This window comes from Streptomyces sediminimaris (genome assembly GCF_047049295.1).
GTDB lineage: Bacteria > Actinomycetota > Actinomycetes > Streptomycetales > Streptomycetaceae > Streptomyces > Streptomyces sediminimaris.
In genome coordinates this window covers 1,451,319-1,566,661 of record NZ_JBJWOT010000001.1, presented here as the reverse complement: position 1 = coordinate 1,566,661, position 115,343 = coordinate 1,451,319, and the positions used below count along the sequence as shown (strand labels likewise).

Below are 115,343 nucleotides of genomic sequence, written 5' to 3'. Positions count from 1 at the left end.
AGGGCCCCGCCTTCGTGCGCACCAAGCTCAAGAACGTGCTCTCCGGCAAGGTCGTCGACAAGACCTTCAACGCCGGCGTCAAGGTCGAGACGGCCACTGTCGACAAGCGCGACATGCAGTTCTCGTACATGGACGGCGAGTACTTCGTCTTCATGGACATGGAGACGTACGACCAGCTGATGGTCGACCGCAAGACGGTCGCCGACGCCGCCAACTTCCTGGTCGAGGGTTTCACGGCCACCGTCGCGCAGCACGAGGGCGAGGTGCTCTTCGTCGAGCTGCCGGCCGCCGTCGAGCTGGTCGTCCAGGAGACCGAGCCGGGCGTCCAGGGCGACCGCTCCACCGGCGGCACCAAGCCCGCCACCCTGGAGACCGGCCACCAGATCCAGGTGCCGCTCTTCATCACCACCGGCGAGAAGATCAAGGTCGACACCCGTACGAGCGACTACCTCGGCCGGGTGAACAGCTAACCGTGGCTGCCCGCAACACGGCCCGCAAGCGCGCCTTCCAGATCCTCTTCGAGGGCGACCAGCGCGGCGCCGACGTCCTCACGGTCCTCGCGGACTGGATCCGGCTGTCCCGGGACGACACCCGGCAGCCGCCCGTGAGCGAGTACACGATGCAGCTCGTCGAGGGCTACGCGAAGCACGCGAAGCGCATCGACGAGCTGATCGCGCAGTACTCGGTGGGCTGGACGCTCGACCGGATGCCGGTGGTGGACCGCAACGTGCTGCGGCTCGGTGCCTACGAGCTGATCTGGGCCGACGAGACCCCGGACGCGGTCGTGCTGGACGAGATGGTGCAGCTGGCGAAGGAGTTCTCCACGGACGAGTCGCCCGCGTTCGTCAACGGCCTGCTGGGCCGGTTCAAGGAGCTGAAGCCGTCGCTGCGCCGGGACGAGGCGTAGCACCCGCAGGCAGCGAGGCGCAGGACGGCGCAGGCACGCGTATGTGCCAGGGGCCCGCAGCGTGAGCGCTGCGGGCCCCTGGCGTGCGGTCCCGCCCGTCGTCGCCTCTGCCGCGGTCCCTGTGCCTGTGCGGGGCCCGCGAAGGGCGCAGAAAGCCGCCGGGGTGGCCGGAACCAGGAAGTTCCGGCCACCCCGGCGGCACGTTTCTGCTGTGCGGGCTCAGACGTCCTCGTGGACGACCGCGCGGCGGGCGTCGGCGTCCAGCACGCCCCAGTTGATCAGCTGCTCGGTGAGGACCGAGGGCGACTGGTCGTAGATGACGGCGAGTGTGCGCAGGTCGTCCTGGCGGATCGACAGCACCTTGCCGTTGTAGTCACCGCGCTGCGACTGGATCGTGGCGGCGTAACGCTGCAGGGGACCCGCCTTCTCGGCCGGCACGGTCGCCAGCCGCTCCAGGTCCAGGACCAGCTTCGGCGGCGGCTCGGCGGCGCCGCCCGGGGTGGTGCCCGGCAGGAGCTCCTGCACCGGGACCCCATAGAAATCCGCCAGTTCGGCGAGGCGCTGTACGGTCACGGCTCGGTCGCCGCGCTCATACGATCCGACCACTACCGCCTTCCAGCGTCCCTGGCTCTTCTCCTCGACACCGTGGAGGGAAAGGCCCTGCTGGGTGCGGATGGCCCGGAGCTTGGCCCCGAGCTGTTTGGCGTATTCGCTGGACATATAGCTCCCCGGACACTGTGTCGGCGCGGCTTCAGCGATCCCGAGCCGCGCGTCTCGTAACTCACTGTGAGGTTACGCAGCGTGACTCTCGTGCGTCAAGCCGAATGGTCCACACCGACTCTTCCGTGGCAGCGGTGGCCGATTACGCCAGGGGGGTGATCTGGGGCGTCGTCCGGGCCTGCTACCGTGGATGGCGCAAATCCGACGTCCTTTAAGGTCCGTCCCGTGAGGCGGAGAAGGAGGTCCGTTTCGTATGGACACGCAAGCGTCCGATGCCCGGCCCGTGCTCGAGGGGCCCGACATCGCGCGGGTACTGACCCGCATCGCCCACGAGATCGTCGAGCGCGCCAGGGGCGCCGACGACGTGGTGCTCCTCGGCATTCCGACCCGAGGGGTCTTCCTCGCCCAGCGGCTCGCCGCCAAGCTCGAGGACATCACCGACCGCAAGATCCCGGTCGGCTCGCTCGACATCACGATGTACCGCGACGACCTGCGCATGCATCCGCCGCGCGCGCTGGCCCGCACCGAGATCCCCGGTGACGGCATCGACGGCAGGCTGGTCGTCCTCGTCGACGACGTGCTCTTCTCCGGCCGCACCGTCCGGGCCGCCCTCGACGCCCTGAACGACGTCGGTCGCCCGCGCGCGGTCCAGCTCGCGGTCCTCGTCGACCGGGGCCACCGCGAACTGCCCATCCGCGCCGACTACGTCGGCAAGAACCTCCCCACGTCGCTGCGGGAGACGGTCAAGGTCCTGCTGGCCGAGGAGGACGGCCGCGACACCGTGCTGCTCGGTGTGAAGCAGACCCAGTAGCGGACGGGGGCCCACGCCGTCGCGGCGTGCCCCCGCCTGCCCGGCTGCGCCCCGGCGCCGCGCCGCACGCGGCTGCCGCCGCGGGCCCGGGCCCCCGGATCCCGACACCTGAACTGCCTTACGGAGCCTGACAGATGCAGCGTCATCTCATCTCGGCCGCCGACCTCACCCGCGACGACGCCGTCCTGATCCTCGACACCGCCGAGGAGATGGCCCGGGTCGCCGACCGGCCGATCAAGAAACTGCCGACCCTGCGCGGCCGCACCGTCGTCAACCTCTTCTTCGAGGACTCCACGCGCACGCGCATCTCCTTCGAGGCCGCCGAGAAGCGCCTGTCCGCGGACGTCATCAACTTCACTGCCAAGGGCTCGAGCGTCTCCAAGGGCGAGTCGCTGAAGGACACCGCCCAGACGCTGGAGGCCATGGGCGTCGACGCCGTGGTCATCCGGCACGGCGCCTCCGGAGCGCCCTACCGCCTGGCCAACTCCGGCTGGATCGACGCGGCCGTCATCAACGCCGGTGACGGCACGCACCAGCACCCCACGCAGGCCCTGCTCGACGCCTTCACCATGCGCCGCCGCCTGGTCGGCCGGGACGCCGGCATCGGCCAGGACCTGTCCGGCAGGCGCGTCACGATCGTCGGCGACGTCCTGCACAGCAGGGTCGCCCGCTCCAACGTCGACCTGCTGCACACGCTCGGCGCCGAGGTCACCCTGGTCGCGCCGCCCACCCTGGTGCCGGTCGGCGTCGAGACCTGGCCCTGCGAGGTGTCGTACGACCTCGACTCCACGCTCACCAAGTCCGACGCGGTGATGATGCTGCGCGTCCAGCGCGAGCGCATGAACGCCGCGTTCTTCCCCACCGAGCGCGAGTACTCGCGGCGCTACGGCCTCGACGGCGACCGCATGGCGCGGATGCCCGGGCACGCGATCGTGATGCACCCCGGCCCGATGGTCCGCGGCATGGAGATCACCGCGGAGGTCGCCGACTCCGACCGCTGCACCGTCGTCGAGCAGGTCGGAAACGGAGTCTCCATCCGGATGGCCGTCCTGTACCTGCTCCTCGGTGGCAACGAGCCCGCCGTCACCCACACCCGCCCCACCGGTCCGGAGGAGAAGTAAGACCATGAGCAAGATCCTGATCCGTGGCGCCAAGGTGCTCGGCGGTGAGCCGCAGGACGTGCTGATCGACGGCGCGACGATCGCCGGGGTGGGCGCCGGGCTGAGCGACGAGGGCGCCGAGGTCGTCGAGGCCGCCGGCAAGGTGCTGCTGCCGGGCCTGGTCGACCTGCACACCCACCTGCGCGAGCCGGGCCGCGAGGACTCCGAGACCGTGCTGACCGGCACCCGCGCGGCCGCGAGCGGCGGCTTCACGGCCGTGTTCGCCATGGCCAACACCTTCCCGGTCGCCGACACCGCCGGCGTCGTCGAGCAGGTCTACCGGCTCGGCCAGGAGCACGGCTACTGCGACGTGCAGCCCATCGGCGCCGTCACCGTCGGACTGGAGGGCAGGAAGCTCGCCGAGCTGGGCGCCATGCACGAGTCCGCCGCCGGGGTCACCGTCTTCTCCGACGACGGCAAGTGCGTCGACGACGCCGTGATCATGCGCCGCGCGCTGGAGTACGTGAAGGCCTTCGGCGGCGTCGTCGCCCAGCACGCGCAGGAGCCGCGGCTGACCGAGGGCGCCCAGATGAACGAGGGCGTCGTCTCCGCGGAGCTGGGGCTGGGCGGCTGGCCCGCGGTCGCCGAGGAGTCGGTCATCGCCCGGGACGTGCTGCTCGCCGAGCACGTCGGCTCCCGCGTGCACATCTGCCACCTCTCGACCGCGGGCTCGGTCGAGATCGTCCGCTGGGCCAAGTCCCGCGGCATCGACGTCACGGCCGAGGTCACCCCGCACCACCTGCTGCTGACCGACGAACTGGTGCGGACGTACAACCCGGTCTACAAGGTCAACCCGCCGCTGCGCACCGAGCGCGACGTGCTCGCCCTGCGCGAGGCCCTCGCCGACGGCACCATCGACATCGTCGCCACCGACCACGCCCCGCACCCGCACGAGGACAAGGACTGCGAGTGGGCCGCGGCCGCCATGGGAATGGTGGGCCTGGAGACCGCGCTGTCGGTGGTGCAGGAGACCATGGTGGACACCGGGCTGCTGACCTGGGCCGGGGTCGCCGAGCGGATGTCCTTCACGCCCGCCGTGATCGGTCGGGCCAAGGGCCACGGGCGTCCCGTCTCGGCTGGTGAGCCCGCCAACCTCACGCTCGTGGACACGGCATACCGTGGGCCGGTGGACCCCGCGGGCTTCGCCTCGCGCAGCCGGAACACCCCCTACGAGGGGCGCGAGCTGCCCGGCCGTGTGACGCACACCTGGCTCCGGGGCAAGGCCACGCTCGTCGACGGGAAGCTCACGTGACACCTGTAATCCTGCTGGCCGCCGAGAAGAAGTCGGCCGAGGTCACCGACTGGGCCGCCCGCATCGGCTGGCTCGTCGGGCTCGCCCTCTTCGTCGCGCTCGTCTACTGGCTGATGCGCGAGGGCTGGAAATGGCGCGGCACGCTCCAGGGCGACCTGCCCGAGCTGCCCGCCCGCCCGTCTCCCACCACCACCCTCAACCGAGGCGGCAAGCCGCCGCAGCCCGGAATGCCGGACGAACCCGGCGAGGCGAGACTGACCATGAGCGGCCGCTACCACGGCTCCACCACCGCCGGTCAGTGGCTCGACCGCATCGTGGCGCGCGGCCTCGGCACCCGCAGCCGGGCCGAGCTCACGCTGACGGACGCGGGACTGGACGTCGTACGCCCCGGAGCGACCGACTTCTTCGTCCCGGCGGCGCAGCTGCGCGGGGCCCGGCTGGACAAGGGCATCGCCGGCAAGGTGCTGACCGAGGGCGGCCTGCTCGTGGTGACCTGGCAGCACGGCGATCGGCTGATCGACTCCGGCTTCCGCTCCGACCACGCGGCCGAGCACGCCGAGTGGGTCGAGACCCTGAACCATATGATCAACAAGACGGAAGGCGCACGATGACAACCTCCACCAGGGGAGCCAGCAGGACTCCCGCCGTACTCGTCCTGGAGGACGGCCGGATCTTCCGCGGCCGTGCCTACGGGGCCGTGGGGGTGACCTTCGGCGAGGCGGTGTTCTCGACCGGCATGACCGGCTACCAGGAGACCCTGACCGATCCCTCGTACCACCGCCAGGTCGTCGTGATGACCGCCCCGCACGTCGGCAACACCGGCGTGAACGACGAGGACCCGGAGTCCAGGCGCATCTGGGTCGCCGGCTACGTCGTGCGCGACCCCGCGCGCGTGCCCTCCAACTGGCGCTCCCGGCGCTCGCTGGACGAGGAGCTGCGCCACCAGGGCGTCGTCGGCATCTCCGGCGTCGACACCCGCGCGCTCACCCGCCATCTGCGCGAGCGGGGCGCCATGCGCGTCGGCATCTTCTCCGGCAACGCGCTGCCCGACGAGGGCACCATGCTCACCGAGGTCCGCCAGGCCCCGGAGATGAAGGGCGCCGACCTCTCCGCCGAGGTCGCCACCAAGGAGGCGTACGTCGTCCCGGCGATCGGCCCCGACGGCGAAGCCGTCCCGATCGGCACCGCGAAGTTCACCGTCGCCGCCGTCGACCTCGGCATCAAGGGCATGACCCCGCACCGCATGGCCGAGCGCGGCATCGAGGTGCACGTGCTGCCCGCCACGGCCACCGCCGACGAGGTCTACGCCGTCGGCCCCGACGGCGTGTTCTTCTCCAACGGCCCGGGTGACCCGGCCACCGCCGACCACGCGGTCTCCGTCATGCGGAGCGTGCTGGAGCGCGGCACCCCGCTGTTCGGCATCTGCTTCGGCAACCAGATCCTCGGCCGTGCCCTCGGCTTCGGCACCTACAAGCTCAAGTACGGCCACCGCGGCATCAACCAGCCCGTGCAGGACCGCACGACCGGCAAGGTCGAGGTCACCGCGCACAACCACGGCTTCGCCGTCGACGCCCCGCTCGAGAAGGTCTCCGAGACCCCCTACGGCCGCGCCGAGGTCTCGCACGTCTGCCTGAACGACGACGTGGTGGAGGGGCTGCGGCTCCTCGACCGGCCGGCCTTCAGCGTCCAGTACCACCCCGAAGCGGCAGCGGGCCCGCACGACGCCGCCTACCTGTTCGACCGCTTCGTATCCCTGATGGAGGGCCAGCGTGCCTAAGCGCACCGATATCCAGTCCGTCCTGGTCATCGGCTCCGGCCCGATCGTCATCGGCCAGGCCGCCGAGTTCGACTACTCCGGCACGCAGGCGTGCCGCGTCCTGAAGTCCGAGGGACTGCGCGTCGTCCTGGTGAACTCCAACCCGGCGACGATCATGACCGACCCGGAGATCGCCGACGCCACCTATGTCGAGCCGATCACCCCGGAGTTCGTCGAGAAGATCATCGCCAAGGAGCGCCCGGACGCGCTGCTGCCCACCCTGGGCGGCCAGACCGCGCTCAACACCGCGATCTCGCTGCACGAGAACGGCGTGCTGGCCAAGTACGGCGTCGAGCTGATCGGCGCCCGGCCCGAGGCGATCCACAAGGGCGAGGACCGCGACCAGTTCAAGGAGGTCGTGGAGGAGGTCCGCAAGAAGATCGGGCACGGCGAGTCCGCCCGCTCGGTCATCTGCCACTCGATGGACGACGTCCTGGGCGGCGTCGAGACCCTCGGCGGCTACCCGGTCGTCGTCCGCCCGTCCTTCACCATGGGCGGCGCCGGCTCCGGCTTCGCGCACGACGAGGAGGAGCTGCGCCGCATCGCCGGCCAGGGCCTCACGCTCTCCCCGACCACCGAGGTGCTCCTGGAGGAGTCCATCCTCGGCTGGAAGGAGTACGAGCTGGAGCTGATGCGCGACAAGAACGACAACGTCGTGATCGTCTGCTCCATCGAGAACTTCGACCCGATGGGCGTGCACACCGGTGACTCGATCACCGTCGCGCCCGCGATGACGCTGACCGACCGCGAGTACCAGGTACTGCGGGACGTCGGCATCGCGATCATCCGCGAGGTCGGCGTCGACACCGGCGGCTGCAACATCCAGTTCGCGGTGAACCCCGAGGACGGCCGGGTCATCGTCATCGAGATGAACCCGCGCGTCTCGCGCTCCTCCGCACTGGCCTCCAAGGCGACCGGCTTCCCGATCGCCAAGATCGCCGCCAAGCTCGCCGTCGGCTACACCCTCGACGAGATCCCGAACGACATCACGCAGGAGACGCCCGCCTCCTTCGAGCCGACCCTCGACTACGTGGTCGTCAAGGCACCGAGGTTCGCCTTCGAGAAGTTCCCGCAGGCCGACTCCACCCTCACGACCACCATGAAGTCGGTCGGCGAGGCCATGGCCATCGGGCGCAACTTCACCGAGGCCTTCCAGAAGGCGCTGCGCTCGCTGGAGAAGAAGGGCAGCCAGTTCACCTTCGTCGGCGAGCCCGGCGACAAGGACGAGCTGCTGCGCGCGTCGGTACGGCCCACCGACGGCCGGATCAACACCGTCATGGGGGCCATCCGCGCGGGCGCCACGCCCGAGGAGGTCTTCGAGTCCACCAAGATCGACCCCTGGTTCGTCGACCAGCTCTTCCTCATCAAGGAGCTCGCCGACGAGCTCGCCGAGGCCGCCGAGCTGACGCCGGAGCTGCTCGCCGAGGCCAAGCGCCACGGCTTCTCCGACGTGCAGATCGCGGAGATCCGCGGCCTGCGCGAGGACGTCGTGCGCGAGGTCCGGCACGCGCTGGGCATCCGCCCGGTCTACAAGACGGTCGACACCTGCGCCGCCGAGTTCGCCGCCCGGACGCCGTACTTCTACTCCTCCTACGACGAGGAGACGGAGGTCGCCCGGCGCGAGAAGCCCGCGGTCATCATCCTGGGCTCCGGCCCCAACCGCATCGGCCAGGGCATCGAGTTCGACTACTCCTGCGTGCACGCGTCCTTCGCGCTGAGCGACGCCGGGTACGAGACGGTGATGGTCAACTGCAACCCGGAGACCGTCTCCACCGACTACGACACCTCCGACCGCCTGTACTTCGAGCCACTGACGCTGGAGGACGTGCTGGAGATCGTCCACGCCGAGCAGCAGGCCGGCCCGGTGGCGGGCGTCGTCGTGCAGCTGGGCGGCCAGACCCCGCTGGGTCTCTCGCAGGCGCTCAAGGACAACGGCGTGCCGATCGTGGGCACCTCGCCGGAGGCCATCCACGCCGCCGAGGACCGGGGCGCCTTCGGGCGCGTGCTCGCGGAGGCCGGCCTGCCGGCCCCCAAGCACGGCACCGCCACCACCTTCGCCGAGGCCAAGGCCATCGCCGACGAGATCGGCTACCCGGTCCTCGTCCGGCCGTCGTACGTCCTCGGCGGCCGCGGCATGGAGATCGTCTACGACGAGACCCGGCTGGAGTCCTACATCGCCGAGTCGACCGAGATCAGCCCCTCGCGGCCGGTGCTGGTCGACCGCTTCCTCGACGACGCGATCGAGATCGACGTCGATGCCCTCTACGACGGCACCGAGCTCTACCTCGGCGGCGTCATGGAGCACATCGAGGAGGCCGGCATCCACTCCGGCGACTCGGCGTGCGCCCTGCCCCCGATCACCCTGGGCGGCTTCGACATCAAGCGCCTGCGGGCCTCCACCGAGGCCATCGCCAAGGGCGTCGGCGTGCGCGGCCTGATCAACATCCAGTTCGCGATGGCGGGCGACATCCTCTACGTCCTGGAGGCCAACCCGCGCGCGTCGCGCACCGTCCCCTTCACCTCGAAGGCGACCGCGGTGCCGCTGGCGAAGGCCGCCGCCCGGATCTCGCTGGGCGCGACCATCGCCGAACTGCGGGCCGAGGGCCTGCTCCCGGCCGACGGCGACGGCGGCGAGCTGCCGCTCGACGCGCCGATCTCCGTCAAGGAGGCGGTCATGCCGTGGTCGCGCTTCCGGGACATCCAGGGCCGCGGCGTCGACACGGTCCTCGGCCCGGAGATGCGCTCCACCGGCGAGGTCATGGGCATCGACTCGGTCTTCGGCACCGCGTACGCCAAGTCGCAGGCGGGCGCGTACGGTCCGCTGCCCACCAAGGGCCGCGCGTTCATCTCGGTCGCCAACCGCGACAAGCGTTCGATGATCTTCCCGGCCCGGGAACTCGTCGCCCACGGCTTCGAGCTCCTCGCCACCTCCGGGACCGCCGAGGTCCTCAAGCGCAACGGCATCAGCGCCGCGGTCGTGCGCAAGCAGTCCGAGGGCGTGGGCCCCAACGGCGAGCGGACCATCGTCCAGCTCGTCCACGACGGCGAGGTCGACCTCATCGTCAACACCCCCTACGGCACCGGCGGCCGCCTCGACGGCTACGAGATCCGTACGGCGGCCGTGGCGCGGTCGGTCCCCTGCCTGACGACGGTCCAGGCGCTCGCCGCCGCCGTCCAGGGCATCGACGCCCTCAACCACGGAGACGTGGGCGTCCGTTCGCTCCAGGAACACGCGCAGCACCTGACCGCGGCCCGCGACTAGCGGCCGGCGAGGGGGACACCGGAAACGGTGTCCCCCTCTGTATGAGGACACAGAGGACACAACCGAGATGTACAAGATCTTCTTCCGTCTGGTCTTCCGGCGGATGGACCCCGAGCAGGCGCATCACCTCGCCTTCCGGTGGATCCGCCTCGCCGTCCGCGTCCCCGTGCTGCGCACCTTCGTCGCCGCCGCGCTCGCGCCGCGCTTCGAGGAGTTGCGCACCGAGGCGTTCGGGCTGCGCATGCACGGCCCGTTCGGCCTCGCCGCCGGCTTCGACAAGAACGCGGTCGCCGTCGACGGCATGGCGATGCTGGGCTTCGACCACGTCGAGATCGGCACGGTGACGGGCGAGGCACAGCCCGGCAACCCCAGGAAGCGGCTGTTCCGCCTGGTCCAGGACCGGGCGCTGATCAACCGCATGGGCTTCAACAACGACGGCTCGCTGGCCGTGGCGGCCCGCCTGGCGTCCCGCGAGCCGGTGTTCAGGACCGTCGTGGGCGTCAACATCGGCAAGACCAAGGCCGTCCCCGAGCACGAGGCCGTCGCGGACTACGTGAAGTCGGCCGAGCGCCTGGCGCCGTACGCCGACTACCTGGTCGTGAACGTCTCCTCGCCCAACACGCCCGGGCTGCGCGACCTGCAGGCCACCGAGGCGCTGCGCCCGCTGCTGAGCGCCGTCCGCGAGGCCGCCGACCGCACGGTGACCGCACGCCGCGTGCCGCTCCTGGTCAAGATCGCGCCGGACCTCGCGGACGAGGACGTCGACGCCGTGGCCGACCTCGCCGTCGAGCTCGGCCTCGACGGGATCATCGCCACGAACACCACCATCGCGCGCGAGGGACTCGGTCTGGCATCCGAACCCTCCCTGGTCGAGGAGACCGGCGGACTGTCCGGGGCGCCGCTGAAGGCCCGCTCCCTGGAGGTGCTGCGCCGCCTCTACGCGCGCGTGGGCGACCGCATCACCCTGGTGGGCGTCGGCGGCGTCGGGAACGCCGAGGACGCCTGGCAGCGCATCCTGGCCGGCGCCACGCTCGTGCAGGGCTACAGCGCCTTCGTCTACGAGGGCCCCTTCTGGAGCCGTGCCGTCCACAAGGGCCTCGCCGCCCGTCTGCGCACCAGCCCGTACGCCACCCTCGCCGATGCGGTCGGCGCCGACACGAGGAGCACCGCATGACCGTTCTCGAACCGTTCGGTATCCGTCTGCGCCGCGCGATGGACGAGCGCGGCCCGTTGTGCGTCGGCATCGACCCGCACGCGTCCCTGCTCGCCGAGTGGGGGCTGAACGACGACGTGGCGGGCCTGGAGCGGTTCAGCCGCACGGTGGTCGAGGCCGTGGCCGACCGGGTCGCCGTCCTGAAGCCGCAGAGCGCGTTCTTCGAGCGCTTCGGCTCCCGCGGCGTCGCCGTGCTGGAGAAGTCGGTCGAGCAGGCCCGGGCGGCCGGCGCGCTGGTGGTGATGGACGCCAAGCGCGGCGACATCGGCTCGACCATGGCCGCGTACGCCGAGACCTTCCTGCACAAGGACTCCCCCCTGTTCTCGGACGCGCTGACCGTCTCGCCCTACCTCGGCTACGGCTCGCTCTCCCCGGCCGTCGCCCTCGCCCGGGAGAGCGGTACGGGCCTGTTCGTGCTCGCCCTGACCTCCAATCCGGAGGGGGGCGAGGTGCAGCACGCCGTGCGCGCGGACGGGCGGACCGTCGGAGCGACGATGCTGGCCCACCTCGCCGCCGAGAACGAGGGGGAGCGGCCCCTGGGATCCTTCGGCGCGGTCGTCGGCGCCACGCTGGGCGACCTGTCCGCGTACGACCTGGACATCAACGGCCCGCTCCTGGCGCCCGGCATCGGCGCCCAGGGCGCCACCGCGGCCGGCCTTCCGGGCGTCTTCGGTTCCGCGGTGCGCAACGTCGTGCCGAACGTCAGCCGCGCGGTGCTGCGGCAGGGACCGGACGCCGGGGCGCTGCGCGCCGCCGCCGCCCGCTTCGCGGAGGAGATCGGCGCCGCCGTGGCGGCCGCCTGAGTCCTCCGATGAGTGGTCGAGCAGGTGTTCCAGAGGGCTGTTGAGTCTGGATACATTCTCAAATCCGGGGCAATATGTCCTAAATGTACGTCCTGGTGGAGGCTGACCAGGACTTTTCCGCTGTTCTCGCTGACTCTGGCGGACTTGCCCGCTAGTCTCCGACGAGAGTCCACGGGCAAGCGTGTTGCTCGCGGCTCCCCAGGTGTGGGGCGACTAGGTTCCTCACCGGTCCGTATCCGACAGTTCGACATCCGAGGTGACGTAGGCGTGGCTCTTCCGCCCCTTACCCCTGAACAGCGCGCAGCCGCGCTCGAAAAGGCCGCCGCGGCTCGCCGGGAGCGGGCCGAGGTCAAGAATCGACTCAAGCACTCCGGCGCCTCCCTGCACGAGGTCATCAAGCAGGGCCAGGAGAACGACGTCATCGGCAAGATGAAGGTCTCCGCGCTGCTCGAGTCCCTGCCGGGCGTGGGCAAGGTCCGCGCCAAGCAGATCATGGAACGACTCGGCATCTCCGAGAGCCGCCGCGTGCGCGGCCTCGGCTCCAACCAGATCGCCTCCCTGGAGCGTGAGTTCGGCAGCACCGGCTCCTGAGTCCCGGATCTCCGGACCGGAGTCCCGGGCATGCCGGGATTGCTGGAATAATCGCTGCATGGCTGCAACATTCCGGGGGACGACCCCCGAGCCCCCGGACGTACGTCCGCGGCTGACCGTGCTCTCCGGCCCCTCGGGGGTCGGCAAGAGCACGGTCGTCGCCCACATGCGCAAGGAACACCCGGAGGTCTGGCTCTCGGTGTCGGCGACGACCCGCAAGCCGCGTCCCGGCGAGAAGCACGGTGTCCAGTACTTCTTCGTCACCGACGACGAGATGGACAAGCTGATCGCCAACGGCGAGCTGCTGGAGTGGGCGGAGTTCGCCGGCAACCGCTACGGCACTCCGCGCGCGGCCGTGCTGGAGCACCTGGAGGCCGGTGTGCCGGTCCTGCTGGAGATCGACCTCCAGGGCGCCCGGCAGGTCCGCGAGACCATGCCCGAGGGCCGGCTGGTGTTCCTGGCTCCGCCCTCCTGGGAGGAACTCGTGCGCAGGCTCACCGGGCGGGGCACCGAACCGCCCGAGGTGATCGAGCGCCGGCTGGACGCGGCGAAGATCGAACTGGCCGCCGAGCCGGAGTTCGACATGACCTTGGTCAACACCTCCGTCGAGGACGTGGCGCGCGAGCTGCTAGCCTTGATGGACGTGGTGTGATCGCGCCCGATGGCCGAGGCTCGACCGCTTGATCATTCGCGATCACCACACTGAATCTTTCCCATCCATCGGAAGGTAGAGCGTGTCCTCTCCCATCTCCGCGCCCGAGGGCATCATCAACCCGCCGATCGACGAGCTCCTCGAGGCCACCGACTCGAAGTACAGCCTCGTGATCTACGCGGCCAAGCGTGCCCGCCAGATCAACGCGTACTACTCGCAGCTCGGCGAGGGCCTCCTCGAGTACGTCGGTCCGCTGGTGGACACCCACGTCCACGAGAAGCCGCTCTCGATCGCCCTGCGCGAGATCAACGCCGGTCTGCTGACCTCCGAGGCCATCGAGGGCCCGGCCCAGTAGTACTTTCGTATTGCAGTTGGCTTTTCCACAGGCCCGGCAGCGCGACTGCCGGGCCTGTGGTGTGTGATGGACAGGTGCGCCGGGAGCCGTGGCGCACGGAGGTCGAGTGCGGGGAGGCCCGGTGGACAAGCCGAAGGTCGTGCTGGGGGTCAGCGGCGGCATCGCCGCCTACAAGGCCTGCGAGCTGCTGCGAAGGCTGACGGAGTCGGGCCACGGTGTGCGCGTCGTCCCCACCGCCTCCGCCCTGCACTTCGTGGGCGCCGCGACCTGGTCCGCCCTCTCCGGCAACCCCGTCTCCACCGAGGTCTGGGACGACGTCCACGAGGTCCCGCACGTACGCATCGGACAGCACGCCGACCTGGTCGTCGTCGCCCCGGCGACCGCCGACGTCCTCGCGAAGGCCGCGCACGGCATCGCCGACGACCTGCTCACCAACACCCTCCTGACCGCGCGGTGCCCGGTCGTCTTCGCGCCCGCCATGCACACGGAGATGTGGGAGCACCCGGCCACGCAGGAGAACGTGGCGACGCTGCGCCGCCGCGGCGCCGTGGTCATCGAGCCCGCCGTCGGCCGGCTGACCGGTGCCGACACAGGCAAGGGCCGGCTGCCCGACCCGGCGGAGATCTTCGCGGTCTGCCGCCGCGTGCTGGACCGCGCGGGAAGCGAGCCCGACCTCGCCGGCCGGCACGTCGTCGTGAGCGCCGGCGGCACCCGGGAGCCGCTCGACCCGGTGCGCTTCCTCGGCAACCGCTCGTCCGGCAAGCAGGGCTACGCCCTCGCCCGCACCGCGGCCGCGCGCGGCGCCCGGGTCACGCTCGTCGCCGCGAACACCGGGCTGCCCGACCCGGCGGGCGTGGACGTCGTGCGCGTCGGCACGGCTGTGCAGCTGCGCGAGGCGGTGCTGAAGGCGGCGGCGGACGCCGACGCCGTCGTGATGGCCGCCGCGGTCGCTGACTTCCGCCCGGCGGCCTACGCGCCCGGGAAGATCAAGAAGAAGGACGACACGGAGCCGGACCCCATCGCCCTCGTGCGCAATCCGGACGTCCTCGCGGAGATCTCCGCGGAGCGCGCCCGCGACGGCCAGGTGATCGTCGGCTTCGCCGCCGAGACCGACGACGTCCTCGCCAACGGCCGCGCGAAACTGCGGCGCAAGGGCTGCGACCTGCTCGTGGTGAACGAGGTGGGGGAGCGCAAGACCTTCGGCTCCGAGGAGAACGAGGCGGTGGTGCTGGGCGCCGACGGCACCGAGACCCCGGTCCCGCACGGCCCCAAGGAGCACCTGGCCGAAACGGTCTGGGACCTGGTGGCGGAGCGCCTGCGCTGAATGTTTCCCGCGCTTGTGGACACTCTCAAAGCTCTGCCATGGAGGCGTGGCGCCCCTGGCCAATTCCGCAGGGGATTGGGCAGAATGCCCGTGCCGCAGGTCACAGCCCTCCCGAGAGGCGAGACAAGGAGGCCGATGGCCGAGCACGACCGATAAACTGTTCACGGACGAGGCCGGGCGCAGCCACCGGGCCCGTCCGCCCATGATCAGCCAGCAGCCGCTGCAACCCCAGGGAGCGTTGTGTCCCGTCGCCTGTTCACTTCGGAGTCCGTGACCGAGGGTCACCCCGACAAGATCGCTGACCAGATCAGCGACACCATTCTCGACGCGCTTCTGCGTGAGGACCCGTCCTCCCGGGTCGCCGTCGAGACGCTGATCACCACCGGTCTGGTCCACGTCGCCGGTGAGGTCACCACCAAGACCTACGCGGACATCGCGAACCTCGTCCGCGGCAAGATCCTCGAGATCGGCTACGACTCCTCGAAGAAGGGCTTCGACGGCGCCTCCTGCGGTGTGTCGGTGTCCATCGGAGCGCAGTCCCCGGACATCGCCCAGGGCGTCGACACGGCGTACGAGAACCGCGTCGAGGGCGACGAGGACGAGCTCGACCGGCAGGGCGCCGGCGACCAGGGCCTGATGTTCGGCTACGCGACGGACGAGACGCCGACCCTGATGCCGCTGCCGATCTTCCTCGCGCACCGGCTGTCGAAGCGTCTGTCGGACGTGCGCAAGAACGGCACCATCCCCTACCTGCGCCCCGACGGCAAGACGCAGGTCACCATCGAGTACGACGGCGACAAGGCCGTCCGTCTGGACACGGTGGTGGTCTCCTCGCAGCACGCGAGCGACATCGACCTGGAGTCCCTGCTCGCCCCGGACATCCGCGAGTTCGTCGTGGAGCCGGAGCTGAAGGCGCTCCTGGACGAGGGCATCAAGCTCGACACGGAGAACTACCGCCTCCTGGTCAACCCCACCGGCCGCTTCGAGATCGGCGGCCCGATGGGCGACGCCGGCCTGACCGGCCGCAAGATCATCATTGACACGTACGGCGGTATGGCGCGTCACGGCGGCGGCGCGTTCTCCGGCAAGGACCCGTCCAAGGTGGACCGCTCCGCCGCGTACGCGATGCGCTGGGTGGCGAAGAACGTGGTGGCGGCCGGGCTGGCGTCACGCTGCGAGGTCCAGGTCGCGTACGCCATCGGCAAGGCCGAGCCGGTCGGCCTCTTCGTGGAGACCTTCGGCACCGCCGAGGTCGACCACGAGAAGATCGAGAAGGCCATCGACGAGGTCTTCGACCTGCGCCCGGCCGCGATCATCCGCGACCTCGACCTGCTCCGCCCGATCTACGCCCAGACCGCGGCGTACGGCCACTTCGGCCGTGAGCTGCCCGAGTTCACCTGGGAGAAGACGGACCGCGTGGACGCGCTGCGCAAGGCCGTGGGGCTGTAGGTCCCCGAGTCCCGGCCGGGGCCCGGTTCCCTTCGGGGGCCGGGCCCCGGCGTCGTGCGGCGGGAGGCGGGGCTTCTCCGCCCCGGGGCGGGGGCCTCTCCGCCCCGGCGCGCTCGCCGGCCCTTTCGGCGGCGCCCCGGCGGCCGTGGTGATCCGTCGCCGGACCGGTCCCGGACCGCGCGTCGGTGTCAGTGGCGTTTGGTAAGAATGCAAGCGTGAGCAGCGAGAACGGTCAGCACGACGAGGGCGCGGACGGCGCGCCCCCGGAGCAGCTCGCGCTCATCCGGGAGAGCGTGCGCAAGGCCCAGGTGCCCAGGGCCAAGCCGCGGACGTGGCGGGGGGCGGCGCTGGCCAAGGAGCTGCCGGTGGCGCGGGTCCTGGTCGACAAGGGAGTGCTGCATCTCGACCGCTACTTCGACTACGCGGTGCCCGAGGAACTGGACGCCGACGCCCAGCCGGGTGTGCGGGTGCGGGTGCGGTTCGGGGCCGGGCGGCACCGGGTGCGCGAAGGGCGGCGCGAGGGCGGGGGCCTGATCGACGGGTTCCTCGTCGAGCGGCTGGCCGAGTCCGACTACTCCGGGCCGCTGGCCGCGCTGGCGCAGGTCGTCTCGCCCGAGCCGGTGCTGAGCGAGGAGTTGCTGGGTCTCGCCCGAGCCGTCGCCGATCGGTACGCGGGCAGTCTCGCCGACGTGCTCCAGCTCGCCGTGCCGCCGCGCAGCGCGCGGGCCGAGCAGCGGCCCTCGCCCGAGCCGCTGCCGCCGCCGAGCAGGCCGGACGCGGGGCCCTGGCAGAGGTACGAGCGGGGCGCCGCGTTCCTGGAGTCGCTGGCGTCGGGCGGCGCGCCGCGCGCGGTGTGGAACGCGCTGCCGGGGCCGGAGTGGAGCGAGGAACTGGCGCGTGCCGTGGCGGCGGCCCTGGCCTCCGGGCGCGGTGCGCTCCTGGTGCTGCCCGACGGGCGGGCGGTGGCGCGGGTCGACGCCGCGCTGACCGCGCTGCTGGGGGAGGGGCGGCACGCGGTGCTGACCGCGGACGCCGGGCCCGAGAAGCGGTACCGCGAGTGGCTCGCGGTGCGGCGCGGGTCCGTGCGGGCCGTCATCGGGACCCGCGCCGCCATGTTCGCGCCGGTGCCGGACCTCGGCCTCGTCGCCATCTGGGACGACGGGGACGACAGCCACAGCGAGCAGCACGCGCCCCAGCCGCACGCCAGGGAAGTGCTGCTGCTGCGGGCCGCCCTCGACAAGTGCGGCTTCCTGCTGGGCGGCTGGAGCTGCACCGTGGAGGCCGCGCAGCTCGTCGAGAGCGGCTGGGCCCGCCCGCTCGTCGCCGCGCGCGACCAGGTGCGGGCGGCCGCTCCGCTGGTACGGACGGTCGGGGACACCGACCTCGCACGGGACGAGGCCGCCCGGGCCGCCCGGCTGCCGACGCTCGCCTGGCAGGCCGTCAGGGAGGGCCTGCGGCACGGACCGGTGCTCGTCCAGGTGCCGCGGCGCGGCTACGTCCCCCGGTTGGCGTGCGCCGACTGCCGGGCGCCCGCCCGGTGCCGGCACTGCGCCGGGCCGCTGGAGGGACAGGACCCGGCGGCGGCCCTGCGGTGCGGGTGGTGCGGGCGCGAGGAGGAGGCCTGGCACTGTCCGGAGTGCGGCTCGCACCGGTTGCGGGCGCAGGTGGTGGGGGCGCGGCGGACCGCCGAGGAGCTGGGACGGGCGTTTCCCGCCGTGCCGGTGCGGACCTCCGGGCGTGAGCAGGTGCTCGACACCGTTCCGGGCGCGCCGGCGCTGGTCGTGAGTACGCCGGGGGCCGAGCCCGTCGCCGAGGGAGGGTACGCGGCGGCGCTGCTGCTGGACGGCTGGGCCATGCTCGGGCGGCCCGATCTGCGCGCCGGTGAGGACGCGCTCCGGCGCTGGATCGCGGCCGCCGCGCTGGTCCGCCCGCAGGGCGCGGGAGGCACCGTGGTCGTCGTCGCCGAGCCGACGCTGCGGCCGGTGCAGGCGCTGGTGCGGTGGGACCCGGTCGGCCACGCGGTGCGGGAACTCGCCGAGCGCGCCGACCTCGGCTTTCCGCCGGTGTCACGGATGGCGGCGGTCGCCGGGCCCGGGGAGGCGATCGGCGCGTTCCTTCACTCGGCCGAACTGCCGCGCGAGGCCGAGGTGCTGGGTCCCGTGCCCCTGCCGGTCACCCGGGCGGGCGGCCCGCGCAGGCCGGGAGCCCCGCCTCCCGGGGAGCGCTGGGAGCGGGCCCTGGTCCGGGTACCACCGGGCAGCGGCGCCGCACTGGCCGCGGCCCTGAAGGCCGCCCAGGCGGCGCGGATGGCACGCGGGCCCGGTGAGGCGGCGGTCCGGGTGCGGATCGATCCGCCGGACATCGGGTGAGGCGCGCGCTGCCCGCACCGGGGGTGCGGCCTCACGGACCCGCCGCGCCCGCCCGCCATGGCCCGGCCCACACGGTACGGCCCCGGCACGCGCCTGCCCTCGCGCCCACCGGTGCGCCTGCCCTGCCGGCGCACCGGGCGCAGGTCCGCGCCGTACCGGCGCGCGTCTGCCCTGTCGGTCCACTGGGCGGGTGACTGCCCTGCCGGTTTGGCTTCGCCCGTATGCCGTCCCGGTCGTACCGGCGTGCATTTGGGTTCGCGGCCACTGGGCGCGTGTCCGCTCTCTCGGCTCCGGCTGCGCACGTCTGCCCTCTCGGCGAACCGACGCCCGTCTGCCTTCCCGGTCCACCGGGCATGCGTCTGCCTTCCCGGCCCACCGGGCATGCGTCTGCCCTTCCGGCCCACCGGGCGCCTGTATGCCTCCCGGCGTGCCGACGCCCGCCTGCCCTCCTGGTCCGGTTGCGCACGTCTGCCCTCCCGGCGTGCCGATGCCCGTACGCCTGCCTCCCGGCGTACCGACGCCCGTACGTCCGCCTCCCGGCGTGCCGACGCCCGCCTGCCCTCCTGGTCCGGTTGCGCACGGCTGCCCGCCCGGCGTGCCGATGCCCGTACGCCTGCCTCCCGGCGTACCGACGCTCGTACGTCCGCCTCCCGGCGTGCCGACGCACGGCTGCCCTCCCGGTCCGTGCCGGGAGGGCAGGAAGGGGGAGAGGGGCGGCTCAGCCGTTGCGCGGGCCGGGGAAGGCCGTCGGCCTGGCCTCGTCGCGGAGGGACGGGCTGCCGGCCGTGGGCTGGGTGGGCATGGAGCGGGCGGCGGGGACCGTGGGGACCGTCTGGATGCCGGTGTTGACGCCGACCGGGCGGGGCGCCGTCGCCTCGGCCGGCCGCTCGGTCTCGGCGGCCGCCTGGGCCGCGGCGCGACGGGCGCCGTAACGGCGGTGCACCGCCTGCTTGGTGACCCCGAGCGCGGAACCCACCGCGTCCCAGGAGAAGCCGAGGGAACGGTCGAAGTCGACCGCGGCCGTGACCAGGGTCTCGACACTGTCCCGCAGCTCCTGCGCGAGGCGCACCGTCGGGGCGGGGGCGCGTCCGTAGACGACGAAGCCCGTGGAGGGACCGGAGCGGCGCGGGCGGTAGACGTTGCCCAGCTGGGCGGTGAGGGTGCGCAGTGCGTCCACCTGCCGGCGGACCCGCTCGATGTCCCGCACCAGCAAGTGCAGGCTGGCCCGAGCCTGGGCGTCGTGGGTTGCGTGGTCGGCCATGAACAAGCCTCTCGAACCGGCGTTGAAAACGGATCCGGGCCGCGCGGTCGCGGCCCGTTGTGGTCAACTCTCACTTGACCAACGTGTTTCCGCTCCGGGGGTCACGCTCAGGGGGCGTAAGGGCATATGCATACGCCCCCAGGGGCGGCCGCGCGCCGCGGCCTCGGTGATCCGGGCCCGTCCGCGCACGTGAACGCGGCACCGCGGGGCCGGGGTCATAGACTTGTGCGTCGCCGCAACAGCCCCCGCCCGAGAGGCCCCGCCCACCCATGAAGCTCGTCTTCGCCGGCACCCCCGAGGTCGCCGTTCCCGCTCTGGACGCTCTCATCGCCTCCGGGCGGCACGAGGTGGCCGCCGTCGTCACGCGGCCCGACGCGCCGGCCGGCCGGGGCCGCAGGCTGGTCGCCTCACCCGTGGCGCAGCGGGCCCAGCAGGCCGGCATCGAGGTGCTGAAGCCGATCAAGCCGCGGGACCCCGCATTCCTCGAGCGGCTGCGGGAGATCGCCCCCGACTGCTGCCCCGTCGTCGCCTACGGCGCCCTGCTGCCCCGCGTCGCCCTCGACGTCCCCGCCCACGGCTGGGTCAACCTCCACTTCTCGTTGCTGCCCGCCTGGCGCGGCGCGGCACCCGTGCAGGCCGCCATCATGGCCGGCGACGAGATGACGGGCGCGTCCACCTTCCTCATCGAGGAGGGGCTCGACTCCGGGCCCGTCTACGGCACCGTCACCGAGACGATCCGGCCCACCGACACCAGCGGCGACCTGCTCACCCGCCTCGCCTTCGCCGGGGCCGGACTGCTCGCGGCCACCATGGACGGCATCGAGGACGGCACGCTGAAGGCGGTGCCGCAGCCCGCCGAGGGCGTCAGCCTGGCACCGAAGATCACCGTGGAGGACGCCCGGGTCGACTGGTCCGCCCCGGCACTCAGGGTCGACCGCGTGGTGCGCGGCTGCACGCCGTCGCCCGGCGCCTGGACCACCTTCCGCGGCGAGCGGCTGAAGCTGATCCAGGTCGCACCGGTGCCCGACCGCACCGACCTCGCACCGGCGCGGCTGTCCGTCGGCAAGAACAGCGTGCACGCGGGCACCGGTTCGTACGCCGTCGAGCTGCTGTGGGTGCAGGCCCAGGGCAAGAAGCCGATGCGGGCGGCGGACTGGGCGCGCGGCGCGCGCATCGCGGACGGGGAGACGCTCGGCGGGTGACAGACCCGTCGTGAGAGCGGCGCCGCCGCCCGGCCGGCGGCACCGCGGCGGGCACCGCTTCCGCGGCGGCCCCGGCGCGGTGCGGCGGTCCGGGCGGCCGGGGCGAGGGTTCGGGCGCGGTGCGGCGGTCCTGGCGCGTGCGGCGGTCCTGGCGGCCGGGGCACCGGCGCGACGTACTCTTGGTGCGTATCCCTCCCAGACGTCCGGAGCACCTTCTTCGTGAGCGACACCTCCCGTGGGCCCCGCAGGCCCGGCAAGCCCTACCGGCGGCCGAAGAAAGACCCCGTCCGCATCCTCGCCTTCGACGCGCTGAGGGCCGTGGACGAGCGGGACGCCTACGCCAACCTCGTGCTGCCGCCCCTGCTGCGCAAGGCGCGGGAGAAGGGCGACTTCGACGCGCGGGACGCGGCGCTCGCCACCGAGCTGGTGTACGGGACGCTGCGGCGGCAGGGAACGTACGACGCGGTCATCGCGGCCTGTGTGGACCGTCCGCTGCGCGAGGTCGACCCGCCGGTGCTGGACGTGCTCAGCCTCGGCGTGCACCAGCTGCTCGGGACGCGCATCCCGACCCACGCGGCCGTGTCCGCCACCGTCGAGCTCGCCCGGGTCGTGCTCGGCGACGGGCGGGCGAAGTTCGTCAACGCCGTGCTGCGCAAGGTCGCCCAGGCCGATCTCGACACCTGGATCGAGCGCGTCGCGCCGCCCTACGACGAGGACCCCGAGGACCATCTCGCCGTCGTGCACTCCCACCCGCGCTGGATCGTCTCCGCGCTGTGGGACTCCCTCGGCGGCGGCCGCTCCGGCATCGAGGAACTGCTGGCGGCGGACAACGAACGGCCCGAGGTCACCCTCGTCGCGCGGCCCGGGCGGGCCACGGCCGGGGAACTGCTCGGCGAGGAGGCGGCCGTGCCGGGGCGCTGGTCGCCGTACGCGGTGCGGCTGACCGAGGGGGGCGAGCCCGGGGCCATCGAGGCCGTCCGGGACGGCCGTGCGGGTGTGCAGGACGAGGGCAGCCAGCTCGTGGCCCTGGCGCTCGCCGACGCGCCCGTGGAGGGCCGGGACGAGCGGTGGCTCGACGGGTGTGCCGGGCCCGGCGGCAAGGCGGCGCTGCTCGCGGCACTCGCCGCCGAGCGCGGTGCCGTCCTGCTCGCCGCGGAGAAGCAGCCGCACCGGGCGGGGCTCGTGGCCAAGGCGCTGCACGGCAACCCCGGGCCCTACCAGGTCATCGCCGCCGACGGCACCCGGCCGCCGTGGCAGCCCGGGTCCTTCGACCGCGTGCTGGTGGACGTGCCCTGCACCGGGCTCGGCGCCCTGCGCAGGCGGCCCGAGGCCCGCTGGCGCCGGCGTCCCGAGGACCTGGACGGGTTCGCGCCGCTGCAGCGCGCCCTGCTGCGCGGCGCCCTGGACGCCGTACGGATCGGCGGTGTCGTCGGCTACGCCACCTGCTCGCCGCACCTGGCCGAGACCCGGGCCGTCGTCGAGGACCTGCTCAAGCAGCACCCGGACGCCGAACTCGTCGACGCGCGCCCGCTGCTGCCGGGCGTGCCGGACCTCGGCGAGGGCCCCGACGTACAGCTGTGGCCGCATCTGCACGGGACCGACGCCATGTACCTCGCGCTCATTCGGAGGACTGGCTGATCCGGTCCTGGGCCGGGGGCACGGCGGCGGCCGGGCCGTCCCGCCGCGCCAGGTGGTGCGGCCACCACACCTTCTTGCCCACGTCGAGGAAGAGGGAGGTGACCAGCACCGACCGGACCACGAAGGTGTCCAGCAGGACGCCCAGCGCCACCGCGAAGCCGATCTCCGCGAAGCCCACCATCGGCAGGGTGCCCAGGGCGGCGAACGTGCCGGCGAGGACCAGGCCGGCCGAGGTGATCACCGCGCCGGTCGCGGCGAGGCCCGTGACCACGCCGGGGCGGGTGCCCTGCCGGACGGCCTCCTCGCGGATGCGGGTGGTCAGGAAGATGTTGTAGTCGATGCCCAGGGCCACCAGGAAGACGAAGACGAACAGCGGGAAGGCCACGTCCTCGCCCGCGTAGTCGAAGACATGGCGGAAGGCCAGCGCGCTCAGCCCCAGCGCCGTGGCCAGGGAGAGCATCACGGTGCCGATGAGCAGCAGGGGCGCCACGAGCGCGCGCAGCAGGAGGCTCAGCACCAGCAGGACGACGACCAGGACCAGGGGGATGACCAGGTAGTTGTCATGGGTCTGGGCGTTCTCCATGTCGATGAGCGCGGCGGTGCCGCCGCCCACCCGGGCATCGGCGCCGGGAACGGCGTGCACCGCGTCCCGTACCCGCTCCACGGTCGCCTTCGCCGCGTCGCTGTCGGCCGGGGCCCGCATGGTCGCCTCGAACAGCACCTGCCCGTCGTGCTCGGGTGCCGTGCCGGGCGGGACGCCGATGCTCTGCGGCACCACCCCGGGGTCCGCGGCGACGGCACGGCCCACCTGGACGGCCTGCGCCTTGTCCGAGACGATCACGAGCGGATCGCCGGTGCCCGCCGGGAAGTACCGCGCGGACACTTTCTGGCCGGTGATCGAGTCCGGTGTGTCGGTGAAGGCGTCCGCGTTGGGGATGCCCGCCGCGCGCAGCTGGAACAGCCCCAGCGACAGCACGATCAGCACCCCGGCCGTGATGCTCCAGACCATGCGCGGCCGACGGGCGAAGGTGCGGCCCATCCGGGCCCAGACGCCCCGCTCGGTCGGATCGGCGGACCCGAGGTGGGGGACGGCGGGCCAGAAGATCCAGCGTCCGAGGACCAGCAGCAGTGCCGGGAAGAGGGTGAGCATGGCCAGCAGGGCGACCGTCACGCCGATCGCCGCCACCGGGCCCAGGCCGCGCGTCGAGTTCATCTCGGCGACCAGCAGCACCAGCATGCTCAGCACGACCGTCAGGCCGGAGGCCAGAACGGCCGGCCCCGCACGGTTCATGGCGAGCCGCATCGCCTCGTGCCGGTCCTCGTGCCGGCGCAGCTCCTCGCGGTAGCGGGCGACGAGCAGCAGCGCGTAGTCGGTGCCCGCGCCGAACACCAGCACCGTGAGGATGCCGGCGCTCTGCCCGTTGACCGTCAGACCGGCGTGCCGGGCGAGCAGGTAGATCAGCGCCTGCGCCGTGAACAGAGCCGTCACCACCGCGAGGAGCGGCACGAAGAGCAGGACCGGACTGCGGAAGGTCAGCAGCAGCATCACGACGACCACGGCCATCGCGGAGAACAGCAGCGTGGAGTCGATGCCCTCGAAGGCCTTGGAGAAGTCCGCGGACGTCCCGCCGGGCCCGGTGATGTGCACGGCGAGTCCACCGCCGCCCCTGCCCACCTGCTCGCGGACGGAGTCGACGGCGGGCGCGATGCGCTGCCAGCCCTGCGCGTCCATGGTGATCGGCACGTAGATCTGGGCGGCCCGCGGGGCGACGCGGCGGTCGTAGACGGGGCCGCGGGTCTCCGCGCCGCGGATGCCGTGGTCGTGCAGGGACCTGATCTGCCGGGCGTCCTCGGCGATCTGCTGCCGGTCGCGCAGGGTGAGTCCGCCGGGGCGTGCGTAGACGACGACCGCGGGGATCTGCTCGGGCCTGAAGTGCTCGGAGGCGTTGAGCACCTGGGTGGACTCGGCGGAGCCGGGGAGCCAGGACTGGGCGTCGTTGTCCTGGGCGTCGTTGAGCTTCGCCCCGAACGGCGCCGCGACCACCAGGACCACCAGCCACAGCAGTACGATCAGCCACTTCGAACGCCGTCCGCACACGAAGCGGATGGCGTTCCCCTTCCATGCGTAAAGCCGCCTCATGGCCACCCCCGTAGACATGTCCGGCGCCGCTCGGCGGCCCAGCATGGCACGCAACGCCCGCGGGCGGCACCCGCTGAACGGCTCAGGTCCGTACCGGCGCGAACAAACGTGCCCGGACATGGCAGGCTTGGGGCATGGCCGCGCAGATCAACCCCAGCATCCTGTCCGCCGACTTCGCCCGCCTCGCGGAGGAGGCGAAGGCGGTGGAGGGAGCCGACTGGCTCCACGTCGACGTCATGGACAACCATTTCGTCCCGAACCTCACGCTCGGCGTGCCGGTCGTAGAGTCCCTGGCCCGTGCGACGGACACCCCGCTGGACTGCCATCTGATGATCGAGGCCCCCGATCGGTGGGCGCCCCAGTACGTCGAAGCGGGGGCCTCGTCCGTGACCTTCCACGTCGAGGCGGCCACCGCCCCGGTGCGGCTCGCCCGCGAGATCCGAGCCAAGGGCGCCCGTGCCGCCATGGCGCTGCGGCCCGCGACGCCGGTCGAGCCGTACGAGGACCTGCTCCCGGAGCTCGACATGCTGCTGATCATGACGGTGGAGCCGGGCTTCGGCGGGCAGGCGTTCCTCGACATCATGCTCCCGAAGATTCGCCGCTCCCGCGAGTTGATCAGCAAGCACGGCCTGGAGCTCTGGCTCCAGGTCGACGGAGGAGTCTCCGCCTCCACCATCGAGCGCTGCGCCGAGGCCGGTGCGGACGTCTTCGTCGCGGGATCGGCGGTCTACGGGGCCGAGGACCCGTCCGGGGCGGTCCGCGCGCTGCGCTCCAAGGCGGAGAAGGTGATCGCGGAGGCTTCCTGGGCATGCAACCACTGACCGACCAGAACGTGAACAGCTATCTGAACGCCGCCCATCGGGGCGGATCAAGTACGCCGGATCTGCAAGGATGAACGGCGAATCCAGAGCGTGAACAGCAGTGAGGAGATCGCCGTGTCGGGTATGACGGCGGGCCGGTCAGCAGTGCGTATGGGACCCGCTGAGCTGGTGCAGGCGGCGGCCATGGCCCGCCGCTTCTACCTCGAGGGGAAATCCAAGATCCAGATCGCGGAGGAGTTCGGCGTCAGCCGCTTCAAGGTGGCCCGGGTCCTGGAGACGGCCCTCGAACGGGATCTCGTGCGCATCGAGATCCGCGTCCCCGCCGAGCTGGACGCGGAGCGCTCGGACGCGCTGCGCGCCCGCTACGGCCTCAGGCACGCCGTCGTGGTCGAGTCCCCGGCCGAGGCGGAGGACACCCCCGACCCGGAGAACCTCGGCGAGGTGGCGGCCGACCTGCTCGGCGAGCTGGTGAGCGAGGGCGACGTGCTGGGCCTGGCCTGGGGCCGCTCCACCATCCACATGGCCGCGGCCCTCGACCGGCTGCCGCCCTGCACGGTGGTGCAGCTGACGGGCGTGTACGACGCCGGGACCGCCGAGCGCGGCTCGGTCGAGGCCGTGCGCCGCGCCGCCCAGGTGTCCGGCGGCGACGCCCACCCCATCTACGCGCCGATGCTGCTGCCGGACGCGGCCACCGCGGCCGCGCTGCGCAACCAGACCGGGATCGCCCGGGCCTTCGAGTACTTCGACAAGGTCACGGTCGCCTGCGTCTCCATCGGTTCCTGGGAGCCGGGCATCTCCACCGTGCACGACATGCTCAGCGACGAGGAGCGCGCCCACTACGCCTCCCTCGGTGTCGCCGCCGAGATGTCCGCCCACCTGTTCAACGCCGAGGGCCGCCGCGTCGGACGGGACCTGGGGGAGCGGTGCATCACGGTCAAGGCCGACCAGCTCCGCCGTATCCCCGAGGTCGTCGCGATCGCGGGAGGCGCGCGCAAGGCGGCCGCCATCGACGCGGTGCTGCGCTCCGGGCTCGTCACCAGCCTGGTGACGGACACGGCGGCCGCCGACGCCCTGATGGTGGCGGGCTCGGCGCCCAGGCCGGCCCTCAACCGGGCCGACCCCGACGGGCACTGACAGCCCGTCAGGCGGGAGACGGCCGCGGTGGCATCGCCGACCCGGTGCCGCGGCTCGTCCTCCCGCCGCCCCCTGCACCGGCCCGGCGCCCGCCGCACGGTCCACCACGCCGACGACCAGCACGCCGACGACCACCACGACTCGATCAGGCGGTGCCGCAATGACGGAGCTCGTCGTCACGCTCGACCTCGACGGGGTCACGGACAAGGCGGGCCTGATGGACCGCTGTGCGCGCGCCCTGCGGCTGCCCGGCTGGTTCGGCCGCAACTGGGACGCCCTCTCCGACAGCCTCCGCGACCGCACGGTCTGGCCCGAGGACGCGGCCGAGCGGGGGCTGCTGCTGGTCGTACGCGGCTGGCGGCCGTACGCGACCGCGCGGCCCGAGGAGTGGCGGACCGCCCAGGAGGTCTTCACGGAGGCGGTCGACCGGACCCCCGCGCTCTCCGTGGCGCTCGCGCTTGGAGGATCCTCCCAGTAGCCCCCTGACCTGCCTGGACGATCCGCCCGGGCATCGCATTCCAGCCGACATGGGACAATGAAGTACGTGCTCTTCCCCCTGGCTGACCTGTCCGGGGGCCACCTCTGATCGACTGGGATGTGCAGCACGTGCGTTTCCTCAACGACATCCGGCCCGCGTACGACCTGACGTACGACGACGTCTTCATGGTGCCGCGCCGCAGCGCCGTCGGCTCGCGGCAGGGTGTGGACCTCAGCTCCCCGGACGGCACGGGCACCACGATCCCGCTGGTCGTCGCCAACATGACGGCCATCGCCGGCCGCCGCATGGCCGAGACGATGGCCCGGCGCGGCGGCCTCGTGGTCATCCCGCAGGACATCCCGATCGACGTGGTCACCGAAGTCGTCTCCTGGGTGAAGAGCCGCCACCTCGTCCTCGACACCCCGATCGTGCTGGCCCCGCACCAGACCGTCGCCGACGCGCTCTCCCTGCTGCCCAAGCGCGCGCACAACGCCGGTGTCGTCGTCGACGGCGACGGCCGGCCCGTCGGCGTCGTCACCGACCGGGACCTGACCGGCGTCGACCGCTTCACCCAGCTCGAGGTCGTCATGTCCCGGGACCTGCTGCTCCTGGACGCCGGCATCGACCCGCGCGAGGCGTTCAACCGCCTCGACACCGCCAACCGGCGCTACGCCCCCGCCGTCGACGAGGGCGGCCGCCTCGCGGGCATCCTCACCCGCAAGGGCGCCCTGCGCGCCACGCTCTACACCCCCGCCGTCGACGCGCACGGCAGACTGCGCATCGCCGCCGCCGTGGGCATCAACGGCGACGTGGCGGGCAAGGCCAAGCAACTCCTCGACGCGGGCGTCGACACGCTCGTCATCGACACCGCGCACGGCCACCAGGAGTCGATGATCGGCGCGATCAGGGTGGTGCGGGCGCTCGACCCGCGGGTCCCCATCGTGGCCGGGAACATCGTCGCCGCGCAGGGTGTGCGGGACCTGATCGAGGCGGGCGCGGACATCGTCAAGGTCGGCGTCGGCCCGGGCGCGATGTGCACCACCCGCATGATGACCGGCGTCGGCCGGCCGCAGTTCTCCGCGGTCCTGGAGTGCGCCGCCGAGGCGAGGAAGTACGGCAAGCACGTGTGGGCCGACGGCGGTGTCCGCCACCCGCGCGACGTCGCCATGGCGCTGGCGGCCGGCGCGTCCAACGTGATGATCGGCTCCTGGTTCGCGGGCACCTACGAGTCCCCGGGCGACCTGCAGCAGGATGCCGGCGGCCGGCTCTACAAGGAGTCCTTCGGCATGGCCTCGGCACGCGCGGTCCGCAACCGCACCTCGGAGGAGTCGGCCTACGACCGCGCCCGCAAGGCGCTCTTCGAGGAGGGCATCTCCACCTCCCGCATGTTCCTCGACCCGGCCCGCCCCGGCGTGGAGGACCTCATCGACTCGATCGTCGCGGGCGTGCGCTCCTCGTGCACCTACGCCGGCGCGAACTCCCTGGAGGAGTTCGCCGAGCGGGCCGTCGTCGGCATCCAGAGCGCCGCGGGCTACGCCGAGGGCCAGCCGCTGCACGCCAGCTGGATGTGAGGCGAGCGCCCGCCCGCGTGCAACGAACGGTCGGGCCGCCGAGACGGAACGCAACGAACTTGCGCTGATGTGCAAGGTTGCTGCATTACGCCCGCGAAGGGCGGCCCCGTAGGGTCATGCGCTGTACATGGCGTGGCGGGGACCCCGCTCGGTGGGTCCCTGCTCACGCAGGGATGCCGCCGGTCCCCGCAGCCCTCATGGCAGTGACGAAGGAGTCAGCGCGTGCTCGACCAAGGCGCACCCCCGCACGACCGCACCACCACCGCCCCGCCGTCCCCGGGCTTCGGCGCGCGCCTCATGCGCCGCAAGCCGGTGGAGCGCCTGGTCGCGGAGGGCGGGCAGGGCGAGGGAGGGACCCTGCGCCGCTCCCTCGGGCTGTGGCAGCTCACCATGATCAGCATCGGTGCCACCCTCGGCACCGGCATCTTCGTCGTCCTCGGCGAGGCCGTCCCCAAGGCCGGCCCGGCCGTGACCCTCTCCTTCGTGATCGCCGGCCTGACGGCGCTCTTCTCGGCGCTGTCGTACGCCGAGCTCGCGGGCACCATCCCGGTCGCCGGGTCCTCGTACTCGTACGCATACGCAACGCTGGGCGAGCTGATCGCCTGGATCTGCGGCTGGTGCCTGGTCCTGGAGTACGGCGTCTCGGTCGCCGCCGTGGCCGTCGGCTGGGGCGAGTACCTCAACGAACTCCTCGACGGCACCATCGGCGTCACCATCCCGGACGCCCTGTCCGCCCCGCCCGGTGACGGCGGCCTCTTCAACCTGCCCGCGCTGATCGTGGTCCTGCTGGCCATGGCGTTCCTGCTGGGCGGCGCCCGGGAGTCCGCCCGCGCCAACACGATCATGGTCTGTGTGAAGATCGCCGCGCTGGTGCTGTTCTGCGCCATCGGCGTCCAGGGCTTCCGGTCCGGCAACTACGCCCACTTCATGCCGCTCGGCATGGCCGGGGTCAGCGCGGCCGGTGCCACGCTCTTCTTCTCCTACATCGGCTTCGACGCCGCCTCCACCGCCGGCGAGGAGGCGAAGAACGCACAGCGCGACCTGCCCCGCGCGATCATGCTGTCGCTGGTCGTCGTCACCGCGCTGTACGTCCTCGTCGCCGCCGTCGCCGTCGGCGCCAAGCCCTGGCAGCGGTTCAACGACTCCGAGGCCGCCCTCGCCCAGATCATGCGCGAGGTCACCGGCCAGACCTTCTGGGGCACGCTGCTCGCCGCCTGCGCGGTCATCGCCATCGCGAGCGTCGTGCTGACCGTGCTCTACGGCCAGACCCGCATCCTGTTCGCGATGTCCCGCGACGGCCTGGTGCCCAAGGTGTTCGCGAAGGTCCACCCGAAGACGGGCGCGCCGCGCGCCAACACCGTCATCGTCTCGCTGTTCTGCGGCGTCCTCGCCGCCGCGATCCCGCTCGGCCAGCTCGCCGACGCCACCAGCATCGGCACCCTCTTCGCCTTCGCGCTGGTCAACGTCGCCGTGGTGGTGCTGCGCCGCACCCGCCCGGCCATGAACCGCACCTTCCGCGTCCCGCTCTCGCCGCTCCTGCCGGCCCTGGGATTCGCCTTCTGCGTCTGGATGATGGGCAGCCTGTCCGCGGTCACCTGGGTGGTCTTCGGGGTCTGGATGGCGGCCGGGCTCGTGGTCTACTTCGGGTACGGCCACCGCCGCTCCCGTCTCGCCGTGCCCGAAGCCCTCGCGCCCGAAGAGACCCTCGCGCCTGAAGAGAAGTGAACCACCAGCAGTGCTGAACGATCTCGACGAACGCATCGTGCACGCCCTCGCCGAGGACGCCCGCCGCTCCTACGCGGACATCGGGCAGCTCGTGGGCCTCTCCGCCCCCGCCGTGAAACGGCGCGTGGACCGGCTGCGCGCCACCGGGGCCATCACCGGCTTCACCGTACGAGTGGACCCCGGGGCCCTCGGCTGGGAGACCGAGGGGTTCGTCGAGATCTACTGCCGGCACAACACCTCGCCGGAGACCATCCGGCGGGGTCTGGAGCGCTACCAGGAGGTCGTCGCCGCCTCGACCGTCACCGGCGACGCCGACGCCGTCGTCCAGGTCTTCGCCTCCGACATGCGGCACTTCGAGCGGGTGCTGGAGCGCATCGCCGGGGAACCGTTCGTCGAGCGCACCAAGTCCGTGCTGGTGCTGTCGCCCCTGCTGCGCCGCTTCTCGTCGGGGTCACCGACGTAATTCCCCGGCCGCCCGCGCCGGGGCCGCCTACCATCGGTCCCATGACCTGGCGACATTGATCCACCGGCCGTGCCTCCCGAGGGCCGCCTCGGACGCCGTACCCCCGGCGTCCGATCCGTCCCTGCGGGAAGGCCTCATGACACTCTCACCTGCGCGCGTGCCCGCCACCGCCGGCGTCCGCCGGCTCACGGCCACGCTGTACGGCTACGCGTTCCTCGACGACTTCGTCCTGCTCTACCCGGTGTACGCGCTGCTGTTCAGCGACACCGGCCTGTCCCTGTGGCAGATCTCCTCCCTCTTCGCCGTCTGGTCCCTCACCGGTGTCCTGCTCGAAGTGCCCTCCGGCGCCTGGGCCGACGCCGTCTCCCGGCGCCTGCTGCTCCGGCTCGGCCCGCTGCTCACCGCCGTCGGCTTCGCCCTGTGGGTGCTCACCCCCTCGTACTGGGCGTTCGCCCTGGGCTTCTTCCTGTGGGGCACGCGCGGAGCGCTCGTCTCCGGCGCCCTGGAGGCGCTGGTCTACGAGGAGCTGCAGCGGCTCGGCGCGGCCGGGCGCTACCCCCGCGTCATGGGCCGGGCCCGGGCCGCGGGCCTGCTCGCGGTCATGGCGGCGATGGGGCTCGCCGGCCCCGTCCTCGCCCGGGGCGGCTACCCGGCCGTGGGCGCGGCGAGCGTGCTGGCCTGTCTGGCGAGCGCCCTGACGGCGGGCCGGTTCCCCGAGAACCGGGCGGCGGGGGAGCACGGGGGCGGGGGCTGGGCCACGACCCTGCGGGACGGGCTGGCCGGGGTGCGCCGCGACCGCTCGCTGCGCGGCGCGCTGCTGCTCGTGCCCGCGGTCGGGGCCGTGTGGGAGGCGCTGGACGAGTACACGCCGCTGCTGGTGCGGGACACCGGCGTGGCCGAGGCGACGGTTCCGTATCTGCTCCTGCTGATCTGGGCCGGGGCGAGCGCCGGAAGCCTGCTCGCCGGGCCGTGCGGGCGCCTGGGCACGGCGGGACTCGCGGCGGTGCTCACGGGTGCCGCGCTCGCCCTGGCCGTGGGAGCCGCGGCGCGGACCCCTCTCGCCCTCTGCCTCGTGGCCCTCGCCTTCGGCGGCTTCCAGCTGGCGACCGTGCTGGCCGACGTCCGGCTCCAGCGCCGCATCGACGACACGGCCCGGGCCACCATGACCTCGGTGGCGGGCCTGGGCGGCGATCTCGCGACCGTCGTCGTCTACGGCCTGTACGCGGCCGTGGCGTCGAGGAGCGCGCACAGTACGGCCTTCGCGCTGTTCGCGCTGCCGTATTTGGCGACGGCGGCGCTGCTGGTGCTCGGGGGCCGGCGGCGGCCCCGGCAGGCCGTGCCGTAGGCCGCCTCCGGCCCGGCCGGCGGCGCGGCCGGCGGCGCAACGAATCGCCGCCGCACGGACCTCCGACGCAACGAACCGCTCACCGGCGCGCAACGGCTCCTGCTTGCCGGTGCGAGGCGGGCGACCGTACCGTCTAATTGCCCCCCACACGCACCCGTACCGGTGAGGAACACGCATGCGCACCGCCCTGCTCCAGAGCTCCGGCCGCCCCGGCTCCGTCGCCGAGAACCTCAAGGTCCTCGACGCGGCCGCGGGCCGTGCCGCCGCCGCGGGCGCCGCGCTGCTGGCCGCACCGGAGATGTTCCTGACCGGGTACGCGATCGGCGACGACATCGCCCGCCTCGCCGAGCCGGCCGACGGCGACTCCGCGGACGCGATCGCCGACCTCGCCGGCCGGCACGGCCTGGCGATCGCCTACGGCTACCCGGAGCGCGAGGGGGACACGGTCCTCAACTCCGCCCAGCTGATCTCCGCGGGCGGCGAGCGCCTCGCGAACTACCGCAAGACCCACCTCTTCGGCCCCTTCGAGCGCGCCCACTTCGCACCGGGCGAGCAGCCGGTCGTCCAGGCCGAACTGGGCGGGCTGACCCTCGGCCTCATGATCTGCTACGACGTCGAGTTCCCGGAGAACGTCCGCGCCCACGCCCTGGCCGGCACCGACCTCCTCGTCGTGCCGACGGCGCAGATGCACCCCTTCCAGTTCGTCGCCGAGTCGATGATCCCGGTGCGCGCCTTCGAGAACCAGATGTACGTCGCCTACGTCAACCGGGCCGGCCGGGAAGGGGAGTTCGACTTCGTCGGCCTCTCCGCGCTGGCCGGTCCCGACGGGATCGCGCGCGTCCGCGCCGGGCGCGGTGAGGACCTCCTCCTCGCCGACGCCGACCCCGCCTTCCTCGCCGCCTCCCGCGAGGCGAACCCGTACCTGCAGGACCGCCGCCCCGGCCTGTACGGGTCCCTCGTCTGACCCGCCGAGCCTCCCCCCGAGTTCTTCCCCGCGCCTTCCCGCAAGGAGTCCGTACCCCATGACGTCCACCGTGCCCAACGCCGTCGAGCACGCAGACGAGCCGCAGCAGCCGCCGATCACCATGTTCGGCCCGGACTTCCCATACGCCTACGACGACTTTCTCGCCCACCCGGCGGGCCTGGGCCAGATACCGGCGACCGGGCACGGCACCGAGGTCGCGGTCATCGGCGGCGGGCTGTCCGGCATCGTCGCCGCCTACGAGCTGATGAAGATGGGCCTCAGGCCCGTCGTGTACGAGGCCGACCGGATCGGCGGACGGCTGCGCACGGTGGGCTTCGAGGGCGCCGGCACCGAGGGGCTGACCGCGGAGATGGGCGCCATGCGCTTCCCGCCGTCCTCCACGGCCCTGCAGCACTACATCGACCTGGTGGGGCTCGAGACCCGCCCGTTCCCCAACCCCCTCGCCGAGGCGACCCCCTCGACGGTCGTCGACCTCAAGGGCGAGTCGCACTACGCCGAGACGATCGACGACCTGCCGCAGGTCTACCGCGACGTCGCCGACGCCTGGAACCGGTGCCTCGAGGAGGGCGCCGACTTCTCCGGCATGAACCGCGCGCTGCGCGAGCGGGACGTGCCGCGCATCCGCGAGATCTGGGCGAAGCTCGTCGAGAAGCTCGACAACCAGACCTTCTACGGCTTCCTCTGCGACTCCGAGGCCTTCAGGTCCTTCCGCCACCGGGAGATCTTCGGCCAGGTCGGCTTCGGCACCGGCGGCTGGGACACCGACTTCCCCAACTCCATCCTGGAGATCCTGCGGGTCGTCTACACCGAGGCCGACGACCACCACCGCGGCATCGTCGGCGGCTCCCAGCAGCTGCCGCTGCGGCTCTGGGAGCGCGCGCCGGAGAAGATCGTGCACTGGCCGTACGGGACGTCCCTGAAGTCGCTGCACGTCGACGGCGAACCCCGGCCGGCCGTCACCCGGCTGCACCGCACCGCCGGCAACCGGATCACCGTGACCGACGCCGGCGGTGACATCCGCACCTACCGGGCGGCGATCTTCACCGCCCAGTCCTGGATGCTGCTGTCGAAGATCGCCTGCGACGACTCGCTCTTCCCGATCGACCACTGGACCGCCATCGAGCGCACCCACTACATGGAGAGCTCCAAGCTGTTCGTCCCCGTCGACCGGCCGTTCTGGCTGGACGGGGCCGTCGACGACAAGGGCGACCCGACCGGCCGGGACGTCATGTCGATGACGCTCACCGACCGTATGACGCGCGGGACGTACCTCCTGGACGACGGCCCGGACCGGCCCGCCGTCATCTGCCTCTCCTACACCTGGTGCGACGACAGCCTGAAGTGGCTGCCGCTGTCCGCGAACGAGCGGATGGAGGTGATGCTGAAGTCGCTCGGCGAGATCTACCCGAAGGTCGACATCCGGAAGCACATCATCGGCAGCCCGGTGACCGTGTCGTGGGAGAACGAGCCGTACTTCATGGGCGCGTTCAAGGCGAACCTGCCCGGCCACTACCGCTACCAGCGGCGCCTGTTCACGCATTTCATGCAGGACCGGCTGCCCGAGGACAAGCGGGGCATCTTCCTGGCCGGCGACGACATCTCCTGGACGGCCGGCTGGGCCGAGGGCGCCGTCCAGACCGCGCTGAACGCCGTCTGGGGCGTCATGCACCACCTCGGCGGCGAGACCGACCCGAGCAACCCGGGCCCGGGCGACCTGTACGACGAGATCGCGCCGGTCGAGCTGCCGGAGGACTGAGGGCGCCGCCGGAGCCGGATTGCCGCGCCGCTCAGGGCAGGGGTGTGAGCAGCATGCGTCCCGCGAACCCCACCGCCGCGTCCAGGCGCTCGGTGAACGCCTCGGCCACATCGGGCAGTCCGCGCAGTGCCCACAGGGCCCGCGCCGCCGACCAGGTGGCCTCCCGGGCCCGCTCCAGGCTCCAGGAGCCCAGCAGGTGCGTGAGCGGGTCGGCGATCTGCAGCAGGTCGGGACCCGGCATCAGTTCCTCGCGGACGCGCTCCTCCAGCGAGACGAGGAGATCGCCCACGCGGTCGAACTCGTCCTCCAGGTCGGCCGGTTCGCAGCGCAGCGCACGGCAGCTGTCGACCACGGCGAGCGCCAGGTCGTGGCCGATGTGCGCGTTGATGCCCGCCAGCGCGAACTGCAGCGGACGTACGCCGGGATGGCGGCGGAACTGGAACAGGGGCCGCCAGCAGGCCGGTGCCCGCCGCCCGTCGTCCACCGCGTCGACGGCGGCGAGGTAGCGCTCCGCGAACCGTACGTCCAGCGTGGTCGCGGCCCGCGCGTCGGTGAACCCGCCGGTGTCGATGCGCCGGTCGACGGCCTCGGTGACGGCGAGGTAGACACGGTTGAAGACCGCGACGCCGTCCCGCGCGGGCAGGCTCGCGTCGAGGGCGCGCAGCCGGGAGACGACCGTGTCTACGGATGTGGTGACCTGTTGCGATCGCGCCATGGAGGAAGCGTCCCAGCCCCGGGCCGTGGGGCGGGCAGGCGGGCCCGGGGCTTGACCGGATCGGGGGAACGCGCCGTGCCGCCTTCGGCCCGTGGCACGCCCACGGCCTGTCGTCGTCGTGCCCCACCGCTCTGTCGTCCCCGCCGCTCGAGGGCCCCCTCCCAGACGCCGCCTCCCGGGGTTGTGGGCGGCTACCGGTCGGCCGGGTTCCCGGCGGCCGGGGCGGACGCGGGTGTCCGCCGCTGTGCCGCCGGCGCCCGGGGGAGGCTCGCGTGGTCGCGTGCGGCCGGCTCAGGGGCGCGGGTCGGGGACCGCCGCGGTGGGCCGGCCGATCCGCGGGCGGTCGCGCGCGCCCGCCCGCAGGACGCCCGCGAACACCGCGAGTCCGCACGCCAGGGCCGTCACCAGCATGAACGACACCGTCAGGTTCGTGGCCTGGGCCACCCCGCCGATCAGGCTCGGCGCGATCAGGCCCGAGGTGTAGGTGATCGTCGCGACGCCCGCGATGGCCTGGCTCGGGTTCGGGCCGCTGTGTCCGGCCGCCGCGAAACACAGCGGTACCACGACGGCGATGCCGAGACCCATCAGCGCGAACCCGGTCATCGCCACCGCCGGATGACCGGCGACGACGATCAGCAGGCCGCCGGCGACGGCGAGGGCCCCGCCCGCCCGGACCGTGCGGACCGCGCCGAAGCGGTTGACCACCGCGTCGCCCACCAGCCGGGCCACCGCCATGGTGAGCATGAAGCCGGTGGTGCACGCGGCCGCGAGCCCCGCCGAGGTCTCCAGCCGGTCGCGCAGGTAGACCGCCGACCAGTCCAGGCTCGCGCCCTCCGCGAACACCGCGCAGAAGCCGACGGCGCCGATCAGCAGCGCGGACTTCGGCGGCAGTGCGAACCTCGGCGGCGGCTCCTCGTCCTCGGCGGGCTGGAGGTCGAGCACCCAGCGGCAGGCCAGCAGACCGAGGAACGTCAGCGCCGCCGCGGCCAGCGCGAAGTGCAGGCGGGCGTCCGCGCGCAGGTGCGCGGCGAGGGTGCCGGCCGCCGAACCGATCAGGGCGCCCGCGCTCCACATGCCGTGCAGGCCGGACATGATCGACTTGCCGAGCATCCGCTCGACCTCGACACCGAGCGCGTTCATGGCGACGTCCGCCATGCCCGCGCTCGCGCCGTACACGAACATCGACAGACACAGCGTCAGCAGGTTCGGCGCGAGGGACGGCAGGACCAGGGACAGCGTCCAGAGCGCGATCAGGCCGCGCAGCGCCGCGCGGCTGCCGAAGCGGTGGGTGATCCGGCCGGCCAGCGGCATGGAGCAGGAGGCGCCGAACGCGGTGAAGGCGAGGGCGAAGCCCAGCTGTCCCGCGCTCAGCGAGGCGTGGTCCTGGACCCAGGGCACACGGGTCGCGAACGAGCCGGTGACGGCTCCGTGCACGGCGAACACGGCGGCCACGGCGTACCGGGCCCGCCTCGCCTCGCGCAGGTCGTAGACCACGTCGCTCATTCTCCGGCCCCTCCCGGTCCCGCCGAGTTCCCCATGTTCCCCACCAGCGCCCGGTAAACTATCAGGAACCCTGCCTGATAGACAGGGCTTTCCCTGGCCGTGCGGGCTGCCGTACGCCGTGCGGTGCGGTCCCGCCGATCTGGAAGGATCCCGGCATGCCTGCCTCTCCGAGCACCGCCCGGGCCATCAACGACCGGCTCGCCCTGCGCCTGCTCCAGGACCGGGGCCCGCTCACGGCGGGGCAGTTGAAGCAGCTGACCGGGCTCTCCCGCCCGACCGTCGCCGACCTCGTGGACCGCCTCACCGCGTCCGGGCTGATCACCGTGGTCGGGGAGGCGGGGGAGCAGCGGCGCGGTCCGAACGCCCGGCTCTACGGGATCGTCGCCGACCGCGCGCATCTGGCCGCGCTGGACGTCCGTACCGAGGGCGTCTCGGTGGTCGTGACCGACCTGGTGGGCCGGGTGCTCGCCGAGGCGTCCGTCCCGGTCGCCGGGGACACGGGGACGGGGCCCGTGGTGGAGCAGACGGTCGCGCTGGCCGAGCGGGCGGCCAAGGAGGCCGGGGCCGAGGGCGCGCCCCCGGGGCAGAGGGCTCGCGCAGGGGGGCGCCTGCACACCGTCGGCATCGGCGCCCCCGGCCTCATCGACCCGGCCAGCGGCGAACTGCGCGACTCCTCGGGCCTGCCCGAGTGGCACCGGCGCCTGGTCGCCGCCCTCCAGGACCGGTTCCCCGAGGCCCGTGTCAGCGTCGACAACGAGGCCAACCTCGCGGCTCTGGCCGAACAGCGCGACGGCGTGGCCCGCGACCGCGACACGTTCGTCCTGCTGTGGCTGAGCCACGGCACGGGCGCGGCCGTGGTGCTGGACGGCGCCCTGCGCCGCGGGGCCTCCGGCGGCGCGGGCGAGATCGGTTTCCTGCCGGTGCCCGGAACCCCCGGCCTGCCCTCGGCGACGGACTGCGCCGGCGGCTTCCACTCCCTGGCCGGCTCGGCCGCGATCGTGGAACTGGCGGCGCGACACGGGCTGACGAACCCGCACCCGACCGAACAGCCGGCCGCCGCGGGTGTGGTGCGCGAGGCGGTGGCGACGGTCCGGGGCACGGATGCGGGTCCCGTCCGGGATGGGGGCGCTTCTGGTCCGGTCCGTGGTGGGGGTGCGGGTGCCGTTCCGGACGGGAGTGCCGGTCGGGTTCTGGGTGGGGAGGCGGGTGCCGTTCAGGATGGGGGCGCTTCTGGTCCGGTCCGTGGTGGGGGTGCGGGTGCCGTTCCGGACGGGAGTGCCGGTCGGGTTCTGGGCGGGGAGGCGGGTCCCGTTCAGGATGGGCGCGTTTCCGGTCCGGTCCTGGGTGGGGGCGCGGGTGCCGTTGGGGATGGGGGCGTTTCCGGTCCGGTCCTGGGTGGGGGCGCGGGTGCCGTTCGGGACGGGGACGCCCGCGGTGGGGGCGCGGGTCCGGTGCCGGGCGGGGGTGCCGGTGGCGGGCACTGCGTCGGTGCCCAGGGTTTCCTCGACGCGCTCGCCGACCGGCTCGCCGTGGGAGTCGCCTCCGTCGTGGCGGTCCTCGATCCCGGATGCGTGGTGCTCGGCGGTGAGGTCGGGCAGGCAGGCGGTGCGGAGCTCGCCCGGCGGGTGGCGGAGCGCGTCCGCCGGATGACTCCGCTGAGCACCGAGGTCCGGCCCGGCACCCTCGGCGGCGGCGCCGTCCTGCGCGGGGCGCTGCTCACCGCGCGGGACTGCGCCCAGGAGGAGCTGTTCGCGCACCCGGAGCGGTAGGTCCCCTCCGGATGCGCCCACGCCGAAGACCGGATGCGCCCACGCCGAAGACCGGATGCGCCCACGTCCACGAGCTGTTACCGCGGCGTCGGGACCTGGCCCCGGCCCCCGCGCTCCCCCCGGTGCCTCCCCAGGTACTCCTCGAACGTGCCCTTCCCCGTGGCCTGTTCCGGCGCCAGATGGCCGCCGTCGCGAAACGCCCGGTACGTCCTGCCCGGCAGCGGCACGTCGACCACCGGCCGCCGGCGCCCGGTCGCCCTCAGCCAGGCGCGGGCCAGCGACCCGAGGGTGCGGATCTCGGGCCCGCCCATGTCCTCGACCCGGCCGGCGGGCGCCTGTACGGCCAACCCGGCCAGCCGCTCGGCGACTTCGGCCACCTCGACGGGCTGGTCCCGCACCCCGGCCGGCAGCAGCAGGACCGGCAGCTTCGCCAGTGCCCTGAACATCATCACCGCCAGGTCGTGGAACTGGGTCGCGCGCAGCACCGTCCAGCCGAGGCCCGAATCCTCGATCATCCGCTCGACCGCGAGCTTGGTCCGGTAGTACGGGAACGGCACCCGGTCGACGCCGACGATCGAGATGTAGACCAGGTGGCCGACGCCGGCCCGCCGCGCCGCCTCGATCAGGTTCCGGGCGGCCTTCTCGTCCCCGCCGGTCTGCGTGGTCGCACAGTGCACGACCGTGCCGGCGCCCGCGAGCGCCGCGTCCAGACCCGCACCGCCCTTGCGCAGATCGACGGCGTACGGCCGGGTGTGCCGGCTGAGCACCCTGACCTCGTGTCCGTCCGCACGCAACCGCTCGGTGACGAGCCGGCCGAGGGTTCCGGTGCCGCCGGTCACCAGGATCGTGGTCATGCTGTTCAGCTCCTTCGACGCCGGGCGCTCCCGGATGGAACGCCCCTCGACAGTTCGGACCGGACAGCGGGTCCGCGATGTGACAGACGCCTCCGGCAGACGCCTACGCGCGGGTGAGCTGACGCCGTGCGAACCCCAGCTTGTCCGGGTTGAGCACGGCCCGGACATGGGCGATCAGGCCGTCCCGCACCTCGAACGCGAGCAGGCCGAAGAGCACGTCGCCGTCCCAGGCGGCCAGCCCCCGCGCGCCGTTGACCTCGAGCCACGTGAAGGAGAGGCCGGCCGTGAACCGCTCGGCGATGCCCGCCGCGAGCCGCGCCACCTTGTCGGGCCCCTCGACCGCGCGCAGGGCCGCGCGGACCTTGCCGCCGCCGTCGCTGGAGAAGGTCACGTCCGCCGTCAGCAGCTTCTCCAGGCCGGCCAGATCGCCGTCCCGCGCCGCCGTGAGGAAGGAGGCGACGAGTTCCTCCTGCCGCTCGGGCTCCGGCTCGAAGCGGGGCCGCTCCTCGCTCACCCGCCGCACCGCCCGCCGGTAGAGCTGGCGGGAGTTGGCCTCGGTGAGGCCGAGCGCGTCGGCGATCTCGCGGTGGCCGTAACCGAAGGCCTCGCGCAGCACGTACACCGCGCGCTCGGTCGGTCCGAGCCGCTCCAGCAGGACCAGCATCGCGAGTGACACCGCCTCGCGCTGCTCGGCCGACTCCAGGGGGCCGAGCGTGCCGTCCGAGGTGACCACCGGCTCCGGCAGCCACACCCCGACGTAGCTCTCCCGCCGGGCCCGCGCCGAAGTGAGCCTGGTGAGGCAGAGGTTGGTGACGACCTTCGCGAGCCAGGCCGACGGGCGCTCGATCCCCGCGCGGTCGGCCCCGCTGAAGCGCAGGTACGCGTCCTGGACGGCGTCCTCCGCCTCGTGGGCCGAACCGAGCATGCGGTAGGCGAGGCCGAACAGCCGGGGGCGGTACGTCTCGAACTCGTCGGCGATCGCGCTGCTCATGGGCACCACCCTGCCAGAGTGCCCGGCCGGGGAGGTGAAGGCCCGGCGGCGGGCAAGGGCCGTCGTCACCACCGCCGGGCCGGATCGTGCGGCCCAAAAGGACTAGACCAAAGGGTCCAGCAGATCCGGCCGGTTGAGAAGCCCGGCGTCACAACCTGTGAGCCAACCCACACCGATCGTCCGTATGGACGATGACCGGACGTGGCACACTGGCTCTGTACCAGAAGCAGCGCACTCCGGGGTCGGTGAAAGTCCGAACCGGCGGTTACAGTCCGCGACCCGACCGCTTCCAGCGGCCGGTTGACCAGGTGAAATTCCTGGACCGACGGTTAAAGTCCGGATGGGAGGCAGTGCGCGGCGGGCGGGCATTCGTGCGCGCCGCCGTATCGGCTTCGTCCCACGGGACGAACGCGTCCGGCGTCGCCCCCGGTGTCCTCGCTCGTTCATTCTGTCGTCATCGACAGCCCCGGAGTCCGTGCCCGAAGAGGGAGGACCCGGGAAGTGTTCACCGGAATCGTCGAAGAGCTGGGCGAGGTCACGGCCGTCGAGAACCTCGGCGACGCCTCCCGCTTCCGGCTGCGCGGCCCCGTCGTCACCGACGGCGCGAAGCACGGCGACTCCATCGCCGTGAACGGGGTGTGCCTCACCGTCGTCGACCACGAGGGCGACGAGTTCACCGCCGACGTCATGGCGGAGACGCTCGACCGCTCCAGCCTCGGCGCGCTCGCCGTCGGCTCCCGCGTCAACCTCGAGCGCCCCACGGCCGTCGGCGCCCGCCTCGGTGGTCACATCGTGCAGGGCCATGTCGACGGCACGGGCGAGATCCTCCAGCGCAAGCCCTCCGAGCACTGGGAGATCGTGAAGGTCTCGCTCCCCGCGGACCTGAGCCGCTACGTCGTCGAGAAGGGCTCGATCACGGTCGACGGCATCAGCCTCACCGTGGTGGAGGCCGGACCGGACCACTTCACGGTCAGCCTCATCCCGACCACCCTCGCCCTGACCACGCTCGGCCGCAAGCAGCCCGGCGACCCGGTCAACCTCGAGGTGGACGTCGTCGCCAAGTACGTCGAGCGGCTCCTCGGCGCCGGTCAGGGGGCCGAGAGGTGAACCGGCTGAACTCCGAGGCGTTCACCCTCCTCGGCCAGCACATCATCTGGTCGGACATGATCGGCAACGTCCTCGGCCTGATCACCCTGGCCCTCGGCTGGCGCCGCTCGCTGCTGACCTGGCCGGTGCAGTTCCTCTCCGGCCTGGTCCTGTTCGTCGCCTTCTACGGCCACCTGGCCGGCAGCGCGGGCAAGCAGACCGTCGTCATGGTCGTCGCCCTGTACGGCTGGTGGCGGTGGAACCGCGACAAGGACCGGGCGGCGGACGGCCACATCGCCCCGCGGTTCGCCACCTGGCGCGAGCGCGGCGCGATGGCCGGCGCCGCCGCCGTCGGCACGGTCGCCGTCGCCCTGCTGTTCAAGGCCTACCCGTCCCTGTCCTGGGACCCCTGGCCGGACGCCTACATCTTCGTCGGCACCGTCGTCGCCATGTACGCGCAGGCCCGCGGCATGGTCGAGTTCTGGATCGCCTGGCTTCTGGTGGACGTCGTCGGCGTCCCGCTCAACTTCGCCAACGGCTACGCCTTCTCCGGCTTCGTCTACGTCATCTACGGCGCACTCGTCCTGTGGGGCATGCGCGACTGGTGGCTGCGCTCCCGCAGGACGCCGCAGCCCGTCCTGGAAGGAGCGCCGGCATGACCGCGGCACCCGTTCTCTACAGCACGGACGGCATCGAGGACTGGTCCCTCGACCCCGTCGAGCAGGCCGTCGCCGACATCGCGGCCGGCCGCCCGATCGTGGTGGTCGACGACGAGGACCGCGAGAACGAGGGCGATCTCGTCGTCGCCGCCGAGAAGGTCACACCCGAGATCGTCGCCTTCATGATGAGCGAGTGCCGCGGGCTGATCTGCGCCCCCATGGAGGGCGGGGAACTGGACCGGCTCGAACTGCCGCAGATGGTCGAGGACAACACCGAGTCGATGAGGACCGCGTTCACGGTCTCCGTCGACGCCTCCGCCGCGCACGGCGTCAGCACCGGCATCTCGGCCGCCGACCGCGCCACCACGCTCCGGCTGCTGGCGAGCGGCGACGCCGAGCCGTCCGACCTCGTGCGCCCGGGCCACATCTTCCCGCTGCGCGCCAGGACCGGCGGCGTGCTGACCCGCAACGGCCACACCGAGGCCGCCGTCGACCTCGCCCGGCTCGCGGGCCTGCGCCCGGCCGGCGCGATCGTCGAGATCGCCGGTGAGGACGGGCGCATGCTGCGGCTGCCCGAGCTGATCCCGTTCGCCCGCAAGCACGGCCTGACCATCATCTCCATCGAGGACCTCATCGCCTACCGACGCACCGCCGAGCCCACCGTGCGCCGCGAGGCCGAGACCCGGCTGCCCACCGCGCACGGCGAGTTCACGGCCTACGGCTACCGCTCCAGCGCCGACGGCGTGGAGCACGTCGCGCTCGTCCACGGCGAGATCGGCGACGGCGAGGACGTCCTGGTCCGCGTCCACTCCGAATGCCTGACCGGCGACATCTTCGCCTCCCTGCGCTGCGACTGCGGTCCCCAGCTGGAGGCCTCCCTGGAGCGCATCCGGGCCGAGGGCAGGGGGGTGGTGGTCTATCTGCGCGGTCACGAGGGCCGCGGCATCGGGCTGCTGTCCAAGCTGCGCGCCTACGAGCTCCAGGAGCGCGGCCGCGACACCCTCGACGCCAATCTCGAGCTCGGCCTGCCCGCCGACGCCCGGGACTACGGCGCGGGCGCCCAGATCCTGCGGGACCTCGGCGTGCACAGCGTGCGCCTGATGACCAACAACCCCGGCAAGACCGACGCGCTCCTCGCGCACGGACTGAAGGTCACCGACCGGGAGCCGATGCCCGTACAGGCGAGTGAGCACAACCTCCGTTACCTGCGCACCAAGCGGGACCGGATGGGGCACGATCTGCCCTGGCTGGACGCGGCTCCCGGGTCCACCTGCGGCAACCAGTAGAGACCTTCGCGCAGGCACCGCGAAGGCACTGAGATGGCACTGAGAAGGCACTGAGGAGACACGGGAACGTGAGCGGCAAGGGCGCACCGGAGCTGTCCGTACGGAACGTCGGGGACCTGCGGGTCGCCGTCATCGCGGCGCAGTGGCACGAAAAGGTGATGGACGGCCTGGTGGACGGCGCCCTGCGCGCCCTGCGCGACCTGGGGATCGACGAGCCGACCCTGCTGCGGGTCCCCGGCAGCTGGGAGCTCCCGGTGGTCGCCAAGGCCCTCGCGGGCCGCGGCTACGACGCCGTGGTCGCCCTCGGCGTCGTCATCCGCGGCGGGACCCCCCACTTCGACTTCGTGTGCCAGGGCGTGACCCAGGGCCTCACCCAGGTCTGCGTCGACACCGGCGTCCCCGTCGGCTTCGGCGTGCTCACCTGTGACACCGAGGAGCAGGCCCTGGACCGCGCCGGCCTGGCCGGCTCCAGCGAGGACAAGGGGCACGAGGCGGTGACGGCGGCGGTGGCGACCGCGGCGACCCTCCGCTCGGTATCCGAACCGTGGCGCTGACGCGGGGCCCGCGTGGCATAGGCTGAGCGTCATCATGTCCAAGAAGACGTTCGAGGAGCTCTTCACCGAGCTCCGGCACAAGGCCGCGCACGGCGATCCCGCCTCCTCCCGCACCGCGGAACTGGTCGGCAAGGGCGTCCATGCCATCGGCAAGAAGGTCGTCGAAGAGGCCGCCGAGGTCTGGATGGCCGCCGAGTACGAGGGCAAGGAGGCGGCCGCCGAGGAGATCTCGCAGCTGCTGTACCACGTCCAGGTGATGATGGTCGCCCGCGGGATCTCCCTGGACGACGTCTACGCCCACCTGTGAGCGCCCCGGTCCGTACACCCACCCGACACACCGAGAAAAAGGAAGCCGACCTCATGCTGCGCATCGCCGTCCCCAACAAGGGTTCCCTGTCAGGCCCTGCGGCGGAGATGCTGCATGAGGCCGGCTACCGGCAGCGCCGGGAGTCCAAGGAACTGCGGACCGTCGACCCGTCCAACGAGGTCGAGTTCTTCTACCTGCGCCCCCGCGACATCGCGATCTACGTCTCCTCCGGCCGGCTCGACATCGGCATCACCGGCCGCGACCTGCTGATCGACTCCGGCGCCGACGCCGAGGAGATCCTGCCGCTCGGCTTCGCCCGCTCGACCTTCCGCTTCGCGGCCAAGCCGGGCACGGCCGACGGCCTGGCCGACCTCAAGGGCCGGACCGTCGCCACCTCCTACGAGGGCATCGTCGAGGGCCACCTCGCCGAGCACGGCGTCGACGCCTCCGTCGTCCACCTCGACGGCGCCGTGGAGACGGCGATCGAACTCGGCGTCGCCGAGGTCATCGCCGACGTCGTCGAGACCGGCACCTCGCTGCGCAACGCCGGCCTGGAGGTCTTCGGCGAGCCGATCATGAAGTCCGAGGCCGTCGTCATCCGCCGCACCGGCGCCGGCGGCGAAGAGGCCGCCGAGCCCAAGGTCCAGCAGTTCCTGCGCCGCCTCCAGGGTGTCCTGGTGGCGCGGACGTACGTGATGATGGACTACGACTGCCGCGTCGAGCAGCTGGAGAAGGCCGTGGCCCTCACCCCGGGACTGGAGTCGCCGACCATCTCCCCGCTGCACAACGAGGGCTGGGTCGCCGTCCGCGCCATGGTCCCCACCCGGGACGCCCAGCGCATCATGGACGACCTGTACGCGATCGGCGCCCGGGCCATCCTGACCACGGCCATCCACGCCTGCCGTCTCTGAGGGGCGCAGAAGCATGTCCGACCTGCCCGCTCTCCCCGTCACCTTCCGGCCCGGCCGCACGCGCGCCGTCCTGCTCGTCTCCGGCGTCGTGATCTTCGTCGTCATCACGGTGGTCGCACTGCTGCTGGAGGAACTCGGTCCGGGCGAGCGCCTGAGCTTCGTCGTCACGGGGGCGCTCCTGTTCGGCATACTCGCCCTGCTGGCCCGGGTGAAGGTGGTCGCCGACGAGTCCGGCGTCACCGTCGTCAACATCGCCGGCAGGCGGCACCTGGAATGGGCCGAGATCCTGCGGGTGAACCTGCGCCCCGGCGACCCCTGGGTCTTCCTCGACCTCAGCGACGGCACCAGCCTGCCGGCGCTGGGCATCCAGCCGGGCATCGCCAAGGAGCGGGCCATCGCCGACGCACGCACGCTGCGCGCGCTCACCGAGGCGCGGTCCATCCGGGATCCCGAGCAGCGCCGGGACTGACGCGGGCGGTCTCCCGGCCGACTCGGTGAGGCCGACCCTGCCGTACTGCCCCCTGTCTTGATTAATCTGTTGTCGGAGGCGCTGTCGTTGCGCCTCCGCCGCCGGTGTTCCGGCCGGTCCTCCACCGGCCCCCGGCGGCCCCCTGCTACCCGAGGAGTGACTCCCTCCAGCGATGGACGGATCGTCCTGCAGTACCTGCGCCGCCCCCTCACGGCATAACGAGGCGGCGGCATCATGACCACCTCCCTGCTGCTTCTCGCAGCGGCCTTCCTGCTGATCCTCGCCAACGGCTTCTTCGTGGCCGCCGAGTTCGGCCTGGTCACCGTCGAGACGACGGACGCCGAGAGGGCCGCCGCCGAAGGCGACAAGCGGGCCCGCAGGGTCGCCGAGTCGCTCAGCCAGCTGTCCTTCCAGCTCTCCGGCACCCAGCTCGGCATCACCATCACCTCCCTGGTGGTCGGCATGCTCGCCGAGCCGTCCCTGGCGCGGCTGCTGCACGGCCCGTTCACCGCGATCGGCATTCCCCGGGGCGCGGTCCCGGGCATCGCGGTGGTCGTCGGCATGCTGCTGGCCTCCGCCGTGCAGATGGTGATCGGCGAACTCGTGCCCAAGAACTGGGCGGTGTCCCGGCCGATGCAGGTCGCGCGCTTCGTCGCCGGCCCGCAGCACGTCTTCGCCCGCCTGTTCCGCCCGGTCATCGCCGCGCTGAACACGGTGGCCAACCGGCTGGTGCGCGCCCTGGGGGTCGAGCCCGCCGACGAGCTGGCCTCCGCCCGCACCCCGGGCGAGCTCGTCTCGCTGGCCCGGCACTCCGCGCAGGCCGGCGCCCTGGAACAGGACACGGCCGACCTGTTCGTACGGACCCTGTCGCTCGGTGAGCTGACCGCGCAGCACGTCATGACGCCGCGGGTGAAGGTCAGCGCGCTGCAGTCGTCGGCGACCGCCGAGGACGTGGTCAACCTCACCCGGGCCACCGGCCTGTCCCGTTTCCCGGTCTACCGGGAGCGGATCGACGAGGTCGTCGGCATGGTCCACCTCAAGGACGCCCTGGCGGTTCCGGCGCACGACCGGCTGCGCACGCCCGTCGGCCGCATCGCCCGCCCGGCCCTGCTGGTCCCCGAGACGCTGCCGGTCCAGCCGCTGCTGGCCCAGCTGCGCAGCGAGCAGCCCATCGCCGTCGTCGTGGACGAGTACGGCGGCACGGCGGGCGTGGTGACGCTGGAGGACATCGTCGAGGAGATCGTCGGCGAGGTCCGCGACGAGCACGACGGGCAGGACGTGCCCGAACTCGCCGCCGCCCCGCCGGAGGACGGCAGGCCGACCTGGGACGCCGACGGCAGCTGCCGCGTCGACATCCTGCAGCGCATAGGCCTCGACGTGCCCGAGGGACCGTACGAGACCGTCGCCGGTCTGGTCGCCGACCGGCTGGGGCGGATCCCGGCCGTCGGCGACAAGGCCGAGCTGCCGGGCTGGCGGCTGACCGTGCGCCGGGTGGGGCACTACCGCGCCGAGCGGGTCCGGCTGGTCAGGACCGGACCGGTCGTGGAGGTGGCCCGGTGAGCGTGCTCCAACTCCTGTTCGCCGCACTGCTGGTGCTCGCCAACGGCTTCTTCGTCGGGGCCGAGTTCGCGCTGGTGTCCGTGCGCCGCAGCCAGATCGAACCGCTCGGCACGGCCCGGGCCCGCCAGGTCCTCTACGGCCTGGAGCGGCTGCCGCAGATGATGGCCGCGGCGCAGTTCGGCATCACCGTCTGCTCGCTGACCCTCGGCGCGGTCGCCGAACCGACCGTGGCGCATCTGCTGGAACCGGTCTTCGGGTGGATCCGACTGCCGGACGGGATGATCCACCCGCTGGGTTACGTCATCGCGCTCGCCGCGGTGGTCTTCTTCCACCTCGTCATCGGCGAGATGGTCCCGAAGAACCTGGCGATGGCCGCGCCGGAGAAGGCCGCGCTGTGGCTCAGCCCCGGCCTGGTCGCCTTCGCCCGGCTGTGCAGGCCGATCACCGTCTCCCTCGGCGCCTGCGCGAAGGGCGTCCTGCTGCTGTTCCGGGTCGAGCCGAAGGACGAGGTCGAGGCCGTCTTCACCAGTGAGCAGCTCAACCGCCTGGTGGAGGACTCCGGTCAGGCCGGGCTGCTCGACCCCGAGGAGCAGGAACGCCTGGAGGACGCGCTGGAGCTGGGCTCCCGCCCGGTGACCGACGTGCTGCTGGGGCGGGAGTCGCTGGTGACGGTGGCGCCGTCGGTGACACCGGGCCGGATCGTCGAGCTCACCGCGCGCACCGGCTACTCGCGTTTCCCGCTCGCCGCGGAGAACGGCGCCTTCATGGGCTACCTGCACGTGAAGGACGTACTGGACCTGGAGGACTCCGACCGGGCGGTGCCGCAGCAGCTGTGGCGCCCCATGACGACCCTGCGCTCCGAACTCCCGCTGGACGACGCCCTGACGGTCATGCGCCGGGCCGCCACGCATCTGGCCCAGGTGGCCGACGCGTCCGGCCGGGTGCTGGGCCTGGTCGCCCTGGAGGACGTCCTGGAACTCCTGGTCGGCGAGGTCACCGACCCGGCGCACCGCGACGTGCCGCCGGTGAAGGTGACCGAGCCGCGCCCCAGCGGCGAGCCGGAGAACGCGCTGACCGGCTGACCGGCGGGTCCCCCGGCGCCTGGAGCACCCGGGGGCCGCCGGGTCCGTCACATCGGTGACGGATCCTGCGGCCCCCGGCCCGACAGCACCTCTCCGTACGCCTGCATCAGATCCGGCAGCCGCAGGGTCGCCAGGTCGTCGCGTGACGGCGTCCCCGGGTACGTCGACAGCCGCAGGTCGCGGTAGGCGCAGCTCTTCTCGTACAGCGTCCGCAGGAAGCGGCCGTTGCCGAGCTCGTCGATCCACCCCTGGTCCACCACGTGCCCGGCGATCGAGCGCAGCTCGTCGAGGGCTTCCTCGTCCCATGCGTCACCGTTCTCCGCGGCCAGCACCTCGCCGATGGAGGTGAGTTCGAGCGGGCGGTAGGACGGGAAGTCGACGCGGGTGGTGAAGCGGGAGGACAGGCCCGGGTTGGCGGCCAGGAGGCGGTCCATGCCCTCCGGATAGCCGGCCAGGATGACCACGAGGTGGTCGCGGTTGTCCTCGGCCCGCTTCAGCAGCACCTGGAGCGCCTCGTCGCCGTAGGCGTCCCCCTTGCCGTAGCCGGAGTTGGAGAGCGAGTAGGCCTCGTCGACGAAGAGCACGCCGCCGATCGCGGAGTCGATGAGCTCGTTGGCCTTCACGGCCGTCTGGCCCAGGTACTCGCCCACCAGGTCGGCGCGCTGGGCCTCGACGAGGTGGTCGCCGCCGAGCAGGCCGAGGGCGTAGAAGACACGGCCGAGGATGCGGGCCACGGTGGTCTTGCCGGTGCCGGAGGGCCCGGAGAAGACGAAGTGCCGCTTCGGCGGCTGGACCGGCAGGCCCTGGCCGGCGCGCAGCCGCGCCATGTTCAACTGGGCGGACAGCGCCTTGACCTGGCGCTTCACCGGCTCCAACCCCACCATGCGCTCCAGTTCGGCGAGCGCCTCCTCCAGCAGCAGGGGATCGGTGGGGCCCGGGGGCAGCGGAGAGCCGGACGGGCCGGTCGTCTTCTGCCGCACCGCCGGGTCGATCACCGGCGGGAGCGGGCCGACCGGCGGCAGGTCGGAGTCGGGCAGCCGGAGGTCCCGGCCGTCGGCGCCGAAGAGCGGGTCCAGGGTGTCGGGGCCCTCCAGGGCGTCCTGGCCGCCGGAGAGGGTGATCGCCGCGAGGTCGGTGGCCTCGTCGTAGCCGTCGCCCTCGGCGATCGCCGCGAGCCGGGCCGAGGTGTCCATGAAGGCGGGGTCGACGCGGTGCACGGCCCGGTACAGGGGGAGTGCGGCGGCCGAGCGGCCCGTGCCCTCGTGCGCCCGCGCCAGCCAGTAGCGCAGCTCCTTGCGCTGCGGCTGCTCGCTGCGGCAGCGCATCAGGGCGGCCGCGAGGAGGGGTTCGGCCTGCCCGTACATCTCCAGGCGCACCCGTGCCATGCCGCCGAACAGACCCGCCTCGATGCCGAGCAGGGCGTCCGCGATCAGCGGGTCGGTGTGCCGTACGAGCTGGTCCCAGTCCTTGACGAGATAGGCGCGGCAGGCGTGCAGGAAGCGGACCTGCGGGTCGGTGTCCACGGGCGGCAGGCCGGCGAGCGCCCGGTCCAGCTCCGGGACATGACGCCCGTCCAGCCAGTGCGAGGCGTGCGCGAGCAGCAGATCGCGCGGGCTCTCCAGCACGGGCTGCACCCACCAGCCGAGCCAGTACCAGGAGTTGAGGGAGCGGCGGTGCCGGGCGCGCTGTTCGCCGAAGCGGTCCCGGTGCCGGAACATCCGTAACAGCGCGGTCGTCGTGTCCACGCGCAGCGCGTGCAGGCCGAGCCAGCCGTCGGCCATGCCCGGATCCATCCGGACCGCGGCCCGGAACTCCTCCTCCGCCTGCGGATAGGCGCCCATCGTGTAGGCGTCCACACCTCGCAGCCAGGCGAGGTCGGCCGGGGCCTCGGGGCCCCGCGTGCCGAAGTCCATCACGTCCCCCACAAACCGTGCCCCCGTCGGTTGACCGCCGGACCGTCGTCCGCAGGCCGCCCAGATCGAACCGCCGTGCACCGGACCGGAGTTGCGGTGCGCGCAGCCGTCCGTCAGGTCGCACCGAGGGCATCGTACCTGCGCGGGTGTCGCCCGCCGAAGGGTGCCGCACGGGCCGTTTGACGAGGTGGGAGCAGATGGGGCGCACTTCGGACGGTGACCCTGGGTGAGCGGACCACGCCGCGGAGCGTCCGGAAAGGTGGGGTGTGGGCAGAACGAAGCCCCCGATCACGGGGGAACAACCGGGGGCTTCGCGTCTGCAGGCGGCCTCCAGGGGCCGCACATTCAGAACGTAAGACCTGTACGGCCGCTGGGTCAAGCGGAGTTGAGGCAGTCCGGGAACTTCCCCGAGATGGTCTTCACGAGTTCAGCACACCGCCGCTGGTCCGTCACCCTGTGTAAGTGACCGGTCCGCTCCAGGGGACTTCACCGGCCCCGGAAGCACCTCGTACCCCTTCTCCGACTGGTGTACCAGGAGGTCGGCGAACGGCCGTGAGGGGTCTTCGGCGAAGTGTCGCCGTTCCGCTCCGACCCACCCGGCCCAGAACGCGCGCTGCTCCTCCCCGTCCCGCTCGCGTCCGCGACGCCAGGACTCCTCCCGCGGCACGTCCATCCACAGCAGTGCCGCGAGGTGCGGGCGCAGCGCACGGCGGCCGGCGCCGACGCCCTCGATCAGGACCACCGGCGCGGGCGGCAGGGTGCGGGGCGGTCCGAAGCGGCGGGCCCGCCAGTCGTAGGGGGCGTAGTGGGCGCTCTCGCCGCGGCCGAGGGGCTCGATCACCTGGGCCAGCAGCCGGCCGGTCCACTCGAACAGCTCGTCATGGCTGGCGATGTCGTCCAGGCGCAGCACGGGTGCCCCGTCGAGAGCGCGGGCCAGCCGCCCGGCGAAGGTCGACTTCCCGGAGCCCGCGTGTCCGTCGAGGCCGATCAGGCGGACCGGGCCGCAGGACGGCGGGAGGCGGCGGAGCCGGGAGGCGAGGTGGTGAATGGTCGTTTCCTCGGGCGGTGCGGCACGGGCATATTCGGCGGGAACATTCTACCGGCGGGCGGGGCCCGGGGCGGACGGGCGGGCCGGAAATAGTGCGGCATTGAACTAGTTACCGGCGGCCGTCGTCCGGCCGTATTCCGGTCCGATAACCACGGCGCGCCAGGTCGAAAACCGCGTTCCGGTTGTGCTCGCCGCTGAGTAAGGTACAGGTGCGCAACTGCGAGGCGTCGTACGGGGAGACAGGAGCAGATGGCCGCCGGGTTATTCGAGGGGCAGTACGTGTGGCATCCGGCGGCGGACGACCGCCTGCTCGCGAACGTGTGCCTCGACGTGCGGGCCGGCCGCTACCGCAGCGCCCATGAGGCGCTCGCCGAAACGCGCGGGGACTTCGGGCTGCGGGCCCACCGCTCCCTGGTCCTCGCCTCGGAGGCCGCCGACTCCGACCTCACCGAGCGCTGGCTGGACGAGGAGCCGAGCCCCGAGGCCGCGCTGCTGTGGGCCCGGGTGGCGGTGCTGCGGGCGGTGCGCGCGGCCGACGCGCGCGACGAGCGGGCCGGCACGCTGGAGCGGATCGCGCTCGCCGCCTGTGACCGGGCGGCGAGGGCGAACCCGGGCGATCCCACGCCCTGGACGGCCCGGCTGACCATGGCCCGGCTGCACCGCCTCGGCGACCCCGCCCCCCGGGGGCTGCTCACCGCGCCGCCCGGCCCCTGGCGGCTCTTCGCGCACGTGCTGTCCCTCGACCCGTGGCACCGCGAGGCCCACCACCGCTTCCTGGCCTGCTTCTTCAGCCGCAACGGCGGCCCGGTGAACGCCGCCTGGGACGTCGCCGCCTTCCTCGGCCAGCGCGCGCCCCTCGACTCCCCGCTGCGCCTGCTGCCGCTCGTCGCCCTCGTGGAGAGCTACAACCCGGCCCAACTGCTCGCCGACAGCGTCTGGGAACAGCCGCAGTGGCGCTCCACGTCCCTCGCGATCTACCAGAACTGGCTGCCCGCGGTCGCGCGATACCGCTTCACCCCGGTGCTCGACCTGGCCTACCTCGCGCACGCGCTGGTCATGGGCAAGTGCGAGTTCGAGGCGCGCGCGGTCTTCGCGGCGACCGGGCCGTACGCCTCCCGCATGCCCTGGTCCGCGTTCGGCGAGCCGGCCGAGCAGCTGTCCCGGGCCCGCCGCGCCTGCGGCCTCCCCGTTCCCGCCTAGCAGGAGAACCCCCCACAGAGAAAGGCCGGTACGTGTCAGAACGCACCGCAGAACGGACCGAACCCGACGACGACGCCACTCTGCACGCGATGGGTTATCCGAGAAAACTCACCCGGCGCTTCAAGGCGTTCGACAATTTCGCCATCTCGTTCACCATCATCAACATCATCTCGGGTATTTTCTCGAGTTTCGGATTCGGAATGAACGCCGGCGGTCCCCGCATTCTGGTGTTCGGCTGGATCGGCGTCTCCGTCATGGTGCTCTTCGTCGGTCTCGCGATGGCGGAGGTCGCCTCCGCCTATCCGACGAGCGGCGCGCTCTACTTCTCCGCCGGGAAACTCGCCAGACGGCACCGGGGCGCCTGGTCGTGGTACACCGGCTGGCTGAACTTCGTCGGGCAGATAGGCGGCACGGCGGCCACGGGCTACGCCGCCGCCACCTTCATCGAGGCCCTCATCGCCCTGCAGTGGCCCTCCTACGTGCCGACCGCCCACCAGACCGTGCTGGTCACGGCGCTGATCATCGTGGTCCAGGGGCTGGCCAACACCTACACCGTCCAACTGGTCGCCCTGCTCAACCGCATCTCCGTGTGGTGGCTGCTGATCGGTCTCGTGGTGATCGTGGGTGCCCTGGCCGCCGGCCCCGACCAGCACCGCCCGGCGTCCTTCGTCACGCATTTCGCGAACAACACCGGTTTCACCAACGGGCTTTACGGCGGCATGCTCGGCCTGCTGGTCACCAGCTGGACCTTCACCGGCTTCGACGGCAGCTTCCACATGTCGGAGGAAACGGTGCGGGCCACCGTGAACGCCCCGAAGGGGATCACGCGGGCGATCGGTTGCTCGGCGATCACCGGGCTGGTCCTCATGCTCGCCCTGGTCTACAGCATTCGTGACTACGACCATGTGGCGAGCGCTTCCGCTCCGCCCGTCCAGATTCTGCTGGACGGGCTCGGCCTCACCACCGCCAAGGTGCTCCTGCTGATCGTGATCGGAGCCATGCTCTTCTGCGGCCTGGCGAATCTGACCAGCAACACCCGGCAGATCTTCGCGTTCTCCCGGGACGGCGCGATGCCCGGCTCCCGCTGGTGGCACACCGTCTCCCCGCGCACCCGCACCCCCGTCAACGCCGTCTGGCTCGCGGTCGGCTGCTCGCTGGCCCTGGTCCTGCCCGGCTGGTGGTCGCACACCGCGTTCACCGCGATCGTCAGCGTCAACGTCGTCGGTCTCTTCCTCGCCTACGGCGTGCCGATCCTGCTGCGGCTGCGGCTGGGCGGCGAGTTCCAGGCGGGTCCGTGGAACCTGGGCCGCTGGGGCCGTCCGGTGGGCGTGGTCGCGGTGACGTGGATCCTGCTCAGCAGCCTGCTGTTCATGCTGCCGCAGGCATCGCCGATCACCGTCGACTCCTTCAACTACGCGCCGATCGCCCTCGCCGTCGTCCTGGCCGTCGCCACGGTCTGGTGGTTCGCCACCGCCCGCCGCCGCTTCCAGGGCCCGGTCAGCTACGGCCGCCCCGACGAGGTCGCGGCGATGGACCTGATCTGACGCCCGGTGCCCGGCGTGCCCCGCGCGCGGCCCGCCGGGCACCGGGGTTCAGCAGGTCATGCCAGTGGTCGAGACCAATATTCATGGGCGTGGCATGGTCCGAAGTGCTGGCAGGACGTCCCGGCCGCGGCCATAGTTGGCGCACACGCAGCACAGCGCAGCACCGCCTTTGGAACCGTACCGACTCGGACACCCGGGGGTCATTCCACCCATGAGCAGAGCCGAAAAGCCGTCCCGCAGAACCGTTCTGGCCGCCGCCGTCGCCGCGGCAGTGGTGGGCCCGGCGGTCACCGCCGGGGTCGCCGAGGCCGCGAAGGCCCCGGCCCGGCCGGTCGACTACCGCGCCTGGACCACGCACCACGACTGGCGTTGCGGCACCGCGAAGGGCGTCCGCGCCGTCGCGGGCGCCCGGCCGGGCGTGGCGATCGCCGCCCCCGCCGGTACGACGGACTACACGGACCCGCACACCGGTACCACCGCCACCTGGGAGTACGCGACCTGGACGTCCCCCGTCCACCGGCTCCGCGTCCCCTCCACCGAGGCCATCGCCTCCTGGAACGCCCACACCCCGGCCGGCACCTGGCTCCAGGTCGAACTGCACGGAACGTACTCCGACGGCACCGAGACCCCCTGGTACGTGATGGGCCGCTGGGCGGCCGGCGACCAGGACATCAAGCGGACCTCGGTGGACGGCCAGACCGACGGCAGGAGCACGATCTGGACGGACACCTTCGCGATCGACGACGCGACGACGGGCCTGCGCCTGGTCTCCTACCGCCTCCGCCTCACCCTCTACCGCAAGCCGGGCACCCGGCTGACCCCCACCGTCTGGCGGCTGGGCGCGATGGGCTCCGACATCCCCGACCGCTTCACGGTCCCGGCCTCGACGCCAGGCCTCGCCCAGGAACTGATCGTGCCGCGCTACTCGCAGGAGATCCACAAGGGCCAGTACCCCGAGTACGACAACGGTGGCGAGGCCTGGTGCAGCCCCACCTCGTCGCAGATGATCATCGAGTACTGGGGCGGCCGCCTCACCCCCGAGCAGCTGTCCTGGGTGGACCCGGGCTACGCCGACCCGCAGGTGGACCACGCGGCCCGCTTCACCTACGACTACCAGTACGGGGGCTGCGGCAACTGGCCGTTCAACGCGGCCTACGCGGCGACGTACAAGGGCCTGCAGGGCGTGGTCACCCGGCTCGGCTCGCTCACCGACCTGGAGACGCTGATCGCCGCCGGCATCCCGGCCATCACGTCCCAGTCGTTCCTCGAGAAGGAACTGACGGGGGCGGGCTACGGCACCTCGGGGCACCTGATGACGGTCATCGGCTTCACCGCCGACGGCGACGTGATCGCCAACGACCCGGCCTCGCCCAGCGACGAGGCGGTGCGCCGCGTCTACAAGCGGCGCGAGTGGGAGAACATCTGGCTGCGCACCAAGCGCTACAACGCCACCGGCAAGGTCGTCTCCGGCACCGGAGGCGTCTGCTACCTGTACTTCCCGGCGCGTCCCACGCCCCACCAGCGCAGGGCGCTCGCGGCGGTCGGCGTGCGCTGAGCCGTCCGGCGCTTCGGCAGGGCCCCGGGGGACCGGGGCCCTGCCGGCGATCCGACCCGCACCGATCCACATCTCCGCGCGCCCGCTCGTCGATCGGACTCGAACGAGTGGGCGTGGTTGTTCTGACATACTGCGGTGGTCCCGCCGCCCGCTGGAGACCAGGGTCGAAATTGAAGATCAGCCAACAGAGCGAGGCCACCCGCCCCCGGGCGCGCGGTACCGAGCGCTCGCTTGCGCGTCGTGCCGAACTCATCGCCATCGGGCGGAAGTTGTTCGCCGACACGTCGTACGACACGCTGTCCATGGACGACATCGCACGGCAGGCGCATGTCGCCAAGGGGCTGATCTACTACTACTTCCAGTCCAAGCGCGGCTACTACCTGGCGATCATCCAGGACTCCGTCGCCGACCTGGTCGCCTACGCCGCGAGCGGCGCCGAGCTGGAGCAGGTGGACCGGGTCCACCGCACCATGGAGGGCTATCTGCGCTACGCCGAGCACAACCAGGCGGCCTTCCGCGCGATCGTCAGCGGCGGCGTGGGGTTCGACGCCGAGGTGCACGCCATCCGGGACGGGGTGCGCGAGGCGATCGTCGCGACCGTCGCCGAAGGGGCCTACGGCCGCACCGACATAAGCCCGCTCGCCCGCATGGGCCTGATCGCCTGGGTGTGCAGCGTCGAGGGCGCCACGCTCGACTGGATCGACCGCCCCCGGATCTCCCGCGAGCAGATGCGCGAACTCCTGGTCAAGATGCTCGGCGGCGCCATGCGGGCCGTGGAGGAACTGGACCCGTCCTATCCCGCCCCGCCCGCCGCACGCCGGGACGCATGACCCCGGAGGGCCTCCGCCCCGACCGGCTCCCGTACGAACGTGCCGGGTCCCCTGCTGCTTCTCACACGTGATCTTTCCGGCGACCACGGCCGCCGGGCACCCGCCCTCCGTGCCGTCATGGCGTGAACGCGGTATCCGCGGCGCTTCCGCGGCGGGCGGGATATTCTTGAAGTGAGCGGTCGTTAACTGGTGACGGGATGCCTCCGATCGGGCATACTCACAGCGCACAGCCGCTGGTCAGGCGCTTCCGAGACCCGGGAGAGCGGAGCATCGGCCCGGCCTCAGTACGACCCGGCGGAGCCGCCCCACCCAAGGCGCGCGTCCGCCGATGTGCCCGAAACAGGGAGGAGAGCGTCGCCATGCCCGACCGCGCCCCGCAGCCGGTGGACCGTCAACTGCCCACGGACGAGGCCCGGGATCTGATCTCGCTCGTCCGCGACATCGCCCAGCGCGAGATCGCACCCGGGGCGGCCGAGGAGGAGGAAGCCGGACGCTTCCCGCGCGAGGTCTTCACGCTCCTGTCCCGGGCGGGCCTGCTCGGCCTGCCGTACGACTCCGAATACGGCGGCGGCGACCAGCCCTACGAGGTCTACCTGCAGGTTCTCGAGGAGCTCGCCGCGGCCCGTCTCACCGTCGGCCTCGGCGTCAGCGTGCACACGCTGGCCTCCTACGCACTCGCCACCCACGGCTCCAAGCAGCAGCAGGTCGAGCACCTGCCCGAGATGCTCGGCGGTGGCCTGCTCGGCGCCTACTGCCTGTCCGAGCCGTCCTCCGGATCCGACGCCGCGTCCCTGCGTACGAAGGCCGTGCGGGACGGCGACGCCTGGGTGCTGTCCGGAACGAAGGCCTGGATCACGCACGGCGGCATCGCCGACTTCTACACGGTCATGGCCCGCACCGGCGAGGACGGCCCGCGCGGGATCTCCGCCTTCCTGGTCCCCGGTGACGCGGCCGGCCTCAGCAGCGCGGCACCCGAGAAGAAGATGGGCATGAAGGGCTCACCGACCGCCCAGGTCCACTTCGACGGGGTGCGCGTACCGGACGAGCGGCGCGTCGGCGAGGAGGGCCAGGGCTTCGCGATCGCCCTGTCCGCACTCGACTCCGGCCGGCTCGGCATCGCCGCCTGCGCCATCGGGCTCGCCCAGGCCGCGCTCGACGAGGCCGTCGCCTACGCCACCGGGCGGCAGCAGTTCGGGCGTCCCATCGCCGACTTCCAGGGGCTGCGCTTCATGCTCGCGGACATGGCGACCCAGGTCGAGGCGGGCCGGGCGCTGTATCTGGCGGCGGCGCGGCTGCGCGACGCCGGGCGGCCGTTCGCCAAGCAGGCGGCCATGGCCAAGCTGCACTGCACGGACACGGCGATGAAGGTGACGACGGACGCCGTGCAGATCCTCGGTGGATACGGCTACACCGCGGACTTCCCGGTGGAGCGGTACATGCGCGAGGCCAAGGTGCTGCAGATCGTCGAGGGCACCAACCAGATCCAGCGCATGGTCATCGCCCGTCACGTCGCGGGTCCGGAAACCCGCTGAACTCACCCGGTGCGACCTGCGGGGCCGCCAGTCTGGCCCACTCCGGGTCGTGGCGGCCCGGCAGCGTGCGGCCCCGGTCGGCCCAGGTGCGCATCAGGTCGCGGTAGATCGGCGGATCCTGCGGCTGCGGCGGCGCGGGCGGCACCGCAGCCGTGGGGGGCGGAACGAACAGGCGGCGCGGACGCCCGACGGCGGAGTAGGTGGGGGCCATACCAGGGCAACGCGGGGGTGGGCGACAGGTCACCTTTCCGCGGAATCGGGCGTGAGTTCGCGGACGCACCACCGCCCGCGGCGGCCTGACCGGCCGTCAGGCCGCCCGGACCCGGGAAGGCCCGGCGCGGCGGGCGCGGGCTGATCCCGCACCACGGCGGTCGCGGCCATGGTGCGGGGCAGTCACGGGGATCGGGGCGCGGGCGGCTCAGGCGGCCTGGCGCCGCATCACGGGGACCCGGATGGGGCGCGAGCCCGGGCCGCCGACGTGCGAGAACGGCTGCGTCCGCCAGTCGAGCCCCTGAGGGAGCGTCAACAGCAGGGCGGTTTCCTGTTCCTGGGGCCGGGACGACTCGTCCGCGGCGCGGACCTCGGTGGCCCTGCGGCCGGTACCGGCGCACACCGTCAGGCCGAACGGGTTCCACGGCGAGGCGCACAGCGCGTGCTCCGGCAGCACCTCCTCGTCCGCCAGCAGCGCGATGGGCTGCGCGCAGTCCGGGCAGATCACCCGGTACATCTCGAAGGTGTCGTACGCGTCGAACTCGTCGTCGAAATCGTCCGGTTCGACGCCCTCCGGCTCGGGCTCGGTGACCGCCTGGAGCCGCTTGGGCGCGGTACGGCCAGGGCGCTTAAGACTCTGCATGGGTTCTCCCCCTCGGGCTGGGCCGTTCAGGCACTGCGGCCTCGACCACAGCAAGCACTTCCCGTCCCGTCAGGGCGGTAATCACGAGAACATCACGGAGCGGTCTCGGGGGCTGTGGCGTTCGTCACATGCCGCCCGCAGATGCCTCCCCGGGTGCCGTCCGGAAGGCTCACCTGCGGCGCGCGGTCACATCACAAACCGGGCATGACCTGGGCTGCCGAGGTATCCCGGGAGGTCAGGCGCACTGTAGGTTCTTGCGCCATGGAGGAGCTGGATCGTCAGATCGTGCAGCTGCTCGTCAAGGACGGGCGGATGAGCTACACAGACCTGGGCAAGGCCACGGGCCTGTCCACGTCGGCCGTGCACCAGCGGGTGCGCCGGCTGGAACAGCGTGGCGTCATCCGCGGCTATGCCGCGGTGGTCGACCCCGAGGCCGTCGGGCTGCCCATGACCGCCTTCATCTCGGTCAAGCCGTTCGACCCCAGCGCCCCCGACGACATCGCCGACCGGCTGGCCGGCGTCCCCGAGATCGAGGCCTGCCACAGCGTCGCGGGCGACGAGAACTACATCCTCAAGGTCCGGGTGGCGACGCCGCACGAACTGGAGGAGCTGCTGGCGCGGCTGCGGTCGCTGGCGGGCGTCTCCACCCGGACGACGGTGGTTCTCTCCACGCCGTACGAGGCGCGGCCCCCGCGCATCTGAGGCAGCCGCCGCGGTGCCGGAAGCCCGGCGAACGCGCCCCCAGGTGCGGCCCCCGCGCCCCCGCGCGAGAAACTGACGGACATGAGCGAGCACACCCCCGAGCCGAGAACCGTCCTGCTCCGCCGAGGAGAGGTACACAGCCCCGCCGACCCGTTCGCGACCGCGATGGTCGTGGAGCGCGGCCAGGTCGCCTGGGTGGGCTCGGAAGGCGCCGCGGACGCCTTCGCCGAGGGGGTCGACGAGGTGGTCGACCTGGACGGCGCGCTCGTCACCCCGGCGTTCACCGACGCCCATGTGCACACCACGTCCACCGGTCTGGCACTCACCGGCCTCGACCTGTCCGACGCCCCCTCCCTGGAGGCGGCGCTCGCCCGGGTGCGCGAGTTCGCCGCGGCCCGTCCGCAGGACCGGGTGCTGCTCGGGCACGGCTGGGACGCCTCACGCTGGCCCGGCGGCCGCCCTCCGACGCGCGCGGAACTGGACGAGGCCACCGGCGGCCGGCCCCTCTATCTCTCCCGTATCGACGTCCACTCGGCGGTCGTCACGACGGCCCTGCTCGACCTGGCGGCCGGCCTCGGCCCCCTGTCCGGCGACCGGCCGCTGACCGCCGACGCCCACCACGGCGTGCGCGCCGCCGCGTTCGCGGCCGTGACGCCCGCCCAGCGCGCCGAGGCGCAGCGTGCCGCGCTCGCCCACGCGGCCTCCCGCGGCATCGGCTCGGTCCACGAGTGCGCCGGCCCGGACATCTCCGGTGCGGACGACTTCACCGGTCTGCTGCGTCTGGCCGCCGAGGAGGCGATGCCGCGGGTCGTCGGCTACTGGGCCGAGCAGGACGTGGAGAAGGCGCGCGAACTGGGCGCTGTGGGCGCGGCCGGGGACCTCTTCGCCGACGGCGCCCTCGGCTCGCACACCGCCTGCCTGCACGCGCCGTACGCCGACGCCGACCACACGGGCACCGCCTACCTGGACGCCGGCGCCGTGGCCGCGCACGTCACCGCCTGCACCGAGGCCGGGCTCCAGGCGGGCTTCCATGCGATCGGGGACGCCGCGGTGACCACGGTCGTCGAGGGCGTGCGCGCCGCCGCCGAGAAGATCGGGGCGGCCCGCGTCCGGGCCGCCCGCCACCGCGTGGAGCACGCCGAGATGCTCACCCCGGAGACGATCGCCGCCTTCGCCGAGCTGGGCCTGACCGCTTCCGTCCAGCCCGCCTTCGACGCGCTGTGGGGCGGTGCGGACGGCATGTACGCCCAGCGCCTCGGGGCCGACCGGGCCCGCACCCTGAACCCCTTCGCGGCCCTGCTCAAGGCGGGCGTCCCGCTGGCGTTCGGCTCCGACAGCCCGGTCACGCCGCTCGACCCGTGGGGCACGGTCCGCGCCGCCGCCTTCCACCGCACCCCCGGCCACCGGGTCTCCGTGCGCGCGGCGTTCACGGCGCACACCCGTGGCGGCTGGCGGGCGATCGGGCGGGACGACGCGGGCGTCCTGGTACCGGGCGCTCCCGCCGACTACGCCGTGTGGCGTACCGGCGAACTCCTGGTCCAGGCCCCGGACGACCGGGTCGCGCGCTGGTCCACCGACCCCCGCTCCGGAACCCCCGGCCTGCCCGACCTGACCCCCGGCCGTGACCTGCCCGTCTGTCTGCGCACGGTGGTCGGCGGGCGGACCGTGTTCGTAGGGCCGGGCGAGTGATCTCCCGGGGTGGCGCCGCGCCGAACATCGCCCGCCACGGCGTCGTACGACCCGCCTGTCCTCGGCCCTGACCAGGACCTTGGCGAGATAACCGCAGGTCGAACGGCTGTTGACAGCCGACGGCGGGGGGCCGGTAGGTTCGGCCCAGTCCACCACCGGACGCCCGACCGGGGAACTTCTTCGCGCCAGTCGCAGCGCCGCTGGGTCAGGGACGGTGTGCCGCACCGGGCACCGCCACTGGGAGCCAGGCTCAGCGCCCGCGCGCGACGAGGGAACGTTCCGGCCGGCCGGGGAGGTGTGACCCGGGTGGGGCCCGGGCGCTCAGTAGACAACGGCTTTCGGTCGATCCGCAGCCAGCGGATCCCAGGTCGGCCCGAAGGGCGCCGGGCCCCCATCCGTAGGCGCAAACCCGCCCGAACACGGGCTCTTACCCCGCTCTTGTGGAACCGACACCACGATACGAACGAGCCGTCACGTCATCGCAGGCCGCGGCCACTATGGTGGACCTCTGCGACGGACATGAAGGGGCAGTGGTGAACGACGGCGACGGCACCCGCGCGGCACAGGCCCAGGGGAGGCAGTACGGCCCGCTCGGTACGGCCTTGGTGATCATCCCCACCTACAACGAGGCGGAGAACATCAGGTCCATCGTCGGCCGGGTGCGTGAGGCCGTCCCCGAGGCGCACGTCCTCGTGGCCGACGACAACAGCCCCGACGGCACGGGCAAACTGGCGGACGAACTGGCGGTCGGGGACGATCACGTCCATGTGCTGCACCGCAAGGGCAAGGAGGGCCTCGGCGCCGCCTACCTCGCGGGCTTCCGCTGGGGCCTGGAGAACGGCTACGGCGTGCTGGTCGAGATGGACGCCGACGGCTCGCACCAGCCGGAGGAGCTGCCGCGCCTGCTCACCGCGCTCAAGAGCGCCGACCTGGTCCTCGGCTCGCGCTGGGTGGCGGGCGGCCGGGTGGTGAACTGGCCCAGGAGCCGCGAGATCATCTCCCGCGGCGGCAGCCTCTACTCGCGCCTCGTCCTCGACCTGCCGCTGCGCGACATCACCGGCGGCTACCGCGCCTTCCGCAGCGAGACCCTGGAGGGCCTCGGCCTGGACCAGGTCGCCTCCCAGGGCTACTGCTTCCAGGTCGACCTCGCCCGCCGCGCGGTGAGGGCCGGCTACCACGTCGTCGAGGTGCCCATCACCTTCGTCGAGCGCGAACTCGGTGACTCCAAGATGAGCCGCGACATCCTTGTCGAGGCCCTGTGGCGGGTCACGGCGTGGGGCGTGGGGGAGCGGGTCGACAAGGTGACCGGCCGCGGCAAGAAGGCCTGACCGCGTTCCGTCCCGGCCCTCGCGCGGCGTCACGGGACGTCCCCGCGGCCTCACAGGACCCGTTGATCGTTCACTTATCCCGCACTGAGCCGGGTCCAGGCACACTGGATACATGACGACTGGTGCTCCGACTCCCACGCGCCCGGCCCGGCCCAAACGCTCCCGGCTGCGGACCTTCCTCCCGCTGGGTGTCGCGGCCTGGCTGGTGCTGGAGATCTGGCTGCTGACCGTGGTCGCCGGCGCGTCGAGCGGGCTCACCGTCTTCCTGCTGCTGCTCGCCGGTTTCGTGGCCGGCTCGGCGGTGATCAAGAAGGCGGGACGCCGGGCCTTCCAGAACCTCAACGAGGCGCTCCAGCGCGGCGGCACCCCGCAGAAGAGCAGTGGCAACGGCCTGATGATGCTCGGCGGTCTGCTGCTGATGATCCCGGGCCTGGTCTCGGACGCGATGGGTCTGCTCCTGCTGGTCCCCCCGGTGCAGAGGGGACTCGGCCGCCTCACCGAGCGCACCCTGGACCGCACGCTGCGCGGGGCCGCGCCGGGCGGCCTCGGCGACGCCTTCCAGCAGGCCCGCATCCACCGTCCCGACGGCAAGGTCGTCCAGGGCGAGGTCGTCAGGGAGGAGCCCGAGGACGACGGGGACCGCGGGGACGCCCCGCACGACGACCCGCGTCCGCCGCTGACGCGCTGACCACCGCCGACGCGAGGCCGCGCGGAGAAGGGCATACGACCGCGGGCGTCCACGTGCATGCACGTGGACGCCCGCGGTCGTATGCGTGTGTCGGTCCGCCGCTCGGCCCCGGCGGGGACTAGGCCGACTTGCGGCTGTCCCTCGGGTGGACCGCGATGTTCATCGCGCCCGAGCGGAGAACGGCCAGGCGCTCCTCGAGGACCTCTTCGAGTTCCTCGCGGGTGCGCCGCTCCATCAGCATGTCCCAGTGTGTACGCGCGGGCTTGGCCTTCTTCTCCTCAGGGCCGTCGCCGTCCACGAGGAGTGCCTGGGCCCCGCAGACCTTGCACTCCCACTCCGGCGGGATCTCCGCCTCGACCGAGAAGGGCATCTCGAAGCGGTGCCCCTTCTCACATGCGTACTCCACGGCCTGGCGCGGGGCCAGGTCGATGCCGCGGTCCGTCTCGTAGCTGGTCACCACGAGGCGCGTGCCGCGAAGAGCTCGCTCACTCATGAATCGTGCCTCCCGGGCTTGTCGCCCACAGGACAGGTGTCGCTGTCGTCGTCATCCGGTCAACGTCCGGTCGGCGGTAAAGATTCCCGTCCCGTGTCCCGTTCCGGGTCATGCGTCGCCGTCGTAGCCGCAGCCTTGCTGACCAATGTCGTACCCACCGGCGCCCGGTTTGTCACATCTGCTAGCAGATGTCACCCAGCGTTTCGGCATCTTTGACGCGCAGTAACGGTACGTCTGGCAGGCCAAACGCGTACACTACAGCCCTTTCGCCATGAGCGCTAAATCCTGTCCGGGACCGGATTCCCCGCCCGCAGGATCGCCTGCCGCACCGGAACCCGTGCGAGCAGGGCGAACCCGATGACGAAGAAGGCCACGAGCGAGATGATCGCGTCGCGATAACTTCCGGTCAGCTGGAAGGTGATCCCGAACAGAAGCGGTCCGATCCAGCTCATGCCCCGGTCGCTCATCTCGTACGCCGAGAAGTACTCGGCCTCCTTGCCGGGCGGAACCAGATGCGAGAACAGGGAGCGGGACAGGGCCTGGCTGCCGCCCAGCACGAGGCCGATCCCGGACGCCAGGACGAAGAACCACACCGGCGCGCCGGGTGGCAGGAAGTACCCGGCCCCGAGCGTCACCGTCCAGGCGACCAGCGAACCGAGGATCGTGTGCTTGGCCCCGTAGGTCCGGGCCAGCCGGCCCATGCCGAGGGCGCCCGCCACGGCCAGCACCTGGACCAGCAGGACGGCGCCGATGAGCGTCGACTGCCCGAGTCCCAGCTCCTCGGAGCCGTAGACCGAGGCCTGCGAGATCACGGTCTGGATGCCGTCGTTGTAGACGAGATAGGCCAGCAGGAAGGCGAGGGTCAGCGGGTGGCGGCGCATGTCGCGGACGGTCGCCGCCAGTTGGCGCGGTCCGGGGGCGGTGGCCTCCTTCGGCGCCGCGGAGCCCCGGTCGCGCAGCCGGCGCAGCGGGATCAGGGTGAAGGCGCCCCACCACAGGCCCGCGGCGGCCAGGCAGATCCGGACGGCCGTGGTCTCGGAGACACCGAAGGAGTCGTGCGCGAGGTACAGCACCAGATCGGCGATCAGGACCAGCGAGCCCGCCGCGTACCCGAAGGCCCAGCCCCTGGAGGAGACGGCGTCGCGCTCCTCGGGCGGCGCGATCTGGGGCAGGTAGGAGTTGTAGAGCATCATCCCCACCGACTGCGCCGCGTTCGCGACGACCAGCAGCACGCCGCCGAGCAGATAGCGGTCGCCGTCGAGGAAGAACATGCCCGTCGTCGCCGCGGCCCCCGCATAGGCCGTGATCCCGAGCAGCGGCTTCTTGCGGCCGGTGCGGTCGGCGGCCGCGCCCACCACGGGCATCACCAGCACGGCCACGATCACGGACAGGGAGACCGAGTACGCGAAGAAGGACCCGGCGCGCACCGGGACGCCCAGGGGGTGGACGTACCCGTTGGCGTCCGCGGCGGACTTGGCCACCGACGTCAGGTAGGGGCCGAGGAACACCGTGAGCACGCTCGTCGAGTAGACGGAGCAGGCCCAGTCGTAGAAGTACCAGCCGCGCTGTTCGCGCTGCCGGTCGAAGACGTCCGTCCGCACGGTGTCGGCGCTCACCCGTGCCCTCGCTTCCCCGCTGATGTGCCGTGCGAAGGCTCGGGCCGGGCGCGCCGGGCGGTCAGAGCCAGACGCCGCGTTCTTCCATGACCTTGCGCAACGTGTCGATGTGATCGGTCATGATGCCATCCACTCCCAGGTCCAGGAGCCGGTGCATGCGGTCGGGCTCGTTGATGGTCCACACGTGCACCTGCAACCCGCGCGCGTGGGCGGTACGGACGAAGCGGCGGTCGACGACCTGGATGCCGGACTGCCACTCGGGCACCTGGGCCGCGACCGCGGAGGCGCGCAGCGCGGCCGGCACGCCCCAGGAACGCAGCCGCAGGTTGAGCACGCCCCGCGTGCCGTAGGACGTCGCCAGCCGCGGACCCGCCAGCCGCTGGGCGCGCATCACCCGTGCCTCGGAGAAGGAGCCCACGCAGACCCGGTCCCACGCGCGCGTGCGCTCGACCAGGTCCAGGAAGGGGTGCAGCGAGGTCTCCGCCTTGAGGTCGACGTTCCAGCGCACCTCGGGGAACGTCTCCAGCAGTTCCTCGAACAGCGGCACCGGTTCCCGGCCCGCCACGCGGGCCCGGCTCACGGTCCTCCACGGCAGGTCCGCTATGCGTCCCGCGCCGTCGGTGACCCGGTCCAGGGTCGCGTCGTGGAAGGCGACCAGCCTGCCGTCCGCCGTCGTGTGCACGTCGGTCTCGAGGTAGCGGTAGCCCGCCTCCACCGCCCGCCGGAACTGCAGCGCCGTGTTCTCCAGGCCGTCCGCGGCCCCGCCCCGGTGGGCGAAGGCGATCGGGCCGGGATGGTCGAGATAGGGGTGGCGCAGCGGCGAGGTCACGGACGCAGTATCGCCCCCCGCGGTTGCCCCGTGGCAACGACCGTGCTGCCGCCGGATGCCGACGGGACGTCGAACACCCGCAGGAACAGCTGGGCGAGCGGGCCGATGGACACCGCGTACAGGACCGTGCCGACACCGACGGTGCCGCCGAGGGCGAAGCCGGTCGCGACCACGGCCGCCTCGACCGCCGTCCGCATCAGGCGGATCGAACGTCCGGTGCGCCGGTGCAGGCCGGTCATCAGCCCGTCCCTCGGGCCCGGCCCGAAGCGGGCGGCGATGTAGAGCCCGGTCGCCGCGCCGTTGAGCAGGATGCCGGCCAGCAGGAGGGGGACCCGTACGGCCAGGGAGCGCGCGTCCGGTACGAGGGCGAGCGTGCCGTCCATGGCGAGGCCGACCACGAAGACGTTGGAGACGGTGCCGAGGCCCGGGCGCTGCCGCAGCGGGATCCACAGCAGCAGCACCGCCGCCCCCACGACGATCGACACGACCCCGATCGTCAGACCGGTCAGCTCGGCGAGGCCCTGGTGCAGCACGTTCCAGGGCTCCAGGCCCAGGCCCGCCTCGACCAGGAGCGCGGAACTCGCCCCGTACAGCGTCAGGCCGGCGTACAGCTGGATCAACCGCCGCCCGAGACGTTCCTTCGTGGACAAGAGATACCCCCGGTGGTCGCAGTGGCCTGACTCATGTCACCCTGTGGCTTGGGAAGAAGTGTGATCCAGGTCCAATTCGGGGAAGGTGGACTGATTTCCATGGCGCAGTGGACCTCGGCGATGGGTGCGGCACAGCTGGCGAGACTGCTGCACTCCCAGCAGGACCGGCCGGCGGGACCCGGCACGCGCCGTCCGCCCGCCTACCGGGCGCTGGCCGACGGCATCCGGCTGCTGGTGCTGGAGGGCCGCGTGCCGGTGGCCGCCCGGCTGCCCGCCGAACGCGAGCTGGCCCTGGCCCTGTCCGTCAGCCGCACCACGGTCGCGGCCGCCTACGAGGCGCTGCGCACCGAGGGCTTCCTGGAGTCCCGGCGCGGGGCCGGCAGCTGGACCGCCGTACCGGCCGGTAACCCGCTCCCCGCGCGCGGACTGGAGCCCCTGCCGCCCGAGGCACTGGGGTCGCTGATCGACCTGGGCTGCGCGGCCCTGCCCGCGCCCGAGCCGTGGCTGACACGCGCCGTCCGTGGCGCCCTGGAGGAACTGCCGCCGTACGCCCACACCCACGGCGACTACCCGGCCGGCCTCCCCGCGCTGCGCTCGATGATCGCCGACCGGTACACCGCGCGCGGGATCCCGACGATGCCCGAGCAGATCATGGTCACCACGGGTGCGATGGGCGCGATCGACGCGATCTGCCACCTCTTCGCGGGCCGCGGCGAACGCGTCGCGGTGGAGTCGCCGTCGTACGCCAACATCCTTCAGCTGATGCGCGAGACGGGCGCCCGGCTGGTGCCGGTGGCGATGGCCGGGGGACTGACCGGCTGGGACCTGGACCGGTGGCGGCAGGTGCTGCGGGACGCCGCGCCCCGGATCGCCTACATCGTCGCCGACTTCCACAACCCGACCGGCGCGCTCGCCGACGACGGCCAGCGGCGGCAGCTGGTGGAGGCGGCCCGCTCGGCCGGAACGGTGCTGATCGCCGACGAGACGATGAGCGAGCTGTGGCTGGACGAGGACCTCGAGCAGGGGGCGATGCCACGGCCCGTGTGCGCCTTCGACCCCGCCGGGTCCAGCGTCATCACCGTCGGATCGGCCAGCAAGGCCTTCTGGGCGGGGATGCGCATCGGCTGGGTGCGCGCGGCACCCGACGTGATCCGCAGCCTGATCGCCGCGCGCGCGTACGCCGATCTGGGCACACCGGTGCTGGAGCAGCTCGCCGTGAACTGGCTGTTCAGCACGGGGGGCTGGGAGCGCGCCGTCGAGGTGCGGCGCGGCCAGGCCCGGGAGAACCGGGACGCGCTGGTGGCCGCGGTGCGGCGGGAGCTGCCCGACTGGGAGTTCGAGGTGCCCAAGGGCGGGCTGACCCTGTGGGTACGCACGGGTGGCCTGTCCGGCTCGCGGCTCGCCGAGGTGGGGGAGCGGGTCGGGGTGCGGGTGCCCTCGGGGCCGCGGTTCGGGGTCGACGGTGCCTTCGAGGGGTACGTGCGGCTGCCGTTCACCGTGGGGGGCGCGGTGGCCGAGGAGGCGGCGGCGCGGCTGGCGGCGGCGGCGCGGCTGGTGGAGAGCGGGGCCGCGGCGGGCGGCGAGACGCCGCGGACGTTCGTGGCGTAGACCGGCTTGCTCGGCGCAAGGCCGCGGCGGAGCGGGAGGGCCGCCGCAGAGCCGGCGGGGGTCTTACTGCGTCTCCGCCGCCACGGCTTGCGCCGACACCCGCTCCGGGCCGTCCGGCTCCTCGTCGGCGGGGGCGGCCTTCGCCAGGTCGACGGGTTGTCTCTCCGTGGCCGCGGACGGTTTCTCCAGGGCGACGGGCCGCGTCTGCACGGCCACGGGTTCCTTCTCCGGGCCGACCCGCTCCGGGTCGGCACCCTGCGCGTCGGCGTCCCCCGCCCGGACGTCCTCCGCCTCGGCCGGCACCGTTCGCGGTGGCAGCAGGGCCAGCACCGCCTCGCGGTCCGCGTCGCTCGTCTCGTCGTCGTAGGGGTCCGGGGTCGAGGGGACCTGCAGCCTGTGCACGGGGCCCGCGCCGAGGCGGGCGTAACCGCGGCCGGGCGGGACGTCGACGGCCGGGGTCGTGGCCGGCAGCGCGCCGAGGACGCCGGCCAGCTGATCGGCCGTGGCGGGGCCGAGGACGACCCGCGCGCGCGTGTGCTGCCGTACGGCGTCGCTCAGCGCGTCCGCGTTGTCGAACTGGTCGGCCACCACCACCGTGACGTTCGCCGCGCGGCCGTGCCGGAGCGGCACCTGGAGCAGGGACTGCGGGTCCTTGCGGCCGTCCGCGGCGGCGAGGTGGGCGAAGGCGCTCGGACGGTCCAGGAGGATCCACAGGGGACGCCTGGTGTCCGGTGGGGAGGGCAGGCCCGCCTGACGGGCGCGGTTGGCGGTGAGCAGCCGGCGCTCCGTCTCGTTGGCGGCCCACTCCAGGGTCGCCAGCGCGCCGGACAGGCCGCACTCGACGGCCAGCACCCCCGCGCGGCCGGCCAGGCACGCGTACTCGCCGGTGCCGCCCTCGATGATCACCACGTCGCCGTGCTGAAGCGCCTGGAGGGCGATGCAGCGCAGCAGGGACGTGGTGCCGCTGCCCGGCTGGCCCATGATCAGCAGGTGCGGCTCGGTGGAGCGGACACCGGTGCGCCAGACGACCGGCGGGACGTCGCGCCGCTCCTCGCCGTGGGTGAGCGGAAGCGTGCGCCGGACCTGGGTGGGGTCGGTGAAGCCGAGGACCGTCTCGCCGGGCGCCGTGACGAACCGCTGGGCGGCGATGTCGGTGGGCAGCGGGGGAAGGACCGTGACGGTGAGCCGGTTGCCCTCTTCGTCCCACGCGAAGTGGTATTCGCGGCCGCGGCCCGACTTGGTGTGCAGCAGCTGCTCGATGCGGGTGCGGGAGTCGATCTCGCCGTCGGTGAAGTACGCCGGGTAGCGGATCACGAGGTGGGTGACGCGGCCCGCCTCGTCGAACTCGTAGGCCGGGAACGCCTTCTCCCACTCGCCGCCGTGGGCGTAGAGGGGGGAGGGGTCCCCGGCCAGCGAGAAGTACGGGACCAGGGCCTCGTACAGCGATTTCAGGCGCCGGCACTGGGACTCGCCGGGCCCTTCGGGCTCCGGTGGCCTGCGCTGCTCCCTGCCCTGCCAGGCTGCCGCCGCCATCACGGTGATGACGGCGAGCAGCGGGCCGTACGGCACGAGTACCACGACCAGGACCACCGAGGCCGCCAGGAACAGCAGCGGTCCGCGCCGGTCCTGGGGTGTGTCGGCCCACTTGCGCCGCCCGGCGGCTGCCAGCCGGCGCAGACCACGGGTGACCGAGATCAGCGGGTGGAGGACGTCGGTGGCGCTGTCCGCCGCCGTCCGGGCCAGTTCCCGGCCCCGGGCGATCTGCGCGCTGCCTGTGCTCAGGATGCGGGGGAGGGGGCGCCGGGCCACGGATGTCTCCTGTTGGTGCGTACGGGCGGGACGGGCGGTGTCAGAACTTGATGCCGCCGAGGAGGCTCGCGAGGCTCTCGCCGCCGGCCTTGATGCTCGGGGCGATGGCCGTACTCGCGAGATAGAAGCCGAACAGGGCCGAGACCAGGGCGTGCGACGCCTTGAGCCCGTCCTTGCGGAAGAAGAGGAAGACGATGATGCCGAGCAGGACCACGCCGGAGATGGACAAGATCATTTCAGTTCTCCTGGTTCACGGGGACAGTCACCATGAGTACTTCCAGGATCACAGCATGTATCCATACTATAAAAGGGGCAATTGGGTGAATTCTGGAGTTTTTCCCCCGGAAGGCCGTGTCGTCGCGCGGGTGCCGAGGGGGTTTTGTGCATTCGGTCTGTTCTGTGGTGATCCTTACCTCTTGTGAGTCGGCTCATGTGCCGCCCGAGCCAGTACCCTGGCGATTCACCTGAACGGTTGCACGGAAGGCGGTCCTGCCGATGAGCGAAGCCCCCGACCCCGAGGTCGTGGAGCTGGCGACCAAGATCTTCGATCTGGCCAGGCGGGGACGGACCGAGGAACTCGTGGCGTACGTGGACGCGGGCGTTCCGGCCAACCTCACCAACGACCGCGGTGACTCACTCGTGATGCTGGCGGCGTACCACGGGCACGCCGACGCGGTGCGGGCGCTGCTCGCCCGCGGCGCGGAGGGCGACCGGATCAACGACCGGGGCCAGACCCCGCTCGCCGGAGCCGTCTTCAAGGGTGCGGAGGACGTGATCGAAGTCCTCCTGGAGGGGGGTGCCGATCCGGCCGCGGGCACACCGTCGGCCGTCGACACGGCGCGCATGTTCGGCAAGGCGGAACTGCTCGACCTGTTCGGCGCACACTGATCCGTATGTCCTGACCAGCGAGAACACGAGAAACGGGGGAGGCGGTAAAGGGCCGCCGAAATTTCGGTCGCGGCGGGCCGAAGTGCCGAGTCATCATGACGTCGTGGTTCACGGACGCGATGGCTGGGCAGGTGTTGCCGCACCGCGCGGACCGTGATCCGGTCCGTGAGGGCCACTGACGAGAGGCAGAGGAAGATGGTCTACAGCAAGCAAGAGACGGCGGGCGCCCCGACGTTGTGTCACGCGGCCAGGTAACGCGTGTTCCCCGGTTGCGTCGACGCTTGATGTGAGGCTGTTTCCCATGTTCGATCCGGTCATAGCGCCCAGCGGTACCCTGCTCGGCCTCCTGCAGAGGGGGCGAGGCGACGGCACGCTGCACGCACTCACCGCACCGCGCGCCGAGGCGCTCGCGGCACTGAACCACTGTGTGCTCCGCGACCCCCGCCACGACTGGCAGGTGGAGAACCGCTCCCTCTACTACGCCCGTCTCTACCTCGACCTGAACGGCGGGCTGGACGAGATCGAGGCGCACCTCTTCGACGTCGAGGACGTCTTCGACACCGAGGAGTCCCGCACCGGGCTCGCCCTGGCCGTGCTCGGCCATCTCGCCTCCTACGGCAGGCGGGACGCGCTGGAGCTGCTGCGCAGGTACGCGGCCTCCGGCGCCAACTGGGCCTGGGCCCTGGACGAGCTGGCCCTCAGGGACGACGACGCGGGGCTGCGCGCCCTGGCCGCCCCCGTGCTGGCCCGCTTCGCCACCGACGCCGAGGGCGAGGCCGAACTGGCCGCCGTCGTGCGCGACGCCTTCGAGCCCCGGCCGTGGCGGCTGTGGGCCGAGGACCCGCGCGAATCGATCGCCACGCGCGTGCGTGCCGCTCAGGAGACCGGCTGTTTCGACCGCTGGCAGCGGCAGATGCGACCTACCGGGCCCCGTCCGGGGTGGAGCGTGCGGGCCGTGTTCGAGTGGGCCCAGCAGGGCGTCGAGCGCGGTGCGGCCCTGCACGTCCCGGCCGCCCGCTGCCTCACGGCGGTGGCCGGACCCGAGGACCGGCCCGAGATCGTGCGGGCCGCCGAGGACGGCACCGACGGAGCCCGGTGCACCGCGCTGCGCTACCTCGCCGACAGCAACGACCCGGACGCCCTCGACCTGATCGACGCGGCCGTGCTGACGGGCTCGCCGGCCGTCGTGGAGGCCGCGGTGGACGCCTTCGAGCGGATGCGCAGCGTCGCCGCCGTCGACCGGGCCCGCGGCTGGGCCCGCCGGCCCGACGCCCTGGGCGCCGCCGCCGGCCGCATGCTCGCCTGCCGGGGCGGCGTCGAGGACAAGGACCTGGTCCTCGCCGCACTGCGCGAAGCCGTACGGGGCGGGGGGCCGGACGCCCCGACCCTGTGGACCCTCGTCGACGGCACCGGGCGCCTCGGCATCGTCTGCGCCACCCCGGTCCTGCGCCACATCTACCGTGAGACGGCCTCCTCCCACCTCCGCGGCAGGGCCGCCCGCGCTCTGGCCGCCACCGACCCCTCCTTCCCGGCCGGATTCGCCGTCGAGTGCCTCTGGGACTGCGAGGAGACCACCCGCGAGATCGCCGCCCGGCACGCCGAGACCGGTGACGCACGCGTCGTCGAACGGCTGCGCCGGCTCGCCGCCGATCCGGCCGAGGAAGCCGAGGTGCAGACAGCGGTACGGAGCCGGATCGCACCCGACGAACCCGTCGCGTGAGCCGGCCCCGCCGAGATCGTCCGAGCGGCGGCACGGCTGCCGGGTGAACGACGGGTGACCCATGGGTCAGACGGTCATGGACACGGCCTGACCTGCACGGGTGTGCGGGGGAACGCTCACGGGACGTTCCTCGCCCGGAAAGATCCACGTTGACGCGACCACGTCCGGTACGGTGAGAACACCGGTATGCGTGTCGTCATCGTGACCGAATCCTTTCCCCCCGATGTGAACGGCGTGGCCCACTGCGCGCTCCAGACCGCCCGGCACCTCGTAGATCGCGGTCACCTCCCGCTCGTCGTCGCTCCGGCCTCCACCGCCCTCGTCGGCCGGACCGGTACCGGGCCCGACGCCGAGGCACCCTGCCCCGTCGTCCGGATCCCCTCCCTCCCGCTCCCGGGCTATCCCCAGGTCCGTGTCGCCCTGCCCAGCCGCCGCCTCGCCGCGGCCGTCGCCGAGCACCGGGCCGACATCGTGCACCTGGCCAGCCCCTTCGTCCTCGGCGTCCGCGGCATGGCCGTCGCGGCCCGGCTGGGCGTGCCGGCCGTCGCCGTCTACCAGACGGACCTCGCCGGCTACGCCCGCACCTACATGGGCGCCGGCGAGGCCGCGGCCTGGCGGCGCATCCGCTCCGTCCACTCCGCCGCCGACCTCACTCTCGCCCCCTCCAGCGCCTCGGTGCGCGACCTGCGCGACCACGACGTGCCCAGGGTCGGACTGTGGCCCCGCGGCGTGGACACCGTCCGTTTCCGCCCCGGCCTGCGCGACGAGGCACTGCGGCGCGACCTCGCCCCGAACGGCGAGGTGATCGTCGGATACGTCGGCCGGCTCGCCCCCGAGAAGCACATCGAGCTCCTGGCCGGTGTCTGCGGCCTCCCAGGGGTGAAGGTCGTCGTCGTGGGCGACGGCCCGAGCCGGCCGAGCCTCACCGAGGCGCTGCCGGGCGCGGTCTTCCTCGGCCGCCGCGTCGGCGACGACCTCGCCCGGATCTACGCCTGTCTGGACGTCTTCGCGCACACCGGTCCCTTCGAGACCTTCTGCCAGACCGTGCAGGAGGCCATGGCCAGCGGCGTTCCCGTGGTGGCGCCCGCCGCCGGCGGCCCCCTCGACCTCGTCGCCCACGGGCGCACCGGTCTGCTGGTACCGCCCCGTGACGCCGACGCCGTACGGGACGCCGTGGCGTCGCTGGTGACCGACCCGGCCCGCCGGACCGCCTTCGGCGGCACCGCGCGCGCCACCGTCGAGGGCCGCACCTGGGCGGCCGTCGGCGATCAGCTCATCGCCCACTACGCCGACCTGCTCGTCGCGCGGAAGAAGGCGGCGGTGGCCGCATGAGCGCTCTGCGGATCGTGCGGCTGGCGAACTTCGTCGCCCCCGCGTCCGGCGGCCTGCGCACCGCCCTGCGCGAGCTGGGCAGGGGCTTCAGGCAGGCCGGCCACGAGCCCGTGCTGATCGTGCCCGGCGAACGCGCCGACGACCGCGACACCGAGCAGGGGCGCGTCATCACCCTGCCCGGGCCGCTGCTGCCCGGCACCGGCGGATACCGCGTGCTCACCGACCGGCGGCGGGTGGCCCGGCTGCTGGAGGAGCTCGCGCCCGACCGCCTGGAGGTCTCCGACCGCACGACCCTCCGGTGGACCGGAAAGTGGGCGCGGCGCGCCCGGGTCCCCGCCGTGATGGTCTCCCACGAGACCGCCGACGGCGTGCTGCGCACCTGGGGACTGCCGGAGCGGGCGGCCCGGCGCGCCGCCGACGCCCTCAACAGCCGCACCGCGCACACGTACGCGCGCGTGGTGTGCACCACCGAGTTCGCCGAGCGGGAGTTCGTGCGGATCGGCGCCCGCAACGTCGTACGCGCTCCCCTGGGTGTCGACCTGGTGGAGCGGCACCCCGCACTGCGTGATCCCGGGCTTCGCGCACGGTACGCGCGTGCGGGCGAGGCACTGATCGTCTGCTGCACCCGGCTGTCGGTGGAGAAGCGGCCCGGCACGGCCCTGGACGCTCTGGAGGCGCTGCTGCGGCGGGGCGGGCGGGCGGTGCTGGTGGTGGCCGGGGACGGGCCGCTGCGCCCGCGGCTGGAACAGCGCGCGCGGGAGCGCGGTCTGCCGGTCACCTTCCTCGGACACGTCTCCGACCGCACCGCGCTGGGCACCCTCCAGGCCTGCGCCGACGTGTGCCTGGCGCCCGGGCCCGCCGAGACGTTCGGACTGGCCGCACTGGAGGCCATGGCCTGCGGCACGCCCGTGGTGGTGAGCACCTCCTCCGCGCTGCCCGAGGTGATCGGGTCCGCGGGAGCCGTCGCGGCGGACCACGGGGACGCCTTCGCGGACGCCGTCGACATCCTGCTCGGCCTTCCCGAGCGGGAGCGGCGCGAGGCCGCACGCGCGCGTGCGGAGTGCTTCGGATGGAGCACGGCCGTGGACGCCTTCCTCGCCGCGCACGACGCGACGGTGCCGGTGCGTCCCGGCACGCCCGGGAGCGCGGCATGAGACCGGTGCGTTTCGTCTCGCTCGGGGACTCGCTGACCGAGGGCGTGGGCGATCCCGCCGCCGACGGCTGGCGCGGCTGGGCCGCGCTGCTCGCCGACGGGCTGGCCGAGGACCGCGTCGAGTTCACCAACCTCGCGGTGAGCGGTGCCCAGACCCGCGAGGTACGGGAACTGCAGACGCCGGCCGCTCTCGCGCTCGGGCCGGACATCGCCTCCGTGGTCATCGGCGTCAACGACACCCTGCGCTGCACGTTCGACATCCGTGCCGTCGCCGAACGGCTCGACGAGGTCTACGCCGCCTTCACCGGGCAGGGCGCGACCCTGCTCACGGCCTGTCTGCCCGACCCCGGCTGGATGCTCGGGCTCCCGGGTGCGCTGGCCCGTCCGCTGGCCCGGCGGCAGCGGGCGGTCAACCGGGTGGTGCACGCGCTGTCCGACCGCTACGGGGCCGTCCACCTGCACGCGGCCGAGGCCGACTGGATCGCGGACCGTGCGATGTGGAGCGCGGACCGGCTGCACCCGGGGGAGCGGGGCCACCGGCAGCTGGCGGTGCGCTTCCACGCGCTGCTGGTGGAGGATGGCCGGGCGACCGGCACGGCCCCCTCACCCGAACCGGAGCTCCCCGCCCCCACCACGTCGGCGAGCCTGCTGTGGCTGGCCACGGCGGGCACCGCGTGGGTGGCACGGCGGTGCACGGACCTGCTGCCGCAGCTGCTGCGGCTCGCGGCGGACGAGATCGGGCACCGGGCGCGGGGGACGAGCGCGCGGCTGGACGTACGGGCCGCCGCCGCGGTGTCCGCCGCGCTGGCCGCGGTGCCGGCCGTCGAGCAGGCCGACGCGGTGTAGGGCTCGGCGGGGGAGGGGGACGGGTGGCCGCACGTCGTGGTCCGGTGCGGTCCGCCGCGCCGGGCCGGGCGGATCCGCGCGCCCCTAGGGACGCCGGCGGCTGCGTACGGCGACGAAGCGGACCGGTGTGCCCGGTGCCGCCTGGGCCGCCGCGGGGAGGTCCTCCGGGCGGACGACCGCGATCACCGGGTAGCCCCCGGTGGTCGGATGGTCCGCCAGGAAGACGACCGGCCGGCCGTCCGGGGGGACCTGGATCGCGCCCAGGACCATGCCCTCGCTGGGGAGTTCGCCCGGCAGGGCGCGGTCGAGGGCGGGCCCCTCGGTGCGCAGGCCGATGCGGTTGCTGGCCGAGGAGACGCGGTACGTGCGGGACGTGAAGGTGCGAAGGGCCTCCGGGGTGAACCACTCCGCGCGTGGGCCCGGCGTCACCCGCAGGACCAGCTCGGCCGGGGGAGCCGGCTGCGGAGCGACGTCCACGCGCGCGCGGACGTCGCCCGGCGCCCCCAGGGGGATCACCGTGCCGTCCGCGAGCGGGGGCGGGCCGAGGCCCGAGAGGAGGTCCGTGGAGCGGCTGCCCAGGACCGGTTCGACCGCGATGCCGCCGGCGACGGCCAGATAGCCGCGGACCCCGGAGAGGGCCGCCCCGACGTCCAGGAGCGTGCCGGCGGGCACCCGCACCGGCGCTCCCCAGGCGACCGGCCGTCCGTCGGCCGTGACCGCGCACGGGGCGCCCCCGACCGCCACCGTGACCGTCGAACGCGGCCGTACGGCACAGCCGTCGAGGGTCGTCTCCAGGACGGCCGCCCCGGGCGGGTTGCCCACCAGGCGGTTGACGAGCGCCGCGGCGGGGGAGTCGAGTGCCCCGGAGCAGGGCACGCCGAGGTGCGCGTGCCCGGGACGGCCACGGTCCTGCACGGTGGTCAGGGCACCGGCCCGTACGACGACGAACGCCCGGTCCGTCATGAGCCGGCCACCGGGACGAAGCGCACCCGCGTGCCGGGCGACAGCAGCGCGGCCGGTACCCGCGCGTGGTCCCACAGCACGGCCTCGGTGCGGCCGATCAGCTGCCAGCCGCCCGGCGAGGAGCGTGGGTACACCCCCGTGTACGGGCCGGCCAGCGCCACCGAACCGGCCGGGACCGCCGTGCGCGGGGTGGCCCGGCGCGGGACGTCGTAGCGCCGCGGAAGGCCCGTGAGGTAGCCGAAGCCGGGGGCGAACCCGCAGAAGGCGACGGTGAATTCGGTGTCCGCGTGGATGCGCCGCGCCTCGTGCGCGGTCACCCCCCAGTGCGCGGCGACCGCGGCCAGGTCCGGGCCGTCGTAGTGCACCGGGATGTCGATCACCTCACGCGCGCGCGGGGGAGCGGGCGGCGGCTGCCAGGAGGTCAGTTCGGACGCCAGCCGGGCCGGGTCGTCGAGGCCGTCGAGCAGCACGGTGCGGGCCGCCGGGACGATCTCGCGCACGGTGAGCAGGCCCTCCGCGCGGCGGCGCAGCAACTCCGCGTGCAGGGCCCGCGCTTCGTCCCCGCAGGACAGCTCGACCAGCAGGGCCCGGTCGCCGACGGGCAGCGCCCTCATGCGAAGGCCTCCACCCGGACTCCCGAGTCCTGCAGGCGCCGCCGGACCAGCCGGGCCAGTTCCACGGCGCCCGGCGTGTCCCCGTGCAGGCACAGGGAACGCGCGCGTACGTCGACCGCCGCTCCGCAGTGGGAGGTGACCGTGCCGAAGCGGGCCAGGTCCACGGAGCGCTCCGCGACCGCCTCCGGATCGGTGACCACGGCGCCGTCGTGGCCGCGCGGCACGAGCGTGCCCTCGATGGTGTAGGCGCGGTCCGCGAACGCCTCCGTCACGGCCGGCAGGCCCGCCTTGCCGGCGTGCTCCAGCAGCCGCGACCCGGGCAGGCCGAGCACGGGCAGCGTGGCGTCGGCGAGCAGCACCCCCTCCACGACCGCGCCGGCCTGCTCCTCGTCGTGCACGACGCGGTGGTAGAGCGCGCCGTGCGGCTTGACGTACGACACGCGCGTGCCCGCCGCGCGCGCGAAGACCTCCAGGGCGCCGATCTGGTACGCGACTTCGGCCGCGAGCTCCGCGGGCGGCACGTCCATCGCGCGCCGCCCGAACCCGGCCAGGTCGCGGTAGGAGACCTGGGCGCCGATCCGCACGCCGCGCCCGGCCGCGAGCTCGCACACCCGCCGCATGGTGGCGGCGTCCCCGGCGTGGAAGCCGCAGGCCACGTTGGCGCTGGTGACGACGGACAGCAGTTGCTCGTCGTCGGTCAGCCGCCAGCGGCCGAAGCCCTCGCCGAGGTCGGCGTTGAGATCGATCGACGTCATGGGTGCCTCGGTCTCCTCTCAGGCCACGCGGTACTGCTCGTCGCGGGCGTCGGTCAGGAACATCTGGCCCGGTGCGTGCGTGATGGCGAAGGGCGGGCGCGAGGCCATCACGGCCGCCTGCGGGGTCACGCCGCAGGCCCAGAAGACCGGGATGTCGTCCGGCTCGGCGTCCACCGGCTCGCCGAAGTCGGGCCTGCGCAGGTCGTCGATCCCGAGCACCGAGGGCGGGCCGCAGTGCACGGGGCTGCCGTGCACCGCGGGGAGCAGGCTGCTCTCCCGCAGCGCGGCCGTCAGGTGCTCCGGCGGCACCGGCCGCATGGACACCACCAGCGGGCCGTGCAGCCGCCCGGCGGGGCGGCACTGACGGCTGGTCACGTACATCGGGACGTTGCGGCCCTGCTCGACGTGGCGGATCGGGACGCCCGCCGCGGCGAGCGCCCACTCGAAGGTGAAGCTGCAGCCGATGAGGAACGACACCAGGTCCCCGCGCCAGTACGCGCGCACGTCCGTCGGCTCGTCCGCCAGCTCCCCGTCCCGCCAGACGCGGTAGCGCGGCAGGTCGGTGCGCAGGTCGGCGCCGTCCGCGAGGACCGTGGTGAAGTCCCCGGCGTCGGTGACGTCCAGCACCGGGCAGGGCTTGGGGTTGCGCTGGCAGAACAGCAGCGTGTCGTAGGCCCAGTCGGCGGGCACCGAGATCAGGTTGACCTGGGTGTGGCCGGCCGCCACCCCGGCGGTGGGGCCGGCGAGCCCCTTCCGGAAGCGGGCCCGGGCGGATTTCGGGCTCCACGCGTGCGCGTGCTCGTCGACGACGGTCAGCGGGCGGTCCTCCGTGCGGTTCACGCCAGTTCCCTTCCGCGGGTCTCCGGCAGCCCGAGCAGGGCCAGTGCCGCCACGCCGTAGCCGATCGCGCCGAACACCAGCGCACCGCCCACGCCCCAGCTGTCCGCCAGGAAGCCGACCGCCGTGGGGAAGACGGCGCCCACGGCGCGACCGGTGTTGTACGTGAAGCCCTGTCCCGTGCCGCGCACGGCCGTCGGGTAGAGCTCGCTCAGGTAGGAGCCGAAGCCGCTGAAGATCGCCGACATGCAGAACCCGAGCGGGAAGCCGAGCACCAGGAGCAGGGAGTTGGCGCCCTGCGGGATGTTCGCGTACGCCAGGATGCACACGGCCGACAGCAGCGCGAACAGCCAGATGTTGCGCCTGCGGCCCAGCCGGTCGGTGAGGTAGCCGCCGGTCAGATAGCCGAGGAAGGCGCCGGAGATCAGGAGGGTCAGGTAGCCGCCCGTACCGACGACCGACAGACCGCGATCGGTCTTCAGATACGTCGGCACCCAGGTGGCGAGCGTGTAGTAGCCGCCCTGGACACCGGTGGAGAGCAGCCCGGCGAAGACCGTGACGCGCAGCAGACCGGGCTTGAAGATGGCCGTGAAGGCGCCCTTCCGCGCGCTCTTCTCGCGTACGGCGGCGGCCTCCGGGGCGTCGTGCACACGGCGCCGCACCCAGATCACCAGCAGCGCGGGCAGTGCGCCGGTCCAGAACATGACGCGCCAGGCCAGGTCGTCGCCGGCGAAGGAGAAGACCACGGTGTAGACGATCGCGGCCAGCGCCCAGCCCGCGGCCCACGAACTCTGGACCGCGCCGAGCGTACGGCCCCGGTGCCGGGTGCTCGCGTACTCGGCGACGAGGATCGCGCCGACGGCCCACTCGCCGCCGAAGCCGAGGCCCTGCAGGGCGCGGAAGACCAGCAGCGTCTGGTAGTCGGGCGCGAAGCCGCAGGCGACGGTGAAGACCGCGTAGGTGACCACCGTGATCATCAGTGCCCTGACCCGGCCGAACCGGTCGGCCACCACCCCCGCGAGGGCGCCGCCGACGGCGGACACCACCAGCGTCACGGTCGTGAACAGGCCGGTCTGGCCGCTGTCGAGGCCGAAGTACGCGGCCAGCGCGACCATGCTCAGCGGCAGCGTGAAGTAGTCGTACGAGTCCAGGGCATAGCCGCCGAAGGCGCCCGCGAAGGCGCGGCGGCCGCGCGGTCCCAGGGCGCGCAGCCAGCCCAGCGCGCCGTCGTCCGGGGCGCGTTCGTCCGGGCCGGGCTGTGTGCTCAGGGCCTGCGGTGAGGGGGTCGTGCTCATGTGCACCTCGCAGTGGGAGGACGGAGGGTGCTTCAGGTGTGAGCCGTGCCGTGCGGGAGTGACCGGCGCCGCGGGGAGGCGGCGCCGTGAAGAGCAACGTAGAGGATCGTTGAACGATCCTTCAATACCCACGTTGTTTCGTTCTTGTATCTGCGATTGAATTCCGGGCATGGCAGAGCAGTTGCACGGACTTGCCGACGACCGCGCCCTCCTGGGGCGCACCAGCACCGCCGAGCGGGTCTCGGACATCCTCAGGGGCCGTATCTCCGAGGGCTTCTTCCCGCCCGGGACCCGGCTGTCGGAGGACAGCATCGGCGGTGCGCTCGGGGTCTCCCGCAACACGCTGCGCGAGGCGTTCCGGCTGCTCACCCACGAGCGCCTGCTCGTCCACGAACTCAACCGGGGTGTCTTCGTCCGGGTCCTGACCGTCGAGGACGTCGAGGACATCTACCGCACCCGCCGGCTCGTCGAGTGCGCGGTCGTCCGCGGGCTGGGCGAGCCGCCCTACGACCTCGGCGCACTCGCCCAGGTCGTCGAGGAGGGGCAGCGCGCGGCGCGCGAAGGTGACTGGAAAGCGGTGGGTACCGCCAACATCCACTTCCACCGTGAACTGGTGGCCCTCGCCGGCAGTGCCCGCACCGACGAGCTGATGCGCAGCGTCTTCGCCGAACTCCGGCTCGCCTTCCACGTCGTGGACGACCCGAAGCGGCTCCACGAGCCCTACCTGGCCCGCAACCGCCAGATCCAGCTGGCCCTGCAGTCCGGGGACCGGACGGCCGCCGAAGAGATGCTCGCGGTGTACCTGGACGACTCACTGGAACGCGTGGTCGACGTCTACCGCCGCAGGGTGGGGGAGGGCGAAGCCCTGCTGTGAAGCGGGGCGGACCTCCCCGCGGCCGCCGCGCGCTCCCGGCAGCGCCGTTCCGTGCCCGTTTGGGCCGTTGTCAGACCGAGGACCTAGTCTGTGCACCGTGACTTCGCCTGCACCGACGGACAGCGTTCCGCCCCAGCTCAGCGCGGGGCCGCGCCCCGCGCCGGGCCCGGCCGCCGACGAAGGACTGGCGCGGCGCCTGCGCGCGCTCGCCTGCACCGCACCGCTGCACGACCTCGACGCCCGCAAGGCCAACCTCGCGGGCGAGTACTCGGTGTACGGCATGGCCGAGGTGGCCCTCGCCGCCATCGACCTGGTCACCCTGAACATGGACTTCGACACGGGCGCGGACCGCGACCAGATAGTCGCCCGTCTCATCCCGCGCATCGCCGCCCAGGCGCCGCGGCGGCCGGTCGCCGAGCACGAGCGCGTGGCCCGCTGGGTCCTGGAGAACCTGATCAACGTCGGCAGCGTGGACCGCGGCTTCCGGGCCGTCTACGGCACGTTCACCACCGACGGCAGCTACGTCCGCCGTGACTACGACTTCAAACTGATCGAGGAGGTGCCGGGCCCCGGCGGCAGCGTCTACCTCCGCACGACGGACGAGGCGGTCAACGTCCTGGTCGGCGCCCTGGACACGGATGTCACCAGCGCCCAGATCGCCGCCGAGGTCAAGCTGGAGGTGCTGATCAACCGGGGCCGGCTCGCCGACGCCCAGCTCGCCGCCGAACAGGCCAGGTACCGCACGGTGCAGTACTCGGAGACGCTGCGCCGCGCCCTGGAGGCGACCCGGCGCAACGTCCGCGCGGTGGACTGGCTGAACGCCGTACCGGACATGATCGCCGAGGCGCTGGACCACGTCGCCGACCGGTACCGCCACGAGAACGCGATCCTCACCAACATCCGCAAGGCGCGCGACGAGACGGAGGACGCGGAGCACAAGCGGCGCGCGGCCGAGCTCGTGGACATCGTGAAGGACTGCATCCGCAGGCATACGCAACTGCAGTCCCGGCTGCTGGAGGCCGGGCCGCTGTTCCGCGCGGAACAGGACCGGCAGGCCTTCGCCACCCCCATGACGTCCTCGGGGACAGACCTGTACGGGCACCTCCTCGCCCCGATCCTGCCGCTGCCGCTGGAGCGGTCCGTGCGCGTCACGGACGCCTTCTTCGCGCGCGGGACCGGGCTGCGCACGCCGGTCTCCGTCCGCGTGTCGGACCTCGTCGACATCCTGCTGACGCCGCCGGTCGAGCGGGAGCACCTGGGCGCCGAGATGCCGGAGCCGGATCTCATCGCCACACCGGACGACAGCCGCTTCAGCGAGGAGCAGCTGGCCGCGGCGACCGAGCTGCTCGATCTCCCGGCGGACGCGCCGCGCAGACTCTCCGGCCTGCTGGCCGAGGCGCGGCGCCGCGACCCCGACCTGCCCTACCTCGTGGCCCTGCTGGCCGTCCACGCGGCCAGCCCGCCCGTGGGGACGGCCTACCGCCAGGGCGAGGCGAAGCTGCTGTTCGCCGTGGACGACGGGACCCGGCTGGAGGACCCGGAGTTCGGCGGTGCCGACCTGATCGTGGGGACGGCCCTGCTGGACGCGGCGGGGATGGCGGCCGACAGGACGGAGGCGGCGTGAACCGACCCGGGCACCGCACGGACCGGTGTGAGAGCAGCAAGGAGCGACAGCCGTGACCGAGCACGTCGAGTGGAGCGAGCCGGGGACCGGCGTGGCGCCGGTCCCCGCCGCCGTCACGCCCGCCGACGCCGCCGACGCCGCGCGGCTCGTCGCGTTCGGGCTGCAGCCCAAGCTGCAGCCCGCGCGTGACCAGGAGTACACCGAGCTGCTGCGCCGCTACCGCGAGGACCCGCCGTTCGCGCGGCTCGCGGACGCCGTGGCCACCGGGCTCGGGCTGGTGGTGCTGGAGGTGTCCCCGCGCGCGGGGATGGCCGTGACGGCGGCCGAGGACTCGGTGTTCGCCGTCCGCATGAGCGACTACGCACGCCGCACGTCCGCCGACGGCTCGGACCGCTTCCTGCACGGTCTGGCCCATCTCGCCATCGCCGCCATGGCGTTCCCGCGCCCCGAGGACCTCGCCGACGACGGCTACGTCGGGCGCGTGACCGTCAACGGCGTCGACACCTTCGTACGCCAGGCCTGCCGCCGCCTGGAGGAGCGGGCCGCGGAGCGCGGGGACAACACCGACCCGGCCACCGACGCGCCCGGCCTGGAGGCCGCCTGGCGGATCTGGATCAGACGCAGCGCCACCGGTGCCACCAAGGACGCGCGCAGACTCGCCGGTTCGACCACCGGCATCGTCGGCAAGGCCGCCGCGTTCCTGACCGACTCCGGCTTCCTGCAGCGCACCGGCGACGACAACGGCGGTACGTACCGCACGACGACCCGCTACCAGCTCCAGGTACGGGACATGGCGGGCAGCGCCGCGATGACCGAACTGCTGGAGCTGGGCGTGGTCCCGGTGACCGACGGCACGCCGACCCTGGTGCCCGCCGACGACACCGACGCGGCGGAACCGGTGGCCGACGCCGGGCTGCCGTTCCACTCGTCCCACTCCTGAACTCCCCCCTCCTGCCGAAGACTTACGAGAGTCCGCCATGTACGAGCTGTCCCGGGTCCGCCTCTACTCCATCGGCCCCGCCGGCGCGCGCTACGCCGACACCGTGCTCGACCTGCGCGGCGTCGGTGAGCCGGTGCCCACCCCGGCGCCCACCCAGGCGGAGTTCTTCGAGGAGGAGCCGGTCGGCCCGCCGCGCCGCCCCGCGCCCGCCGGCGTGCTCTTCCTGGAGAACGGCGGCGGCAAGTCCGTGCTGCTGAAGCTGATCTTCTCCGTGATGCTGCCGGGCCATCGCAACACCCTCGGCGGCGCCAGCTCCGGCGTGCTGCGCAAGTTCCTGCTCGCCGACGACTGCGGGCACGTCGCCCTGGAGTGGCAGCACACCCTGACCGGTGAATGCGTCGTGGTCGGCAAGGTCAGCGAGTGGCGCGGGCGGCAGGTCTCCAACGACCCGCGGAAGTTCGCCGAGGCCTGGTACTCCTTCCGGCCCGGGCCCGGGCTGTCCCTGGACAGCCTCCCCGTCGCCGAGACCACCGCCGTGCGACCGATCGCCGAGGGGCAGTCGGGCGCGCGGGGCCGCCGGCGCACCATGAAGGGATTCCGCGACGCCCTCACCGAGGCGGGCAAGGCCTACCCCCACCTGGAGGTGCACTGGGAGGAGATCCACGACCGGTGGATCGAGCACCTCGGCGACCTCGGCCTCGACCCCGAACTCTTCCGCTACCAGCGCGAGATGAACGCCGACGAGGGCGAGGCGGCCGGGCTCTTCGCGGTCAAGAAGGACTCCGACTTCACCGACCTGCTGCTGCGCGCCGTTACCGACACCAGGGACACCGACGGGCTCGCCGACCTGGTCAGCGGCTTCGGCAACAAGCTCGGCCGCAGGGCCGAGCTGATCGCCGAACGGGACTTCACCGCCGGGTCGGTGGACCTCCTCGGACGGATCGTCGAGGCCGCCGGGACGCGCGCCCGCGCGCGCGAGGTCCACACCGGCGCCGAGCGCCGCACCCGCGCGCTGGCCCGGCGGCTGTCCGCCCGGGGCGCGCAGGAGCGCCTCCGGGCGGCCGACCTCGCCCAGCGCGTCACCGCGGCCGCCTACGCGGTCACCCACGCCGAGGGCGCCCGGCAGCGCGCCGCCCTGATCGCCGCCGAACTCGCCTACCGCCACGCGTCCTTGGCGCTCAGCGCCGCCGAGAAGTCCGCGGCGGCGCAGAAGCGCGAGCTCGCCGACGCGCGCACCCTGCACTCCGCCTGGCAGGCCGCCGAGGCCGTGCTGCGCCACCGCGCCGCCGCCGACCGCGCCGCGCGGGTGGCCGCCGCGATCCAGGAGGCCGAACGGGACGCCGCTCCCGCCCTCGCCGCCCGCGCCAGGGCCGCCGTGGACCTCGTACGGGCCCTGCACGCGGCGGCGGAGCGCGCCGAGAGCCTGGCCAACGAGGAGGAGGAGCGCTCCGCCGCCCTGCAGGAGGCCGGCGAGGCCGCCCACCGTGATGCGACCGCCGCCGCCACGGAGGCACAGCGGGCCCGCAGCGAGATCGGGCATCTGCGGCAGCGCCTGACCGAGGTCGAGCAGGAGACCGCCGAGGCGGTGCGCGCCGGCTGGCTCGACGACAGCGCCCCCGACGCCGACCCGGCCCGCGCCGCCCTCGCGGCCAGCGACGCCGAGAAGACGGCGGTCGCCGCCTGGGACACGGCACGGGAGGCGTCGCGCAGGGCCACGGAGCACGCGCGCGAGGCGGCCTCGGCGGAATCCCGTGCGGAGCTGACGGCGGCGCGTGCGGCGGACGCGGCCACGGCGGCCCAGCGGTCCTACGAGGCCGAGCGCCGCACCGCCGAGTCGCTGGCCGCGGAGGAGCGGCTGGCGGAGCTGCTGAGCGTCACCGCCGACGACGCGCGCCCCGCGGTTCCGCGCCCCAGGGACGCGGCCCTGAGCGACCGGGCGGCCCTGAGCCCCGAGGAGCTCGACCGCTTCGCCGACGAGCTGCGCGAGCTGCTCGAGGACTCCGTCTCCTCCGCCGAGCGGCAGCTCTTCGATCTGCGCACCGCGGCGGCCGACGACTCCCGGATCCTCGGCGCGCTCGGTGACGGCGGGCTGCTGCCGCCCGGGCCGGACGTGCTGGCGACCGTGGAGTTCCTCGGGGAGCACGGCATCCCGGCACTGCCCGGCTGGCGTTACCTCGCCCAGGCCGTGGACCCGGCCGACCACGCGCGCGTGCTCGCCGCCCGGCCGGAACTCGTCGACGGCGTGATCATCACCGACCCCGGCACCCACGGCCGTGCCCGCGAGGCCCTCGTTGACGCGGCGCTGCTGCCGCGCTCCGCCGTGGCCGTCGGCACCGCCGCCGCCCTGCTCGCGCCCACCCCGGCCGCGGAGTCGGGCGACGGCGGCGTCTTCCTCGTACCGCCGAACCCCGCGATGCACGACGAGCACGCCGCCGACGAGGAGCGGCAGGCGCTGCGCGCGCGGGCGGCCGAGCGGGACGAGGAGATCAGGTCGCTCGCCGCGCGTCTCGGCAAGGACCGGGAGCTGGCGGCGCGGCTCGCCTCCTGGCGCACCGGCTGTCCGGCCGGGCGGCTCGTCGAACTGGGGCAGGCCGCGCACGACGCGCGCGCGTTCGCCCAGGAGGCCGAAGCCGAGCTGGCCGAGGCACGGGCGGTGCGCGCCGAGGCCGACGAGGGCGCCGCCGAGGCCGCGCGGATGCGCGACGAGCGGCAGGAGGCCGCCCAGCAGGCCCGGCGCTCGGCCGACGCCCTCGCCGGGCTCGCCTTCCGGCTGCGCGAGCGGGCCGGCTGGCAGGTCAAGCTGCGTGAACTGGCCGACGAGGGCGCCGAGTCGGAGGCCCGCGCCCAGGCCTGCCTGGAGCGCGCCCGCGCCGCCGACGAGGACCGCCGCGGCGCCCAGCGCGCCGCCGACGACGCGCGCCGCACGGCCCGCGCCCTGCGCGCCGAGCGCGCCGAGATCGCGGGCGCTCCCGATGACGTGCCGGAGGCGGAGGGCGACGGCTCGGAACCGACGTCGTCACTGCCCGCCCTGCGCGAGGCCTATCGCGCCGCCTCCCAGGTCTACGAGAAGGTCGGCGTCGGCGCCGACCTGCGGGCCGAGCAGGCACGCGCCGAGAGTGACGAGAGCGCGGCCCGCGCGGAGCTGGACCGGCTCAGCAACAAGGTCCGCACCCGGGCGGAACAGCTGCTGCAGTCCCCGGACGGCTCCGACGGGCCCTCACGGCAGGCCGCCGCGGCGCGGGCCGAGGAACTCGTGCAGCTTCTGGAGACCCGGATGTCGACCGCGAGCGAACAGCTCGGGCGGCTGCGCGGCGAGGCCGAGCGGCACGCGCCCGAGGAGGGCGGGGCACACACCGAGCTGCCCGAGGAGCGGCAGCCGCGCGACGCGGAGCACGCACAGGCGCTGCTGCGCACGGCGACCGCCGAACTCGCCTCACGCACCGAGGCGTTGAGCGAGGCCCGGGAGGCGCACGCCGAACTCCTCGACGCCCACCGCGTGGCCGAGGACGCCGCCGGCGGCTTCGACGAGATCGCCGCGATGCTCCGCGACCTGCTGCGCGAACACCTCTCCGACGACGAGCAGGAGGAGCCGGAGCCGTACCCCGGCAGCCTGGAGGAGGCCCGGCACGCGGCCGCCGACGCCCGCCGCTCCCTGCGCGGCTGCGCCGCCGACCTGTCGGCCGCCGAGGCCGCCGTGCGGGAAGCCAGTGACGTCCTGGTCCGGCACGCCAACTCCACGCGCTACGAACAGGTCCGCACCCCCGCACGGCAGCAGATCCGCGAGCTGCCCGCCTCCGCGCTGCCCGAGCACGCCCAGAAGTGGGCGGACGCCTTCGCACCCCGGCTCCGGGTCCTGAGCGACGAGTTGGCACAGCTGGAGCGGAACAGGGACTCCATCGTGGACCGGCTGCGCGGACTCGTGGAGTCGGCGCTGGCCACCCTGCGGTCCGCCCAGCGGCTCTCCCGGCTGCCCGAGGGGCTGGGCGAGTGGTCCGGGCAGGAGTTCCTGCGCGTCCGCTTCGAGGAACCCGACCAGGCCACGCTCACCGAGCGGCTCGGCGAGGTGATCGACGAGGCCACCCGGGCCGCCGTGAGGAAGAACTCCGACCTGCGGCGCGACGGCATGTCCCTGCTGCTGCGAGGCGTCGGCGCGGCGCTCCAGCCCAGGGGCGTCGCCGTCGAGATCCTCAAGCCGGATGCCGTGCTGCGTGCCGAGCGGGTACCCGTCGGGCAGATGGGCGACGTGTTCTCCGGCGGCCAGTTGCTCACCGCGGCGATCGCCCTGTACTGCACCATGGCCGCGCTCCGCTCCAACGACCGGGGCCGCGACAGGCACCGGCACGCCGGCACGCTGTTCCTCGACAACCCCATCGGGCGCGCCAACGCCACCTATCTGCTGGAGCTCCAGCGGGCGGTGTCCGACGCGCTCGGCGTCCAGCTGCTGTACACCACCGGCCTGTTCGACACGACCGCGCTGGCGGAGTTCCCGCTGGTCATCAGGTTGCGCAACGACGCCGACCTGCGGGCGGGGCTGAAGTACATCAGCGTGGAGGAGCACTTGCGTCCGGGCCTGCCGCAGCAGACCCCGGCCGGGGACGGTGAAGGGGCGCACAGCGAGATCACGGCCACCCGGATGTTCAAGCGGCCGGCTTCCACCACCCCCTGAGCGAAACGGCCCAGGACGACCCGCGAGCGGCACGGTTCGAGAGCGCCCTCCGAGCGGTCCGGTGTGCGGCAGGGCTCAGGGGTGCGACAGCCTGCCGGTGCCGCCGCGCCTGCGTATGCGGGCCTGCGCCCGCTCGGTGGCCCTCGCCTGCCGCCGGGCCCGGCGGCGCTCGCGGCGCAGGGCCCGGGCGGTGCTGCTCGGGTCCGACACCACGCCGTAACGCTGGTTCCAGACCTGGCGGGTCACCCACACGTCGAGAGCGCCCCAGGTGGCCACCACGGTGCTGACGATGCTGCTGATGACCATCGGGAAGGCCAGCCAGGACCCGGCCATCGTGCAGAAGAAGGCCACCATCGCCTGGATCAGCGTCACGGAGATGATGATCACCGCACGCACCGCCGCCGTCCGGACCGGATCGGGCAGCCGGCGCCGGCGGGCCGGCTCCTCGACCCACAGGACCCGGCGCTCCTCTGCCGGAATGTCGCGATCCGGCGCCTCAGGACCCCGTCGCACCGCCGATCGCGCCCCCGCACCGTCCCCGGGCGCCACGCGCCGCTCCGCCGTCCCCATCAACGTGTCACTCCCCACCGCCGCAGACTGCTCGCCCGCACCTGTTGGCACGGCCTTCCCAGTGGCTGCCCGGCTTGCGTTGTTTTACGCCGCCCAAGTGCCGGATGCCGCTCATGCGGCCCGATTCCGCGCATCTCCCGTTGGGAGGACGAACGGGGCGACCTGAAGATTCCCCCCGAGCGTGTGTTTCCGGCCAATCAGTGGATCGGACCGGCAGGGGGAGTTTCGCCCCTCGTGGAGGGATCGGGGGAGTCGATCTCCCACCATGCCCGGACAACTCCGTATGTCTCGCCGCCCGCGCGGAAGTTCAGCTTCCGGACGGCTCTTCGAGTTGGCCGTGTGTCGGTAGTAGGCTCGCGCCGTTTGTTGACGTACATGTGTACCCCCGGTCGCAGGGGGTCGAGCTGGGGGAGGCCATGCGCTTTCGCGGGAAGTCGATCCGCCGGAAGATCGTGGCGCTGCTTCTCGTGCCGCTGGTGTCCCTCACCGCGATCTGGGGCTTCGCCACGGTACTGACGGGACGTGAGGCACAAGACCTGTTCAACGTGTCGGACGTGGTCGAGAAGGTCGGCTACCCGATCGAGGACACCGTCCGTGTGCTGCAGCAGGAACGCCGCCAGACACTCGTCTACCTCGCCGATCCCCGCGCCTCCGAGGGGCTCACCGACCTCCGGCACAGCCGGACCGCCACGGACAGGGCCGTCGGCAGGATCCGCACGAACGCCAGGAACCCCGACGTGCGCGACGCGCTGGGAGGCGGCGCGGACGAGCGCCTGACCACCGTGCTGGAGGCGTTCGACGGCATCGACGCCCTGCGCCGCAGCGTCGAGGACGGCACCGTCGACCGCGCCCAGGCCCTCGACCTCTACAACCGCCTGATCGATCCCTGCTACGTCCTGCTCGGCAACCTCCACGTCGTGGACAACGTCGAGATGGACAAGCAGTACCGCGCGCTGGTCAACCTCGCCCGGGCCCGGGAGCTGCTCTCCCGCGAGGACGCCCTGCTCGGCTCCTCCCTGATCGTCGGCCGGCTCACCCGCGAGGAGAGCCGCGACGTCAGCGACCTCGTGGCCCAGCGGAACCTGATGTACGACGTCAACCTGCCGCTGCTGCCGTCCTCGGACCGCGACCGCTACGAGGAGTTCTGGAAGAACGCCGCCACCGCACCGCTGCGCGTGGCCGAGCAGTCCGCCACCTCCTCCTCCAACGGCAGGGCCGGCGAGGTCACCGCGCAGAACTGGGACGCCGCCGCCGGCAACGTGCTCGACAGGCTCGGCTCCCTCAACGACGAGGCGGGCGACCGCTACCAGGACCGCGTCCGCCCGGTCGCCATGGGCGTCATCGCCAAGGCGGCCGTCGCCGGCGTCCTCGGCCTGGTCGCGGTGCTGCTCTCGCTCTTCCTGTCCGTGCGCGTCGGCCGCGGCCTCATCCGCGACCTGCGGCAGCTGCGCCTGGAGGCCCACGAGGCGTCCGGCGTCCGGCTGCCCAGCGTCATGCGCCGCCTGTCCGCGGGCGAACAGGTCGACGTGGAGACCGAGGCCCCGCGCCTGGAGTACGACAAGAACGAGATCGGCGAGGTCGGCCAGGCCCTCAACACGCTGCAGCGCGCGGCCGTCGAGGCCGCCGTCAAGCAGGCCGAACTGCGGGCCGGGGTGTCCGAGGTGTTCGTCAACCTCGCGCGGCGCAGCCAGGTCCTCCTGCACAAGCAGCTCACGCTGCTCGACAGCATGGAACGCCGGACCGACGACACCGACGAACTCGCCGACCTCTTCCGCCTCGACCATCTGACCACCCGCATGCGACGGCACGCCGAGGGCCTCGTGATCCTCTCCGGCGCCGCCCCGTCCCGGCAGTGGCGCAAGCCCGTCCAGCTCATGGACGTCGTCCGGGCCGCGGTCGCCGAGGTCGAGGACTACGAGCGCATCGAGGTCCGCCGCCTGCCCCGCGTCGCCGTCACCGGTCCCGCCGTCGCCGACCTGACCCACCTCGTGGCCGAACTCCTGGAGAACGCCACGGTGTTCTCCCCGCCGCACACGGCCGTCCAGGTCCTGGGCGAGCGGGTCGCCAACGGCTTCACCCTGGAGATCCACGACCGTGGTCTCGGTATGGCCGCCGACGCCCTCCTGGACGCCAACCTGCGCCTCGCCGAGACTCCGGAGTTCGAGCTGTCCGACACCGACCGGCTCGGTCTCTTCGTGGTCAGCCGGCTCGCCCAGCGGCAGAACGTGCGGGTCTCCCTCCAGCCGTCCCCGTACGGCGGCACCACCGCGGTCGTCTTCGTCCCCGACGCACTGCTGACGGACGACGTCCCGGACACCAACGGCATCGGCTTCCGTCTCGACCGGCCGCACCCCTCGAAGGAGGCCGAGCTCGAGGAGGGCCGGCGCACCTCGCTCTCCAAGACGCCCGTGCAGCTTCCCGGGCTGCCCGCGGCCCTGCTGGACGGACCGGTCGAACTGGAGGCCCCGGTCGATCTCGACGCCGTCGAGGACTTCCCGGGCGCCCTCGACGGCCAGGACAGCGAACGCGGCGGGATCTTCGGCCCCCGGCGCTCCATCGCCCTCGCGGACGACGAGGCGGCCGGCCACGGCGACGGTCCGCTCCACGACCGCCCCGGCACCCGGGAGCCGGCCCGCTTCGACGCCCGCGAGAGCACGGGGGAGGCCGTGCCGCTGACCCGCCGGCGCACGCCCAAGCTGATCAGCTCGCACGGACGCCCGGTCACCGAGCACCGCCCGCGGCGCGAGGACGCCGGCGGGGAGCCGCCGGCCGGCCCGGGGCGCCCCGAGCCGGACGGCGCGGCACCGCTGCCGCAGCGCCGCCGGGGCGACGGCCCACCGGCGGGTACGGGTCCGGACCGGTCCGGCCGGGAAGCGGCGCCGGCGCTGCCGTCCCGCCGGCGCGGAGCCTCACCGCTGCGCCCCGGCACGGGCGGGCCCGGCCCGTCCGGGTCCCCGGCGCCCGAGCCGCTGGGCGACGACCAGGGCCCGCGGCCCTCCGCCCCGGGCGGCGCGGACCACGCCGCCCGGCGCCCCGGCGCCGCGCCCCAGGATCCCGGCCCCGGCCACGGCCCGCTGCCCCGGCGCGTACGGCAGGCGAACCTGGCTCCGCAGCTGAAGCAGAGCACCCGGCAACCCGCGCGGGACAGCACGCAGCCGGCGGAACGGGACGCCGACGAGGTACGCAGCCGGATGGCTTCGCTCCAGCGCGGCTGGCAGCGGGGCCGCGACGAGAACGCCGCGGGCGACGCCCACAGCGGCACAGCACCACAACGAACGACAGAGGGGGACGGTCGATGACCGCACCGAAGGCGACCGGCCACACCGAGACCGGCAGGTCCGGGGAGCTCAACTGGCTTCTGGACGACCTGGTGGACCGGGTCGCGAGCATCCGCAAAGCCGTCGTGCTCTCCGGCGACGGCCTGGCGACCGGCGTGTCCAAGGACCTGAGCCGGGAGGACAGCGAGCATCTCGCCGCCGTGGCCTCCGGGTTCCACAGCCTCGCCAAGGGCGTCGGCCGTCACTTCGAGGCCGGCAACGTCCGGCAGACGGTCGTCGAACTGGACGACGCCTTCCTCTTCGTCACGGCCGCCGGTGACGGCAGCTGCCTGGCCGTCCTCTCGGACGCCGACTCGGACGTCGGCCAGGTGGCGTACGAGATGACGCTCCTGGTCAAGAGAGTGGGCGTGCATCTCGGCTCGGCACCGCGCACCGATCTGCCCGCAGGCGGGTAGTGGGATGTCATGAGCGCTGACGGTCAGGGAAGAAGCCACTGGTTCGACGACGAGGCCGGACCGGTGGTCCGTCCGTACGCGATGACGCGCGGCCGGACCACCAGCGTGGGCCAGCACCGTCTCGACCTGATCGCGGTGGTCGTCACCGAGCCCGGGGCGGGTGACCCGGACGCCGACCCGACGCTGTCCCCGGAACACGTGGACATCGTCGGTCTGTGCCGTGACGCCCCTCAGTCGGTCGCCGAACTCGCCGCCGAACTCGATCTGCCCGTCGGAGTGGTACGGGTCCTCGTCGGGGACCTCGTCGCCCGGGAATTCGTCCATGTCACGCGCCCCGTACCCCCCGCCGAACTGCCGGACGAGAGTATTCTGCGCGACGTGATCAACGGCCTCCGGGCACTGTGAGCCGTGCGGAAGCGGGGTACGGACGTGACAGGCTGGCAGTTCTGGGTCGATCGGGGCGGCACCTTCACCGACATCGTCGCGCGACGCCCCGACGGCCGCCTGCTCACCCACAAGCTGCTGTCGGAGAACCCGGCGCGGTACTCCGACGCGGCCGTCGCCGGCGTACGCGAGCTGCTCGACGGCTCCCCGGAGCCCATCGAGGCCGTCCGCATGGGCACCACGGTCGCCACCAACGCCCTCCTGGAACGCAAGGGCGAACGCACCCTGCTGGTCGTCACCCGCGGTTTCCGGGACGCCCTGCGCATCGCCTACCAGAACCGCCCCGAGATCTTCGCCCGCCGCATCGACCTGCCCTCGCTGCTCCATGAGCGGGTCGTGGAGGTCGACGAGCGCGTCGCCGCCGACGGGAGGGTCCTTCGCGCCCCCGACCTGGACGCGCTGACCGGCCCCCTCCGGAAGGCGTACGAGGACGGCATCCGCGCCGTCGCCGTCGTCTGCGTCCACAGCCACCTGTATCCCGCCCACGAGCAGGCCGTGGGGGAGCTGGCGGCCCGCCTCGGCTTCCCGCAGATCTCGCTGTCCAGCGAGGTCAGCCCGCTGATGAAGCTCGTGCCGCGCGGGGACACCGCGGTCGTCGACGCCTACCTGTCGCCTGTGCTGCGCCGCTACGTCCAGCACGTCGCCGACGAGCTGCGGGGCGTGCGGCTGATGTTCATGCAGTCCAACGGCGGGCTCGCCGAGGCCGGGCAGTTCCGCGGCAAGGACGCCATCCTCTCCGGGCCGGCCGGAGGCATCGTCGGCATGGCGCGCATGTCCCAGCTGGCCGGATTCGACCGCGTCATCGGCTTCGACATGGGCGGCACCTCCACCGACGTCTCCCACTTCGCGGGCGAGTACGAACGCGTCTTCACCACCCGGATCGCCGGTGTCCGGCTGCGCGCGCCGATGCTGGACATCCACACCGTCGCGGCCGGCGGCGGCTCCGTCCTGCACTTCGACGGGACCCGCTACCGCGTAGGGCCGGACTCGGCGGGCGCGGACCCCGGGCCCGCCTGCTACCGGGGCGGCGGCCCGCTGGCCGTCACCGACGCCAACGTCATGCTCGGCCGGATCCAGCCCGCGCACTTCCCCGAGGTGTTCGGCCCGCAGGGCGACCAGCCGCTCGACGCCGCCCTCGTCCGTGACCGCTTCGCCGCCCTGGCACGCGAGATCAACACGCGGACCGGGGACGACCGCACGCCCGAGCAGGTGGCCGAGGGCTACCTGCAGATCGCCGTCGCCAACATCGCCAACGCCGTGAAGCGGATCTCCGTCCAGAAGGGCCACGACGTCACCCGCTACGCCCTCACGACGTTCGGCGGCGCGGGTGGCCAGCACGCGTGCATGGTGGCCGACTCGCTGGGCATCCGCACCGTCCTCGTACCGCCGATGGCCGGCGTCCTGTCCGCGCTCGGCATCGGTCTCGCCGACACCACCGCCATGCGCGAGCAGTCCGTGGAGGCGCCCCTTGAGCCGGCCGCCATGCCGGCCGTCCTGAAGACCGCCGACGACCTGGAGCAGGCGGCCCGCTCCGAGCTCCTCGCCGAGGACGTCCCCGAGGACCGGATCCGGGTCACCCGCCGCGCGCAGCTGCGCTACGACGGCACCGACACCACGCTCACCGTCGAGCTGACCCGACCCGACACGATGACCCGTGCTTTCGAGGAGCGTCATCGCGCCACGTACTCCTTCACGCTCGACCGGCCGATCGTCGTCGAAGCCCTCTCCGTGGAAGCCACCGGCATCACCGAATCCCCCGATCTGTCCGCCCTCGCCCCCTACCGGGCCGCCCGCGAAGGCAGTCCGGCCGCCCCTGCGGCCGTACGCCTGCACACCGCCGGCAGCTGGCGCGAGGTGCCCCTCCACCGCCGCGAGGACCTTCCTCCCGGCGACACCGTCACCGGCCCGGCGATCATCACCGAGGCCAGTGCGACGACCGTCGTCGACGACGGCTGGCAGGCCACGGCCCGCGACGACGGACATCTGGTCATGGAACGCGCGGCGATCACGGAGAGTTCCGGTCTCGGCACGGAAGCGGACCCGGTCCTGCTCGAGGTCTTCAACAACCTCTTCATGTCGATCGCCGAACAGATGGGCGCCCGACTGGAGTCGACGGCCCAGTCCGTCAACATCAAGGAGCGCCTCGACTTCTCCTGCGCCCTCTTCGATCCGGACGGGAACCTGGTGGCCAACGCGCCGCACATCCCGGTGCACCTGGGCTCGATGGGCACGAGCGTCAAGGAGGTCATCCGGCGCCGCGGCCCCTCGATGCGCCCGGGCGACACCTACGCCGTCAACGACCCGTACCACGGCGGGACCCACCTGCCCGACGTCACCGTGATCACCCCGGTCTTCGACACGCAGGGTGACCGGATCCTCTTCCATGTCGCCTCCCGCGGCCACCACGCGGAGATCGGCGGCATCGCCCCCGGCTCCATGCCCGCGAACAGCCGCACGATCGAGGAGGAGGGCGTCCTCTTCGACAACTGGCTGCTCGCCGAGCACGGCCGCTTCCGCGAGGAGGAGACCCTGCGCCTGCTCACCGGGGCGCGCCACCCCTCCCGCAACCCCAGGACCAACCTGGCCGACCTGCGCGCCCAGATCGCCGCCAACCGCAAGGGCGTCGACGAGGTCGCCCGCATGATCGAGGACTTCGGCCTCGACGTCGTCCAGGCGTACATGAAGCACGTCCAGGACAACGCCGAGGAGGCGGTGCGGCGCGTCGTCGACGCGCTGGACGACGGCGAGTACGCCTACGAGACCGATGCGGGCGCGCGGATCCGCGTACGCGTGCGCGTGGACCGCGCGAAGCGCTCCGCGACCATCGACTTCACCGGCACCTCCGCCCAGCTGGCGAGCAACTTCAACGCCCCCTTCGCGGTGGTCAACGCGGCCGTCCTCTACGTCTTCCGCACCCTCGTCGCCGACGACATCCCGCTCAACGACGGCTGTCTGCGCCCCCTCGACATCATCGTGCCGCCCGGCTCCATGCTGGCGCCCGAGCCGCCGGCCGCGGTGGTGGCGGGAAACGTCGAGACCTCCCAGGCGATCACCGGGGCCCTCTACGCCGCGCTCGGGGTGCAGGCCGAGGGGTCCGGGACGATGAACAACGTCACCTTCGGCAACGAGCGGTACCAGTACTACGAGACGGTCGCCTCCGGCTCAGGCGCGGGCGACGGCTTCCCCGGCGCGCCCGTCGTGCAGACCCATATGACCAACTCGCGGCTGACCGACCCCGAGGTCCTGGAGTGGCGGCTGCCCGTGCACCTCGTCGAGTTCGCCGTACGCCCGGGCAGCGGCGGCGCCGGACGCTGGCCCGGCGGGGACGGCGCCGTGCGCCGCATCCGCTTCCACGAACCCATGACGGTCTCCACGCTGTCGCAGCACCGCAGGGTCCCGCCGTACGGCATGGCGGGCGGCGAGCCCGGTGCCCTGGGCGCCAACCGGGTGGAGCACGCGGACGGCACCGTCACCGCCCTCGGCGGCAGTGACTCGGCCGCCGTCGGTCCCGGCGACGTACTCGTCATCGAAACCCCCGGCGGCGGAGGCTACGGCCCGCCGTCGTCCCATCCCCAGCGAGCAGGAGTAGAGATCGATGATCTTCGGGCGTTCTGAGCGCGGGAAGCCCCCGGTGGAGCCCGTCACGCTCAAGATCCTGGTGGCCGGCGGTTTCGGCGTGGGCAAGACCACCCTCGTCGGCGCGGTCAGTGAGATCCGGCCGCTGCGCACCGAGGAACTGCTCACCGAGGCCGGACGGCCCATCGACGACACGAGCGGCGTCGAGGGCAAGCACACCACCACGGTGGCCATGGACTTCGGCCGCATCACGCTGCGCGAGGACCTCGTGCTGTACCTGTTCGGCACGCCGGGGCAGGAGCGCTTCTGGTTCATGTGGGACGAGCTCTCCGAGGGCGCCCTGGGCGCCGTCGTGCTCGCCGACACCCGCCGCCTGGAGGACTGCTTCGCCGCCGTCGACTACTTCGAGCGGCGCTCCATCCCCTTCGTCGTGGGCGTCAACTGCTTCGAGGGAGCGGCCCGCTACCCCGAGGCCGACGTCCGCCAGGCCCTCGATCTGGACGAGGACGTACCGCTGCTGCTGTGCGACGCCCGCGACCGGGAGTCGGTCAAGCGCGTCCTCATCGGCGTCGTCCAGCACGCGATGGCGCAGGCGGCGAGCCGCCGCCAGGCCGTCACCACCTGAGCCACGCGTACGGCCCGTACCCCCGCCGACCGGGGTACGAGCCGCAGCCGATGGCGCCCACGCGCGCGTGCCTAGTCCTCGCTGTCCTCCGCCCAGCCGAAGCTCTTCTCCACGGCCTTGCGCCAGTTGTGGAACTCCCGGTCGCGCACGGAGGCCTCCATGGCGGGCGTCCACTCGACGTCCTTCTGCCAGTGGGCCTTCAGCTCGTCGAGGTCGTTCCACACCCCGGTGGCCAGTCCCGCCGCGTAGGCGGCGCCCAGACACGTGGTCTCGGAGACCTTCGGGCGGACCACGGGAACGTCGAGGACGTCCGCCTGGTGCTGCATGAGCAGGTTGTTCTTGGTCATGCCGCCGTCCACCTTGAGGGTGGTGATGTGCACGCCGGAGTCCTGGTACATGGCGTCCACGACCTCGCGCGTCTGCCAGCTGGTCGCCTCCAGCACGGCCCGGGCGAGGTGGGCCTTGGTGACGTAGCGCGTCAGGCCGGTGACGACACCGCGCGCGTCCGAGCGCCAGTACGGTGCGAACAGACCGGAGAAGGCCGGCACGATGTACGCCCCGCCGTTGTCCTCGACGCTCGCCGCCAGGGGTTCGATCTCGTCGGCGGTGCGGATGATGCCCAGCTGGTCGCGGAACCACTGCACGAGCGCGCCCGTGATGGCTATCGATCCCTCGAGGCAGTAGACCGGCGCCTCGCTGCCGATCTTGTAGCCCATCGTCGTCAGCAGTCCGCTCTTCGACGCCACGGGCCGGTTGCCCGTGTTGAGCAGCAGGAAGGAGCCCGTGCCGTAGGTGTTCTTGGCCGTGCCGACGTCGTAGCAGGCCTGCCCGAACACGGCCGCCTGCTGGTCGCCGAGGGCGGAGGCGACCGGTACCCCGGCCAGTTGGCCGACGGCGGTGCCGTACACCTCGGACGAGGATTTGATCTCCGGGAGGACCGCCTCGGGGATGTTCATCGCGGTGAGGATGGAGGAGTCCCACTGGAGGGTCTCCAGGTTCATCAGCATGGTGCGGCCGGCGTTGGTCACGTCCGTGACGTGGTGTCCGCCGTCGGTGCCGCCCGTCAGGTTCCAGATGAGCCAGGAGTCCATGGTGCCGAAGGCGATCTCGCCGTTCTCGGCGCGGGTCCGCAGACCGGGCACGTTGTCGAGCAGCCAGGCGGCCTTGGGGCCGGAGAAGTAGGTGGCCAGCGGCAGCCCGGTCTGCTCGCGGAACCGGTCCTGCCCGTCGGTTCCGCCGAGCTGCCTGGTCAGCGCCGCGGTGCGGGTGTCCTGCCAGACGATCGCGTTGTGCACGGGTTTGCCCGTGGCGCGGTCCCACAGGAGGGTGGTCTCGCGCTGGTTGGTGATGCCGAGCGCGCTGAGCTGGTCCGCGCGCAGCCCGGCCTTGGCGAGTGCTCCGGCGACCACGGCCTGCACCTTGGACCAGATCTCGGTGGCATCGTGCTCCACCCAGCCGGGCTTGGGGAAGATCTGGCGATGCTCGCGCTGGTCGACGGCGACGATCGCGCCGTCCTGGTTGAAGACGATGCAGCGGCTGGAGGTGGTGCCCTGGTCGATCGCGGCGACGAACTTGTCCGTCATGACGTCCCCTTCGTCGTTCCTTCAGAAGGCTGCTGTGGATCAGAAGGCTGCAGTGCGGAGCGACGGGCCGACGACGACGCAGCCGCGCCCGTCGCCGTGCGTGTCTCCGTTGCTCATGGCGGCTCCTAGGCCCTGTCCCGGGGCGGTCGACCCCGGTTGTTTCCTGCCGGGTGCGTTTCCCGTGGCGACTTCGGCCGGCGGCGGGCAGGTCCCGAGCCCCGCCCGGCGTCCGTGCCGAGCATGCCGTCGCCATCGCGTCGACCGTGGGGGAACGGGCCTGCTCCTCGGGCGGCGCTCACGGGGAGCGTGCCTGGATAGACCGTGCATGTACGGCGATGTCGACTGACACCGGAAGTTTTCACCGACGCCCACAGAGCGTCAAGGTCGCCGACGGCAACGGTGACAGCCGGCGGTGTGTCCCTGCGGGGTGTGCGGGGCCGGTCGGTTGTGACGATCAGCCTAGGCCCGGTTCCGCCACCGCGCATCCGGCCCGGGCGGGTGCAGCCTGCGCGCCGCGCCGGATCTCGTGCCCCGGCAGGCCCGCCCGGCCCAGCACCCAGCTCGCCCCGGGCAGCGATTTCGCGGCCTTCTTCAGCGGCGCGAGACATGCGGCGGCCTGCCGGTGGTCCGTCACGCTGCCCGGCGGGCACACCACCGTGGCCAGGGACAGCGTGACCGGACGCCCGCCGGCCGACCAGGGAACGCCGAGCACCGCGGCGGCCAACGCGTCCAGCCGCGCCGGTTCGGCGAGCACCAGGAAGTCGTCCCCACCGATGTGCCCCACGCGGGTGCTGCCGGACGCCGCGTGCTGCAGCGCCCGGCCCACCGAGCGGATCAGCTCGTCGCCCGCCGCGAAGCCGGCCCCGTCGTTGACCTGCTTGAAGTGATCCACGTCCAGCCAGCTCAGGGTGAACGTCCGGCCGTCCGCGATCCGGCGGTCCACCTCGCCGGTGATCGCGTCCGAGCCGGGAAGCCGGGTGAGCGGATTCAGCCCGGCCGCCTCCTCGACCCGGCTCTCGGCGAGCGCCCGCACCAGGTCCGCCAGCCGTACGACCCCCACGCACCGGCCGTGCGGGTCCACCACCGCCACGTCGTCCGAGGTGCGGCTCCGGTCGCCCACGGCCACCACGTCCAGGACCTCCCAGGCGGTGGCGTCGGCGCCCACCGTGCGCGGCGGGTCCCCGAGCCTGGCCGCGGGCCGGTCGGCGTACAGCGCGTGTCCGTAGCGTCCCGACAACGACAGCAGGAAACGTGAACGGTGCACCGACCTGACCGGGCGCCCGTGCTGGTCCACGAGCAGCACCCCGGACACGTCGGGGGACCCGGTCAGCAGCGCCCGTACCTGAGCAGCCGACGCCGTGGCGGGCAGCAGCGCGGCCGGTCTGACGAACTCCCGCACCGACGGCCCCGACCTCGGCACGGTCACGGCGCCGGGGGAGCGGGGCGGAACGTATACGTCCGCCACCGGCAACCGGGCCGGTGGCGCGAACAGCTGGCCCTGGCCCAGCTGCGCGCCCGAGGAGATCGCGGCGGCGCACTGCCGTTCCGTCTCCACACCCTCGACGCACAGCAGGGCCCCGGACTGCTCGCACAGTGTCCGCATGGCCTTCACCGCCGCCGGCCGCGCCAGCAAGGAGGCGTCCAGTTTCACCAGGTCGGGCGCCAGGTCGGTGAGCAGCCGCAGGGGTATGTCACCGTCCCCGACGCCGTCCGCGCTGATCCGGAATCCCTGGCCCCGCACGGCGCCCACCGCCTCCAGCAGGGCCTGCTGCGGGACGTGGGTGTAGGGCGGTCCGACGTCGACCGTCACCTCCCACGGCAGCCGTCCGGCCTGCCGAACGGCGTCGTGGAGCGGGGTGAGACCGCCGAGGTCGGCGAGAGTGCCCGCGAACACGTTGACGTGCAGCGGCAGCAGGGTCTCCCGGTGCGCCGCCGCGCGCAGCGCCAGCACCGCCAGCCTGCCGTCGAGTTCGGGGTTGCGGCGGGCTTCGGCCAGGATGTCGCCGGTCTCCGGGCGGGCGAGTATCTCCAGCCCCGCGACCGCTGCGGTGGCCAGGTTGACCACCGGCTGGAAGGCGAAGCGGAGAGTATCCGTCCAGGAGGGCACGGGAGCATGATGGCTCGGCCGGGAGGAGCGCAGGCCCAGTTCATGAGACGTTCACGCAGGATTCCCGGCCGGTCACGCACCGTACGTGAAAGGGCTTGCCCGGCGTGCGGCCGCACTCCCGGGAACGGGGCCGGCACCGGCTCTCAGCGGACCGCGATCACCGAAGACCCGTGCCCGAACAACCCCTGGTTCGCGGTGATCCCGACGCGCGCCCGCGGGACCTGCCGTTCACCCGCCTCCTGCCTCAGCTGCCAGGTCAGCTCACACACCTGGGCGAGCGCCTGGGCCGGAACCGCCTCCCCGAAGGAGGCCAGCCCGCCGCTGATGTTCACCGGTGTGCGCCCGCCCGGGGCCGTCGCTCCCTCCCGCAGCAGCTTGGCGCCCTCTCCCTGCCCGCACAGCCCGAGATCCTCGTACCACTGCAGCTCCAGGGCGGTGGACAGGTCGTAGACCTCCGCCAGGGACAGGTCCTCCGGCCCGATGCCCGCCTCCTCGTAGGCGGCGCGCGCGATCGAGGCGCGGAAGGTGTCGGCGGTCGGTTCGACCGCGACCGCGGAATCGGTCGCCATGTCCGGCAGGTCCAGCACCGTGCTGGGGTAGCGCGGGGTCACGGTGGACACCGCGCGGATCCTCACCGGCCGACCGGCTCCGTGCCGGCGCGCGAACTCCATGCTGGACAGCACCAGGGCGGCGCCCCCGTCCGACGTCGCGCAGATGTCGAGCAGGCGCAGCGGATCGGCCACCACGGCGGACGCGGCGACCTCCTCGGCGGTCACCCGCCGGCGGTAGCGCGCGTGCGGATTGAGCGCGCCCAGGGCCGAGTTCTTGACCTTGACCTGCGCGAAGTCGTCCAGGGTGTCGCCGTGCACGGCCATGCGGCGGCGCGCGTACAGCCCGAAGTACGTGGGGTTGGTGGCTCCCAGCACGCGGAAGCGCAGCCAGTCCGGATCGTCCGGCCGGTCCCCTCCGGCCGGCCGGAAGAACCCCTTGGGGGCCGAGTCGGCGCCGACCACCAGGACGACGTCCGCCAGGCCGGAGAGGATCTGCGCGCGGGCCGTGTCGACGGCCTGCGCCCCGGACGCGCAGGCCGCGTAGACGCTGGCCACCCTGGCCCCCTGCCAGCCCAGCGCCCTGGCGAAGGCCGCCCCGGCCACATAGCCCGGATAGCCGCCGCGCACCGTGCCGGCCCCGACGACCGAGCCCACGTCCCGCCACTCCAGCCCGGCGTCGGCGAGGGCCGCGCGGGCCGCCGCGGCCCCGTACTCGACGAATCCGCGCCCCCACTTGCCCCACGGGTGCATACCCGCCCCGAGCACCGCCACCTCACCCGTCACGCCCCCACCCCCGTCGGCCGCCAGTGCCAGGTCGTCCAGATCGTCTCCGCGTCCTGGTGGAGCACCCCGGGGACCACCCGCACCTCCATGCCGACCGCCAGATCGGCGACGGTGGTCCCGGGAGCCGCCTGTCCCAGCACCACCATCCGCTCGGCCTCCAGCTCCACAGCGATCAACGTGCACGGCTCCCACGGAAGTTCCGGATCGGTCACATAGGGTGACGGAGGCCGGTACCGGCTGTCCGTGTACGACCAGACGCGCCCGCGCGGCGACAGAGGAACCTCCTGCAGATCCCCGCCGGAGCACAGCGGGTTGCGGCAGTGCGCGTCCTGCCGGGGGAAGAAGACCGAGAGACACGCCGCACAGCGCGTGCCGAGGAGCCTGAAGTCGTCCCCGTCGCCGGCGAACCACCCTTCGACCACAGGTGTGCGTGTACGCGACAAAGCCCCTCCTCGCGACGGAATCTGACGGGACGTCAGAAGTGTGTCACGTGCTTCCGGAAATGGGCAGGCCCCCCGGCGAACCGAACCGCTCCCCGCCGCGTCGTCGTTACGGAAGGGACGGCCGGGGCCCACGGGGGTGGTTCCGGCCGCCCCGGCCTGATACACGCAGGAGGCATGACACGTCTCCCCAGCGCGTTACGCGTCCTGATCACCGCACTCGCCGCCCTGCTGGCGGTCACCGCGGCCTCCGCCAGCGCCCGGGCGAAGACGGAACCCAGGGCACCGGAGGACTTCGTGGCCCTGAGGACCGTGGACCCGACGATCATCCAGGAGATGCGCTACTTCACCCGGCACAACTTCGTCGGCGAGCGCATCGACGGCTACCAGCAGCCGATCTGCCTCCTCACCCGGCCCGCCGCCGAAGCACTGCACAAGGCCCAGCTGAGGCTGGTGCGCCGGGGCTACAGCCTCAAGGTGTACGACTGCTACCGCCCGCAGCGCGCCGTGAACCACTTCGTCCGCTGGGCCGAGGACCTCGACAGGCGATGAAGGGCGAGTTCTACCCGGAAGTCGACAAGGCCCGGCTGTTCGAGGACGGCACACGTACCGGCCCGGGCCCTACCCGGACACCTACTTCGACTTCCCCGTGTCCGCCGCGTCGCTCGGCGGCCGCTTCTGAGCCGCCTCCTGGAGACGCCCTCGCCGTGATCGGATACATTCCGCTTCGTGTCCGAAACCCATGCCTCCACTCTCGATTCCGCGCCCGACTCCCACTGTTCGAGTTGCGGAGCACCCTACGGAGAGGGCGTCACCGGCTGGCCGCGCACCTGCCCGGCCTGCCACGCCGTGGCCTACCGCAACCCGCTGCCGGTGGCGATCGCGCTCCAGCCCGTGTACGACACGAAGGGCACCGCCCTGGTCGTCATCACCCGGACCGTCGCCCCCGCGCGCGGAGGCGTCGCGCTGCCCGGCGGTTACATCGACGACCGGGAGGACTGGCGGCAGGCCGTCGTCCGTGAGCTCAAGGAGGAGACCGGGATCGACGCGGCCGGCCGCGACGTACGGCTCGTCGACGCCATGAGCTCTCCCGACGGGCACCTGCTACTGTTCGGGCTCCTCCCCGAGCGCCCGGCCGAGGGCCTGCCGAAGTCCTCCGCCACGGACGAGACGGAGGGCTGGCACCTCCTGCGCAGGCCGGAGGAGCTCGCCTTCCCCCTGCACACGCTGGCCGTGCGGGCCTGGTTCGAGGGCCGGTACGTCTGAGTCAGCCCCCGTCGAGCCCCCGGACCTGGACCGGGTGAGGCGGCGCGCCGGTGCCGCCCTCGCCCTCCCGCTCGACCACGAGCCGCTGCCCCCTCCACCGGGTGACGTAGCGCTCGAGTTCCGGCTCGTCCCATCCCTCACCGGCGTCCGGCACCACCAGCCCGCCGCCGGTGCGTCCCCTGGCGGGCGCCCACACCTCCAGCTCGAGGCCGCCGCCGTCCCCGCGCACCGGAATGACGCAGCCCGCGCGCGCGAGCACCGGAATCCGTGACAAGGGGGCGTCGAGGAGCACCTGCCCGGGCCCCTCGTACGCCCGCTCCGTCACGGTGTCGTACCAGCGCCCCCGGGGCAGCTGCACCGCGCGCCGGTCCGCGCCCGGGTCGAGCACCGGCGCCACCAGCAGACAGTCACCGAGGAGGAAGGCGTCCTCGCAGTCGCGCAGCGCGCGGTCCTCGGGCGCCGACCACCACAGCGGCCGCACATAGGGCGCTCCGGTGCGCCGGGCCAGATGGGCGAGCGTGACGAAGTACGGCAGCAGCCGCCGGCGTTCGACGAGCGCCACGCGCGCGTGCTCCAGCACCTCGGCGCCGAACTCCCAGGGCTCCCGGCGCCCCGCCCGCAGACTCGCGTGGGTGCGGAACAGCGGCAGGTAGGCGCCCAGCTGGAACCACCGCAGATACAGCTCGGGCGACGGAGTCCCGTCGAATCCGCCCACGTCCGGCCCCGAATACGGCACCCCGCACAGCCCCAGCCCCAGGACCAGCGACAGCGAGGCCCGCAGCCCGGGCCAGCCCGTGGCCACGTCCCCGGACCAGGTGCCCCCGTAACGCTGCATGCCGACCCAGCCGGAACGCGAGAAGACGAACGGCCGCTCCTCCGGCACCAGCTCGCGCAGTCCTTCGTAGGCCGCCCTGGCCATGCACAGCGCGTAGACGTTGTGCGCCTCGCGATGGTCGCCGCCCCGCCCCTCCAGCGCGTGCCTGGCCGAGAGCGGCAGGGTCGGCTCGCCGAAGGCGGCGAACGAGGTGGGTTCGTTCATGTCGTGCCAGAACCCCGAGAACCCCTGGTCGAGCCGTTCCTCGTACAGCCGCCCCCACCACTCCCGCACCCGCGGGTCCGTGAAGTCCGGGAACACCGTCTCCCCGGGCCACACGACCCCCCGCACCAGCCGTCCCGCGGCGTCCCGCACGAAGGCGTTCCGGGCCGTCCCGCTGTCGTACACCGCGTTGCCCTCCGCGGCCTTGACCGCGGGGTCGACGATGGACACCAGCCGGACCCCGTCCTGGCGCAGCTCATCGGCGAGCAGCGGCAGCTTGGGGAAGCGCTCCTGGTCGACGGTGAACACCTGGTGCTCGTCGTAGTGGTCGATGTCCAGGTGGACGGCGTCCAGCGGCAGCCCGCGCTCCTGATAGCCGGAGACGATGCGCCGCACCTCCTGCTCACTGCCGAAGCCCCAGCGCGCGTGGTGATGGCCCAGCGCCCACGTGGGCGGCAGCGCGGGCGCGCCGGTCAGCGACGCCCACACCAGCAGCACGCGTGCGGGTGTGCCGACCACCACCCAGCAGCGCAGCGGACCGCCCTCCATCCGCAGCTCGGACGTCCCCGCCCGGTCGTGTCCGGAACCGGCGCCCTCCTCGCCCTCCCGCAGGGTCACCGTGCCGCGCCAGGAGGTGTCGCGGAACACCAGATGCGTCGCCGCGTCGGCGACCACCAGCTGCACGGGCATGGTGATGTAGAGCGGATCGTCACCGGGACCGAACGCGTGCCCCGGGTCCGTGTTCCACATACGGTACGTACCGTCGCGCATGCGTGGCCCCGACGCCCGCCCCCCGAGGCCGAAGAACCGCGCGTCCGCGGCCACTTCCGAGCGCTGCATCCAGCGCGCGGTACCACCCCCGACCGGCTCCCACCACCGCGGCGGCAGGTCCCGGCGCAGCGTCACTCCGCCGGGCGTACGCACCTCGACCGCGCCGTGCCGCGAGACGGCGACCGTGACCCGCTCCGCCACGACGCGCCAGCCGCCCTCCTTGTCGGGCTCCAGGGCCGTCCGGGGATCCGGCTCCGGGCAGCGGCCCGCGAGCGCGTACGACGGCTCCGGACCGGCCCCGTCCCAGCCCCAGAAGACCGCGCCGTTCACCGCGACCATGATGCGCAGCTCGGACCGGGCGAAACGGACGATGCCGCCGCCCGGCGCGGTCTCCACCTCCTGCACGGGCCCGGGCACCCGCGCGTGCTCGGCGCCCCGCGACGGCAGCGCCGAGGCGTCCGCACGCCGTGTGCGCCATGCGGCTCGTACGGTACGCAACCCCTGGGCCGCCCCCGCAGAACCGACCGCCTTCATCGAACGCACCAGGTCACGACCGTCCATGCTGCTCACCCTGCCATCGACCGCCCCGCGCGCGTGCGTCGTTCAACTTCCGTTCACCCGTGCCGGGACCACATCTTCACGGCACGGACTATGTGGAGCGTGCCCTGGTGCAGAAGTCGATCACATGGCATCGTCCCTGTCAGCCGCGTCACGCGCACACCCCAGCACGTGCGCGACCGACGCACACGACGCGCACAGTCCGGGAGCCGCCCCATGTCGACCGAGAACCCCCAGCCGCTCTGGCAGCCCGATCCCGAACGCATCGCCCAGGCGCAGGTCACCAAGTTCCAGGCCTGGGCCGCCGAGCGTCACGGCGCCCCGTCCGGGGGCGGTTACCCGGCGCTGCACCGCTGGTCCGTCGACGAATCGGACACGTTCTGGAAAGCCGTCACGGAGTGGTTCGACGTACGCTTCTCCACACCCTACGCGCGCGTGCTCGGCGACCGCTCGATGCCGGGTGCCGAGTGGTTCCCCGGAGCGACCCTCAACTACGCCGAACACGCCCTGCGCGCGACGGCGGCCCGCGCGGACGAACCGGCCCTCCTGTGCGTGGACGAGACCCACCAGCCGCACCCCGTGACCTGGGCCGAGCTGCGCCGCCAGGTCGGCTCCCTGGCCGCCGAACTGCGCGCCCGTGGCGTACGCCCGGGAGACCGCGTCAGCGGCTACCTCCCGAACGTCCCGCAGGCCGTCGTCGCGTTCCTCGCCACGGCCGCCGTGGGCGCCGTCTGGACGTCCTGCGCCCCCGACTTCGGCGCCCGCAGCGTCCTCGACCGCTTCCAGCAGGTCGAGCCGGTCGTCCTGTTCACCGTCGACGGCTACCGCTACGGCGGCAAGGAGCGCGACCGCCGCGACGTCGTCGCCGAACTGCGCCGCGAACTGCCCACCGTGCGTGTCGTCGTCCACGTTCCCCTCCTCGGTACCGAGGCCCCCGAAGGCGCCCTGGAGTGGTCGGCCCTGACCGGCGCGGACGTGGAACCCGTCTTCGAACAGGTCCCCTTCGGCCACCCTCTGTGGGTGCTCTACTCCTCGGGCACGACCGGCCTGCCCAAGGCCATCGTCCAGTCCCAGGGCGGCATCCTGATCGAGCACCTCAAACAGCTCGGCCTGCACTGCGACCTGGGCCCCGAGGACCGCTTCTTCTGGTACACCTCGACCGGCTGGATGATGTGGAACTTCCTCGTCTCCGGCCTGCTCACGGGGACGACGATCGTGCTCTACGACGGCAGCCCCGGCTTCCCGGACACGGGCGCCCAGTGGCGCATCGCCGAGCGGACCGGGGCCACCTTGTACGGCACCTCGGCGGCGTACGTCATGGCGTGCCGCAAGGCCGGGGTGCACCCCTCGCGCGACTTCGACCTCTCGTCGGTGGACTGCGTCGCCACCACGGGGTCCCCGCTGCCGCCCGACGGTTTCCGCTGGCTGCACGACGAGGTGCGCGACGACCTGTGGATCGCGTCCGTCAGCGGCGGCACGGACGTGTGCTCCTGCTTCGCGGGAGCGGTACCGACCCTCCCGGTGTACGTCGGCGAGCTCCAGGCGCCCGGCCTCGGCACCGACCTGCAGTCCTGGGACCCGAGCGGCAGGCCGGTGATCGACGAGGTCGGCGAGCTCGTGGTCACCAACCCCATGCCGTCCATGCCGATCCACTTCTGGAACGACCCCGACGGCCACCGCTACCACGACAGCTACTTCGCCACGTACCCCGGCGTCTGGCGCCACGGCGACTGGATCACCCTCACCTCCCGCGGCTCCGTCGTCATCCACGGCCGCTCGGACTCGACGCTCAACCGCCAGGGCGTGCGCATGGGCTCCGCGGACATCTACGAGGCCGTCGAGCGCATCCCCGAGATCAAGGAATCCCTCGTCATCGGCGTCGAGCAGCCGGACGGCGGCTACTGGATGCCGCTCTTCGTGCACCTGGCGCCCGGCGCGAAGCTGGACGAGGCACTCCTGGGCCGTATCAAGCAGACCATCCGGGAGCAGCTCTCACCGCGCCACGTCCCCGACGAGGTGATCGAGGTCCCCGGCATCCCGCACACCCTCACCGGCAAACGCATCGAGGTCCCCGTCAAGCGACTGCTCCAGGGCACCCCGCTGGAGAAGGCCGTCAATCCGGGCTCCATCGACGACCTCGGGCTGCTGCGTTTCTACGAGGAACTCGCCCGCAAACGCGCCTGAGCGCATCGCAGTCGGCTCAACCACCGCAGGTGGCCTCGGACTCACCGGGCACGGAAGCGAGGTCCGAGGCCGGCCGCCGCCCACCGGCCCTACGACCGCAGCCCATACTCCACCGCCGTCTCGTCCACACCGGCACCCGCGGATTCGCCACGTTCGACCCGTTCGACCCGTTCGACCGGTTCGCGCCGATGCCGCAGTCGGCCGGTGCGTCGCGGAGAGCTTCCCGCCGAACCGTGATCGCAGCCTACGGCCGCCCACCGCAGGTCGGTGCCGCCGAACCTGCTCACCGCCCGCACGTCCGCCCGGCGGGCCGGCCCACCGACGGCCGGCGAGTGCGACGCCGGGGCGGAGAGACCCGGCGCCCCATGCACGAAGGTGACCTGCTCGGTCGGCAAGCGGCTCACGGAGCAGCCGTTGTCAGTGGCGCCGGTTACTGTGAGTGAGCATTGATCGACTGTGCACAGGGGGAAAGATGACGCGCACCGACCACCAGACCGTGCGACGCGTTCTGCGCCGCGAGATCGTGGGCACCATCGGCCTGCTGACCGACGAACACGACTTCCGCGCCATGCGCCGCTACCGCAGCTTCACCTTCGACGACCACACGACCTATCTGCGGCAGGTGGAGGCGCTCCTCAGGACGCGCGTCTCCCAGGGCAGCCACACCACGGTCGCGCTCTTCGACCCGCAGGAGTACGCGGACTTCTGCGCCGGCAAGGGCCTCGATCCCGACGTCCAGTCGAGCCGAGCTCGCTTCACCGCCGAACTGTCGGCCACAGGAGCCGTCCTGCCCTACGAGGGCCAGCCCCTGACCGACCTCGTGCCCGCCCTCGTGGACGAGGCCGTGCGGCAGGCCACCTGGGAGTACGCGTCCACGCTCCTGGCCCGCCTCGGCGCCTGCGCCTCCTGCGGCGAGGACATCGGCCGCGCCTCCTTCACCCGCGCCTCGCACCTCCTCGCACGCGTCCTCGACGCTGCGGGCCCGGGAAACCACCACCTCGTCTGCAGCGTCTCGGCGGAACCGGAGACACTCCTCTCCGTCCTCCACGCCGACCAGGTCGACCCCGGCGCCGTCCAGCTCGACGAGGCCGAAGCGCTCGAGTTCACCACGGTTCTGGCCCTCGGCATCGCCACCCGGAGCCCAGGCGGACTCGTGATGCGCACCAGCGCCCCCGCGACCACCGACCGTGTCTACGGGTGGCGTCTGCACGGGGAGGGCCTCGAACCCCTCACGGCGGGAGAGGTGTTCGACGCCTACTGCACCGACATCGAGTCCGGCGATCCGATCTCACCGGAATCGGACGTCGACTACTGCGCACCGCCCGACCTCGGGCAGGAAGGACAGGCACCGGATCACCCTCACTGAACGGCAAGGGGCGCCCCACCCCGCCGGTGGAGCGCCCCGCAAGAACCGGTGTCGCGATGTCGGCCGACGCCGCTTCCGGCTACTCGCCGGAGAGCACCGCCTGCGCCGCGTCCCGCGCCTCCTCGGCGCTGTCCGCAGCCCGGGCCGCCGCGGCGGCCCGCTCGCACTGGGCCAGTGTGTACTTGCCGAGCGTGGCCCGCACATAGGGAATCGACGCCGCACCCATGGAAAGGGAGGTGACGCCCAGACCGGCCAGTACGCAGGCGAGCAGCGGGTCGGACGCGGCCTCGCCGCAGACACCACAGCTTTTGCCCTCCGCCTTCGCGGCTTCCGCGGACAGCGCGACCAGGTCGAGCAGCGCGGGCTGCCACGGGTCCTGCAGCCGGGAGACCGCACCCACCTGACGGTCGGCGGCGAAGGTGTACTGCGCGAGGTCGTTGGTGCCCAGCGACAGGAACTCGACCTCCTGCAGAATCGACCGGGCCCGCAGCGCAGCCGACGGGATCTCGACCATGGCGCCGAACTTCGCCCGCAGTCCCGCCTCACTGCAGGCGTCGGCGAAGGCCTTGGCGTCGGCGCGGTCGGCCACCATCGGGGCCATCACCTCGAGGTAGACCGGCAGTCCCTCGGCAGCCTTCGCCAGGGCCGTCAGCTGGGTGCGCAGCACCTCCGGGTGGTCGAGCAGCGTCCGCAGGCCGCGCACACCGAGCGCGGGGTTGGGTTCGTCGGCCGGCGTGAGGAAGTCCAGCGGCTTGTCGGCACCGGCATCCAGCACCCGTACGACGACGCGGCCCTCGGGGAACGCCTCGAGGACCTGACGGTAGGCCTCGACCTGCTTCTTCTCCGACGGCGCGTTCTTGCTGTCGTCAAGGAAGAGGAACTCGGTGCGGAAGAGGCCGACGCCCTCGGCCCCGGCCTCGACGGCGGCCGGTACGTCCGCGGGACCGCCGACGTTGGCCAGCAACGGCACCTTGTGACCGTCGGAGGTGGCACCCGGACCGGTGGCGGCGGACAGCGCCGCCCTGCGCTCGGCGGCCGCGGCCTCCAGCTGGGACTTCTTCTCCTCGCTCGGGTTCACGAAGATCTCGCCGGTGCTGCCGTCGACCGCGATCACGGTGCCTTCGGCCAGCTCACCCGCGCCCGGCAGCGCCACCACGGCCGGCACACCGAGCGCCCGCGCCAGGATCGCGCTGTGGCTGGTCGGGCCGCCCTCCTCGGTGACGAACCCGAGCACCAGCGTCGGATCCAGCAGCGCCGTGTCGGCGGGCGCAAGGTCACGCGCGATGAGGACGTACGGCTCGTCGCTGTCCGGGACACCCGGCATGGGGACCCCGAGCAGCCGGGCGACGATACGATTCCGCACGTCGTCGAGGTCGGCCACACGACCGGCGAGGTACTCGCCGGCGCCGGCGAGCAGAGCGCGGTAGGCGGCGAACGCGTCGTACACGGCCCGCTCGGCCGTGCTCCCGACGGCGATGCGCCGCTCGACATCCGCGATCAACTCCGGGTCCTGGGCCATCATGGCCTGGGCTTCGAGCACCGCCTGGGCCTCACCCCCCGCCAGGTTGCCGCGCGCCATCAGATCGGCCGCCACAGCTTCCACGGCCTGGCGGGCACGGCCCTGTTCGCGCTCCGCGTCCTCCGCCGGGATCTGCTTGGCAGGCGGCTCCAGGACCGCCGTCCCCATGTGCCGAACCTCGCCGATCGCCACACCGTGGCTCACACCGACGCCTCGCAGCGTTGTCTCCATCTCACCCGTCTCCGATAGTGCGGCGGGTCCCGCCGCCGCGGTGGTTGTACAAGGTGCCGTCACGCCGACGGCGCAGACGTCACTTCCAGACGAAGAGGCTGTCGCCGGCCTTCACGTCACCATCGTCACGAAGATCGGCAAGAGCCTCGGCCGTGGCCTCGAGCGCCACGATCGGGCATACCGCGGACTTGCCGGCCGCTTCCACGGCCGCAGGGTTCCAGCGCACCACACTCTGTCCCCGGGCGACGGTGTCACCCTTGTTCACGAGCAGTTCGAAGCCCTCGCCGTTCAGCTGCACGGTGTCGATCCCGAGGTGCGTCAGGACGCCGTGTCCGTGCTCGTCCACCACCACGAAGGCGTGTGGATGGAGGGAGACGACGACGCCGTCAACGGGAGCGATGGCCTCGGACGGCTCCCGTACCGGGTCGATCGCGGTACCCGGGCCGACCATCGCCCCGGAGAAGACGGGATCCGGCACTGCTGCCAGTCCGATGGCACGCCCTGCGACAGGGGACGTCACGGTGGTCATGGGAAGCCTCCGAGGGGGTGGAGATCGAGAAGGGCCGTCACTACCTGTTCCGGACGGCGCACTGTGAGCAGGCTATGTCATATGAACTGCGCGTTCCGTAGGGAAGATACCGGCTAGTGGTCTAGACCACCACCCCGATCGATTTGCACCCGCTTCCCGGCCCCGTGTACAGTCGTACTCCTGCTTGAGACCGAGTGGCGCGACCAAGCGTCCTTGATCAGCAGCACTCATACTCGTTCAGATCCTATCCCGGGGTCACTTTCTGCATGCCCGCAGGAGAGTGGTCAGGGGGACGGAAAAACACTGATAGAGTCGGAAGCGTAAGACCGAAGGGAAGCGCCCGGAGGAAAGCCCGAGAGGGTGAGTACGAAGGAAGCGTCCGTTCCTTGAGAACTCAACAGCGTGCCAAAAGTCAACGCCAGATATGTTGATACCCCGTCTCCGGCCATACGGTCGGGGCGAGGTTCCTTTGAAAAAATACACAGCGAGGACGCTGTGTGCGGGGGGATTATTCCTCCTCTCGCACCGCTCTCGTGTGTGTCGCCCCGATGACGGGGAAGCATTCACGGAGAGTTTGATCCTGGCTCAGGACGAACGCTGGCGGCGTGCTTAACACATGCAAGTCGAACGATGAACCACTTCGGTGGGGAAGAGTGGCGAACGGGTGAGTAACACGTGGGCAATCTGCCCTGCACTCTGGGACAAGCCCTGGAAACGGGGTCTAATACCGGATACAACCGCTGACCGCATGGTCGGGTGGTGGAAAGCTCCGGCGGTGCAGGATGAGCCCGCGGCCTATCAGCTTGTTGGTGAGGTAATGGCTCACCAAGGCGACGACGGGTAGCCGGCCTGAGAGGGCGACCGGCCACACTGGGACTGAGACACGGCCCAGACTCCTACGGGAGGCAGCAGTGGGGAATATTGCACAATGGGCGCAAGCCTGATGCAGCGACGCCGCGTGAGGGATGACGGCCTTCGGGTTGTAAACCTCTTTCAGCAGGGAAGAAGCGCAAGTGACGGTACCTGCAGAAGAAGCGCCGGCTAACTACGTGCCAGCAGCCGCGGTAATACGTAGGGCGCAAGCGTTGTCCGGAATTATTGGGCGTAAAGAGCTCGTAGGCGGCTTGTCGCGTCGGTTGTGAAAGCCCGGGGCTTAACCCCGGGTCTGCAGTCGATACGGGCAGGCTAGAGTTCGGTAGGGGAGATCGGAATTCCTGGTGTAGCGGTGAAATGCGCAGATATCAGGAGGAACACCGGTGGCGAAGGCGGATCTCTGGGCCGATACTGACGCTGAGGAGCGAAAGCGTGGGGAGCGAACAGGATTAGATACCCTGGTAGTCCACGCCGTAAACGGTGGGCACTAGGTGTGGGCGGCATTCCACGTCGTCCGTGCCGCAGCTAACGCATTAAGTGCCCCGCCTGGGGAGTACGGCCGCAAGGCTAAAACTCAAAGGAATTGACGGGGGCCCGCACAAGCGGCGGAGCATGTGGCTTAATTCGACGCAACGCGAAGAACCTTACCAAGGCTTGACATACACCGGAAACGGCCGGAGACGGTCGCCCCCTTGTGGTCGGTGTACAGGTGGTGCATGGCTGTCGTCAGCTCGTGTCGTGAGATGTTGGGTTAAGTCCCGCAACGAGCGCAACCCTTGTCCCGTGTTGCCAGCAGGCCCTTGTGGTGCTGGGGACTCACGGGAGACCGCCGGGGTCAACTCGGAGGAAGGTGGGGACGACGTCAAGTCATCATGCCCCTTATGTCTTGGGCTGCACACGTGCTACAATGGCCGGTACAATGAGCTGCGATACCGTGAGGTGGAGCGAATCTCAAAAAGCCGGTCTCAGTTCGGATTGGGGTCTGCAACTCGACCCCATGAAGTCGGAGTCGCTAGTAATCGCAGATCAGCAGTGCTGCGGTGAATACGTTCCCGGGCCTTGTACACACCGCCCGTCACGTCACGAAAGTCGGTAACACCCGAAGCCGGTGGCCCAACCCCTTGTGGGAGGGAGCTGTCGAAGGTGGGACTGGCGATTGGGACGAAGTCGTAACAAGGTAGCCGTACCGGAAGGTGCGGCTGGATCACCTCCTTTCTAAGGAGCATCTTGCTGCCGCAGAGCAGCCAGAGCCACT

At 72.7% G+C, this 115,343-nt stretch carries 93 protein-coding genes, 1 rRNA gene, 1 pseudogene and 1 riboswitch (1 of these 96 only partly in view); of the genes and pseudogenes, 66 read left to right on the top strand and 29 right to left on the bottom strand.

What is annotated here, in order from left to right:
- Both efp and nusB read left to right on the top strand, forming a co-directional pair.
- A protein-coding gene (gene efp / locus ACJ9NR_RS07270; RefSeq protein ID WP_412489129.1) for an elongation factor P crosses the window boundary here: on the top strand, positions 1-470 show its 3' portion. It extends 97 nt beyond the left edge of the window; 470 of the gene's 567 nt are visible here — the last part of the coding sequence; its start codon lies off the left edge, out of view; the stop codon is at positions 468-470.
- A gap of 2 nt (positions 471-472) precedes the next feature.
- Positions 473-907, top strand: coding sequence for a transcription antitermination factor NusB (gene nusB / locus ACJ9NR_RS07265; RefSeq protein ID WP_412489130.1), 435 nt, complete (start codon positions 473-475; stop codon positions 905-907).
- 219 nt (positions 908-1,126) lie between these two features.
- On the opposite strand, the gene bldD is transcribed toward nusB, so the two are convergent.
- Complete coding sequence (bldD, locus tag ACJ9NR_RS07260; protein WP_412489131.1) at positions 1,127-1,627, bottom strand: transcriptional regulator BldD; 501 nt, start codon at positions 1,625-1,627, stop codon at positions 1,127-1,129.
- A 253-nt stretch (positions 1,628-1,880) separates the two neighbouring features.
- Between bldD and pyrR the strand changes: the two genes are divergently transcribed.
- The 14 genes from pyrR to ACJ9NR_RS07190 all read left to right on the top strand — a co-directional run bounded on the left by pyrR (position 1,881) and on the right by ACJ9NR_RS07190 (position 18,684).
- Entirely contained in the window at positions 1,881-2,438 is a 558-nt protein-coding gene (gene pyrR, locus ACJ9NR_RS07255) for a bifunctional pyr operon transcriptional regulator/uracil phosphoribosyltransferase PyrR (RefSeq protein WP_412489132.1), read from the top strand.
- A 134-nt stretch (positions 2,439-2,572) separates the two neighbouring features.
- Positions 2,573-3,559, top strand: coding sequence for an aspartate carbamoyltransferase catalytic subunit (locus ACJ9NR_RS07250; RefSeq protein ID WP_412489133.1), 987 nt, complete (start codon positions 2,573-2,575; stop codon positions 3,557-3,559).
- A 4-nt stretch (positions 3,560-3,563) separates the two neighbouring features.
- Positions 3,564-4,850 (top strand): dihydroorotase, encoded by a 1,287-nt coding sequence (locus tag ACJ9NR_RS07245; RefSeq protein ID WP_412489134.1) that lies wholly within the window; start codon positions 3,564-3,566, stop codon positions 4,848-4,850.
- On the top strand, positions 4,847-5,461 hold the full coding sequence (locus ACJ9NR_RS07240) for a PH-like domain-containing protein (RefSeq protein WP_412489135.1): 615 nt from the start codon (positions 4,847-4,849) through the stop codon (positions 5,459-5,461). Before ACJ9NR_RS07245 ends, ACJ9NR_RS07240 begins: the two co-directional genes overlap by 4 nt.
- On the top strand, positions 5,458-6,627 hold the full coding sequence (gene carA / locus ACJ9NR_RS07235; protein ID WP_412489136.1) for a glutamine-hydrolyzing carbamoyl-phosphate synthase small subunit: 1,170 nt from the start codon (positions 5,458-5,460) through the stop codon (positions 6,625-6,627). Before ACJ9NR_RS07240 ends, carA begins: the two co-directional genes overlap by 4 nt.
- On the top strand, positions 6,620-9,928 hold the full coding sequence (carB, locus tag ACJ9NR_RS07230; protein ID WP_412489137.1) for a carbamoyl-phosphate synthase large subunit: 3,309 nt from the start codon (positions 6,620-6,622) through the stop codon (positions 9,926-9,928). Before carA ends, carB begins: the two co-directional genes overlap by 8 nt.
- Before the next feature lie 67 nt (positions 9,929-9,995).
- On the top strand, positions 9,996-11,102 hold the full coding sequence (locus ACJ9NR_RS07225; protein WP_412489138.1) for a quinone-dependent dihydroorotate dehydrogenase: 1,107 nt from the start codon (positions 9,996-9,998) through the stop codon (positions 11,100-11,102).
- Positions 11,099-11,944 (top strand): orotidine-5'-phosphate decarboxylase, encoded by an 846-nt coding sequence (gene pyrF, locus ACJ9NR_RS07220; protein WP_412489139.1) that lies wholly within the window; start codon positions 11,099-11,101, stop codon positions 11,942-11,944. The genes ACJ9NR_RS07225 and pyrF overlap by 4 nt, the downstream gene beginning before the upstream one ends.
- 267 nt (positions 11,945-12,211) lie before the next feature.
- Positions 12,212-12,535 carry an integration host factor gene (locus ACJ9NR_RS07215; protein WP_003977346.1) on the top strand — a complete coding sequence of 108 codons (324 nt, stop codon included), beginning with the start codon at positions 12,212-12,214 and terminating at the stop codon, positions 12,533-12,535.
- Between the two features lie 58 nt (positions 12,536-12,593).
- On the top strand, positions 12,594-13,187 hold the full coding sequence (gene gmk, locus ACJ9NR_RS07210; RefSeq protein WP_412489140.1) for a guanylate kinase: 594 nt from the start codon (positions 12,594-12,596) through the stop codon (positions 13,185-13,187).
- Between the two features lie 82 nt (positions 13,188-13,269).
- Positions 13,270-13,542 carry a DNA-directed RNA polymerase subunit omega gene (gene rpoZ / locus ACJ9NR_RS07205; protein ID WP_031035771.1) on the top strand — a complete coding sequence of 91 codons (273 nt, stop codon included), beginning with the start codon at positions 13,270-13,272 and terminating at the stop codon, positions 13,540-13,542.
- A 121-nt stretch (positions 13,543-13,663) separates the two neighbouring features.
- Positions 13,664-14,866: a bifunctional phosphopantothenoylcysteine decarboxylase/phosphopantothenate--cysteine ligase CoaBC gene (gene coaBC / locus ACJ9NR_RS07200; protein ID WP_412489141.1), complete on the top strand. Its 1,203-nt coding sequence runs from the start codon at positions 13,664-13,666 to the stop codon at positions 14,864-14,866.
- Between the two features lie 240 nt (positions 14,867-15,106).
- The gene (gene metK, locus ACJ9NR_RS07195; RefSeq protein WP_412489142.1) at positions 15,107-16,315 is read left to right on the top strand and encodes a methionine adenosyltransferase; all 1,209 of its coding nucleotides are present in this window, start codon (positions 15,107-15,109) and stop codon (positions 16,313-16,315) included.
- A 215-nt stretch (positions 16,316-16,530) separates the two neighbouring features.
- Positions 16,531-18,684: a primosomal protein N' gene (locus ACJ9NR_RS07190; RefSeq protein WP_412489143.1), complete on the top strand. Its 2,154-nt coding sequence runs from the start codon at positions 16,531-16,533 to the stop codon at positions 18,682-18,684.
- Positions 18,685-19,402: 718 nt separating this feature from the next.
- Here the strand turns inward: ACJ9NR_RS07190 and ACJ9NR_RS07185 are convergent.
- Entirely contained in the window at positions 19,403-19,945 is a 543-nt protein-coding gene (locus ACJ9NR_RS07185; protein WP_412489144.1) for a hypothetical protein, read from the bottom strand.
- A 269-nt stretch (positions 19,946-20,214) separates the two neighbouring features.
- On the opposite strand from ACJ9NR_RS07185, the gene fmt reads away from it, so the two are divergent.
- Together fmt and ACJ9NR_RS07175 are read left to right on the top strand one after the other, a co-directional pair.
- Complete coding sequence (gene fmt, locus ACJ9NR_RS07180; protein ID WP_412489145.1) at positions 20,215-21,147, top strand: methionyl-tRNA formyltransferase; 933 nt, start codon at positions 20,215-20,217, stop codon at positions 21,145-21,147.
- Positions 21,148-21,366: 219 nt separating this feature from the next.
- Entirely contained in the window at positions 21,367-22,785 is a 1,419-nt protein-coding gene (locus ACJ9NR_RS07175; RefSeq protein ID WP_412489146.1) for an RsmB/NOP family class I SAM-dependent RNA methyltransferase, read from the top strand.
- Here ACJ9NR_RS07175 and ACJ9NR_RS07170 read toward each other — a convergent pair.
- Positions 22,766-24,925, bottom strand: coding sequence for an MMPL family transporter (locus tag ACJ9NR_RS07170; protein WP_412489147.1), 2,160 nt, complete (start codon positions 24,923-24,925; stop codon positions 22,766-22,768). The two genes, ACJ9NR_RS07175 and ACJ9NR_RS07170, sit on opposite strands and share 20 nt — an antisense overlap.
- Positions 24,926-25,059: 134 nt before the next feature.
- Here ACJ9NR_RS07170 and rpe point away from each other — a divergent pair, with 134 nt between their 5' ends.
- From rpe to ACJ9NR_RS07125, 9 genes are all read left to right on the top strand, one after another.
- The gene (rpe, locus tag ACJ9NR_RS07165) at positions 25,060-25,746 is read left to right on the top strand and encodes a ribulose-phosphate 3-epimerase (RefSeq protein WP_412489148.1); all 687 of its coding nucleotides are present in this window, start codon (positions 25,060-25,062) and stop codon (positions 25,744-25,746) included.
- A 90-nt stretch (positions 25,747-25,836) separates the two neighbouring features.
- On the top strand, positions 25,837-26,880 hold the full coding sequence (locus ACJ9NR_RS07160; protein WP_412489149.1) for a sugar-binding transcriptional regulator: 1,044 nt from the start codon (positions 25,837-25,839) through the stop codon (positions 26,878-26,880).
- Positions 26,881-27,040: 160 nt separating this feature from the next.
- Positions 27,041-27,358 (top strand): barstar family protein, encoded by a 318-nt coding sequence (locus ACJ9NR_RS07155; RefSeq protein ID WP_412489150.1) that lies wholly within the window; start codon positions 27,041-27,043, stop codon positions 27,356-27,358.
- Between the two features lie 128 nt (positions 27,359-27,486).
- Positions 27,487-28,929: a GuaB1 family IMP dehydrogenase-related protein gene (locus ACJ9NR_RS07150; RefSeq protein ID WP_412490497.1), complete on the top strand. Its 1,443-nt coding sequence runs from the start codon at positions 27,487-27,489 to the stop codon at positions 28,927-28,929.
- 222 nt (positions 28,930-29,151) lie between these two features.
- The gene (locus ACJ9NR_RS07145) at positions 29,152-30,654 is read left to right on the top strand and encodes an amino acid permease (protein ID WP_412489151.1); all 1,503 of its coding nucleotides are present in this window, start codon (positions 29,152-29,154) and stop codon (positions 30,652-30,654) included.
- 10 nt (positions 30,655-30,664) lie between these two features.
- Positions 30,665-31,117 carry an Lrp/AsnC family transcriptional regulator gene (locus ACJ9NR_RS07140; RefSeq protein WP_108011304.1) on the top strand — a complete coding sequence of 151 codons (453 nt, stop codon included), beginning with the start codon at positions 30,665-30,667 and terminating at the stop codon, positions 31,115-31,117.
- Between the two features lie 136 nt (positions 31,118-31,253).
- The gene (locus ACJ9NR_RS07135) at positions 31,254-32,462 is read left to right on the top strand and encodes an MFS transporter (protein WP_412489152.1); all 1,209 of its coding nucleotides are present in this window, start codon (positions 31,254-31,256) and stop codon (positions 32,460-32,462) included.
- Between the two features lie 175 nt (positions 32,463-32,637).
- Complete coding sequence (locus ACJ9NR_RS07130) at positions 32,638-33,426, top strand: carbon-nitrogen hydrolase family protein (protein WP_412489153.1); 789 nt, start codon at positions 32,638-32,640, stop codon at positions 33,424-33,426.
- A gap of 58 nt (positions 33,427-33,484) precedes the next feature.
- A complete protein-coding gene (locus ACJ9NR_RS07125) occupies positions 33,485-35,203 on the top strand; it encodes a flavin monoamine oxidase family protein (RefSeq protein WP_412489154.1) in 1,719 nt (572 codons plus the stop codon).
- A 31-nt stretch (positions 35,204-35,234) separates the two neighbouring features.
- On the opposite strand, the gene ACJ9NR_RS07120 is transcribed toward ACJ9NR_RS07125, so the two are convergent.
- Together ACJ9NR_RS07120 and ACJ9NR_RS07115 are read right to left on the bottom strand one after the other, a co-directional pair.
- The gene (locus ACJ9NR_RS07120) at positions 35,235-35,918 is read right to left on the bottom strand and encodes a DUF5995 family protein (protein ID WP_412489155.1); all 684 of its coding nucleotides are present in this window, start codon (positions 35,916-35,918) and stop codon (positions 35,235-35,237) included.
- Positions 35,919-36,209: 291 nt separating this feature from the next.
- Positions 36,210-37,421 (bottom strand): MFS transporter, encoded by a 1,212-nt coding sequence (locus tag ACJ9NR_RS07115; RefSeq protein ID WP_412489156.1) that lies wholly within the window; start codon positions 37,419-37,421, stop codon positions 36,210-36,212.
- Between the two features lie 155 nt (positions 37,422-37,576).
- On the opposite strand from ACJ9NR_RS07115, the gene ACJ9NR_RS07110 reads away from it, so the two are divergent.
- A complete protein-coding gene (locus ACJ9NR_RS07110) occupies positions 37,577-39,190 on the top strand; it encodes an ROK family transcriptional regulator (RefSeq protein ID WP_412489157.1) in 1,614 nt (537 codons plus the stop codon).
- A gap of 77 nt (positions 39,191-39,267) precedes the next feature.
- Here ACJ9NR_RS07110 and ACJ9NR_RS07105 read toward each other — a convergent pair whose 3' ends face one another.
- Both ACJ9NR_RS07105 and ACJ9NR_RS07100 read right to left on the bottom strand, forming a co-directional pair.
- Complete coding sequence (locus ACJ9NR_RS07105; RefSeq protein ID WP_412489158.1) at positions 39,268-40,044, bottom strand: SDR family oxidoreductase; 777 nt, start codon at positions 40,042-40,044, stop codon at positions 39,268-39,270.
- Between the two features lie 103 nt (positions 40,045-40,147).
- Positions 40,148-41,035, bottom strand: coding sequence for an RNA polymerase sigma-70 factor (locus tag ACJ9NR_RS07100; RefSeq protein WP_412489159.1), 888 nt, complete (start codon positions 41,033-41,035; stop codon positions 40,148-40,150).
- A 227-nt stretch (positions 41,036-41,262) separates the two neighbouring features.
- Positions 41,263-41,393, top strand: a riboswitch (FMN riboswitch).
- A 143-nt stretch (positions 41,394-41,536) separates the two neighbouring features.
- Here ACJ9NR_RS07100 and ACJ9NR_RS07095 point away from each other — a divergent pair.
- The 9 genes from ACJ9NR_RS07095 (at position 41,537) to ACJ9NR_RS07055 (ending at position 48,949) form a co-directional block, all read left to right on the top strand.
- On the top strand, positions 41,537-42,142 hold the full coding sequence (locus tag ACJ9NR_RS07095; RefSeq protein ID WP_412489160.1) for a riboflavin synthase: 606 nt from the start codon (positions 41,537-41,539) through the stop codon (positions 42,140-42,142).
- Entirely contained in the window at positions 42,139-42,780 is a 642-nt protein-coding gene (gene pnuC, locus ACJ9NR_RS07090; protein ID WP_412489161.1) for a nicotinamide riboside transporter PnuC, read from the top strand. Before ACJ9NR_RS07095 ends, pnuC begins: the two co-directional genes overlap by 4 nt.
- A complete protein-coding gene (locus ACJ9NR_RS07085; protein ID WP_412489162.1) occupies positions 42,777-44,066 on the top strand; it encodes a bifunctional 3,4-dihydroxy-2-butanone-4-phosphate synthase/GTP cyclohydrolase II in 1,290 nt (429 codons plus the stop codon). Before pnuC ends, ACJ9NR_RS07085 begins: the two co-directional genes overlap by 4 nt.
- 68 nt (positions 44,067-44,134) lie before the next feature.
- On the top strand, positions 44,135-44,620 hold the full coding sequence (ribH, locus tag ACJ9NR_RS07080; RefSeq protein ID WP_412489163.1) for a 6,7-dimethyl-8-ribityllumazine synthase: 486 nt from the start codon (positions 44,135-44,137) through the stop codon (positions 44,618-44,620).
- 34 nt (positions 44,621-44,654) lie between these two features.
- The gene (locus ACJ9NR_RS07075; protein WP_412489164.1) at positions 44,655-44,927 is read left to right on the top strand and encodes a phosphoribosyl-ATP diphosphatase; all 273 of its coding nucleotides are present in this window, start codon (positions 44,655-44,657) and stop codon (positions 44,925-44,927) included.
- Between the two features lie 53 nt (positions 44,928-44,980).
- Positions 44,981-45,838, top strand: a complete 858-nt coding sequence (gene hisG, locus ACJ9NR_RS07070; protein ID WP_412489165.1) for an ATP phosphoribosyltransferase — start codon at positions 44,981-44,983, stop codon at positions 45,836-45,838.
- Positions 45,839-45,851: 13 nt separating this feature from the next.
- Positions 45,852-46,307, top strand: coding sequence for a PH domain-containing protein (locus ACJ9NR_RS07065; RefSeq protein ID WP_412489166.1), 456 nt, complete (start codon positions 45,852-45,854; stop codon positions 46,305-46,307).
- 234 nt (positions 46,308-46,541) lie between these two features.
- A complete protein-coding gene (locus ACJ9NR_RS07060) occupies positions 46,542-47,867 on the top strand; it encodes a hemolysin family protein (protein WP_412489167.1) in 1,326 nt (441 codons plus the stop codon).
- Complete coding sequence (locus tag ACJ9NR_RS07055) at positions 47,864-48,949, top strand: hemolysin family protein (RefSeq protein WP_412489168.1); 1,086 nt, start codon at positions 47,864-47,866, stop codon at positions 48,947-48,949. Before ACJ9NR_RS07060 ends, ACJ9NR_RS07055 begins: the two co-directional genes overlap by 4 nt.
- A 47-nt stretch (positions 48,950-48,996) precedes the next feature.
- Here ACJ9NR_RS07055 and ACJ9NR_RS07050 read toward each other — a convergent pair whose 3' ends face one another.
- A complete protein-coding gene (locus ACJ9NR_RS07050; RefSeq protein WP_412489169.1) occupies positions 48,997-50,862 on the bottom strand; it encodes an AAA family ATPase in 1,866 nt (621 codons plus the stop codon).
- A 427-nt stretch (positions 50,863-51,289) separates the two neighbouring features.
- Complete coding sequence (locus ACJ9NR_RS07045; protein WP_412490498.1) at positions 51,290-51,910, bottom strand: uridine kinase family protein; 621 nt, start codon at positions 51,908-51,910, stop codon at positions 51,290-51,292.
- A gap of 249 nt (positions 51,911-52,159) precedes the next feature.
- On the opposite strand from ACJ9NR_RS07045, the gene ACJ9NR_RS07040 reads away from it, so the two are divergent.
- From ACJ9NR_RS07040 to ACJ9NR_RS07020, 5 genes are all read left to right on the top strand, one after another.
- Entirely contained in the window at positions 52,160-53,110 is a 951-nt protein-coding gene (locus ACJ9NR_RS07040; RefSeq protein ID WP_412489170.1) for a hypothetical protein, read from the top strand.
- An 89-nt stretch (positions 53,111-53,199) separates the two neighbouring features.
- Positions 53,200-54,654 carry an amino acid permease gene (locus ACJ9NR_RS07035; RefSeq protein ID WP_412490499.1) on the top strand — a complete coding sequence of 485 codons (1,455 nt, stop codon included), beginning with the start codon at positions 53,200-53,202 and terminating at the stop codon, positions 54,652-54,654.
- Between the two features lie 211 nt (positions 54,655-54,865).
- Positions 54,866-56,209, top strand: coding sequence for a C39 family peptidase (locus ACJ9NR_RS07030; protein WP_412489171.1), 1,344 nt, complete (start codon positions 54,866-54,868; stop codon positions 56,207-56,209).
- A gap of 170 nt (positions 56,210-56,379) precedes the next feature.
- Positions 56,380-57,039 carry a TetR/AcrR family transcriptional regulator gene (locus tag ACJ9NR_RS07025; protein ID WP_412489172.1) on the top strand — a complete coding sequence of 220 codons (660 nt, stop codon included), beginning with the start codon at positions 56,380-56,382 and terminating at the stop codon, positions 57,037-57,039.
- A gap of 359 nt (positions 57,040-57,398) precedes the next feature.
- Positions 57,399-58,571, top strand: coding sequence for an acyl-CoA dehydrogenase family protein (locus ACJ9NR_RS07020; RefSeq protein WP_412489173.1), 1,173 nt, complete (start codon positions 57,399-57,401; stop codon positions 58,569-58,571).
- A gap of 418 nt (positions 58,572-58,989) precedes the next feature.
- On the opposite strand, the gene ACJ9NR_RS07015 is transcribed toward ACJ9NR_RS07020, so the two are convergent.
- Positions 58,990-59,424: a hypothetical protein gene (locus ACJ9NR_RS07015; RefSeq protein ID WP_412489174.1), complete on the bottom strand. Its 435-nt coding sequence runs from the start codon at positions 59,422-59,424 to the stop codon at positions 58,990-58,992.
- A 261-nt stretch (positions 59,425-59,685) separates the two neighbouring features.
- On the opposite strand from ACJ9NR_RS07015, the gene ACJ9NR_RS07010 reads away from it, so the two are divergent.
- The 4 genes from ACJ9NR_RS07010 to fxsA all read left to right on the top strand — a co-directional run bounded on the left by ACJ9NR_RS07010 (position 59,686) and on the right by fxsA (position 63,831).
- Complete coding sequence (locus tag ACJ9NR_RS07010) at positions 59,686-60,126, top strand: Lrp/AsnC family transcriptional regulator (RefSeq protein ID WP_004002750.1); 441 nt, start codon at positions 59,686-59,688, stop codon at positions 60,124-60,126.
- An 81-nt stretch (positions 60,127-60,207) separates the two neighbouring features.
- Positions 60,208-61,815, top strand: coding sequence for an amidohydrolase (locus tag ACJ9NR_RS07005; protein ID WP_412489175.1), 1,608 nt, complete (start codon positions 60,208-60,210; stop codon positions 61,813-61,815).
- Between the two features lie 533 nt (positions 61,816-62,348).
- Complete coding sequence (locus ACJ9NR_RS07000) at positions 62,349-63,143, top strand: polyprenol monophosphomannose synthase (protein ID WP_412489176.1); 795 nt, start codon at positions 62,349-62,351, stop codon at positions 63,141-63,143.
- A 112-nt stretch (positions 63,144-63,255) separates the two neighbouring features.
- Complete coding sequence (gene fxsA / locus ACJ9NR_RS06995; protein WP_412489177.1) at positions 63,256-63,831, top strand: FxsA family membrane protein; 576 nt, start codon at positions 63,256-63,258, stop codon at positions 63,829-63,831.
- A 118-nt stretch (positions 63,832-63,949) separates the two neighbouring features.
- Here the strand turns inward: fxsA and ACJ9NR_RS06990 are convergent, their stop codons facing one another.
- From ACJ9NR_RS06990 to yczE, 4 genes are all read right to left on the bottom strand, one after another.
- Positions 63,950-64,324, bottom strand: coding sequence for an RNA polymerase-binding protein RbpA (locus ACJ9NR_RS06990; protein ID WP_003977404.1), 375 nt, complete (start codon positions 64,322-64,324; stop codon positions 63,950-63,952).
- A gap of 278 nt (positions 64,325-64,602) precedes the next feature.
- Positions 64,603-65,940 (bottom strand): MFS transporter, encoded by a 1,338-nt coding sequence (locus tag ACJ9NR_RS06985; RefSeq protein ID WP_412489178.1) that lies wholly within the window; start codon positions 65,938-65,940, stop codon positions 64,603-64,605.
- A 61-nt stretch (positions 65,941-66,001) separates the two neighbouring features.
- Complete coding sequence (locus tag ACJ9NR_RS06980) at positions 66,002-66,769, bottom strand: glycerophosphodiester phosphodiesterase family protein (protein WP_412489179.1); 768 nt, start codon at positions 66,767-66,769, stop codon at positions 66,002-66,004.
- Positions 66,766-67,419: a membrane protein YczE gene (gene yczE, locus ACJ9NR_RS06975; protein ID WP_412489180.1), complete on the bottom strand. Its 654-nt coding sequence runs from the start codon at positions 67,417-67,419 to the stop codon at positions 66,766-66,768. Before yczE ends, ACJ9NR_RS06980 begins: the two co-directional genes overlap by 4 nt.
- A gap of 99 nt (positions 67,420-67,518) precedes the next feature.
- Between yczE and ACJ9NR_RS06970 the strand changes: the two genes are divergently transcribed.
- Entirely contained in the window at positions 67,519-69,027 is a 1,509-nt protein-coding gene (locus tag ACJ9NR_RS06970; RefSeq protein WP_412489181.1) for an SCO1417 family PLP biosynthesis transcription factor, read from the top strand.
- Between the two features lie 63 nt (positions 69,028-69,090).
- Here the strand turns inward: ACJ9NR_RS06970 and ACJ9NR_RS06965 are convergent, their stop codons facing one another.
- Both ACJ9NR_RS06965 and ACJ9NR_RS06960 read right to left on the bottom strand, forming a co-directional pair.
- Positions 69,091-70,836 (bottom strand): hypothetical protein, encoded by a 1,746-nt coding sequence (locus ACJ9NR_RS06965; RefSeq protein ID WP_412489182.1) that lies wholly within the window; start codon positions 70,834-70,836, stop codon positions 69,091-69,093.
- Positions 70,837-70,876: 40 nt separating this feature from the next.
- Positions 70,877-71,071, bottom strand: a complete 195-nt coding sequence (locus ACJ9NR_RS06960) for a hypothetical protein (RefSeq protein WP_016434155.1) — start codon at positions 71,069-71,071, stop codon at positions 70,877-70,879.
- Between the two features lie 260 nt (positions 71,072-71,331).
- On the opposite strand from ACJ9NR_RS06960, the gene ACJ9NR_RS06955 reads away from it, so the two are divergent.
- From ACJ9NR_RS06955 to ACJ9NR_RS06935, 5 genes are all read left to right on the top strand, one after another.
- Positions 71,332-71,724 carry an ankyrin repeat domain-containing protein gene (locus ACJ9NR_RS06955; RefSeq protein ID WP_412489183.1) on the top strand — a complete coding sequence of 131 codons (393 nt, stop codon included), beginning with the start codon at positions 71,332-71,334 and terminating at the stop codon, positions 71,722-71,724.
- 301 nt (positions 71,725-72,025) lie between these two features.
- Positions 72,026-73,444, top strand: a complete 1,419-nt coding sequence (locus ACJ9NR_RS06950) for a HEAT repeat domain-containing protein (RefSeq protein ID WP_412489184.1) — start codon at positions 72,026-72,028, stop codon at positions 73,442-73,444.
- A gap of 186 nt (positions 73,445-73,630) precedes the next feature.
- Positions 73,631-74,776 carry a glycosyltransferase family 4 protein gene (locus ACJ9NR_RS06945; RefSeq protein WP_412489185.1) on the top strand — a complete coding sequence of 382 codons (1,146 nt, stop codon included), beginning with the start codon at positions 73,631-73,633 and terminating at the stop codon, positions 74,774-74,776.
- Positions 74,773-75,930: a glycosyltransferase gene (locus tag ACJ9NR_RS06940; protein WP_412489186.1), complete on the top strand. Its 1,158-nt coding sequence runs from the start codon at positions 74,773-74,775 to the stop codon at positions 75,928-75,930. The genes ACJ9NR_RS06945 and ACJ9NR_RS06940 overlap by 4 nt, the downstream gene beginning before the upstream one ends.
- Positions 75,927-76,775, top strand: a complete 849-nt coding sequence (locus tag ACJ9NR_RS06935; RefSeq protein ID WP_412489187.1) for an SGNH/GDSL hydrolase family protein — start codon at positions 75,927-75,929, stop codon at positions 76,773-76,775. The genes ACJ9NR_RS06940 and ACJ9NR_RS06935 overlap by 4 nt, the downstream gene beginning before the upstream one ends.
- Before the next feature lie 84 nt (positions 76,776-76,859).
- Here ACJ9NR_RS06935 and ACJ9NR_RS06930 read toward each other — a convergent pair whose 3' ends face one another.
- The 5 genes from ACJ9NR_RS06930 to ACJ9NR_RS06910 are packed head-to-tail and all read right to left on the bottom strand — an operon-like array spanning position 76,860 to position 81,239.
- On the bottom strand, positions 76,860-77,738 hold the full coding sequence (locus tag ACJ9NR_RS06930) for a 5-oxoprolinase subunit C family protein (protein WP_412489188.1): 879 nt from the start codon (positions 77,736-77,738) through the stop codon (positions 76,860-76,862).
- Positions 77,735-78,352 (bottom strand): 5-oxoprolinase subunit PxpB, encoded by a 618-nt coding sequence (gene pxpB / locus ACJ9NR_RS06925; protein WP_412489189.1) that lies wholly within the window; start codon positions 78,350-78,352, stop codon positions 77,735-77,737. Before pxpB ends, ACJ9NR_RS06930 begins: the two co-directional genes overlap by 4 nt.
- The gene (locus ACJ9NR_RS06920) at positions 78,349-79,107 is read right to left on the bottom strand and encodes a LamB/YcsF family protein (RefSeq protein WP_412489190.1); all 759 of its coding nucleotides are present in this window, start codon (positions 79,105-79,107) and stop codon (positions 78,349-78,351) included. Before ACJ9NR_RS06920 ends, pxpB begins: the two co-directional genes overlap by 4 nt.
- Before the next feature lie 18 nt (positions 79,108-79,125).
- Entirely contained in the window at positions 79,126-79,947 is an 822-nt protein-coding gene (locus ACJ9NR_RS06915) for a putative hydro-lyase (RefSeq protein ID WP_412489191.1), read from the bottom strand.
- Positions 79,944-81,239 carry an MFS transporter gene (locus ACJ9NR_RS06910; protein WP_412489192.1) on the bottom strand — a complete coding sequence of 432 codons (1,296 nt, stop codon included), beginning with the start codon at positions 81,237-81,239 and terminating at the stop codon, positions 79,944-79,946. Before ACJ9NR_RS06910 ends, ACJ9NR_RS06915 begins: the two co-directional genes overlap by 4 nt.
- Before the next feature lie 169 nt (positions 81,240-81,408).
- On the opposite strand from ACJ9NR_RS06910, the gene ACJ9NR_RS06905 reads away from it, so the two are divergent.
- From ACJ9NR_RS06905 to ACJ9NR_RS06890, 4 genes are all read left to right on the top strand, one after another.
- Positions 81,409-82,113, top strand: a complete 705-nt coding sequence (locus ACJ9NR_RS06905; protein ID WP_412489193.1) for a GntR family transcriptional regulator — start codon at positions 81,409-81,411, stop codon at positions 82,111-82,113.
- Between the two features lie 97 nt (positions 82,114-82,210).
- Positions 82,211-83,737: a hypothetical protein gene (locus tag ACJ9NR_RS06900; protein WP_412489194.1), complete on the top strand. Its 1,527-nt coding sequence runs from the start codon at positions 82,211-82,213 to the stop codon at positions 83,735-83,737.
- 52 nt (positions 83,738-83,789) lie between these two features.
- Positions 83,790-84,677, top strand: coding sequence for a hypothetical protein (locus ACJ9NR_RS06895; protein WP_412489195.1), 888 nt, complete (start codon positions 83,790-83,792; stop codon positions 84,675-84,677).
- 37 nt (positions 84,678-84,714) lie between these two features.
- A complete protein-coding gene (locus ACJ9NR_RS06890; protein WP_412489196.1) occupies positions 84,715-89,343 on the top strand; it encodes a hypothetical protein in 4,629 nt (1,542 codons plus the stop codon).
- A gap of 75 nt (positions 89,344-89,418) precedes the next feature.
- Here the strand turns inward: ACJ9NR_RS06890 and ACJ9NR_RS06885 are convergent, their stop codons facing one another.
- The gene (locus ACJ9NR_RS06885; protein WP_412489197.1) at positions 89,419-89,913 is read right to left on the bottom strand and encodes a hypothetical protein; all 495 of its coding nucleotides are present in this window, start codon (positions 89,911-89,913) and stop codon (positions 89,419-89,421) included.
- Between the two features lie 416 nt (positions 89,914-90,329).
- On the opposite strand from ACJ9NR_RS06885, the gene ACJ9NR_RS06880 reads away from it, so the two are divergent.
- From ACJ9NR_RS06880 to ACJ9NR_RS06860, 5 genes are read left to right on the top strand one after another with little or no spacing between them, the layout of a single operon-like run.
- Complete coding sequence (locus ACJ9NR_RS06880; RefSeq protein ID WP_412489198.1) at positions 90,330-93,212, top strand: nitrate- and nitrite sensing domain-containing protein; 2,883 nt, start codon at positions 90,330-90,332, stop codon at positions 93,210-93,212.
- On the top strand, positions 93,209-93,646 hold the full coding sequence (locus ACJ9NR_RS06875) for a roadblock/LC7 domain-containing protein (protein WP_412489199.1): 438 nt from the start codon (positions 93,209-93,211) through the stop codon (positions 93,644-93,646). The genes ACJ9NR_RS06880 and ACJ9NR_RS06875 overlap by 4 nt, the downstream gene beginning before the upstream one ends.
- Before the next feature lie 9 nt (positions 93,647-93,655).
- On the top strand, positions 93,656-94,051 hold the full coding sequence (locus ACJ9NR_RS06870; RefSeq protein WP_412489200.1) for a DUF742 domain-containing protein: 396 nt from the start codon (positions 93,656-93,658) through the stop codon (positions 94,049-94,051).
- Positions 94,052-94,075: 24 nt separating this feature from the next.
- Complete coding sequence (locus tag ACJ9NR_RS06865; RefSeq protein ID WP_412489201.1) at positions 94,076-97,705, top strand: hydantoinase B/oxoprolinase family protein; 3,630 nt, start codon at positions 94,076-94,078, stop codon at positions 97,703-97,705.
- Positions 97,686-98,291, top strand: coding sequence for a GTP-binding protein (locus ACJ9NR_RS06860; protein ID WP_412489202.1), 606 nt, complete (start codon positions 97,686-97,688; stop codon positions 98,289-98,291). Before ACJ9NR_RS06865 ends, ACJ9NR_RS06860 begins: the two co-directional genes overlap by 20 nt.
- Positions 98,292-98,362: 71 nt before the next feature.
- On the opposite strand, the gene glpK is transcribed toward ACJ9NR_RS06860, so the two are convergent.
- The 4 genes from glpK to ACJ9NR_RS06840 form a co-directional block, all read right to left on the bottom strand.
- On the bottom strand, positions 98,363-99,874 hold the full coding sequence (gene glpK, locus ACJ9NR_RS06855; protein WP_412489203.1) for a glycerol kinase GlpK: 1,512 nt from the start codon (positions 99,872-99,874) through the stop codon (positions 98,363-98,365).
- 454 nt (positions 99,875-100,328) lie between these two features.
- Positions 100,329-101,981: an EAL domain-containing protein gene (locus tag ACJ9NR_RS06850; RefSeq protein WP_412489204.1), complete on the bottom strand. Its 1,653-nt coding sequence runs from the start codon at positions 101,979-101,981 to the stop codon at positions 100,329-100,331.
- Positions 101,982-102,124: 143 nt separating this feature from the next.
- The gene (locus tag ACJ9NR_RS06845; RefSeq protein ID WP_412489205.1) at positions 102,125-103,315 is read right to left on the bottom strand and encodes a lipid-transfer protein; all 1,191 of its coding nucleotides are present in this window, start codon (positions 103,313-103,315) and stop codon (positions 102,125-102,127) included.
- Positions 103,312-103,737, bottom strand: a complete 426-nt coding sequence (locus ACJ9NR_RS06840; RefSeq protein ID WP_412490500.1) for a Zn-ribbon domain-containing OB-fold protein — start codon at positions 103,735-103,737, stop codon at positions 103,312-103,314. Before ACJ9NR_RS06840 ends, ACJ9NR_RS06845 begins: the two co-directional genes overlap by 4 nt.
- Before the next feature lie 195 nt (positions 103,738-103,932).
- Between ACJ9NR_RS06840 and ACJ9NR_RS06835 the strand changes: the two are divergent.
- A pseudogene (locus tag ACJ9NR_RS06835) lies at positions 103,933-104,357 on the top strand (M15 family metallopeptidase); the annotation flags it as partial.
- 127 nt (positions 104,358-104,484) lie between these two features.
- Complete coding sequence (locus tag ACJ9NR_RS06830) at positions 104,485-105,021, top strand: NUDIX domain-containing protein (RefSeq protein ID WP_412489206.1); 537 nt, start codon at positions 104,485-104,487, stop codon at positions 105,019-105,021.
- Between the two features lies 1 nt (position 105,022).
- On the opposite strand, the gene ACJ9NR_RS06825 is transcribed toward ACJ9NR_RS06830, so the two are convergent.
- Entirely contained in the window at positions 105,023-107,389 is a 2,367-nt protein-coding gene (locus ACJ9NR_RS06825) for a glycoside hydrolase family 31 protein (RefSeq protein WP_412489207.1), read from the bottom strand.
- 213 nt (positions 107,390-107,602) lie between these two features.
- Here ACJ9NR_RS06825 and ACJ9NR_RS06820 point away from each other — a divergent pair, with 213 nt between their 5' ends.
- Together ACJ9NR_RS06820 and ACJ9NR_RS06815 are read left to right on the top strand one after the other, a co-directional pair.
- On the top strand, positions 107,603-109,570 hold the full coding sequence (locus ACJ9NR_RS06820) for an acetoacetate--CoA ligase (protein ID WP_412489208.1): 1,968 nt from the start codon (positions 107,603-107,605) through the stop codon (positions 109,568-109,570).
- Between the two features lie 472 nt (positions 109,571-110,042).
- The gene (locus tag ACJ9NR_RS06815) at positions 110,043-110,936 is read left to right on the top strand and encodes a DUF8829 domain-containing protein (protein WP_412489209.1); all 894 of its coding nucleotides are present in this window, start codon (positions 110,043-110,045) and stop codon (positions 110,934-110,936) included.
- Between the two features lie 79 nt (positions 110,937-111,015).
- On the opposite strand, the gene ptsP is transcribed toward ACJ9NR_RS06815, so the two are convergent.
- Both ptsP and ACJ9NR_RS06805 read right to left on the bottom strand, forming a co-directional pair.
- Positions 111,016-112,686, bottom strand: coding sequence for a phosphoenolpyruvate--protein phosphotransferase (gene ptsP, locus ACJ9NR_RS06810; protein ID WP_412489210.1), 1,671 nt, complete (start codon positions 112,684-112,686; stop codon positions 111,016-111,018).
- Between the two features lie 79 nt (positions 112,687-112,765).
- A complete protein-coding gene (locus ACJ9NR_RS06805) occupies positions 112,766-113,215 on the bottom strand; it encodes a PTS sugar transporter subunit IIA (RefSeq protein WP_412489211.1) in 450 nt (149 codons plus the stop codon).
- Positions 113,216-113,777: 562 nt separating this feature from the next.
- On the opposite strand from ACJ9NR_RS06805, the gene ACJ9NR_RS06800 reads away from it, so the two are divergent.
- Positions 113,778-115,303 (top strand): 16S ribosomal RNA (locus ACJ9NR_RS06800).
- Positions 115,304-115,343: the final 40 nt, after the last annotated feature.

Bases quoted from the DNA above. Each gene is read 5' to 3' on its own strand.
- ACJ9NR_RS06990 (WP_003977404.1), bottom strand. From the start codon at position 64,324: ATGAGTGAGCGAGCTCTTCGCGGCACGCGCCTCGTGGTGACCAGCTAC.
- carA (WP_412489136.1), top strand. From the start codon at position 5,458: ATGACAACCTCCACCAGGGGAGCCAGCAGGACTCCCGCCGTACTCGTC.
- pxpB (WP_412489189.1), bottom strand. From the start codon at position 78,352: ATGAGGGCGCTGCCCGTCGGCGACCGGGCCCTGCTGGTCGAGCTGTCC.
- ACJ9NR_RS07075 (WP_412489164.1), top strand. From the start codon at position 44,655: ATGTCCAAGAAGACGTTCGAGGAGCTCTTCACCGAGCTCCGGCACAAG.
- ACJ9NR_RS07015 (WP_412489174.1), bottom strand. From the start codon at position 59,424: ATGCAGAGTCTTAAGCGCCCTGGCCGTACCGCGCCCAAGCGGCTCCAG.
- ACJ9NR_RS07170 (WP_412489147.1), bottom strand. From the start codon at position 24,925: ATGAGGCGGCTTTACGCATGGAAGGGGAACGCCATCCGCTTCGTGTGC.
- ACJ9NR_RS07005 (WP_412489175.1), top strand. From the start codon at position 60,208: ATGAGCGAGCACACCCCCGAGCCGAGAACCGTCCTGCTCCGCCGAGGA.
- bldD (WP_412489131.1), bottom strand. From the start codon at position 1,627: ATGTCCAGCGAATACGCCAAACAGCTCGGGGCCAAGCTCCGGGCCATC.
- ACJ9NR_RS07250 (WP_412489133.1), top strand. From the start codon at position 2,573: ATGCAGCGTCATCTCATCTCGGCCGCCGACCTCACCCGCGACGACGCC.
- ACJ9NR_RS07110 (WP_412489157.1), top strand. From the start codon at position 37,577: ATGCCTGCCTCTCCGAGCACCGCCCGGGCCATCAACGACCGGCTCGCC.
- ACJ9NR_RS07225 (WP_412489138.1), top strand. From the start codon at position 9,996: ATGTACAAGATCTTCTTCCGTCTGGTCTTCCGGCGGATGGACCCCGAG.
- ACJ9NR_RS06970 (WP_412489181.1), top strand. From the start codon at position 67,519: ATGGCGCAGTGGACCTCGGCGATGGGTGCGGCACAGCTGGCGAGACTG.
- pyrF (WP_412489139.1), top strand. From the start codon at position 11,099: ATGACCGTTCTCGAACCGTTCGGTATCCGTCTGCGCCGCGCGATGGAC.
- ACJ9NR_RS06890 (WP_412489196.1), top strand. From the start codon at position 84,715: ATGTACGAGCTGTCCCGGGTCCGCCTCTACTCCATCGGCCCCGCCGGC.
- ACJ9NR_RS06935 (WP_412489187.1), top strand. From the start codon at position 75,927: ATGAGACCGGTGCGTTTCGTCTCGCTCGGGGACTCGCTGACCGAGGGC.
- ACJ9NR_RS06920 (WP_412489190.1), bottom strand. From the start codon at position 79,107: ATGACGTCGATCGATCTCAACGCCGACCTCGGCGAGGGCTTCGGCCGC.
- ACJ9NR_RS07010 (WP_004002750.1), top strand. From the start codon at position 59,686: ATGGAGGAGCTGGATCGTCAGATCGTGCAGCTGCTCGTCAAGGACGGG.
- ACJ9NR_RS07040 (WP_412489170.1), top strand. From the start codon at position 52,160: ATGGCCGCCGGGTTATTCGAGGGGCAGTACGTGTGGCATCCGGCGGCG.
- ACJ9NR_RS07050 (WP_412489169.1), bottom strand. From the start codon at position 50,862: ATGGACTTCGGCACGCGGGGCCCCGAGGCCCCGGCCGACCTCGCCTGG.
- ACJ9NR_RS07030 (WP_412489171.1), top strand. From the start codon at position 54,866: ATGAGCAGAGCCGAAAAGCCGTCCCGCAGAACCGTTCTGGCCGCCGCC.
- ACJ9NR_RS06950 (WP_412489184.1), top strand. From the start codon at position 72,026: ATGTTCGATCCGGTCATAGCGCCCAGCGGTACCCTGCTCGGCCTCCTG.
- ACJ9NR_RS07100 (WP_412489159.1), bottom strand. From the start codon at position 41,035: ATGAGCAGCGCGATCGCCGACGAGTTCGAGACGTACCGCCCCCGGCTG.
- ACJ9NR_RS07115 (WP_412489156.1), bottom strand. From the start codon at position 37,421: ATGAGCGACGTGGTCTACGACCTGCGCGAGGCGAGGCGGGCCCGGTAC.
- ACJ9NR_RS07135 (WP_412489152.1), top strand. From the start codon at position 31,254: ATGACACTCTCACCTGCGCGCGTGCCCGCCACCGCCGGCGTCCGCCGG.
- ACJ9NR_RS07060 (WP_412489167.1), top strand. From the start codon at position 46,542: ATGACCACCTCCCTGCTGCTTCTCGCAGCGGCCTTCCTGCTGATCCTC.
- ACJ9NR_RS06960 (WP_016434155.1), bottom strand. From the start codon at position 71,071: ATGATCTTGTCCATCTCCGGCGTGGTCCTGCTCGGCATCATCGTCTTC.
- ACJ9NR_RS07155 (WP_412489150.1), top strand. From the start codon at position 27,041: ATGACGGAGCTCGTCGTCACGCTCGACCTCGACGGGGTCACGGACAAG.
- ACJ9NR_RS07185 (WP_412489144.1), bottom strand. From the start codon at position 19,945: ATGGCCGACCACGCAACCCACGACGCCCAGGCTCGGGCCAGCCTGCAC.
- ACJ9NR_RS07120 (WP_412489155.1), bottom strand. From the start codon at position 35,918: ATGGCGCGATCGCAACAGGTCACCACATCCGTAGACACGGTCGTCTCC.
- hisG (WP_412489165.1), top strand. From the start codon at position 44,981: ATGCTGCGCATCGCCGTCCCCAACAAGGGTTCCCTGTCAGGCCCTGCG.
- pyrR (WP_412489132.1), top strand. From the start codon at position 1,881: ATGGACACGCAAGCGTCCGATGCCCGGCCCGTGCTCGAGGGGCCCGAC.
- ACJ9NR_RS06815 (WP_412489209.1), top strand. From the start codon at position 110,043: ATGACGCGCACCGACCACCAGACCGTGCGACGCGTTCTGCGCCGCGAG.
- ACJ9NR_RS07085 (WP_412489162.1), top strand. From the start codon at position 42,777: ATGACCGCGGCACCCGTTCTCTACAGCACGGACGGCATCGAGGACTGG.
- ACJ9NR_RS07035 (WP_412490499.1), top strand. From the start codon at position 53,200: ATGGGTTATCCGAGAAAACTCACCCGGCGCTTCAAGGCGTTCGACAAT.
- ACJ9NR_RS07130 (WP_412489153.1), top strand. From the start codon at position 32,638: ATGCGCACCGCCCTGCTCCAGAGCTCCGGCCGCCCCGGCTCCGTCGCC.
- ACJ9NR_RS06825 (WP_412489207.1), bottom strand. From the start codon at position 107,389: ATGGACGGTCGTGACCTGGTGCGTTCGATGAAGGCGGTCGGTTCTGCG.
- ACJ9NR_RS06945 (WP_412489185.1), top strand. From the start codon at position 73,631: ATGCGTGTCGTCATCGTGACCGAATCCTTTCCCCCCGATGTGAACGGC.
- ACJ9NR_RS06870 (WP_412489200.1), top strand. From the start codon at position 93,656: ATGAGCGCTGACGGTCAGGGAAGAAGCCACTGGTTCGACGACGAGGCC.
- fxsA (WP_412489177.1), top strand. From the start codon at position 63,256: ATGACGACTGGTGCTCCGACTCCCACGCGCCCGGCCCGGCCCAAACGC.
- ACJ9NR_RS07065 (WP_412489166.1), top strand. From the start codon at position 45,852: ATGTCCGACCTGCCCGCTCTCCCCGTCACCTTCCGGCCCGGCCGCACG.
- ACJ9NR_RS06940 (WP_412489186.1), top strand. From the start codon at position 74,773: ATGAGCGCTCTGCGGATCGTGCGGCTGGCGAACTTCGTCGCCCCCGCG.
- glpK (WP_412489203.1), bottom strand. From the start codon at position 99,874: ATGACGGACAAGTTCGTCGCCGCGATCGACCAGGGCACCACCTCCAGC.
- gmk (WP_412489140.1), top strand. From the start codon at position 12,594: ATGGCTGCAACATTCCGGGGGACGACCCCCGAGCCCCCGGACGTACGT.
- ACJ9NR_RS06885 (WP_412489197.1), bottom strand. From the start codon at position 89,913: ATGGGGACGGCGGAGCGGCGCGTGGCGCCCGGGGACGGTGCGGGGGCG.
- ACJ9NR_RS06875 (WP_412489199.1), top strand. From the start codon at position 93,209: ATGACCGCACCGAAGGCGACCGGCCACACCGAGACCGGCAGGTCCGGG.
- ACJ9NR_RS07125 (WP_412489154.1), top strand. From the start codon at position 33,485: ATGACGTCCACCGTGCCCAACGCCGTCGAGCACGCAGACGAGCCGCAG.
- ACJ9NR_RS06860 (WP_412489202.1), top strand. From the start codon at position 97,686: ATGATCTTCGGGCGTTCTGAGCGCGGGAAGCCCCCGGTGGAGCCCGTC.
- ACJ9NR_RS06955 (WP_412489183.1), top strand. From the start codon at position 71,332: ATGAGCGAAGCCCCCGACCCCGAGGTCGTGGAGCTGGCGACCAAGATC.
- ACJ9NR_RS07245 (WP_412489134.1), top strand. From the start codon at position 3,564: ATGAGCAAGATCCTGATCCGTGGCGCCAAGGTGCTCGGCGGTGAGCCG.
- ACJ9NR_RS07020 (WP_412489173.1), top strand. From the start codon at position 57,399: ATGCCCGACCGCGCCCCGCAGCCGGTGGACCGTCAACTGCCCACGGAC.
- ACJ9NR_RS06805 (WP_412489211.1), bottom strand. From the start codon at position 113,215: ATGACCACCGTGACGTCCCCTGTCGCAGGGCGTGCCATCGGACTGGCA.
- ACJ9NR_RS06820 (WP_412489208.1), top strand. From the start codon at position 107,603: ATGTCGACCGAGAACCCCCAGCCGCTCTGGCAGCCCGATCCCGAACGC.
- ACJ9NR_RS06880 (WP_412489198.1), top strand. From the start codon at position 90,330: ATGCGCTTTCGCGGGAAGTCGATCCGCCGGAAGATCGTGGCGCTGCTT.
- ACJ9NR_RS06905 (WP_412489193.1), top strand. From the start codon at position 81,409: ATGGCAGAGCAGTTGCACGGACTTGCCGACGACCGCGCCCTCCTGGGG.
- ACJ9NR_RS07105 (WP_412489158.1), bottom strand. From the start codon at position 40,044: ATGACCACGATCCTGGTGACCGGCGGCACCGGAACCCTCGGCCGGCTC.
- ACJ9NR_RS06930 (WP_412489188.1), bottom strand. From the start codon at position 77,738: ATGACGGACCGGGCGTTCGTCGTCGTACGGGCCGGTGCCCTGACCACC.
- rpe (WP_412489148.1), top strand. From the start codon at position 25,060: ATGGCCGCGCAGATCAACCCCAGCATCCTGTCCGCCGACTTCGCCCGC.
- ACJ9NR_RS06910 (WP_412489192.1), bottom strand. From the start codon at position 81,239: ATGAGCACGACCCCCTCACCGCAGGCCCTGAGCACACAGCCCGGCCCG.
- fmt (WP_412489145.1), top strand. From the start codon at position 20,215: ATGAAGCTCGTCTTCGCCGGCACCCCCGAGGTCGCCGTTCCCGCTCTG.
- ptsP (WP_412489210.1), bottom strand. From the start codon at position 112,686: ATGGAGACAACGCTGCGAGGCGTCGGTGTGAGCCACGGTGTGGCGATC.